126 protein-coding genes and 3 pseudogenes (2 of these 129 running past the window's edge) are annotated in these 114,498 nt (G+C 39.6%); 80 read left to right on the top strand and 49 right to left on the bottom strand.

Features of this window, described 5'->3' with window-relative positions; genetic code table 11:
* Both OIT90_RS11010 and OIT90_RS11005 read left to right on the top strand, forming a co-directional pair.
* Positions 1–456 carry the 3' portion of a poly-gamma-glutamate hydrolase family protein gene (locus OIT90_RS11010; protein WP_039178752.1) on the top strand. The gene continues 294 nt to the left of window position 1, outside the view, so the window shows 456 of its 750 coding nt (coding positions 295–750); its start codon lies beyond the left edge, outside the window; it ends in the stop codon at positions 454–456.
* A 162-nt stretch (positions 457–618) separates the two neighbouring features.
* Positions 619–1,767 (top strand): Rap family tetratricopeptide repeat protein, encoded by a 1,149-nt coding sequence (locus tag OIT90_RS11005; RefSeq protein WP_034281920.1) that lies wholly within the window; start codon positions 619–621, stop codon positions 1,765–1,767.
* A gap of 89 nt (positions 1,768–1,856) precedes the next feature.
* Here the strand turns inward: OIT90_RS11005 and OIT90_RS11000 are convergent, their stop codons facing one another.
* The gene (locus OIT90_RS11000; protein WP_126681853.1) at positions 1,857–3,182 is read right to left on the bottom strand and encodes a S8 family peptidase; all 1,326 of its coding nucleotides are present in this window, start codon (positions 3,180–3,182) and stop codon (positions 1,857–1,859) included.
* A 584-nt stretch (positions 3,183–3,766) separates the two neighbouring features.
* On the opposite strand from OIT90_RS11000, the gene OIT90_RS10995 reads away from it, so the two are divergent.
* Both OIT90_RS10995 and OIT90_RS10990 read left to right on the top strand, forming a co-directional pair.
* Positions 3,767–4,501, top strand: coding sequence for a poly-gamma-glutamate hydrolase family protein (locus OIT90_RS10995; RefSeq protein WP_039178760.1), 735 nt, complete (start codon positions 3,767–3,769; stop codon positions 4,499–4,501).
* A gap of 76 nt (positions 4,502–4,577) precedes the next feature.
* On the top strand, positions 4,578–5,027 hold the full coding sequence (locus OIT90_RS10990) for an OsmC family protein (RefSeq protein ID WP_474892553.1): 450 nt from the start codon (positions 4,578–4,580) through the stop codon (positions 5,025–5,027).
* A 46-nt stretch (positions 5,028–5,073) separates the two neighbouring features.
* On the opposite strand, the gene erbB is transcribed toward OIT90_RS10990, so the two are convergent.
* The 3 genes from erbB to OIT90_RS10975 all read right to left on the bottom strand — a co-directional run bounded on the left by erbB (position 5,074) and on the right by OIT90_RS10975 (position 6,336).
* Positions 5,074–5,442 carry an SMR family multidrug efflux transporter EbrB gene (erbB, locus tag OIT90_RS10985; RefSeq protein WP_039178767.1) on the bottom strand — a complete coding sequence of 123 codons (369 nt, stop codon included), beginning with the start codon at positions 5,440–5,442 and terminating at the stop codon, positions 5,074–5,076.
* Positions 5,443–5,457: 15 nt separating this feature from the next.
* Positions 5,458–5,775 carry an SMR family multidrug efflux transporter EbrA gene (gene erbA, locus OIT90_RS10980; protein ID WP_039178769.1) on the bottom strand — a complete coding sequence of 106 codons (318 nt, stop codon included), beginning with the start codon at positions 5,773–5,775 and terminating at the stop codon, positions 5,458–5,460.
* A gap of 309 nt (positions 5,776–6,084) precedes the next feature.
* A complete protein-coding gene (locus OIT90_RS10975) occupies positions 6,085–6,336 on the bottom strand; it encodes a hypothetical protein (RefSeq protein ID WP_041084775.1) in 252 nt (83 codons plus the stop codon).
* 104 nt (positions 6,337–6,440) lie between these two features.
* Here OIT90_RS10975 and OIT90_RS10970 point away from each other — a divergent pair, with 104 nt between their 5' ends.
* From OIT90_RS10970 to OIT90_RS10930, 9 genes are all read left to right on the top strand, one after another.
* Complete coding sequence (locus tag OIT90_RS10970) at positions 6,441–6,842, top strand: YmaF family protein (protein WP_041084774.1); 402 nt, start codon at positions 6,441–6,443, stop codon at positions 6,840–6,842.
* A 70-nt stretch (positions 6,843–6,912) separates the two neighbouring features.
* On the top strand, positions 6,913–7,869 hold the full coding sequence (gene miaA / locus OIT90_RS10965) for a tRNA (adenosine(37)-N6)-dimethylallyltransferase MiaA (RefSeq protein WP_474892552.1): 957 nt from the start codon (positions 6,913–6,915) through the stop codon (positions 7,867–7,869).
* Positions 7,870–7,894: 25 nt separating this feature from the next.
* Positions 7,895–8,116: an RNA chaperone Hfq gene (gene hfq / locus OIT90_RS10960; RefSeq protein WP_024424088.1), complete on the top strand. Its 222-nt coding sequence runs from the start codon at positions 7,895–7,897 to the stop codon at positions 8,114–8,116.
* Between the two features lie 159 nt (positions 8,117–8,275).
* On the top strand, positions 8,276–8,596 hold the full coding sequence (locus OIT90_RS10955) for a YmzC family protein (protein WP_059375464.1): 321 nt from the start codon (positions 8,276–8,278) through the stop codon (positions 8,594–8,596).
* A 79-nt stretch (positions 8,597–8,675) separates the two neighbouring features.
* Positions 8,676–8,888, top strand: coding sequence for a hypothetical protein (locus tag OIT90_RS10950; protein WP_003212415.1), 213 nt, complete (start codon positions 8,676–8,678; stop codon positions 8,886–8,888).
* Between the two features lie 265 nt (positions 8,889–9,153).
* The gene (gene nrdI, locus OIT90_RS10945) at positions 9,154–9,546 is read left to right on the top strand and encodes a class Ib ribonucleoside-diphosphate reductase assembly flavoprotein NrdI (protein WP_008360380.1); all 393 of its coding nucleotides are present in this window, start codon (positions 9,154–9,156) and stop codon (positions 9,544–9,546) included.
* The gene (nrdE, locus tag OIT90_RS10940) at positions 9,506–11,608 is read left to right on the top strand and encodes a class 1b ribonucleoside-diphosphate reductase subunit alpha (RefSeq protein WP_058837641.1); all 2,103 of its coding nucleotides are present in this window, start codon (positions 9,506–9,508) and stop codon (positions 11,606–11,608) included. Before nrdI ends, nrdE begins: the two co-directional genes overlap by 41 nt.
* Positions 11,609–11,625: 17 nt before the next feature.
* Positions 11,626–12,606 carry a class 1b ribonucleoside-diphosphate reductase subunit beta gene (gene nrdF, locus OIT90_RS10935; protein ID WP_024424085.1) on the top strand — a complete coding sequence of 327 codons (981 nt, stop codon included), beginning with the start codon at positions 11,626–11,628 and terminating at the stop codon, positions 12,604–12,606.
* A gap of 84 nt (positions 12,607–12,690) precedes the next feature.
* The gene (locus tag OIT90_RS10930) at positions 12,691–13,308 is read left to right on the top strand and encodes a hypothetical protein (RefSeq protein ID WP_144494909.1); all 618 of its coding nucleotides are present in this window, start codon (positions 12,691–12,693) and stop codon (positions 13,306–13,308) included.
* Between the two features lie 67 nt (positions 13,309–13,375).
* Here OIT90_RS10930 and OIT90_RS10925 read toward each other — a convergent pair whose 3' ends face one another.
* Complete coding sequence (locus OIT90_RS10925; protein WP_047203907.1) at positions 13,376–14,134, bottom strand: N-acetylmuramoyl-L-alanine amidase; 759 nt, start codon at positions 14,132–14,134, stop codon at positions 13,376–13,378.
* A 320-nt stretch (positions 14,135–14,454) separates the two neighbouring features.
* Here OIT90_RS10925 and spoVK point away from each other — a divergent pair, with 320 nt between their 5' ends.
* From spoVK to glnA, 5 genes are all read left to right on the top strand, one after another.
* On the top strand, positions 14,455–15,414 hold the full coding sequence (gene spoVK, locus OIT90_RS10920; protein WP_024424083.1) for a stage V sporulation protein K: 960 nt from the start codon (positions 14,455–14,457) through the stop codon (positions 15,412–15,414).
* A gap of 121 nt (positions 15,415–15,535) precedes the next feature.
* Positions 15,536–16,807, top strand: coding sequence for a GTPase HflX (gene hflX / locus OIT90_RS10915; RefSeq protein ID WP_041084763.1), 1,272 nt, complete (start codon positions 15,536–15,538; stop codon positions 16,805–16,807).
* A 6-nt stretch (positions 16,808–16,813) separates the two neighbouring features.
* Positions 16,814–18,094: a methionine gamma-lyase family protein gene (locus tag OIT90_RS10910; protein ID WP_474892551.1), complete on the top strand. Its 1,281-nt coding sequence runs from the start codon at positions 16,814–16,816 to the stop codon at positions 18,092–18,094.
* 90 nt (positions 18,095–18,184) lie between these two features.
* Entirely contained in the window at positions 18,185–18,595 is a 411-nt protein-coding gene (locus OIT90_RS10905; protein ID WP_440602015.1) for a MerR family transcriptional regulator, read from the top strand.
* Between the two features lie 60 nt (positions 18,596–18,655).
* Positions 18,656–19,990, top strand: coding sequence for a type I glutamate--ammonia ligase (glnA, locus tag OIT90_RS10900; RefSeq protein ID WP_025093273.1), 1,335 nt, complete (start codon positions 18,656–18,658; stop codon positions 19,988–19,990).
* Between the two features lie 392 nt (positions 19,991–20,382).
* Here the strand turns inward: glnA and OIT90_RS10895 are convergent.
* Positions 20,383–20,467 (bottom strand): annotated as a pseudogene (locus OIT90_RS10895) (hypothetical protein); the annotation flags it as partial.
* A 400-nt stretch (positions 20,468–20,867) separates the two neighbouring features.
* Here OIT90_RS10895 and OIT90_RS10890 point away from each other — a divergent pair.
* From OIT90_RS10890 to OIT90_RS10805, 18 genes and pseudogenes are all read left to right on the top strand, one after another.
* The gene (locus OIT90_RS10890; protein WP_474892550.1) at positions 20,868–21,239 is read left to right on the top strand and encodes a hypothetical protein; all 372 of its coding nucleotides are present in this window, start codon (positions 20,868–20,870) and stop codon (positions 21,237–21,239) included.
* A 285-nt stretch (positions 21,240–21,524) separates the two neighbouring features.
* Positions 21,525–22,010: an SMI1/KNR4 family protein gene (locus tag OIT90_RS10885; protein WP_474892549.1), complete on the top strand. Its 486-nt coding sequence runs from the start codon at positions 21,525–21,527 to the stop codon at positions 22,008–22,010.
* A gap of 565 nt (positions 22,011–22,575) precedes the next feature.
* Entirely contained in the window at positions 22,576–22,746 is a 171-nt protein-coding gene (locus tag OIT90_RS10880) for a hypothetical protein (protein WP_285604666.1), read from the top strand.
* A gap of 83 nt (positions 22,747–22,829) precedes the next feature.
* Positions 22,830–23,414 (top strand): DUF4145 domain-containing protein, encoded by a 585-nt coding sequence (locus OIT90_RS10875; protein WP_474892548.1) that lies wholly within the window; start codon positions 22,830–22,832, stop codon positions 23,412–23,414.
* Positions 23,415–23,582: 168 nt separating this feature from the next.
* On the top strand, positions 23,583–24,080 hold the full coding sequence (locus tag OIT90_RS10870) for a hypothetical protein (RefSeq protein ID WP_474892547.1): 498 nt from the start codon (positions 23,583–23,585) through the stop codon (positions 24,078–24,080).
* 77 nt (positions 24,081–24,157) lie between these two features.
* A complete protein-coding gene (locus OIT90_RS10865; protein WP_474892546.1) occupies positions 24,158–24,865 on the top strand; it encodes a hypothetical protein in 708 nt (235 codons plus the stop codon).
* 186 nt (positions 24,866–25,051) lie between these two features.
* Positions 25,052–25,459 (top strand): annotated as a pseudogene (locus tag OIT90_RS10860) (phage terminase small subunit); the annotation flags it as partial.
* 129 nt (positions 25,460–25,588) lie between these two features.
* Positions 25,589–26,500 carry a phage minor head protein gene (locus OIT90_RS10855; protein ID WP_474892545.1) on the top strand — a complete coding sequence of 304 codons (912 nt, stop codon included), beginning with the start codon at positions 25,589–25,591 and terminating at the stop codon, positions 26,498–26,500.
* A gap of 89 nt (positions 26,501–26,589) precedes the next feature.
* Positions 26,590–27,348, top strand: a complete 759-nt coding sequence (locus OIT90_RS10850; protein WP_474892544.1) for a TRADD-N-associated membrane domain-containing protein — start codon at positions 26,590–26,592, stop codon at positions 27,346–27,348.
* 105 nt (positions 27,349–27,453) lie between these two features.
* On the top strand, positions 27,454–28,323 hold the full coding sequence (locus tag OIT90_RS10845) for a hypothetical protein (protein WP_474892543.1): 870 nt from the start codon (positions 27,454–27,456) through the stop codon (positions 28,321–28,323).
* A gap of 56 nt (positions 28,324–28,379) precedes the next feature.
* A pseudogene (locus OIT90_RS10840) lies at positions 28,380–29,419 on the top strand (XkdF-like putative serine protease domain-containing protein).
* A 239-nt stretch (positions 29,420–29,658) separates the two neighbouring features.
* A complete protein-coding gene (locus tag OIT90_RS10835) occupies positions 29,659–30,276 on the top strand; it encodes a hypothetical protein (RefSeq protein ID WP_474892542.1) in 618 nt (205 codons plus the stop codon).
* Positions 30,277–30,618: 342 nt separating this feature from the next.
* Positions 30,619–31,458, top strand: a complete 840-nt coding sequence (locus OIT90_RS10830; protein WP_126681873.1) for an SMI1/KNR4 family protein — start codon at positions 30,619–30,621, stop codon at positions 31,456–31,458.
* 29 nt (positions 31,459–31,487) lie between these two features.
* The gene (locus tag OIT90_RS10825; RefSeq protein ID WP_126681874.1) at positions 31,488–31,925 is read left to right on the top strand and encodes an NUDIX hydrolase; all 438 of its coding nucleotides are present in this window, start codon (positions 31,488–31,490) and stop codon (positions 31,923–31,925) included.
* Positions 31,926–32,837: 912 nt separating this feature from the next.
* A complete protein-coding gene (locus OIT90_RS10820) occupies positions 32,838–33,929 on the top strand; it encodes a response regulator aspartate phosphatase (RefSeq protein WP_474892541.1) in 1,092 nt (363 codons plus the stop codon).
* Positions 33,930–33,931: 2 nt separating this feature from the next.
* Entirely contained in the window at positions 33,932–34,066 is a 135-nt protein-coding gene (locus tag OIT90_RS10815) for a hypothetical protein (protein WP_474892540.1), read from the top strand.
* Positions 34,067–34,181: 115 nt separating this feature from the next.
* Complete coding sequence (locus OIT90_RS10810) at positions 34,182–36,110, top strand: T7SS effector LXG polymorphic toxin (protein WP_474892539.1); 1,929 nt, start codon at positions 34,182–34,184, stop codon at positions 36,108–36,110.
* A gap of 7 nt (positions 36,111–36,117) precedes the next feature.
* A complete protein-coding gene (locus tag OIT90_RS10805) occupies positions 36,118–36,600 on the top strand; it encodes an immunity protein YezG family protein (RefSeq protein WP_474892538.1) in 483 nt (160 codons plus the stop codon).
* Positions 36,601–36,687: 87 nt separating this feature from the next.
* On the opposite strand, the gene OIT90_RS10800 is transcribed toward OIT90_RS10805, so the two are convergent.
* Positions 36,688–37,149: a macro domain-containing protein gene (locus tag OIT90_RS10800; RefSeq protein ID WP_474892537.1), complete on the bottom strand. Its 462-nt coding sequence runs from the start codon at positions 37,147–37,149 to the stop codon at positions 36,688–36,690.
* Positions 37,150–37,377: 228 nt separating this feature from the next.
* Between OIT90_RS10800 and OIT90_RS10795 the strand changes: the two genes are divergently transcribed.
* Positions 37,378–37,959: an undecaprenyl-diphosphatase gene (locus tag OIT90_RS10795; RefSeq protein ID WP_268464552.1), complete on the top strand. Its 582-nt coding sequence runs from the start codon at positions 37,378–37,380 to the stop codon at positions 37,957–37,959.
* 50 nt (positions 37,960–38,009) lie between these two features.
* Here OIT90_RS10795 and OIT90_RS10790 read toward each other — a convergent pair whose 3' ends face one another.
* Positions 38,010–38,381, bottom strand: coding sequence for an iron chaperone (locus OIT90_RS10790; protein WP_212044288.1), 372 nt, complete (start codon positions 38,379–38,381; stop codon positions 38,010–38,012).
* Positions 38,382–38,985: 604 nt separating this feature from the next.
* Here OIT90_RS10790 and OIT90_RS10785 point away from each other — a divergent pair.
* Complete coding sequence (locus tag OIT90_RS10785; protein ID WP_474892536.1) at positions 38,986–40,098, top strand: response regulator aspartate phosphatase; 1,113 nt, start codon at positions 38,986–38,988, stop codon at positions 40,096–40,098.
* A 455-nt stretch (positions 40,099–40,553) separates the two neighbouring features.
* A complete protein-coding gene (locus OIT90_RS10780) occupies positions 40,554–40,787 on the top strand; it encodes a hypothetical protein (protein WP_024425111.1) in 234 nt (77 codons plus the stop codon).
* Between the two features lie 40 nt (positions 40,788–40,827).
* On the opposite strand, the gene OIT90_RS10775 is transcribed toward OIT90_RS10780, so the two are convergent.
* Both OIT90_RS10775 and OIT90_RS10770 read right to left on the bottom strand, forming a co-directional pair.
* Entirely contained in the window at positions 40,828–41,523 is a 696-nt protein-coding gene (locus tag OIT90_RS10775) for a YoaK family protein (RefSeq protein WP_106025124.1), read from the bottom strand.
* 67 nt (positions 41,524–41,590) lie between these two features.
* A complete protein-coding gene (locus tag OIT90_RS10770) occupies positions 41,591–43,423 on the bottom strand; it encodes a DNA ligase D (protein ID WP_474892535.1) in 1,833 nt (610 codons plus the stop codon).
* 115 nt (positions 43,424–43,538) lie between these two features.
* On the opposite strand from OIT90_RS10770, the gene ku reads away from it, so the two are divergent.
* Positions 43,539–44,387: a non-homologous end joining protein Ku gene (gene ku, locus OIT90_RS10765; protein ID WP_048240214.1), complete on the top strand. Its 849-nt coding sequence runs from the start codon at positions 43,539–43,541 to the stop codon at positions 44,385–44,387.
* Between the two features lie 218 nt (positions 44,388–44,605).
* Here ku and OIT90_RS10760 read toward each other — a convergent pair whose 3' ends face one another.
* Positions 44,606–45,049 carry a DUF2188 domain-containing protein gene (locus OIT90_RS10760; RefSeq protein ID WP_058838212.1) on the bottom strand — a complete coding sequence of 148 codons (444 nt, stop codon included), beginning with the start codon at positions 45,047–45,049 and terminating at the stop codon, positions 44,606–44,608.
* Positions 45,050–45,214: 165 nt separating this feature from the next.
* Here OIT90_RS10760 and OIT90_RS10755 point away from each other — a divergent pair, with 165 nt between their 5' ends.
* The 7 genes from OIT90_RS10755 to OIT90_RS10725 all read left to right on the top strand — a co-directional run bounded on the left by OIT90_RS10755 (position 45,215) and on the right by OIT90_RS10725 (position 51,227).
* Positions 45,215–45,688, top strand: a complete 474-nt coding sequence (locus OIT90_RS10755; RefSeq protein ID WP_052196523.1) for a VOC family protein — start codon at positions 45,215–45,217, stop codon at positions 45,686–45,688.
* Positions 45,689–45,736: 48 nt separating this feature from the next.
* Positions 45,737–46,150 carry an Rrf2 family transcriptional regulator gene (locus tag OIT90_RS10750; protein ID WP_059375422.1) on the top strand — a complete coding sequence of 138 codons (414 nt, stop codon included), beginning with the start codon at positions 45,737–45,739 and terminating at the stop codon, positions 46,148–46,150.
* A gap of 100 nt (positions 46,151–46,250) precedes the next feature.
* On the top strand, positions 46,251–47,102 hold the full coding sequence (locus OIT90_RS10745; RefSeq protein WP_474892534.1) for an SDR family oxidoreductase: 852 nt from the start codon (positions 46,251–46,253) through the stop codon (positions 47,100–47,102).
* A gap of 189 nt (positions 47,103–47,291) precedes the next feature.
* Complete coding sequence (locus OIT90_RS10740; protein WP_058838693.1) at positions 47,292–48,014, top strand: (Fe-S)-binding protein; 723 nt, start codon at positions 47,292–47,294, stop codon at positions 48,012–48,014.
* A gap of 15 nt (positions 48,015–48,029) precedes the next feature.
* A complete protein-coding gene (locus tag OIT90_RS10735) occupies positions 48,030–49,451 on the top strand; it encodes a LutB/LldF family L-lactate oxidation iron-sulfur protein (protein ID WP_474892533.1) in 1,422 nt (473 codons plus the stop codon).
* Positions 49,451–50,173, top strand: a complete 723-nt coding sequence (locus tag OIT90_RS10730) for a LutC/YkgG family protein (protein WP_144491257.1) — start codon at positions 49,451–49,453, stop codon at positions 50,171–50,173. Before OIT90_RS10735 ends, OIT90_RS10730 begins: the two co-directional genes overlap by 1 nt.
* A 145-nt stretch (positions 50,174–50,318) precedes the next feature.
* Complete coding sequence (locus OIT90_RS10725; RefSeq protein WP_039178879.1) at positions 50,319–51,227, top strand: DMT family transporter; 909 nt, start codon at positions 50,319–50,321, stop codon at positions 51,225–51,227.
* 12 nt (positions 51,228–51,239) lie between these two features.
* Here the strand turns inward: OIT90_RS10725 and OIT90_RS10720 are convergent, their stop codons facing one another.
* Positions 51,240–51,431, bottom strand: a complete 192-nt coding sequence (locus tag OIT90_RS10720) for a TIGR00366 family protein (protein ID WP_039178883.1) — start codon at positions 51,429–51,431, stop codon at positions 51,240–51,242.
* A 110-nt stretch (positions 51,432–51,541) separates the two neighbouring features.
* On the opposite strand from OIT90_RS10720, the gene OIT90_RS10715 reads away from it, so the two are divergent.
* The 7 genes from OIT90_RS10715 to OIT90_RS10685 all read left to right on the top strand — a co-directional run bounded on the left by OIT90_RS10715 (position 51,542) and on the right by OIT90_RS10685 (position 61,241).
* Positions 51,542–53,758: an RNA ligase gene (locus tag OIT90_RS10715; RefSeq protein WP_474892532.1), complete on the top strand. Its 2,217-nt coding sequence runs from the start codon at positions 51,542–51,544 to the stop codon at positions 53,756–53,758.
* A 64-nt stretch (positions 53,759–53,822) separates the two neighbouring features.
* Positions 53,823–54,533 (top strand): DUF421 domain-containing protein, encoded by a 711-nt coding sequence (locus OIT90_RS10710; RefSeq protein ID WP_039178889.1) that lies wholly within the window; start codon positions 53,823–53,825, stop codon positions 54,531–54,533.
* A 227-nt stretch (positions 54,534–54,760) separates the two neighbouring features.
* On the top strand, positions 54,761–55,339 hold the full coding sequence (locus OIT90_RS10705) for a TetR/AcrR family transcriptional regulator (protein WP_039178892.1): 579 nt from the start codon (positions 54,761–54,763) through the stop codon (positions 55,337–55,339).
* Positions 55,340–55,360: 21 nt separating this feature from the next.
* Positions 55,361–58,504: a bifunctional cytochrome P450/NADPH--P450 reductase gene (locus OIT90_RS10700; protein WP_268464538.1), complete on the top strand. Its 3,144-nt coding sequence runs from the start codon at positions 55,361–55,363 to the stop codon at positions 58,502–58,504.
* A gap of 193 nt (positions 58,505–58,697) precedes the next feature.
* Positions 58,698–59,606 (top strand): trypsin-like serine peptidase, encoded by a 909-nt coding sequence (locus OIT90_RS10695; protein ID WP_268464537.1) that lies wholly within the window; start codon positions 58,698–58,700, stop codon positions 59,604–59,606.
* A gap of 259 nt (positions 59,607–59,865) precedes the next feature.
* Positions 59,866–60,246, top strand: coding sequence for a NucA/NucB deoxyribonuclease domain-containing protein (locus OIT90_RS10690; protein WP_228280000.1), 381 nt, complete (start codon positions 59,866–59,868; stop codon positions 60,244–60,246).
* Between the two features lie 146 nt (positions 60,247–60,392).
* A complete protein-coding gene (locus tag OIT90_RS10685) occupies positions 60,393–61,241 on the top strand; it encodes an STAS domain-containing protein (protein ID WP_039178899.1) in 849 nt (282 codons plus the stop codon).
* Positions 61,242–61,273: 32 nt separating this feature from the next.
* Here the strand turns inward: OIT90_RS10685 and OIT90_RS10680 are convergent, their stop codons facing one another.
* Positions 61,274–61,816 (bottom strand): IseA DL-endopeptidase inhibitor family protein, encoded by a 543-nt coding sequence (locus OIT90_RS10680; protein ID WP_039178902.1) that lies wholly within the window; start codon positions 61,814–61,816, stop codon positions 61,274–61,276.
* 296 nt (positions 61,817–62,112) lie between these two features.
* Here OIT90_RS10680 and OIT90_RS10675 point away from each other — a divergent pair, with 296 nt between their 5' ends.
* The gene (locus tag OIT90_RS10675; protein ID WP_058838685.1) at positions 62,113–62,562 is read left to right on the top strand and encodes a hypothetical protein; all 450 of its coding nucleotides are present in this window, start codon (positions 62,113–62,115) and stop codon (positions 62,560–62,562) included.
* A 45-nt stretch (positions 62,563–62,607) separates the two neighbouring features.
* Here the strand turns inward: OIT90_RS10675 and lexA are convergent, their stop codons facing one another.
* Positions 62,608–63,228, bottom strand: a complete 621-nt coding sequence (gene lexA, locus OIT90_RS10670) for a transcriptional repressor LexA (protein WP_024425129.1) — start codon at positions 63,226–63,228, stop codon at positions 62,608–62,610.
* 159 nt (positions 63,229–63,387) lie between these two features.
* Between lexA and yneA the strand changes: the two genes are divergently transcribed.
* From yneA to OIT90_RS10640, 6 genes are all read left to right on the top strand, one after another.
* Positions 63,388–63,699, top strand: coding sequence for a cell division suppressor protein YneA (gene yneA, locus OIT90_RS10665; RefSeq protein ID WP_034283425.1), 312 nt, complete (start codon positions 63,388–63,390; stop codon positions 63,697–63,699).
* Positions 63,700–63,716: 17 nt separating this feature from the next.
* Positions 63,717–64,364, top strand: coding sequence for a YneB family resolvase-like protein (locus OIT90_RS10660; RefSeq protein ID WP_268464534.1), 648 nt, complete (start codon positions 63,717–63,719; stop codon positions 64,362–64,364).
* A gap of 69 nt (positions 64,365–64,433) precedes the next feature.
* A complete protein-coding gene (locus OIT90_RS10655; protein WP_024425132.1) occupies positions 64,434–64,664 on the top strand; it encodes a DUF896 domain-containing protein in 231 nt (76 codons plus the stop codon).
* Positions 64,665–64,851: 187 nt separating this feature from the next.
* A complete protein-coding gene (gene tkt, locus OIT90_RS10650) occupies positions 64,852–66,855 on the top strand; it encodes a transketolase (protein ID WP_107163738.1) in 2,004 nt (667 codons plus the stop codon).
* Positions 66,856–67,052: 197 nt separating this feature from the next.
* Entirely contained in the window at positions 67,053–67,499 is a 447-nt protein-coding gene (sirA, locus tag OIT90_RS10645; protein WP_024425134.1) for a sporulation inhibitor of replication protein SirA, read from the top strand.
* Positions 67,500–67,583: 84 nt separating this feature from the next.
* On the top strand, positions 67,584–67,802 hold the full coding sequence (locus tag OIT90_RS10640) for a YneF family protein (RefSeq protein WP_003212379.1): 219 nt from the start codon (positions 67,584–67,586) through the stop codon (positions 67,800–67,802).
* Positions 67,803–68,061: 259 nt separating this feature from the next.
* Here the strand turns inward: OIT90_RS10640 and OIT90_RS10635 are convergent, their stop codons facing one another.
* On the bottom strand, positions 68,062–68,235 hold the full coding sequence (locus OIT90_RS10635) for an aspartyl-phosphate phosphatase Spo0E family protein (RefSeq protein WP_369810454.1): 174 nt from the start codon (positions 68,233–68,235) through the stop codon (positions 68,062–68,064).
* Positions 68,236–68,444: 209 nt separating this feature from the next.
* Between OIT90_RS10635 and OIT90_RS10630 the strand changes: the two genes are divergently transcribed.
* Together OIT90_RS10630 and OIT90_RS10625 are read left to right on the top strand one after the other, a co-directional pair.
* On the top strand, positions 68,445–69,152 hold the full coding sequence (locus OIT90_RS10630) for a cytochrome c biogenesis CcdA family protein (RefSeq protein WP_151284320.1): 708 nt from the start codon (positions 68,445–68,447) through the stop codon (positions 69,150–69,152).
* A 94-nt stretch (positions 69,153–69,246) separates the two neighbouring features.
* Entirely contained in the window at positions 69,247–69,729 is a 483-nt protein-coding gene (locus OIT90_RS10625) for a CcdC family protein (protein WP_024425136.1), read from the top strand.
* 22 nt (positions 69,730–69,751) lie between these two features.
* Here the strand turns inward: OIT90_RS10625 and OIT90_RS10620 are convergent, their stop codons facing one another.
* The 4 genes from OIT90_RS10620 to sspO form a co-directional block, all read right to left on the bottom strand.
* Positions 69,752–70,180 (bottom strand): DUF2621 domain-containing protein, encoded by a 429-nt coding sequence (locus OIT90_RS10620; RefSeq protein ID WP_075611441.1) that lies wholly within the window; start codon positions 70,178–70,180, stop codon positions 69,752–69,754.
* A gap of 262 nt (positions 70,181–70,442) precedes the next feature.
* Positions 70,443–70,844 carry an Hsp20/alpha crystallin family protein gene (locus OIT90_RS10615; RefSeq protein ID WP_039178919.1) on the bottom strand — a complete coding sequence of 134 codons (402 nt, stop codon included), beginning with the start codon at positions 70,842–70,844 and terminating at the stop codon, positions 70,443–70,445.
* A gap of 102 nt (positions 70,845–70,946) precedes the next feature.
* Positions 70,947–71,093 carry a small acid-soluble spore protein P gene (locus tag OIT90_RS10610; protein WP_003211331.1) on the bottom strand — a complete coding sequence of 49 codons (147 nt, stop codon included), beginning with the start codon at positions 71,091–71,093 and terminating at the stop codon, positions 70,947–70,949.
* Positions 71,094–71,109: 16 nt separating this feature from the next.
* Positions 71,110–71,256 (bottom strand): small acid-soluble spore protein O, encoded by a 147-nt coding sequence (gene sspO / locus OIT90_RS10605; RefSeq protein WP_039178922.1) that lies wholly within the window; start codon positions 71,254–71,256, stop codon positions 71,110–71,112.
* A gap of 220 nt (positions 71,257–71,476) precedes the next feature.
* On the opposite strand from sspO, the gene acnA reads away from it, so the two are divergent.
* From acnA to OIT90_RS10570, 7 genes are all read left to right on the top strand, one after another.
* The gene (gene acnA / locus OIT90_RS10600; protein ID WP_064498511.1) at positions 71,477–74,206 is read left to right on the top strand and encodes an aconitate hydratase AcnA; all 2,730 of its coding nucleotides are present in this window, start codon (positions 71,477–71,479) and stop codon (positions 74,204–74,206) included.
* A gap of 66 nt (positions 74,207–74,272) precedes the next feature.
* On the top strand, positions 74,273–74,776 hold the full coding sequence (locus OIT90_RS10595) for a TlpA family protein disulfide reductase (protein WP_047203113.1): 504 nt from the start codon (positions 74,273–74,275) through the stop codon (positions 74,774–74,776).
* A 74-nt stretch (positions 74,777–74,850) separates the two neighbouring features.
* Complete coding sequence (locus OIT90_RS10590; protein ID WP_003211002.1) at positions 74,851–74,976, top strand: FbpB family small basic protein; 126 nt, start codon at positions 74,851–74,853, stop codon at positions 74,974–74,976.
* A 51-nt stretch (positions 74,977–75,027) separates the two neighbouring features.
* Positions 75,028–75,171, top strand: coding sequence for an acid-soluble spore protein N (locus tag OIT90_RS10585; RefSeq protein WP_008357830.1), 144 nt, complete (start codon positions 75,028–75,030; stop codon positions 75,169–75,171).
* 14 nt (positions 75,172–75,185) lie between these two features.
* Complete coding sequence (gene tlp, locus OIT90_RS10580; RefSeq protein WP_024427090.1) at positions 75,186–75,428, top strand: small acid-soluble spore protein Tlp; 243 nt, start codon at positions 75,186–75,188, stop codon at positions 75,426–75,428.
* Between the two features lie 106 nt (positions 75,429–75,534).
* The gene (locus OIT90_RS10575) at positions 75,535–75,957 is read left to right on the top strand and encodes an acyl-CoA thioesterase (protein ID WP_024425143.1); all 423 of its coding nucleotides are present in this window, start codon (positions 75,535–75,537) and stop codon (positions 75,955–75,957) included.
* 3 nt (positions 75,958–75,960) lie between these two features.
* A complete protein-coding gene (locus OIT90_RS10570) occupies positions 75,961–76,272 on the top strand; it encodes a hypothetical protein (protein WP_039178934.1) in 312 nt (103 codons plus the stop codon).
* A gap of 39 nt (positions 76,273–76,311) precedes the next feature.
* Here OIT90_RS10570 and OIT90_RS10565 read toward each other — a convergent pair whose 3' ends face one another.
* The gene (locus OIT90_RS10565; RefSeq protein WP_247544144.1) at positions 76,312–76,599 is read right to left on the bottom strand and encodes a HesB/YadR/YfhF family protein; all 288 of its coding nucleotides are present in this window, start codon (positions 76,597–76,599) and stop codon (positions 76,312–76,314) included.
* Positions 76,600–76,697: 98 nt separating this feature from the next.
* Positions 76,698–77,279 carry a glycerol-3-phosphate 1-O-acyltransferase PlsY gene (gene plsY, locus OIT90_RS10560; protein WP_024425146.1) on the bottom strand — a complete coding sequence of 194 codons (582 nt, stop codon included), beginning with the start codon at positions 77,277–77,279 and terminating at the stop codon, positions 76,698–76,700.
* Positions 77,280–77,433: 154 nt separating this feature from the next.
* Between plsY and OIT90_RS10555 the strand changes: the two genes are divergently transcribed.
* The 3 genes from OIT90_RS10555 to parC all read left to right on the top strand — a co-directional run bounded on the left by OIT90_RS10555 (position 77,434) and on the right by parC (position 82,673).
* Positions 77,434–77,847, top strand: a complete 414-nt coding sequence (locus OIT90_RS10555) for a CoA-binding protein (protein WP_039178937.1) — start codon at positions 77,434–77,436, stop codon at positions 77,845–77,847.
* Positions 77,848–78,264: 417 nt separating this feature from the next.
* On the top strand, positions 78,265–80,232 hold the full coding sequence (parE, locus tag OIT90_RS10550) for a DNA topoisomerase IV subunit B (protein WP_039178939.1): 1,968 nt from the start codon (positions 78,265–78,267) through the stop codon (positions 80,230–80,232).
* A gap of 2 nt (positions 80,233–80,234) precedes the next feature.
* Positions 80,235–82,673, top strand: coding sequence for a DNA topoisomerase IV subunit A (parC, locus tag OIT90_RS10545; protein ID WP_059375377.1), 2,439 nt, complete (start codon positions 80,235–80,237; stop codon positions 82,671–82,673).
* 54 nt (positions 82,674–82,727) lie between these two features.
* Here the strand turns inward: parC and OIT90_RS10540 are convergent, their stop codons facing one another.
* The 4 genes from OIT90_RS10540 to OIT90_RS10525 form a co-directional block, all read right to left on the bottom strand.
* On the bottom strand, positions 82,728–82,853 hold the full coding sequence (locus OIT90_RS10540; protein ID WP_254966705.1) for a hypothetical protein: 126 nt from the start codon (positions 82,851–82,853) through the stop codon (positions 82,728–82,730).
* Positions 82,854–82,896: 43 nt separating this feature from the next.
* Complete coding sequence (locus OIT90_RS10535; protein ID WP_039178946.1) at positions 82,897–83,232, bottom strand: hypothetical protein; 336 nt, start codon at positions 83,230–83,232, stop codon at positions 82,897–82,899.
* A gap of 194 nt (positions 83,233–83,426) precedes the next feature.
* Complete coding sequence (locus tag OIT90_RS10530) at positions 83,427–84,599, bottom strand: MFS transporter (RefSeq protein WP_474892531.1); 1,173 nt, start codon at positions 84,597–84,599, stop codon at positions 83,427–83,429.
* A 599-nt stretch (positions 84,600–85,198) separates the two neighbouring features.
* Positions 85,199–85,780 carry an NAD(P)H-dependent oxidoreductase gene (locus OIT90_RS10525; protein WP_474892530.1) on the bottom strand — a complete coding sequence of 194 codons (582 nt, stop codon included), beginning with the start codon at positions 85,778–85,780 and terminating at the stop codon, positions 85,199–85,201.
* 122 nt (positions 85,781–85,902) lie between these two features.
* Between OIT90_RS10525 and OIT90_RS10520 the strand changes: the two genes are divergently transcribed.
* Positions 85,903–86,244, top strand: coding sequence for a winged helix-turn-helix transcriptional regulator (locus OIT90_RS10520; RefSeq protein WP_039178956.1), 342 nt, complete (start codon positions 85,903–85,905; stop codon positions 86,242–86,244).
* Positions 86,245–86,587: 343 nt separating this feature from the next.
* Here OIT90_RS10520 and OIT90_RS10515 read toward each other — a convergent pair whose 3' ends face one another.
* The 5 genes from OIT90_RS10515 to OIT90_RS10495 form a co-directional block, all read right to left on the bottom strand.
* On the bottom strand, positions 86,588–87,691 hold the full coding sequence (locus OIT90_RS10515; RefSeq protein ID WP_474892529.1) for a threonine synthase: 1,104 nt from the start codon (positions 87,689–87,691) through the stop codon (positions 86,588–86,590).
* 72 nt (positions 87,692–87,763) lie between these two features.
* Entirely contained in the window at positions 87,764–88,138 is a 375-nt protein-coding gene (locus OIT90_RS10510; protein WP_041085166.1) for a RidA family protein, read from the bottom strand.
* On the bottom strand, positions 88,135–88,803 hold the full coding sequence (locus OIT90_RS10505) for a helix-turn-helix transcriptional regulator (RefSeq protein WP_474892528.1): 669 nt from the start codon (positions 88,801–88,803) through the stop codon (positions 88,135–88,137). Before OIT90_RS10505 ends, OIT90_RS10510 begins: the two co-directional genes overlap by 4 nt.
* 139 nt (positions 88,804–88,942) lie before the next feature.
* Complete coding sequence (locus OIT90_RS10500; protein WP_474892527.1) at positions 88,943–89,623, bottom strand: TetR/AcrR family transcriptional regulator; 681 nt, start codon at positions 89,621–89,623, stop codon at positions 88,943–88,945.
* A 42-nt stretch (positions 89,624–89,665) separates the two neighbouring features.
* Positions 89,666–90,835: an FAD-dependent oxidoreductase gene (locus tag OIT90_RS10495; RefSeq protein WP_474892526.1), complete on the bottom strand. Its 1,170-nt coding sequence runs from the start codon at positions 90,833–90,835 to the stop codon at positions 89,666–89,668.
* Between the two features lie 210 nt (positions 90,836–91,045).
* Here OIT90_RS10495 and OIT90_RS10490 point away from each other — a divergent pair, with 210 nt between their 5' ends.
* Positions 91,046–91,234, top strand: coding sequence for a hypothetical protein (locus tag OIT90_RS10490; RefSeq protein ID WP_039178972.1), 189 nt, complete (start codon positions 91,046–91,048; stop codon positions 91,232–91,234).
* Positions 91,235–91,306: 72 nt separating this feature from the next.
* Here the strand turns inward: OIT90_RS10490 and OIT90_RS10485 are convergent, their stop codons facing one another.
* The 3 genes from OIT90_RS10485 to OIT90_RS10475 form a co-directional block, all read right to left on the bottom strand.
* A complete protein-coding gene (locus OIT90_RS10485; protein ID WP_039178975.1) occupies positions 91,307–91,654 on the bottom strand; it encodes a DoxX family protein in 348 nt (115 codons plus the stop codon).
* Positions 91,655–91,770: 116 nt separating this feature from the next.
* Positions 91,771–92,196: a MarR family winged helix-turn-helix transcriptional regulator gene (locus tag OIT90_RS10480; RefSeq protein WP_041085171.1), complete on the bottom strand. Its 426-nt coding sequence runs from the start codon at positions 92,194–92,196 to the stop codon at positions 91,771–91,773.
* 68 nt (positions 92,197–92,264) lie between these two features.
* Positions 92,265–92,837: a TetR/AcrR family transcriptional regulator gene (locus OIT90_RS10475; RefSeq protein ID WP_058838659.1), complete on the bottom strand. Its 573-nt coding sequence runs from the start codon at positions 92,835–92,837 to the stop codon at positions 92,265–92,267.
* A gap of 182 nt (positions 92,838–93,019) precedes the next feature.
* Between OIT90_RS10475 and OIT90_RS10470 the strand changes: the two genes are divergently transcribed.
* Together OIT90_RS10470 and OIT90_RS10465 are read left to right on the top strand one after the other, a co-directional pair.
* Complete coding sequence (locus OIT90_RS10470; protein WP_474892525.1) at positions 93,020–93,946, top strand: DsbA family protein; 927 nt, start codon at positions 93,020–93,022, stop codon at positions 93,944–93,946.
* Between the two features lie 11 nt (positions 93,947–93,957).
* Positions 93,958–94,275: a monooxygenase gene (locus OIT90_RS10465; protein ID WP_099663307.1), complete on the top strand. Its 318-nt coding sequence runs from the start codon at positions 93,958–93,960 to the stop codon at positions 94,273–94,275.
* 48 nt (positions 94,276–94,323) lie between these two features.
* Here the strand turns inward: OIT90_RS10465 and OIT90_RS10460 are convergent, their stop codons facing one another.
* Positions 94,324–95,271 carry a carbon-nitrogen hydrolase family protein gene (locus tag OIT90_RS10460; protein WP_126681912.1) on the bottom strand — a complete coding sequence of 316 codons (948 nt, stop codon included), beginning with the start codon at positions 95,269–95,271 and terminating at the stop codon, positions 94,324–94,326.
* Positions 95,272–95,370: 99 nt separating this feature from the next.
* Here OIT90_RS10460 and OIT90_RS10455 point away from each other — a divergent pair, with 99 nt between their 5' ends.
* Together OIT90_RS10455 and OIT90_RS10450 are read left to right on the top strand one after the other, a co-directional pair.
* Positions 95,371–96,267: a LysR family transcriptional regulator gene (locus tag OIT90_RS10455; protein ID WP_186319787.1), complete on the top strand. Its 897-nt coding sequence runs from the start codon at positions 95,371–95,373 to the stop codon at positions 96,265–96,267.
* Between the two features lie 340 nt (positions 96,268–96,607).
* Positions 96,608–97,375: a pentapeptide repeat-containing protein gene (locus OIT90_RS10450; RefSeq protein ID WP_144464658.1), complete on the top strand. Its 768-nt coding sequence runs from the start codon at positions 96,608–96,610 to the stop codon at positions 97,373–97,375.
* Between the two features lie 34 nt (positions 97,376–97,409).
* On the opposite strand, the gene OIT90_RS10445 is transcribed toward OIT90_RS10450, so the two are convergent.
* The 7 genes from OIT90_RS10445 to OIT90_RS10415 all read right to left on the bottom strand — a co-directional run bounded on the left by OIT90_RS10445 (position 97,410) and on the right by OIT90_RS10415 (position 104,319).
* A complete protein-coding gene (locus OIT90_RS10445) occupies positions 97,410–97,832 on the bottom strand; it encodes a cytidine deaminase (RefSeq protein WP_041085177.1) in 423 nt (140 codons plus the stop codon).
* 135 nt (positions 97,833–97,967) lie between these two features.
* The gene (locus OIT90_RS10440) at positions 97,968–98,240 is read right to left on the bottom strand and encodes a DUF2651 family protein (protein ID WP_064498524.1); all 273 of its coding nucleotides are present in this window, start codon (positions 98,238–98,240) and stop codon (positions 97,968–97,970) included.
* Positions 98,241–98,459: 219 nt separating this feature from the next.
* Entirely contained in the window at positions 98,460–99,380 is a 921-nt protein-coding gene (locus OIT90_RS10435) for an alpha/beta hydrolase fold domain-containing protein (RefSeq protein ID WP_144516555.1), read from the bottom strand.
* Between the two features lie 29 nt (positions 99,381–99,409).
* Positions 99,410–99,811, bottom strand: a complete 402-nt coding sequence (locus tag OIT90_RS10430) for a MerR family transcriptional regulator (protein WP_039178999.1) — start codon at positions 99,809–99,811, stop codon at positions 99,410–99,412.
* A gap of 157 nt (positions 99,812–99,968) precedes the next feature.
* On the bottom strand, positions 99,969–101,432 hold the full coding sequence (locus OIT90_RS10425) for a glycoside hydrolase family 1 protein (protein WP_180272412.1): 1,464 nt from the start codon (positions 101,430–101,432) through the stop codon (positions 99,969–99,971).
* Between the two features lie 24 nt (positions 101,433–101,456).
* Complete coding sequence (locus OIT90_RS10420; protein WP_144491268.1) at positions 101,457–103,358, bottom strand: beta-glucoside-specific PTS transporter subunit IIABC; 1,902 nt, start codon at positions 103,356–103,358, stop codon at positions 101,457–101,459.
* Between the two features lie 118 nt (positions 103,359–103,476).
* Positions 103,477–104,319 (bottom strand): PRD domain-containing protein, encoded by an 843-nt coding sequence (locus tag OIT90_RS10415; protein WP_144464648.1) that lies wholly within the window; start codon positions 104,317–104,319, stop codon positions 103,477–103,479.
* 343 nt (positions 104,320–104,662) lie between these two features.
* Here OIT90_RS10415 and OIT90_RS10410 point away from each other — a divergent pair, with 343 nt between their 5' ends.
* Positions 104,663–104,971, top strand: a complete 309-nt coding sequence (locus tag OIT90_RS10410) for a magnetosome magnetite crystal formation protein family (RefSeq protein ID WP_039179010.1) — start codon at positions 104,663–104,665, stop codon at positions 104,969–104,971.
* 56 nt (positions 104,972–105,027) lie between these two features.
* Here the strand turns inward: OIT90_RS10410 and OIT90_RS10405 are convergent, their stop codons facing one another.
* The 8 genes from OIT90_RS10405 to OIT90_RS10370 all read right to left on the bottom strand — a co-directional run.
* Positions 105,028–106,431, bottom strand: a complete 1,404-nt coding sequence (locus OIT90_RS10405) for a sensor histidine kinase (RefSeq protein WP_474892524.1) — start codon at positions 106,429–106,431, stop codon at positions 105,028–105,030.
* Positions 106,432–106,433: 2 nt separating this feature from the next.
* Complete coding sequence (locus tag OIT90_RS10400) at positions 106,434–107,141, bottom strand: response regulator transcription factor (RefSeq protein WP_047203160.1); 708 nt, start codon at positions 107,139–107,141, stop codon at positions 106,434–106,436.
* A 140-nt stretch (positions 107,142–107,281) separates the two neighbouring features.
* The gene (xynC, locus tag OIT90_RS10395) at positions 107,282–108,547 is read right to left on the bottom strand and encodes a glucuronoarabinoxylan endo-1,4-beta-xylanase XynC (protein WP_039179020.1); all 1,266 of its coding nucleotides are present in this window, start codon (positions 108,545–108,547) and stop codon (positions 107,282–107,284) included.
* A 35-nt stretch (positions 108,548–108,582) separates the two neighbouring features.
* A complete protein-coding gene (locus OIT90_RS10390; RefSeq protein ID WP_474892523.1) occupies positions 108,583–110,124 on the bottom strand; it encodes a glycoside hydrolase family 43 protein in 1,542 nt (513 codons plus the stop codon).
* 225 nt (positions 110,125–110,349) lie between these two features.
* Entirely contained in the window at positions 110,350–111,810 is a 1,461-nt protein-coding gene (locus OIT90_RS10385) for a CoA-acylating methylmalonate-semialdehyde dehydrogenase (protein ID WP_039179026.1), read from the bottom strand.
* 314 nt (positions 111,811–112,124) lie between these two features.
* Positions 112,125–113,456: an alpha-glucosidase/alpha-galactosidase gene (melA, locus tag OIT90_RS10380; RefSeq protein WP_041085189.1), complete on the bottom strand. Its 1,332-nt coding sequence runs from the start codon at positions 113,454–113,456 to the stop codon at positions 112,125–112,127.
* Between the two features lie 31 nt (positions 113,457–113,487).
* Positions 113,488–114,318 (bottom strand): carbohydrate ABC transporter permease, encoded by an 831-nt coding sequence (locus OIT90_RS10375; RefSeq protein WP_144491271.1) that lies wholly within the window; start codon positions 114,316–114,318, stop codon positions 113,488–113,490.
* Positions 114,318–114,498 carry the end of a carbohydrate ABC transporter permease gene (locus OIT90_RS10370; RefSeq protein WP_474892522.1) on the bottom strand. 752 nt of this gene lie beyond the right edge of the window, so the window shows 181 of its 933 coding nt (coding positions 753–933); its start codon lies off the right edge, out of view — the gene reads right to left on this strand; the stop codon is at positions 114,318–114,320. Before OIT90_RS10370 ends, OIT90_RS10375 begins: the two co-directional genes overlap by 1 nt.

Raw genomic sequence — 114,498 nt, 5'->3', positions numbered from 1 at the left:
TTTCAAGAAAGCTATTCTACATATTTGTTCGAAGGTACAAAGCAAGACAATAACCGGGACCTGCATATCACGAGTACTAATTTTGATGAACCCGTTTTGGTTCAAATGATTAAAACGTATCCTTTTTCAATTTCCATCCACGGCTATAAAAGTGATAAAAGACACACGCTCGTTGGCGGCACAAATGAAAAAATGCAAAGAGCGGTTGTGCGAGAACTAAGAGATCGAGGATTTTCCGCAGAAATGGTACAAAAAGGCGAACGGCTTTCTGGTACAGATCCTAAAAATATAAATAATCAAAATGCAAGTGGTGAAAGTGTTCAACTAGAAATTAGTACAGCGCAAAGAGAAGCTTTTTTTGACAATTTTGATACGAGAAAAGGAAAGAAAAAAGCATTCAGACGTTATATCAATGCGTTAAAAGAAGTATTAAGAGAATTCGACCCGTCTTCGTAAAAAAGTTTTGATGGGCAAAAGTACTCTATTTAAACTTGGTAAAAAAGATAGGAATATGCGATTTGAGCATAAAATATGTAATAACTTACAATTTGCCTTAAAAACATAAATTATGTAAAATAATAGTTATCAGTTTGATATGATAGAATGGGGCTGAAGTGGATGGCACACAAAATACCATCTTCCGAAGTAGGTGTAAAGATCAATCAATGGTACACGCATATTTGCAAATTTGAAGTTGAACAGGCAAACGGCATGAAGCGCCTTGTTGAAGAAGAAATTCATGATATGGAAGAGGATCAAGATTTACTCCTATATTATTCCCTAATGGATTTTCGCCATCAAATGATGCTTCAGCACTTAGCGCCCGTCCATGCAGGGAGTGAAACGCTTCAAGCAGTGTCCTTTCCTAAAGAAATTGACGATGCAGAAGATGAGATGACAGGCTTACTAGGCTATTATTTTCATTTTTTTCATGGAATGTATGCGTTTATCCAGCGCCGGTATATCGAGGCCATTTCATATTACAAGCATGCGGAACATCAACTGATTTTAGTGACAGATGAGATCGAAAAAGCAGAATTCTACTATAAAATCGCAGAAGTATACTATCATATGAAACAAACTTATTTCTCCATGCACTATGCTAAAAAGGCGAGAGACATCTATAAGAAACATCAGCTTTATGGAAAAAGAAGCATTCAATGTGATTTTGTCATGGCAGGTAATTGGATTGATGTCAATCAGTATCAAAAAGCGCTTCCTTATTTAGAAAAAGCGTTAAAAGTCTGTGAAGCGATGGAACAAAAAGAATGTACATCTTACTTTAAAGCAATGGCTCTTAATAACTTAGGCACTTGTCATTATAGTATGGGAACGTACCATACAGCGACTGTCTTTTTTGAACAAGCCATTTCACTTTATCAGAAAGATCAAGCATCCACGATGATCAAATCGTTGTTTTCACTTGCCCTTACTTGTTTTAAACTCGGAGATATTCAGCGGGCGGGCGAGGCCATCTCTACAGGAATGAAAGAGGCTTGTGTATTGGAAGATGAAATTTATCAGTTGAAATTCCAATTTTTACAGGCGCTCTATATAGAGAAAGACGGCTGTGAGCAATTGAGGTCGGCCCTTTTTGGCCTGAGAAATAAAAAAATGTTTGCTGATTTAGAGGAATTAGCACTTGATGCGGCTAATTATTATAAGGAACGCGACATGTACAAGGAATCTTCCACTTTTTTTGAGATTGTGATCGAAGCGCGTACGCACATTCAAAAAGGAGATGAGATGTATGAGAACGAAGCATAACATGTCAGCTGCTCAAGTAGATGAAAGACTTCACACTTAAAAATGAGACAAACAACACCCTTTACGCATAAACGTAAAGGGCTTTTTCTTTATTCTTTGATTGCTTTTTCTGCGTCAATTGCACCTGCTCCATAAATCATCGGATCATCCCCAGACCACTTGCTTGTATTTTCTTTTAACAGGGTTTTGACTTCATCTGGCGTTAAATCTGGTGAATGCTCTAATAGTAGAGCGCAAATACCAGCACAAATCGGTGTTGCCATCGATGTGCCAGATAACGTTGTATAATCATCGTCTACTCTGCTTGATTTGTCGAGTTTATCCAGAAAGGATCTTGGTGATCTGAGAGAAACGATGTTTACTCCTGGTGCGAGGATATCAGGCTTTGCTTCCCCGTAAACAGTAGGCCCTCTGCTTGAAAATGGTGCCACGATATCGTCACTTGATTCTGGTGTATTCCTGTCATCATAGGCTCCGACCGTAATGACTTTTTGACTGACAGCAGGGCTTGCAATCGTCTGGCTGTTAGGACCAGAGTTCCCGGCAGCGACGCATACAACAATCCCTTGATCCCAAGCCGCATTGACAGCACGCACCATTGGATCGTCCTGTTCGTCATCATAACGCTGCGCAGCTCCGCCTAGCGACATGCTAATAATATGAATCGGATCATCAGGGTGGTCTTCGTTGAACTGCATGCACCATTCAACACCTTCTATAATAGTAGAAAGTGATCCAGCCCCCTGTTTATTTAACACTTTCACACCAATCAGATTTGCTTTTGGGGCAGGTCCTTTGTATAGGCCGTCTGAAGCGGATCCATCTCCCGCGACATCTCCCGCGCAGTGTGTACCGTGGCCATTATCATCATAAGGCTTTGTTTTTTGTTTGACTAAATCCACAAAATCACGAATTCTTCCATCTAAATCTTCATGCGGATAAATTCCCGTGTCAATGACAGCGACCGTAATGCCTTCACCGGTTAAAGTTGTCCCGTTTCGGATGACTTCTTCAGCATGACTTGCTTGTGTGGCTACGTCCAGCAGCGCATGAACTTTCCGGTCTAAATAAATTTTACGAATATGCTCACCATTTGCTAATAGCTCTTCTAAAGCAGCAGGGGTTAAATCAGCAGCGCAGCAGTCGATATGTGAAAAATGTCGTTTTATATTTGTTTTTCTGCTTTTTTTCATTAATTGTTTCGTGCTTTGAATCCCTGCCTCGGCTGCACCTTTCTTAAATTCAATGATCACACGAAGCTTCTTTTTCTTCTTCAGCCTGCCTTCGAAAAAACGATGAAGAAAGCATGGCGTCCATTTAAAAGGTTTATAAAGGTGAAGAACGGTTTCTCTTAAAGGCTGATCTAGTTTACTAGCATGTGTTCTGACCATTTGCACCATAGAAAATCCAAACATGTGATGTCCTCCATTCCAGCTATCCATTCTCGTACACTCTTACGTTATGTGATTGAGAACTGCTTGGTTCGGATTCTTGTCCCTTCTTTTCTTTATATTGGCGGCTTGCTTATGCCTTTCAAAAAAGAAAAGCGCTTACATTTTGTAAAATAATAGAAAAAGGTGGAAATCATGTAGAATCTGCCGATGATAGGTGGGAGAGTTCTTCTAAGAGAACCAGCGAATCAAAGGATTTTGCAGAAAAAGGAGTGGTGTAGACAGGGTCAATGCTCATATAAATGTGATGCGTGACAGATGGAAAAAATCAAATCCTTATCAAAAAAAGCCGAATTAAAGAAAACAGACTGGATAGGACTAGGTCATATTAAACATAACGTCATTTCTTTGTCATACTATTCTAACTCTGTTTTCAAAGAGGAGAGGCGTTTCTGTGTATATAAATGCAATTATCTTATTTTTGAGGAATCTCATGATCTAGAGTGTTATGATCAAACGTGAAGAGAAAATGTGGAAAAAATGATAAGAAATGATGATTCAATATAAATCATAGAAACGGCTTAGAAATCTGTTAAAGGAGAACGGGAATGAAGAAGTTTTTTGCTTTGCTTCTCCTGCTTGCGATCGGATGGGGCGTTTATTATACCATGCAAGCACAGGAACATGATGAGCCAGTGTCATCAGGTGGGGAAGACGAAAGCGGTTCAAATGATATTTATCGAAATTTTAAAGAACTGGAAGAAAACGAATCAACAAGCAGCTACAACATTACAGCCAACCCAGTGCCCGGCAGCCGCCTTCTTGTGATGTCACCTCATGGCGGGAGGATTGAAGGCGGCGTGAGCGAGATTGTCCATTTTTTTGACAACGATTTTTCGACGTATTTATTTGAAGGTCTAAGAGAGAATGCATCAGAACTTCATATTACAAGTACAAACTTTGATGAGCCAATCGGCGTCGCGCAGGCAAAAGCACATGATTACGTGTTAGCAGTGCATGGATACAAAGGCGAGGAAGGAATTGACCATACTCTCGTCGGCGGAACAGATTACGACCGTGCAGAGAAAATTGTGAGCTCATTAGAGCGGAACGGGTTTTCTGCTGAACTAGCTGTCGCACACGCAACCCTGAGCGGGACAAGCAATCATAATATTAATAATCTTACTAAAACAGGGCAAAGTGTGCAGCTTGAGATTAGCAGAAGTCAGCGTGAAGCTTTATTTGACAGTTTCGACTTTCGGAGGCGGTCGAGTACAAAAAACGAGACGTTCTATCGTTATGTCAGGGCAATTCGCACAGTGCTTGATGAAGAATATACATAAGGGCCGTGCACATGTTAAGACAAGCAGGGGAATTCTTGTTACACTATGAACAGTGATAACAAAAGGAGAGACGGATATGACGCGTCATCATTTTCATCTTCAGGCAAGCTGGCCTGGTCTGCGTAACGATGTGGGTACAATCGCATGTGAACAATTAAAAACAAAGATTTCGATTCCAAAGGAAATGGACGGTCCAGGTATTGGAACCAATCCAGATGAGATGCTCTTAGGTGCAGCGGCTACGTGTTATATCATTACACTTGCAGCCATGATGGAGCGGAGTCAATTAGAGAAAGAGGATCTATCGATCAGCTCTGAAGCTGTCGTAGATGTGACAAATGGTGTGTTTACTTATGAGGAAATCATTCATCGACCAGTCATCATCCTCAAAGAGACCGCTTCCGCACAAGATATTGAGCTGGCCCGAAAGCTTGCGCATAAAGCCGAAAGCTCATGTATGATTTCAAGAGCTGTTCAGGGTAATGTGAACATTTCCTTAGAAGAAACTATTCAAGCCGGTCGTTAAAACAAAAAAGTCATTTTCTCTTGAAATATGGAGAAAATGACTTTTTTTATGACGTCCATTCGGTTTGATCGAGTTGTGCTTCGGTTTCGTTCTTTTGCTTCTTGGACTGATTTAAGACAATCACGCCGCAGATAACAAGTGCAAGGCCAATGAAGCCTTTCGTGCTGATTGTTTCGTTAAACAGGACAAGTCCTACAAGAGCAGTGAGAGCTGTTCCAACACCAGACCATGTTGCATAGGCAGATGAGAGCTCAATGGTTTTAAGTGCTAAACTGAGGAAAGTAAAGGCGCATCCAAATCCGATCAGTACCCCGATACTCGGCAGCAGCTGCGAAAAGCCTTGAGAAAGCTTCAGCATTGTACTGCCAAAAACCTCCGTTAAAATGGCTCCTGTTAAGTAGAGCATTCCTTTCATGCTCTCTCACATCCTTTATGACATATTTAATAGTACGACCCCTGAGACAAGCATCGCCATCCCAATGACTGCTTTTTGGTTCAAGGTTTCTTTGAAAAAGAGCACGCCAAAAATAGCCGTGAGGACCGTACCAACCCCAGACCATGTTGCATAAGACATGCTAAGCGGAATAATGTTCAGTGTCAATGACAGCATATAAAAAGCAAGTGAATAGCCAGCCACAACGACAGCGCTTGGCTTCCAGCGTGTAAAACCATTAGATAATTTTAACATCGCGGCGCCAATGGCTTCAGAAAAAATGGCCACTGCCAAAAAAAGATATCCGAGGATCATCATCATCCCTCCTCTAATAGGTGTAAAATCCGATGAAGTAAAAGGGTTTTTATCCTCTCTTTTCAGCGGTTCAAGCTGAAATATTTCTGAAAACCAGCATGCTCTGCCATCTGATGAAGGGTGAGCTAGCTTAACCCTTCTTTTAAAATCGTGCTGGCAGCTGCATCAAAAATTTGCTCTTTTTTGGTTTTAGACATAAAAAAAACACCTACTTTACTGAACAGTCGGTAAAGTAAATGTTAACCCATGAAAAAAGAATGTGTCAATCGATTCATTTTATGAACGGATGTTTTCACTTAAACGTCATATTTAATACCAAGGGTATGGTCCGTACGGCGGGTAAGGAGGCGGGTAAGGGTATCCATAACCATATCCTGGCGCAAGCAGAGATCCAGCAAGCAAGCCTCCAGCAAAACCACCTAAAAATGGAGGTCCAAAGAATCCAGGTCTCCCAAATCCAAATCCGGGTCTCCCAAACCCAAAACCAGGACGTCCAAATCCGAAACCAAAAGGTCTTCTCATGTCTTCTTGAATAAACGGAGGTGCGTCAAAATAATTCATAATAAAAGGCTCCTTTCTCATAAAATCACTGTAACTGACATCAGTGTATTCCAGTTGCCTACATATGTTTGGGTGAACGCCTAATATAAGGAGGAATGTTAGAAATGGGCCTGTATCCATCTGATTGGGCAAAGTGTCCGCCGCATGCTCATGCATATAAAGCACGTACGGATGTAACAGAGGGGCATTATCATTTAATAGAAGGTATTTCTCAGCCTGTGAATGGAAGCAGTACCGACCGGCATACTCATTTTTATCGCGGGATCACCTCCTTTGAAAGAGGGCATTTCCACAGGTATTACGGTATCACAGGGCCTGCGATTCCTAGAGTGGATGGAACACATTATCACGAGATTGAGGAAGTCACCTATTCTGCCTACCTCGATTCTGTTCCCATCCCATATGGAGGTGTCGTCTATAGTCCAGATGAGAATCGGCCAACACATAAGCATCGTTTAAAAGGAAAAACGTATGAAGTGGTTGGAAATGAACCGCTAGGCTGGTGATGGCCAGGATATAGGAGAGTAAGAAAAGTTATGCTATACTGTAGGCAGTTTTGTAAAAGAGAGTGATGTTATGAATAAAGCGAAGCAGCCAGTAATCGTATTAGTAGGGCCGACGGCTGTCGGCAAAACCAAATTGAGCATTGATATAGCCAAAGCATTTAATGGAGAGATTATCAGCGGGGATTCTATGCAGATTTATAAAGGAATGGACATCGGAACAGCTAAAATTACCCCCGAAGAAATGAATGGCATCCCGCACTATTTAATTGATATTAAACAGCCGGACGAATCCTTTTCGACAGCTGAATTTCAGCAGCTGGTCCGTTCGAAGATCAAAGAGATTGCCGCTAGAGGGAAAACGCCAATGATTGTCGGCGGAACAGGTCTCTATATCCAATCTGTATTATATGATTACACATTTACGGATGAGAAAAGTGATCCTGATTTTAGAGAAGAAATGGCGCTGTTTGAACAGCAGCACGGCGCGATTTTGCTGCACGAAAAGCTAAAGGCAGTAGATCCTGATGCGGCAAATGCTATTCATCCGAATAACGTCCGCCGCGTGATCCGGGCGCTGGAAGTGATCCATACAACAGGTCAGAAAATGTCGGAAATGCAAAACGGGCATCAAGAAGTTCCTCTTTATGATACAGCCTTCATTGGGCTGAAAATGGATCGAGAGCTTTTGTACGAGCGCATTCATCAAAGAATTGATATGATGATAGATGAGGGCTTAATTGAAGAAGTGAGAGCACTTTATCAATCAGGCTTGAAGGATTGTCAGTCTGTTCAAGCCATTGGTTATAAAGAGCTTTATGCCTATTTTCAAGGTGACTGCTCACTTGATGAAGCCATCCAGCAATTAAAGCAAAATTCCCGTAGATATGCGAAGCGTCAGTTCACGTGGTTCCGTAATAAAATGGCGGTCACTTGGTTTGATATGACACCGCCTTGCCACTTTTCAGACAAAAAAGAGGAAATTTTCGCATATATAGCAGGAAAGCTTGGACTTAAAGCGAAACTGTAGTTATCAGAATCAAGGAGGACGAAACATGAAACCGATTAATATTCAGGAGCAGTTTTTGAATCAGATCCGCAAAGACAATACATTTGTCACAGTATTCTTACTGAATGGCTTTCAGCTTCGCGGTCAAGTGAAGGGATTTGACAATTTCACGGTGCTGCTTGAAACAGAAGGAAAGCAGCAGCTTATTTATAAACACGCCATTTCTACATTTGCACCTCAAAAGAATGTAAATCTGGAATTAGAATAGGATAGGTTGTATTGAATAGCCCCATGCCTCTGCGAATAAACCGGCCGAACCCGCTACGTTTTTTGTCAGTGCAGAGGGGCTATTTTGTATGCAATGAAACTTTTCTGCCAATTTTCCGTATAATTCCTTATTGGATATTAGAAGGGTGAGGGGATTCATATGGAAAATGCAGAGCTTGAATTAAGAAGGATTAGAGTGATCCTCCTTTTGATTGGAATTGTAGTCTTGTTTGGATCGTGCGCTATCTCAAACATTGAAACGAGACAAGAAAGTTGGAATAACCATTCTCATGAAAATGCAGATGGAGTTTTACCATCATCTGCTGCACTAAAAAATAATCACTTTGCTGTTGTGAAAGATGATCAAGTACATGTGTACCGATTTGATGAAAAAGAGGGAGAACTGACTCTCGTTACAACAAAATACATAGATGAATGGGATGACGAAGAATATGATGATGGTCTTGATGATGAAGAGTAAGCACGTAAATTTACAAATGAATGTGAAGCCGCTACACTATAATCATGCATCAGACATCTAGACAGAAAAGGATGAGTTCATGACACATAAAATTAAAATTAATCATTGGGAACAAACTTGTGAAGACGATTCCTGTTTCGAATATGGAACGAGTGTTTCTGTAAATGGGAAAGAATTAGTGAGAGAAGCTTCAATCGTCTCTGCGCTTGAAGCGGTGCTAAAAGAGTTAGGTGTTGAAGTGGAAATTACAGAAGTGTCAGAAGATTTACAGTGCGATGCCTACAAAAAATAAAACAAAAAGTCTAGTCTACTAAGCGATTTTTTTTCGTGTTATGATAGATTTCGGTTTCAGTTGAATAGGGAGTAGAGCAGTCTATTTTTAGATCCTGTTCTGCTCTATTTATTTGAACGTACGAGTTCGGCTATGAAGGTTCGGCCGGGTTGGTTGATTTTTTTCGTTTCGAACATCTATATGTTGTGTTTTGAAAAAACATAGTATACTATATATAGTGAATAGCGAAATGATCAACAATACTAAAAACTAGGTCGTGATGGAATTGATTCAAATCGTATTTGATTCAAAAACAGGAAATGTTCAACGCTTTTTGGACAAGACCCCTTTTACAGACAAACGAAAATTGACTGGAGAAGAGTTTTTGGATACGCCGTTTATTCTCGTCACCTTTACGACAGGATTTGGACAAGTCCCTAGTACCACTCAGTCTTTTTTAGAAAAAAATGCTCACCTTTTACTAGGTGTTGCGGTGAGTGGCAACAAAGTGTGGGGAGATAATTTTGCAAAAAGCGCCGATACGATTTCTAAACAATATCAAGTTCCTATTTTGCACACCTTTGAACTAAGCGGAACAAAAAGGGATGTTGAATTGTTTACACAGGAGGTAGAAAGAATTGTCACAAAATCAGGTTCCAAAGTGGATACAATTAAATAACGAAATTATGATTCAAAAAGAAGGAAAGTTTCAGTTCGATAAGGACAAAGAAGCTGTACATAGTTATTTCGTAGATTACATTAATCAAAACACGGTCTTTTTTCACAATCTAGAAGAGAAGATTGATTACTTAATAGAAAACGACTACTATGAGGAAGAATTTTTAAGACAATACAGCATGGCAGATATTAAAGAAGTCTTTGAAGCTGCGTATGCCAAAAAATTTAGATTCCCATCATTTATGAGTGCATTTAAGTTTTACAATGACTATGCACTGAAAACAAATGATAAAAAGAAAATCCTTGAACGCTATGAAGACCGCATTTCAGTTGTAGCACTTTTCTTTGCGGGTGGGGATAAAGAAAAAGCACTTGAGTTTGTAGAACTGATGATCAATCAAGAGTACCAGCCAAGTACACCAACTTTCTTGAACGCTGGACGTAAAAGACGCGGTGAGCTTGTGAGCTGCTTCTTGCTTGAAGTAAATGACTCACTAAACGATATTTCAAGAGCGATTGATATTTCAATGCAGCTGTCAAAATTAGGCGGCGGCGTGAGTTTGAACCTGTCAAAACTTCGTGCAAAAGGCGAAGCAATCAAAGATGTAGAAAACGCGACAAAAGGTGTCGTCGGCGTGATGAAGCTTCTTGATAATGCATTCAGATATGCAGATCAAATGGGGCAAAGACAAGGATCAGGCAGTGCCTACCTGAATATTTTCCACAGAGATATCAATGATTTCTTAGATACGAAAAAAATCTCTGCCGATGAAGATGTTCGCGTGAAAACACTGTCCATTGGAGTTGTCATCCCGGATAAATTTATCGAGCTTGCTAGAGAAGATAAAACAGCTTACACTTTCTATCCGCATACCGTCTATAAAGAATATGGACAGCATCTTGATGAGATGGACATGGAAGAAATGTATGATGAGCTTGTAGAAAACCCGAAAGTTAAAAAAGAAAAAGTCAATCCGAGAAAGCTTCTTGAAAAATTGGCTGTTCTACGCTCAGAATCAGGCTATCCATATATCATGTTCCAAGATAATGTAAACAGAGAGCATGCTTTGAACCATATTTCACGAGTGAAATTCTCAAACCTTTGCTCAGAAGTGCTTCAGGCGTCAGAGGTTTCTTCTTACACGGACTATGATCAAGAAGATGAAATCGGTCTTGATATTTCTTGTAACCTCGGTTCTTTAAATATCATGAATGTCATGAAAAACAAATCGATCGAAAAAACGGTTAAGCTTGCAACAGACTCACTAACGCTTGTGTCTGAAACAACAGACATTCGCAATGCACCAGCTGTTCGAAAAGCGAACAAAGCGATGAAGTCAATCGGACTTGGTGCGATGAACCTTCATGGGTATTTAGCTCAAAACCAAATTGCCTATGAAAGTGAAGAAGCAAGAGATTTCGCAAATACGTTCTTTATGATGGTGAACTATTATTCAATTAAACGCTCAAGTGAGCTTGCGAAAGAAAAAGGAGAAACATTCCATCGTTATGAAGGCTCTGGCTATGCAACTGGTGAGTACTTCAATAAATACGTGGAAACTGATTTCACACCAAAAACAGAAAAAGCAGCAGCACTATTTGAAGGCATGCACATTCCAACAAAAGAAGACTGGGCAGCACTCAAAGAATTTGTAGCGGAAAATGGCATGTATCACAGCTATCGTTTATGTATTGCACCAACAGGTTCCATATCTTATGTTCAATCGGCAACAGCCTCTGTGATGCCAATTATGGAACGTATCGAAGAAAGAACATACGGCAACAGCAAAACCTATTACCCAATGCCGGGTCTTTCAGCGCAAAACTGGTTCTTCTATAAAGAAGCGTACGATATGGACATGTTTAAAGTGGTCGATATGATCGCAACAATTCAGCAGCACGTCGATCAAGGAATCAGCTTTACACTATTCCTGAAAGATACGATGACAACGCGTGATTTAAACCGCATCGATCTTTATGCACACCATAAAGGCATTAAGACACTTTATTATGCAAGAACGAAGGATACAGGGCAGGAAGGCTGTCTTTCTTGTGTTGTTTGATTAAAGGAGAGTTTAACGTGACAAAAATTTATGATGCAGCCAACTGGTCAAAACACGAAGACGATTTTACACAAATGTTTTACAACCAAAATGTGAAGCAGTTCTGGCTTCCAGAAGAGATTTCCTTAAACGGAGATCTCTTGACATGGAAATATTTAGGTGAAAAAGAGCGAGATACGTACATGAAGGTGCTTGCTGGACTGACTTTACTTGATACAGAACAAGGAAATACAGGGATGCCGATTGTGGCTGAGCATGTAGATGGTCATCAGCGTAAAGCGGTATTAAACTTTATGGCAATGATGGAAAATGCGGTACATGCGAAATCATACTCCAATATCTTCATGACACTCGCACCAACTGAAACGATCAGTGAAGTGTTTGAATGGGTCAAGAAGAATAAATTCCTGCAAAAGAAAGCAGATATGATTGTCAGTTTATACCGTTCGATTCAAAAGGACGATCCTATTTCTCTCTTTAAAGCAATGGTGGCTTCTGTTTATTTAGAAAGCTTCCTATTTTATAGTGGTTTTTACTACCCGCTATATTTCTATGGGCAAGGAAAGCTCATGCAAAGCGGTGAAATCATCAACTTAATTTTGCGTGATGAAGCGATTCATGGTGTGTACGTTGGATTATTAGCACAAGAAATTTACAACAAACAAACACCTGACGTGCAAAAAGAGCTGTATGATTTCTCAATTGACCTCTTGAACGAGCTTTATGAAAATGAACTTCATTACACTGAAGATATTTATGACCAAGTCAATTTATCGCATGATGTGAAAAAGTTCATTCGTTACAATGCCAATAAAGCGTTAATGAACCTTGGATTTGCCCCTTATTTTGAAGAAGAAGAGATTAACCCTATTGTATTGAACGGACTCAATACAAAAACAAAGTCGCATGACTTCTTCTCAATGAAAGGGAACGGCTACAAAAAAGCAACAGTTGAGCCGTTAAAAGATGACGACTTCTTCTTTGGAGATGAATCATAAGGAAAGCGTAAAAGTCAAAACGCATCACTCGTTTTGGCTTTTTGCCATTTCTAACAATGTGTTACATACTGGAGGTTACCGAACATGGGAAAAATGGACGAAATCATTTTAGTTGCACCGCGTACTCGCGTGTTCCAAAATGAAACACTTGCGTTTAATGGTGTGAACAGTGAAGAGAAAACAATCAGCACCATTATGAAAGAAATCGAAGAGCACTTCGAGCAGATGCGAAGAGGCGATGCAGAAGAAAATCCTGACTACAAGCAGCCGATTCCTTATGTTGTGATTAAGCGTGAGGACGAAGTATATGTATACGAAAGACTTCAAGGCGGAGGAGAGACTCGCTTACATCATAAGTTATCTCTTGGCTTTGGGGGGCATATGAATTTCATTGAAGGAAAAAACTTTGCTGAGATTCTAAAAGAAAATACGGATCGTGAGCTGGACGAAGAACTTTCAATTCAAGAAGAAGACAAACTTGCAATGAAAACCCTTGGATTAATCAATGACGATGACAACAGTGTCGGCCGTGTGCACATTGGACTGTTATCAGCGCTTGAACTATCTCCTGGTGCTCATGTAGAAGTAAAAGAAACAGATCAAATTTCAGGAAAATGGATGAAAACAGCCGATTTGAAAAAGCCTGAATACTTCGATCGTCTTGAAACATGGTCTCAATTTGTCGTTAACATCTTAGCGTAAATAAATACACAACAAACCGGCTCAGCAGAAGACTTGAGCCGGTTTGTTTCGTTACAACAGCTTCGAATTATTGGAAAACGAATGCGTCGTGACCGGCCTGCTTCAATCTTGCGACGAGGTCATCTGCATTTTGCTTTGTACGGAAAGCCCCGGCCTGTACTCGGAACATGCCTCCGTCTAATACAACAAATGCGTCAAAGCCTTTGGATTTAAGTGTGGCTGCTAATTCATCTGCATTGGCTTTCACTTTGAAAGCTCCTGCCTGCACTTTATAAAGATTACTTGCTTTTTTTTTCAATTGAAAGGCTTCTTCTAGACCAGTCGCATGAGCGCGAGCGATGCCTTGAAGGAAAGTTGCGTTGCGGAGCTTATTAGCATCAGCTGTCGTATCAATGAAACCATTCTCTGTTAAAATAGCGGGCATAGAAGTTTCTCGAAGAACGTGGAAGTTCGCAGTTTTCTTGCCGCGGTTAGCAAAATCAACTGAGCGGACAATTTCATCATGAAGGGCGTTGCGATACGTGGTGGTCGGTGCTGAAACGCCAGGATACACATAACTTTCAAACCCTGTGCCCCCGCCAGCATTAATATGAATAGACACGAAATAGTCAGCTCCCCAGCTGTTTGCTGCATTCGTACGCTGGGACAAAGTGACGGATTGGTCAGTTGAACGACTTAAGCGGACAGAAACCCCATCATATTCACTAATCAAAATGTCTCTCAGTAAAAGCGCGATTTGAAGTGTTATATTTTTCTCCAAAAGTCCATTAGCACTAGCTCCAGAATCTGTTCCTCCGTGGCCAGGATCAATAAAAATTTTCACCATCTATTCATCACCTCGTCTTTATTTTATGAGAAAATAGAAGAATTGCCTGTACAAAATGCGGAAATCATTGAGACTCTTTTCTGCATCATTTGTGATCAAAAAGCTACATTTTTCTAAGAAAAAGCAAATTGTTGGTTTGTCCGCCCAAACGGGATGAATACAATGGAAATAGCACATCATTTCCTGGGAAACCGCACAAATCCCTACAATATTCGGTATCTCGGGTCATTTTGACAGCAAACTTGGGCTTAAGCGGGCGATTGTCACGATTACAGCTCCACCCGAATAGAATAAAGAGAGAAGAGCGAGAGGTGAATACGTTGGAGCGAGCTGTCACATATAAAAACAACGGCCAAATCAATATTATACTTAACGGACAAAAGCAAGTATTGGTTGATGCAGACTCAGAGGCAGAATACCTAGAAGCCTTGCAGAAAAATGAGGCAAAACACAGCATCTTACGGGAAATAGAGCGTGAAATGAACAGCCTTGTCGGTATGGATGAAATGAAACGAAACATAAAAGAGATTTATGCTTGGATTTTTGTTAATCAAAAACGGCAGGAACAAGGGTTAAAGGTAGGGAAACAAGCGCTTCATATGATGTTCAAAGGAAATCCTGGCACAGGGAAAACCACAGTTGCAAGACTTGTCGGGAAGCTTTTCTTTGAAATGAATGTGCTCTCAAAAGGTCATTTAATTGAAGCAGAACGCGGTGATCTTGTTGGAGAGTATATTGGTCATACAGCGCAAAAAACAAGGGATTTAATTAAAAAATCACTAGGCGGTATTTTGTTCATTGACGAAGCCTATTCTCTTGCACGCGGAGGAGAAAAGGATTTTGGAAAAGAGGCGATAGATACCCTTGTGAAACATATGGAGGACAAACAGCACGAATTCATTCTAATTTTAGCTGGCTACTCCAAGGAAATGGATCATTTTCTTTCTTTAAACCCCGGTCTGCAATCAAGATTTCCAATCAACATCAGCTTTCCTGATTATACAGTCGATCAGCTCATGGATATTGCAAAACGAATGATGGCGGACAGAGAATATGTATTTACACAAGAAGCCGAATGGAAGCTGCGGGATTATTTAATGCACATTAAAAGTACCACGAGCCCGGCAAAATTCAGCAATGGCCGGTTTGTGCGAAACACCATTGAAAAGGCCATACGAACTCAGGCGATGAGACTGCTTCTTGTGGATCATTACGATAAAAAAGATCTGCTGACCATTAAAAGTCACGATCTTCAAATGAAAGAGGATACGCCTTCTTGAAATGGCGTATCCTTTTTATAAAGAGTCACTAAAATAAACCATCCGAATAGTGGTATACGTGTGATCTGTTTGGTATGATGGTACTACTGAAAACTTAAGTACAGAAAGGAAACAACTGACGTTGAATGAACATGAAATGACTGAAAAAGCGATCCTTGTCGGCTGTCAATTGCCGCATGTAACGGATGAACGCTTTCAATACTCTATGGAAGAATTAGCTTCCTTAACCAAAACGGCTGGCGGTGAAGCTGTCAGCGTGATGACGCAGAAGAGAAATAGACAAGACAGCGCAACATATATCGGTAAAGGGAAAGTAGAAGAACTTGAGGTGCTTTGCGAGGAACTCGAATGTGATGTCATTATTTTTAACGACGAGCTTTCTCCAAGCCAGCTAAAAGCTTTGGCGACTGCTTTAGATGTAAAAATTATTGATCGTACGCAATTGATTTTAGATATCTTTGCAAAAAGAGCCCGTACAAGAGAGGGGAAGCTGCAAATAGAGCTTGCCCAGCTTCAGTATGCCCTGCCGAGACTAAGTGGACAAGGGATTAGCCTCTCAAGACAGGGAGGCGGAATTGGCGCAAGAGGTCCAGGTGAAACAAAACTTGAAACAGACAGACGCCATATTCGAAACCGCATTCACGAAATTAACGGGCAGTTATCTGCAGTCAAAGAACACCGAACAAGATACCGGGAACGCCGAAAGAAAAATGGTGTGTTCCAAATTGCCATTGTCGGGTATACGAATGCCGGAAAATCAACTTTGTTTAATCAATTAACAGAAGCAGATAGTCATGAAGAGGATCTGCTGTTTGCGACACTTGACCCAATGACACGTAAGATGACATTAGAATCTGGCTACAGTGTGCTCATTTCGGATACGGTTGGCTTTATCCAAGACCTTCCGACAACACTGATCGCCGCATTTCGTTCCACCCTTGAAGAAGTGAAGGAAGCCGACTATTTGCTTCATGTCATCGACTCTTCTAATGAGGATTATGAAGGACACGAACGAACGGTTCATGAGCTTTTAGAAGAATTAGAAGCGGACCGTATTCCGATGCTGACTGTTTATAATAAAGAAGATCAAATCAGACCAGATTTCATCCCATCTTCAAAGCATCGCCATATATTAATCAGTGCTAGACGCAAAGAAGATGTAAAAAGGTTAAAAGCGGATATTATGGCTGAGCTGAAAAAAGCCTTTTTAAAGCCATATCATGTGAAGATTCCAGCGTATGAAGGGAAGCTTATCTCCGCATTAAAATCAGAAACACTTGTGGAATCACTAGAATTTCAAAAAGAAGCAGAAATTTACGACATCACCGGATATAGTGGTGAGGATCAGACCATTTTAGGTCAAATCAAGAAGTATATGTTGGAAAGGAATTAAATCAAGATGTTTCACACATTAAAACACGGCAGTATTTTAGAAAAAGCAGCAGCAGAAACAGAACAAGAGATTTTACACGTACATCAGCAAATTGATCAAACGAGCGAACAAAATGAGTGGCGGGTGCTTGAAAGCTATCGCAAGCACAAAGTCAGTGACTCTCACTTTAATCCAACAACTGGATATGGCTACGATGATATGGGGAGAGACACGTTAGAAAAGATTTATGCGGATGTCTTCGGAGGAGAAAGCGGCCTTGTCCGTCCGCAGATCATTTCCGGCACACACGCGATTTCCATTGCTTTATTTGGTGTGCTGAGACCTGGCGATGAATTGATCTACATGACAGGAAAACCATACGACACGCTAGAAGAAATTGTCGGGATTCGCGGGAAAGAAGGGACAGGCTCATTAAAAGACTTCCAGATTGACTATAAAGCCATTGATTTGCTTCAAGATGGATCAGTCGATTATAACAAAGTAAAAGAGTCGATTTCTTCTAAAACAAAAGTGATCGGCATTCAGCGTTCAAAAGGCTATGCGTCGAGACCATCCTTTACTATAGAAGAAATTGAGCAAATGATTTCATTTGTGAAAGAGATAAATGAAGAAATCATTGTGTTTGTAGACAACTGTTATGGTGAATTTACTGAATCACAAGAGCCGTGTCATGTCGGAGCTGATCTCATGGCCGGTTCACTTATTAAAAACCCAGGCGGAGGTCTTGCCAAAACAGGCGGCTACATCGTTGGAAAAGAAAAATGGGTCGAAGCTTGCTCTTATCGAATGACATCTCCGGGCATCGGCAGTGAAGCGGGTGCATCGCTGTATGCGCTCCAGGAAATGTATCAAGGCTTTTTCTTGGCGCCGCATGTTGTAGCTCAAAGCTTAAAAGGCGCAGTATTTACGGCTCGTTTTCTTGAGAAGCTCGGATTCCAAACAAATCCAGCATGGAATGCGAAAAGAACGGATTTGATTCAATCTGTCGAATTTGGAGATCCTAAAAAAATGATTGCGTTCTGTCAGGCAATCCAGTATGCATCTCCGATTAACAGTCACGTCACACCGCATGCAAGCTATATGCCGGGCTACGAGGATGATGTCATTATGGCAGCGGGCACATTTGTACAAGGTGCCAGTATCGAATTATCAGCCGATGGTCCGATCAGACCGCCTTATACTGCCTACGTGCAAGGTGGTCTCACGTATGCCCATGTGAAAAATGCGATTTGCAGTGCTGTCGATGCCTTATTGGATCAAGGTTTTATTGAAGTGCCTGCTCAATAAAAAAACCATGTTAATATTCCTAACATGTTGTTGACACATAATATAACATGACATATAATAAATTTAAGCAAAGAGGAGGAGACAGTTGAGATGAGTGATAACATTCGCCGCTCAATGCCTTTATTCCCAATTGGGATTGTCATGCAGCTTACAGAATTATCTGCAAGACAAATTCGCTATTATGAGGAAAATGGTTTAGTATTTCCAGCAAGAAGTGATGGAAACCGCCGATTATTTTCTTTTCATGATGTTGATAAATTACTAGAAATTAAAAACCTCATCGAACAAGGTGTAAACATGGCAGGAATCAAAAAGCTTTTTGCCAAAGCTGAGGCAGAAAATCCATCGTCTAATAAAAAGACGGAGGAAAAAACCACAGCTAAGCACAACTTGTCAGATGATGAACTCAGGAAGCTACTGAAGAAGGAACTCATTCAGGCTGGACGTTTCCAACAAGGAACGACCTTTAGGCAGGGGGATATGTCAAGGTTCTTCCGTTAACCAATTAGCAAAAGCATTGCTATACACATTTTACCTTTTGTAGGGGAGGAGTTTTACGAAATGGCAAAGTACACAAGAGAAGATATCGTAAAATTAGTAAATGAGGAAAACGTAAAGTACATCCGTCTGCAATTTACAGACATTCTCGGAACGATTAAAAATGTTGAGATTCCTGTGAGCCAGTTAGAAAAAGCTCTCGATAACAAATGTATGTTTGACGGTTCATCTATTGAAGGATTCGTACGTATCGAAGAATCAGATATGTACCTATACCCAGATCTAAACACATTTGTTATTTTCCCTTGGACAGCAGAAAAAGGTAAAGTTGCACGCTTTATTTGTGACATTTATAAGCCAGACGGGACACCATTTGATGGAGACCCGCGTAACAACTTAAAGCGTATCTTAAAGGAAATGGAAGAACTAGGATTTAGTGATTTCAACCTTGGACCTGAGCCAGAATTCTTCTTATTTAAATTAGATGAAAAAGGCGAGCCAACGCTTGAACTAAACGATAAAGGTGGATACTTTGACCTTGCACCAACAGATCTAGGTGAAAACTGCCGCCGTGATATCGTGCTAGAGCTTGAAGAAATGGGCTTTGAGATTGAAGCATCTCACCACGAAGTAGCACCAGGACAGCACGAAATTGATTTCAAATATGCTGGCGCAATCCGTTCTTGTGATGACATTCAAACATTCAAACTCGTGGTCAAAACCATTGCGAGAAAACACGGTCTTCATGCGACATTCATGCCAAAACCATTGTTCGGTGTAAACGGATCTGGTATGCACTGTAACCTATCATTATTCAAAAATGGTAAAAACGCATTCTTTGATGAAAAAGCAGATTTACAATTAAGCGAGACTGCTAGACACTTTATCGCAGGTATCGTCAAGCACGCAACAAGCTTTACAGCAGTCACAAACCCAACGGTTAACTCATACAAGCGTCTTGTACCTGGCTATGAAGCACCTTGCTATGTAGCATGGAGTGCACAAAACCGCAGCCCATTGATCCGTATCCCGGCATCACGCGGCATCAGCACACGTGTAGAAGTGCGCAGCGTAGACCCATCTGCAAACCCATATCTTGCACTAAGCGTATTACTTGCAGCAGGTCTAGACGGAATCAAAAATAAACTAGAAGCACCAGCACCAATCGACAGAAACATCTATGTCATGGATAAAGAAGAGCGCCTTGAAAACGGCATCGCTGACCTACCTGCAACACTTGCAGAAGCACTCGAGCTGCTAAAATCAAACGAAGTCATGATCAACGCACTAGGCGATCACCTATTCGAGCACTTCATCGAATCAAAAGAAATTGAATGGGATATGTTCAGAACCCAAGTACACCCATGGGAACGCGATCAGTATATGTCTCAGTATTAATAAATAAAACCCCTTGGAGCCATTGGCTTCAGGGGGTTTTTATTTTTGTGGGTGTTTCTAATATTTCAAAATGAGGAAGCCGCCACCCACAATTCACTTACAAAAAAGGTGTCTTTGAAATTTCACCGAAGGTCTCAGAAGAGTATTCAAAACTTTGCTGAAATTGATTGGTACGAAGATAGGAGGGTCCCCCTCCAATCTCTTAGAAATTTTTAAAACTAACCTTGATATTTGCCTATCCAAGTACCATCACCCTTTTATGCATCTTTTAGGACGAAGGATACCGAGACCGAAACATTTGATAGATTCTTTTTGTGTATTGGTTTTTAGGTGTGTAGTTTTCAGCTCAGCTTGAGGAGTTATTACCTTTTGACTCATGTTGCTGTCTGTATTAGAAGTTGAAGCGAATGCAGGAGATGCAGAAACAAGTAAAGCAAAGGATAATGCGGAACAAGTTATAACTTTTTTTAATTTCATTTAAAACACTCCCTTGTTTATTTCGATTCAAGGTGAAAATACAAATGATTTTTAGAGTTTGATAGATTATAAGAAAATTTCAATATGAACTTTCAAGGAAGGATAGGATGAAATCTGAACATTGTGTTTAGTGCAAGGATAGTAGGGATCAATGAGAAGCAAATCCGTAATGCTCTGATCAAGGAGCTGAAGGTTCATAAGGCGCTGAACGTGAAGGAGGAAAACAAAAAGGAACAAGAGACAAACGATGCGACAGGCCTATTTCCTTCTCTTAGAAATCAGGAGGTTTAAATGAACTAAAGGTGCGGCAAATAGAAAGAGCACTTGAAAACAGCCTAGATGAAATTGAGCAAGACATCATATTGTATTTATTATGAATAAACTGGAAAAAAGTATCCGAATGAAGAAATTTGCTTATTCGATTTTCTTTATGGTTTTTCTGTTGACGGCATGGTTTTGGACAAGTGATGCTGAATCTAGTCAATCAAAGGACGGTATCACAACATACAAAGAAACACATGTACTAGAAGTTGACGAAAATGGACATGTAAAAGAAATACAGAGTAAATCTGATGTAATTGATCAAGCGAGACAACAATTTAAAAAACAACCTCATGATCCACCCCAACGAAATATGCCACAGGGTGACACCGTAGTACTGCAACCATCCACCAAGAATAAGAATACTAATAAGACTCTAGGTGCTAATACTAAAGCTGCTAACACAATTGTTATTGATACAAGGTTTAAGTTAGATCAAGCGAATCAGTAAATTACTTACAATTCTACAATTCGTAGCATTATAGGAAAAGCGAAGCCAGTTATTGTAATTGTAGATAACACTCTATTTGTAGGAGATGCGAAATAAATATATCAGATGGTATATTGGTAAATACGGCGATCCTAAATGGGATTGGTCTGGTTTAGACATTCACCATGTTATTCCTTTAGAATATGGTGGAGATAATAAAATGGGTAATTTATATGCACTCACAAGAACACTTCATCAACAAGAGGTTTCTCCTTGATGGAGAGGATATAGATAGAAGGTGAAAGATTGAGTAGGATCGTGCAGATATTAGAAAAGCTTGAAAATCAATTAGATGAGAATAACATCATCAAATTCTCGGTAGACGGTGAAGTCTATGAAAAGTGCTGTACCTTCAATGCCCCAGCCGATCAAGAAAATATAAAACAATTTGAAAAGAAACACCATGCATTGCCTGACGATCACAAAGAGTTTTTATGTCTACATAATGGCGCAAGAATATTTGAAGACATAGTTTTTGGGAACAAAGTGGGTGGAGGATTACACGTTTTCAGTTTAGAAGAGATCGAATCCGAGTTGTCTAATGATTTTTTTGATCAGGTTGATGGAATAGCTATTGCCGCTCTTTTTGAAGGGTGCTACTTGATGCTAAATAAGGGAAATTCAAACCTTTATCTATTTGAAGACGGTTTAGAATATAGGCTGCTTGATGTAGATTTTGAAACTTTTCTTCAGAAGTATATTAATTCTGAAGGCGATGCGTTTTGGGAATAATAGAACCAAAGTGTCCATGTTTATGGGCACTTTTTTTATTTGTAATGCCGAGAAAAAACCGAGGAAAAGCCGACAAAAAGGGGGATAAAAAGGGGACCTTTTTTCCTAAGTGGATCATCGTATGATAGAGACAAGCAAAACGAACGTGAATATTTTGTCCAGAAGGAAGAACCTGCGGACGCTGATCATTGAGCACTTTAAGTACCTTGATTGGTGTCCGCTTTTTTTATTGGGAGACGCGTCTTTCCCTTATCAATGGCGTATCTGGATACGGAACAAAGGTGTTGAGGAATGTGGCCATACGAGAGGGACATTCTAAGCCTGGATAGCAGCTGGTCTGCGGCGGCCGTATCGAGGACAGTTTTTCATTTTATTTGATGATTGACTGTACTTGGCATCCTCTCGGGGTGTAGTCATCATTGCAAAATCTATTTAAGCGAATAGCGTAAGGTGGTGCTTATTCGGAAAAGAGCGAGTGAAATGAAGATCAGGGAATCAGTTTCTAAACAGACCTTAAAGAAATTTAAAAGCATTTCTCCTAGTTCTATTAGTAAGAAGGAGAACGATGCTGATCCCATTACGAATAGGGATTGGGAAGAAATCATGGGAACGAGACGCGAAACGTATCAAAGACAAGGCTGCCGTATTCGAAGAAAACGCTGATTTGATGGGAACAGTCGTTTTTTGGGCGTATGGTCGAAAAGCAAGAGAGGAAGAGGTTCAGCGATTCCGATAGTTGAACATAATAATATTAATGGTGAATGGTTGGATAATGTGGATAATGGTATATATAGATAATTTAGATAAGGTAGGGATAGTATGAAATCATTTTATTATGAAAATTATTTTTGGGCAGATTCACATGATGTAGAAAAAGAAAAATATACTTGTGGTTACTGTAATTCTTTAGCTGCACCAACTTATGGATATTTAACTCATGAATATATAGAGAACGAAAGGAAGAGTGGTTCTAAAATACTTATATGTCCTAATTGTCGAAACCCAACACATATAAATGGAATAGGGCAGCAATTTCCACCTATAAGTATTATAAAAGGTATTAGGCATCTTCCAGAAAATATACAAGATCTGTATAAGGAAGTCTGTGATTCGTTTTCAGTCAATGCGTTTACAGGTGCAAGTATTTTGGCTAGAAAGATGATTATGAATATAGCAGTTGAAAAGGGAGATAAAAAAGACAAGAGTTTTATACAGTATGTAGAATTCTTAGTAAATGAAGGAATCGTTCCAAAAAGTGCCGAAAAGTGGCTTGATGCTGTGAGATTAAATGGTAATATTGCTGCTCATAATATAGAAAAATCAACTAAAGAAGAAACTCAAAAATTAATTGATTTTTTGGAAATGTTGTTGAGGATAGTCTATGAATTTGAAGCTGAATTATAACAATTTATAAATGGCACACTTTTGGCAAAGCATTTTATTCTAGAGTGGTTATGATATAAATTGAGAGCGGCTTCCGTTGCGGAGGTCGCTTTTTTCGTTCGACAAATTTTGCATTTACCTCAATATTAATATTTATATCCGATATTAAAAATTGAGGAGTGAGTAGAGTTGGGTAAAAAAAATAAACGTGCAATTAAAAATAAAGGACAATATGAAAAAATTAAGAAATTAGATAATGAAATATACTCAAAAAAATTAATGGAGTTAGAAGATGTCATCTACACATATTCAGAAAAAGAGTTACTTGCGTACTTTTTAAAAGAATTTATATATGGTCAAAAGAAGGGACATTATAAAAAAAGTGTAGCAACTCTCTATAATTTAGATATTGAATGTCTAGAGTTTGCTATATCGAGGTTTGCGCATATTGAGAACATAAGAGATGTCTCTAAGTACTATCCAGCATTTGTCCCTTTATTGGCTGTATATTTCACTATGGCATTTAATATTAATACAAGTAAAATTTTAGCATTCATTGGCACAGCCATATCACTTATTTTCATTATAAGAATAATAATTAAAGAAAAAAGAGCTAGAAGTGTGGCTGTCTCAATGTTAAGAACATTTGAGCAAGTCCACGCTAGGAAACAGAAAGAAAACGAGTGAATTTCATTCGACAAATTCTGCGGATAGTTCCATATGCTCACTTTCTGCCGATATATAAAGATAGGAGGTGAACGAGCATGAGTTTGGATGAAATTATAAAAACTTTTGGTGTGCTGCCCACTGCATTAACAGCAGCGGCAGCTATTATAGTCCCATTTATTACATTTATTTTAGGTAGAATCAATGAAGATCTTAAAGTTAAATTTGAATACAGAACTTATGTAGTGTTAGATGAAATAACTGGAGGTTATCAACTTAGGAATCATCCATTGGTAAAAAGAGGTGCAAAATTATTACTTCCAAAAAGCTACGATGGTTTAGAGAAATTTATAACAGATAATAGGCTCCATTTAGACAGCGATTTCACTGGTGCTTCGAGATTTAACTATTTACAGATAAAGACTATTGGAAAAAGTATAATTACAGGTGGACACGTTGAAATAGAATTAGATAACTCTGATAAGAGTATAATTGAGACATCTTTGCCATTTATGAGCCCTAATGATGAGGTGTACATACCATTGGATATAAATTATGGTGATGTACACGGGCGCAAATATGGAATCAAAAGAATAGATATTTCATACCAATTGCAAACAGGACAGCGGATGAAATTTAAAAGTATAAGGACATTTCGTGCAGGCAATGAGACAACGATTAGAGATAGTCATAGTGTAAAAAAATTTCGATTATTCTACTGGAAAACACAAAGTTCAAAAAATAAGAATATGGGATGGAACTATCTTAATTTGAATACGAACAAAGAAAAGAACTCTTCTGAATGAAGGTTTTTTTTTGTTCCCTGTAAACTGCTCCCGATAATTCTTTACACCAAGCATCGGCTTAAAGGTAGAGTGCGGCAGCAGTTTAGAGGAAATAAAAATTCCAAAAAACACGAATTAGAAGAAGGCGGCAGATGAATGTAGATGGAATCCAAACTCATTCAGGTGGAGAAAGATTAAGTCAAAGGCATGAAATACAAGGACCTTGCCAAAGAAATACGGGGTGTCGATCAACACCATAAAATCGTGGAAAAAGCGGCATGGTTGAGAAAGAAAAAAGGGTGCACACAAAAAAAGGTGGTCAACCCGGTAATGTTAATGAGCTAGGTAATAGCGGGGGCGTAGTACCACTACGTAATCAAAACACAAAGACACACGGCTTATACTCAAAGCACATGCCAGCTGAAGCGTTTGAAATCATGCAGGACATTCAGAAGTTTTCGCCAGTTGATTTACTTTGGGAGCAGATACAAATTCAATTCACAGCCATTGTGAGGGCACAGAAAAAACAAAGACGAAATGAGCAAAGAGCTGAAAAAGAGTAAATCAGTCGTTTCAGATTCTATCGATATTGAGGAAGAAGAATACAAGTTTCAATCCAATTGAGGCGAAGCCAAAGGCATCAACTAGCTTACTTGATACGGTTCTTCAAAAGTCTGCGGGTACTAACAATGAATTGGTATCTATCCTCAAAGACCTTAGGGATGAACTAGAGGAGATCCGCAAATGAGCAGAATCGATCAGCTGATAAAAAACATCAATGCCTTTGTGCAAAAAGCGGAATCGGATGAGGTCGAGGAACTAGAAGCAGCTGTAACTGATTTTCCTGAACTGAAAGACATTCCATCTTTAGTGGAAGAGTACGAGAAAACCACCGCAAAACTTCTCAGATTGCAACGCAGGACGTTTTTGAATGCACTGAATGGTTTTATATCCAAGGACGATTCGGAGACGTTAGAAGCAATTTTAGCGTTTTTTAATAATGATTTATTCATTTCAGATGAGTTTGCAGAGCTGTTCGGAAAAGAAACGGCTGTCTTTCTAACACTTACCGTCACGCAGCTGGCTGAGAAGATCATGCATTCCATCGATTCAGATATTCCATTCAAGGTTTTATCTGAAAGAACCGCTGAGTGGATTGAATCATGGTCACAGGAGTTGGCACAGCTGATGAAGCTGAATACTCATGAGGCTATTGAACAAACGCTGAAAGAAGGTATAAAAGAAGGCCGCTCTATCCAGGAGATTGAACTGGAACTGAAGGATCTTCCTGAATTCAGTCGCAAGCGTGCACGTGTAACAGCCGTAACTGAAGTGTTGACCGCTTCTTCTGTTGCTCAACATGAATCCTATGTCCAATCCCCGGCAGTAACGGGGAAGAAGTGGAAGCATAGCGGCGGGAAAAAGAATCAGTCGAGAGAAAGTCATGTGCAGCTGGATGGAACTATTATCCCTTTGGATGAAGAATTTGAGATACCAGGCAGCGGAGAGCGGTGCATGTTTCCGAGAGATACACAGCTCACGCCAAAAGAGCGAGTAAATTGTCATTGTGCGGTTGGCCCTGTGGTTGATCCTGTTATTCTTGGGTTGTCAGCTGAGGAAAAAGAAGAGATTAGAAGAGAGGATTACCTAACATGAAATTAATGTATAAAATGCTAAAAATTATTATATAATCATTCTGTTTTGTGATATCTTTACTTTATATTAAAAGTAAAGAGGTTATCAAAATGAATAGTTCAATAATTTCTACTGAGGCAATAGATAGGCATTTAACATCAAACCTTAAATACCTTGAGAGGAGAAAATCCTTATTAGAATCTAGGGAAAAAAAGAGAAAATTTTTTTCAATTGTATTAGGAGCATTGCATTTAATTATTGCTTTATGCCTTTTTATATTTATTAGAGGGCAATTCAATATGACAGCAATATTTTTACTTTTAGTGGGCATGGGTTTGATTTTAACATCACTTATGGAGCCAGAAAGATTAAGAGCACTTATATTCGATATTGAAAGGGAAATAGAATTGTTGCAAAGCGAGGTTTCTCAAAAAAATATAAGTGAGACTCTATTCAAACAACACGATCTACAATTGAAAAGATATTATGACCTTAATCTAAGGCAAAACTCTTTTGTGTTTTGGGTTGGGATTAGCTGTATTGTTTTAGGTTTTGGATTTTTAGGATTAACAATGTATTTAATTTCAGGCAATATATTGGGTGATCCTCAAAACAAAATAATAGTAGCTGCAACTGGTGCTCTTGCAGGAATCCTCTCCAATTTTATTGGAGCTATTTACTTGAAGATGCATACTAATTCGATAAACTCTTTAACCGAGTTTCATAATAGAATTGTTAATACACATCATTTCTATTTGAGCAACTTTCTAATCTCTCAAATAAGTGATGAAAACAAAAGACAAGAAACTTTGGCAAACTTAGCTCTAAATATAAGTAATGATACATCCTCTGAGGGTAAAGCTAAATAATATTGTACCCAGATGGGATTAATAAAAGAGTTGAGATAGACACTTACAAAACATGGAATGAAATAGTATAATATCCTCACTATACTTCAAAAGTGAGGAGAAGAAATGGATAGTTTACAGCCGATTTTAAATTCAATCCAAAAGTTTCAACAACAGAATTCGCAAATATTGAGGGAAGCATCTCGAGTAGCAATGATTAGCAACTATATCCCTGATGAAGCATTCAGGATCGCAAAGGCAACTGAAAACTTAACTAGACAATTAAAAATAATTAATAGCGACTCAATTCAGAAGGCATTCGATACTATTTCATCTATAAAACTTGATTTACATTTACCGAGTTTTCCGAAATTTGATTACTTGGAATTTGACGAACAAAGGCTCGAAAGAATTACACGTCATAATGTCAGTGTAGGGTGGACTTTAACTGGTGATATGCCAATAAACCTTTATCTAAGAGACGAGTATCTAGACATGGAGCATGATGAGATAGACAAGATTTTCATAGCCTTTTATGAAGAGGATGAGTATGTACAATTAAAAACTCTAATAAAAAATGTGAAAAATGGATTGAGTGAAAAATGGAGTGAAATACTAGATCAATCTCTAGATTTGTACTTGGAAGGGCGTTACAAGATAACAATACCTGCACTTATATCAGTAATAGAAGGGGAATTAAGCTCAATTATAGGAAGTAGTAAATATGGAAAAAGATTAGTGGACGAGTTTCATAATAAATTGGATGACAAGATGAAATTTCTAACTATAGCGGCCTATTCTGCGTATTTTTTCTTTGATGAACACTTATTTAAGTCCCATGATTTTACCCATGCAAGGTTACCTTTATTAAATAGAAATTGGATTTTACATGGTAGAGATGATCCTTTAGCTTGGAAGAAAGAAGATGCTCTCAGACTATTAAATACTCTTTCAACTTTACAATTTATTAAGGAAATTGAAATCGCTGAAAATTAATTTTTAAAACACCATTTAAATAGTGGTGTTTTTTCTTTTGGAAGGAGGTGAATGAATTGCCACGCGAATTGATAAATGCAAAAAATCACACACGTTTCATACGTGGACAAGGCTGCTTACCAAAAGCAGTTCTTTTTTATGAAATCAGAAAAGCAGCCAGACTTTCAAAAAGAGATCAAGGTCATTGCGAAGGCTGATGATGTGCAGCGTCTTGTGTATGGAATTTTATACGAACCAAACGTTGCGGATGCACATGGGGATTACATGACACCAGAAGAGATCGAAAAAGCCGCTCATTGGTTCCTGGATCGACAAGTAGCATGATTTCCAAGGCGGTGTCGGGGAAGTCGTTGAATCGTACATTGCTCCGTCTAACTTTGAAATGGGCGATGAGCTTATCAAGAAAGGATCGTGGGTCCTTGTGACAAAAACATCGGTTGAAATTTGGGAACAGATTCAAAAGGGCGAGATCACCGGATATTCAATGGCCGGAACTGCAGACATAGGAAAACAAGAGTGTGAGCCAGCTTCTGAAGAGAATGGGCTTTTTTCTTTGCTCAAAAACTTCTTTTTATCAAAAGGAGAGGTAAAGGACCGATACGACAAAGGCCGCATGCGTCGTGAGTTTTGGGCTGCACAAGATGCACTGAATTCCGTTTTGTATAAATAGGATTCTTACAACGATGGTTTAGAAACCAATTCTGACAAGGTTAGGTCAGCACTGCAAGATTTTGTGGAAATCACACAAGAGATTTTGCTTACTGATGATTTGGCTGGGATCCAAACTGAGCCACCTGAAGAAATTGCAAAAGCTGGCCGAAAGTTTTCAGCTGCTAACCTGAATGAGCTAAAAAATGCTAGAGCCGCTATCGACAACTTGTTGAATCAAGCGGAAGAGAGGGAGGAAGAAGTGTAAACAAAGAAGATCTGCACAAGATGCTATGACACAATTGCACCGGTTGTAAAGCGTCTGGATGACCTTGAAAAAGGAGAAGGCGAAGGTCAGCCTGATCCGCAAGAAAAACAAATTGATGAAGAAGTCGCAAAAGAAATGGCCGCAGCTGTAGGGATGTCTAGGTCCACAAGATGCAAATAATTTGGATCGATGTATCAAATATAGGTTGTAGAACTTCTCATTCTTGTAAGGAAACAAGTGGTTAAAGATTTCCGATTAAAAATTGAAATGATTGATAAAGTAAAGTAGTACTTCATTATAAGTACAAATATTGGTAGAATTGAGCAAGCAAACCATAAAATGCAACTGAGTTAGAGCAGTATAGCCAGTATTCAAAAATAATAACAATATGAGGGAGAAATTTAATGGAGTATGTATTAATGGAACCACCAATTATAATGGAATCCTTTGAAACTTTATCAAAAAAAGAGGCTAAAATTCTCTTCGATTGGTTTGTTAATCAGATACCACTTCGGATTGAAGTTTTGAAAAATGTTACTAATGGAGAGGTGGACTTTAATTTCACTCCCGAATCACTTATAGATATCTATAGTTGGTTTTTATCTCAGATTGAAATTTATGAATTATCAGAAGAAGAGATTGGTAGAGAATTAGAAGAATTAAGGCAATATCCTGATTTTATTTATGAAGATGAAAAAAAGAGCTTATTGGCTAATCCAGTTGATATTGCAAAAGTGGACTATGCAATAGCAATGGATATTGGTATATATTATGGGGAAACCATTAGGAGAAACTATCCGCAAGTGAAGTGGACATACTTTACTAAGCCTAAATCACATTCCTTTTTAAACAAGCCAGTATTATATTTTAATGATGCAGATGATGACATGATATCTTATGAAAGAGAACCAATCGATATGATGTTTGTTCTTAATCAAAGAATAAAAAGAGGCGAGATTACAGATCACAGTCTGTATGAACTTTATCAGTACGATGTGAATGAAATTCTCGGTATCTTTGAGGACCCTGAAGATTAGGAAAAAGGGCAGCTTCTGGCTTGTAGATTGCTTCTTTTAGTAATTTGATAAAAAACGAACGGCTAACTTAAAGTTAGAAACGCCATTCTCTTTTCTCTTTTTTCCTTTTCAATTCTTCTTTTGCCAGGAGGTTTTTGACTGCTTGCCTAACAGTCTTCTCATCTTTATCTGTTTTTCTTTTCAAATCATCTATTGTTGAATTCTTACGGAAGCGACTCATATTATCAATAATTCGATAAATCTTTCTTTTAAGATCACACATACAATCACTATCAAAAACAGTTTGATAGAATATAAATTCGCAATGGAGTTTAGTTAAATGGAACTAGGAGGAAATAAATTTTGAAATCTTTTTGGGAAATAGACGAAGAAGGTTACCATACGTTAAAAAAGATCAGCGAAGCAGAAATATCTAAGGCTGAAAAGAAACTTGGGGTCACTTTGCCAGGTACATATAAAAAGCTCATATTAGAACAGAATGGTGGTTATACCATTCATAATGCTTTTCCAACGACTCACTCTAATTCATGGGCTGAGGATCACATTCAATTTAATCACCTGCTGGGAATTGATGAAGATGAAGGGATTATGGATAGTGCCTATTTGATAAAAGAGTGGGAGCTGCCAGAAGGGCTTGTTTTGATTAACGGGGATGGCCATACTTGGGTAGCGATGGATTATAGAAAAACGAAAGAGAATCCTGCAATTCATTATTTTGATGTTGAGATGGAAGAAGACTTTAAATTAGCAGATTCCTTTGATGAATTCATTGAGGGGCTTTATACAGTTGAGTACACTGTTGATGAAGAAGCAACAGAGGTTGAATATGAGCTTACTGAAGTTTATTTAAGTAAAGAAGAACTTGAAGCCATATTTAAATTGGACATTCTTGATGAAGGTAATCTGTATAAAATTCAATATTACCCGATGGTTGATTTAAACGAAATAGAATGGTTTTTTAAAAAGATGCAATATCACATTGAAAAAACAAAAGATGAAGATACGCTTTATCAAGTAGCTGATACGATTAATAACATTCTCTTATTGAATCCAAATATGCCAATCAATAATAATATTAAAGAGCTGGTGCAACAAATATCCGATTTCTTACAAAGTAATGAAGATCCACTTGTAGTAAATGTAGGCGAACTTATTCTTAGTCAGTTCGAGAGTATTAATTAAGGTGAATTTTAAGAAAAAGAGGTTAAGCAATGAGAGCACCGTATCAAGTATTGATATTTCCTTATATAGAAACTGAAAATTCCATTCAATATGCTATTTTTCATCGAAGTGATTATGGTTATTGGCAAGGAATAGCTGGTGGTGGAGAAGATGGTGAGACCCCTATTGAATCAGCAAAAAGGGAAGCGTTTGAAGAGGCTGGTATTATAAGAGAATGTCCATATATAAAACTCGATTCTGTGTCTTCACTACCCGTAGAGGATGTAGTTGGTAAATTTCTTTGGGGAAAAGATGTTTATGTGATAAAAGAATTTTCTTTTGGCGTTAAAGTTTCTACAAAAAATATTAAATTATCTAAAGAACACGTTGATTATAAATGGGTGTGTTTTGAGGAAGCGGTAGCCCTTTTAAAATGGGATAGTAACAAAACAGCTTTGTGGGAACTAAACAAAAGGCTATCAAAATAATTGAAATGTTGTTAACAAAGCCAATAGTAAAACGAGAATTAATTAGCGAATGAGAACAAATGTTCGATTGACTATTTGAATCTCGTTATAATAAGATTGACCCTTTCATGAACCTGGCTGACACTCAGTCAGGTCTTTTTTATATCTACTGGTAAATTTGTTTTTCTTGCATGAGAAGATTAGAGGTGAAAGTAAAAATCATTGAAGGCCCGAAAGTTGACGAGCATCTTAATGATTGCTATCACTATGTAATTAAGTGGTGGAGGAAGGAGTTAAAACGGGATAGTAATTTACGGGATAATATTGTCTGTCAAAGTGTAAGCAATAAAAAGATAAGAGACGGGAAGCTTGATTGAAACATATACGAAGAAATTAAGAACTGTAATTCCGTTAAAGTTGAAGGTTTATCTGGTGTTTCTAATTAGACTTCGCAATACACCCACGGAAACGCGATCAGTATATGTCGCAGTATTAATCGAGAAAACCACTTGGAGCCATTGGTTTCAGTTTTTTTGTTTTGGTCAAATTATATTCACAAAAGAAGAAAATGAAATGTAAATATATGTTGAAAAGAGAATTAGTGTTTCTAAATAAAATGTTTTAAATTTGTTTCTATGCTACCAACTTCAATATCACTTCTAAGCAATTCTTCATGTTTTGAGTTTTGAGGCGGCAACTTGCGTTCTACTTTGTATTATATCCTTTAGAAAGCTCTGTTACTTCTTGTGTTACACTACTGCCATGTCGTTCCTCTTTTAATGCACACTACATAAAACATACCTTTTATAGATAAAAGTATTTTTGCTTTTTGCGGGATACCGAAAACTTTTAAAATGAACACCTTGTCTTTACATATGTTGTAAATGTCGTGTTAAAATTATACAAAGGAAATGATAGCAAGGGGGTAATGGGATGTCGAATTTGATTTCTTCTGTAGATGTAGCAAACACGCTCAACAAATGGTATCTACATATTAAAAAGAGGGAAGTTTCACAAGCAGTAGAGCTGAGGGATGAGATTCAACAAATGTTAGGCGAAATGGAAGAAAATCAAGATGTGTTACTCTATTTCAATATTCTTGATTACAGATTTAAGGTACTGATGGAAGATTTAGTGGGGCAACCAACAATAACAGAAAGTGAAAGAGTCAAAACAGATGACATGCTAAGGTTTTACTTTTATCTTTTCAAAGGTATGTATGAGAGTGCAAAGAATAACTATTCAGAAGCCCTAGTCCTATTCAGAGTAGCTGAGAGACAGTTGGACAAGGTACATGATGAAATTGAAAAGGCTGAGTTCCATTATAAAATTGGCACACTCTACTATTTCAATAAAGTCACGCTTCTTTCTCACCATCATCTACAAACAGCAAAGGACATCTACAAAGGTCATGAAGGTTACAGTATACAAACCATAAACTGTAAGATGTTGTTGGCACTGAATTTGATTGATGACGGTAGATTAGACAAAGCTGAACGAATGCTTTTGGATTGTGTCGATAGACTGATTGAAAAGAAAGATAAGAGATTGTTAGCATTAGCTTATTATGATTTGGGATTTCTCAAAATTCAAGATGACCACCATTTAGAAGCAATTGAATATTTCAACAAAGCAATTTCCGCAGATGATCTAAAACAGTCAGCTCCTGTTTCATACTTACAATGTGCGTATGAATTTGCAAGATCAAGCTACAAATCAAATCAGTTGGATCAGGCAATACGTTGGGTTGCTGAGGGGAAAAGCTTCTCTAAAGAACAGCAGAACACAAACTTTATTTTGAAATTCAATATCCTTGAGAAATGTTATACAACACCACAGGAAAGCTATGAAGATATCAAGAAAGGGATATGTCTTTTGGAAGAAAGAAAAGCGTATGTTGATATAGAGGCTTTAGCTCCTGATGTTGCCTCCATTTATAAGAAGTTAAATCTTTATGAAGAAAGTAACTATTTCTTGGAATTGGCTTTAAAATCTTGTACGCTAATAGGAAAGGAGGTCATATGATCATGAAAAAAATAATGATGATGATTACTACTGCTTTGCTATTATGTGTAATTCTTGGAATGCCTGCTGGACAACAAACTCAGGCAGATGCTAAAAATGAGGTAGTGTTGCTTTTCTCTAGAGGTGCAGGATCATAAAAGGGAATCCACACTACGGAGGATAATTGGTTAAAAAACGATAATGTGGATTAAAGTGTCAGACTCCTTATGGTATTCTAGTAAAAGAATATTCCATAAAAGGAGTCTTTTTTATATGAAAATATTAGATGCTCCATCTTTACTGTCAGCTGTCGAACAAAGGTCAAAAGTCTATCAGGAGCTTCGAGACGAAATGCAGCATGTGAAAAAAGCATTAAAAAGTGTGTCAGGTTTAGGTGATGAATTTAATGGAAAAGGTGCAGACAATATCAAAGCCTTTTATGAGGATCTTGCGCTTTACACAGACACTTATCTTGACTTTATCGATATGCAAAAAGCGTTTTTAGATGGGGTAAAAGGAAAGCTTGATGACGAATCATTAGGCGGTAGTACATTTATTGATGAGCACTTTTTAGATGCTCAACTGAAACAAGGCATTCAAAACAATAAAGATATGGTCAAGGAACAAAAAGAAGCCCTATCCACTATATTTGACGACATCAGTGATCTCATAGAACTGAATGTATTTTCAAGTAAAGAGGTCAATGAACATTTAGATGATGCGAACAAAAAAAGAAAAGATGCAATTGATGCTGTACATAAAATAGACCATGAGCTAAAAACAGAATACGCAAAATCAGAGGCGATCGAAAAACACCTTGCAACTTTTTATGCAAAAATGATGGCTGCTACAGGAAAAGGAAAAAATGCGCAGCCCATGTATTACGATGCAAAAGCATTTCATGAGACAGATGTGTACAAGAATCATGATAAAATCGATGCACAGGTGAAAGCATATTTAAAAGTAAAAAAAGAAGAAAAAGAGAAACGAAGAATCAAAGAATTGAAAGAAAAACTCAACGATCCTTCTTGTTTATCAGAAGAGAAATATTTTGAGATTGTAGACGAAATTGGATATGAAAATCTTTCTTACGATCAAAAAATGTATTACAGCCAGCTTCTCCAGATCAAAGCGCAGGAAGAAGCATCAGAGGGGTTCGTTGATGTTGTAAAAGGTGCAGCAGTTGGTCTATATGATGTAGCTAAAGATACAGTAGTTGGCATCTATGATCTTGTGACAGATCCTGGAGGTGCCGTTGAATCGGTCGTAACTGCTGTTTCACATCCAATTGAGACTTCGAAAGCGATTGGAAAGTCGATTTCAGACTCATTCCAAAAAGAAGTCATCGATGGTGATGCATATTCTCGATCACACTGGTTCGCCTATGTGACTGGTTCTCTAGCAGAAATCGTCTTTGGCTCTAAAGGTGCAGGTGCCATTACAAAAACGGGGACAACAGCGGCAAAAACAACGGTAAAGAAAGGCCTTGAACAAGGAGCAAAATCATTAGACAGAGTCTCTATTCCGAATCTATTGCCATACTCACCAAAATTTCAAATGGCTGGCGGCCCGAAGCTGCCGTATAACGTGTTTGACGGAGAAAATCTCAAAAATAAACTCCTCTCTATGGCAAAGCGACTAGACAACAATTCAGGATATGGTATCTCTAAGACAGGCAGACGATTACCAGCACCAAAATCACCACCGACTGTTGTTAGCTATGGAGATCACTATGTGAGATGGAAACGTAAAAAAGTATTAAAACCAAATGTTGTTTATGCAACAAAGCAAGGCTACACCTACACAACCGATCACTACGGACGTATTGTCAAAGTCGAAGCAAGTGATTTAAAATACGGAGAGGTCAAAAGAAACCAATATGCCCAATCCAATTCAGGCAAGCCGGATCGATTACTAGATGATGACGGAGGTCACTTGATTGCCTCTATTTTTAAAGGTTCTGGGGATATTGATAACCTTGTTCCGATGAATTCACAGATTAATAGAAGCGGTGGGAAATGGTACAAGATGGAGCAAACATGGATAAAGGCTCTAAGTGCAAACCCGCCCAAAAAAGTTAACGTAGAAATCAAACCTCTATATAATAGTGACTCATTGAGACCAACAGAATTTAAAGTAAATTATACAATAGAGGGAAAATTGAAAAGAACTGTTGTGATACAGAATCAAGCAGGAGGTTGACAAAAAGGTGCAAAATCAAGCAGATCTATTTAAGAAAATCGCAGAAGAGGTTAATGAAATTATACCAACTGATTGGTATAAAATTATTCTTTATGCTGAAGTACTCGAAGATTCATCAGAAGTGTTTTTTTTCTTTAAAACAGACTGTGATAAAGAGTATATCTATTCTCATGATATTCCAGAAACGTTTAATGTAAGTGAAAATATTTATGAAGATTTACTTCTAAATTTACATGTTTTGTTTAAAGAATTGTGGGTTAATGATAAAGAAATTAATACTGATGTGTGGACTAGTGCAACATTAAAATTAAATAACAAAGGGGAGTTTTCCATCGAATATGATTTTTCAAATATATTAGAAGATGGAATAGATGAAGTTCAAAAACAGGAGATATGGATGTATCAAAATATTGGAATACTTCCAGAAGATCAGGAAGATCGAGAATTTGTGATGGAATATATTAAGAATAAAGAAAAGAATGATAACTAGTTTACTTGCATAGAAAGAGCACCGTTCCAGGCAGAATGGTGCTCTTATTCTTTAATGACTACTTTTAATTAACAATAAAACTTCTCTTTATTTAAACCGATAAACCGTCACCTCACAATCACCCAGCACCTCTTCAATCATCTCTTCAACAATCGTCCAATCGCCACCGGCCAAGCCGCAGCCGATCCCGTATGGAATGGCGATGGACGTTTGGTTTTTCTCTTCAGGTGATTGTGTAACTGTATCCTTTAGGTGTTGAAAGCAGCTGCGTAAAGCATCGTAGTCAGTTTGCTTTCTTGTTCTTCCATACCCAGCTTGGGCAAATAAGTTGGCAATTGTTTTTCCATCTTTTGTTGTGATGATTTGAATGGAGCTTAGCAAGTCATCTCCTTGTTCTGTACATAACTGTTTATAATCTTTGTACACATTCGGATATTTGCTTTTGATCTGTTTCGCTAATCCAGCTCCCATGACTCCTTTACAGTTCACCTGGTGACAAATGATGTCTTCGCTTGCCTCTAATATATTACCGTCTACCGTTTTGATCATATGCAGTAACCCCTTTTTGATATAATACAAACTTATGTTCTATTATAACAGTTTTGTTCCTGTAATTTAATAGCCTTTGATGAGTTTTTAGTTAGTACACGATGTTCAAGTGACAGCAAAGTGACAAACCTGTCATATGATTCCATGGTTTGTTCGTTCGATCGATGGAGGCAGACATCTCATTTCCATTATCCTTATCATAAATCAGGTAAAAAAGGATGAAATGAGATGCGGGAATTTAATGAAGATTTATTTAGGTGGGTGAATCAGCTCAGTATTGATTATGGTTCCTTGAATCCGATATTTATTGGACTAGCTGAATATACAGTGCTGCTGGCAGCGCTCATGTGTTTGTTTGTATGGTTTCAAAATCGCAGCAGGTACAATAGGGCGATGGTCGTTTCTGCTGGACTGACCTTCATCTTGGCAGAGTTACTTGGGAAAATCGCAGGGGTGTTTTATTTCAATCAGCAGCCCTTTGCAGAAATGAGCCACGTCAATCTTTTGATTCAAAAAGAAGTGAATAACTCGTTTCCGAGTGATCATACGATCTTTATTTTTTCGATTTTCCTGATCTTTTGGCTGTTTCATATACGCCATTTTTATTGGCTGATCATTGCGTGTGCTGTTGGATTTTCAAGGATTTGGGTAGGTGTTCATTATCCATTTGATGTCTTCGCAGGAGCTGCTATAGCGTGTTTAACAGCCGCTGCTGTTGTGTATTTGCCGATATTTCAAAAAAGTGTTAATTCCATCTTGTCATGCTATGAATGGCTTGAACAGAAATTGGTAGGGAAGAGAACAAAATAACATGCAGCAGTAAAATACCCCGATCTGTAAAGCTGAGATCGGGGTACTGTTTATTTTCGCCAAAACGTTGAACAATCCGCTTTGTCTTCGATATTAAATTCGATAATTTTTTTCAGGAGAGGATAATCAACTGGCAAGCTTTCTTTCATGCGAAACATCTTTTTGCCATGATCATACCCAGCTTGTACAATGTCAGCTGAAAATTGATCAATTCCTTTTCCTTCTGGTGCGACAGAAATGTGATGTTTTGCGACGCTAAATCCAATAATAAATGTGCCGTGATCTGTGAACATAGGCTGATTCCAAGCAATTCTTGGCTCTAATTGAGGGAATGTGTCTTCTACCCATTGTAAGATGTCTTGAGTGCGCTGCTGCAGCTCGGGGTTACCGATGTTGCTGATATATTCTTCAAACACATGCATGATGTTTATCCTCCATTTCCATCGACCTCATAAGCCTCAGACGGGATTCGAACCCGCACTCCTTTCGTAAGCATAGGCTAGGGGCAACACGCTTCCCTACGGAATTTCACCGACAGGAATTTCACCTGTCTCAGCTCTTGTGCTTTTCGGTGCTTCTGAAACCCTTGCCTTGCGACCCGCCAGCTACAATTTGTTTTACGGCGCTCTTCCCTTCTAGAGCTACTGAGGCGTGTAAGTGATTGATCATATTATATAAAGAAACTCGATAAATGAAAAGCTGCGCTGATCATTAGTTTACTGATCTTTAGGCGAATCGCACAAAATAGTCTTTGAAATGATGCGGTATTAACCATCATAAGATTAGAAAGCCCTAACAATGGGCTTTTTTCATTTCATCTCGAGATGTTTATTTTAAAAAAAGGCGGAATTTTTTCGCAAATATCATTGACTATGAGAAAGAAACGTACTTTCAATGGAAACGGTTATTGAAGATTCAAGTGATTCATATTAAAATGATGTCAAATGGACGAATTAGCAATTGCTAATAGAAGTTCCATATTTAGTGAAATCATGTGCTGCAGCTGAAGGTGATTGGGGGTGTAGAATGAGCAAAGTTCCTGTTGCGGAATTGGCATCATTATTAAATGACTGGAACATGGAAATCAAAAAAGATCATGCAGATGAGGCAGAACGGTTATTTGCCAAAGCGAAACAAGCGGTAGAGGAAATTGACGATGCGGATATCCTCATATACTATTCTCTTCTTGAGAAAAGACATCACATTCTTATGTACAATTTAAGAGGGCAAAAGGGCAATGTTTCACCGAAAAGTATAGAGGGTCATTATGGAAAAAAAGAAGATGACCTGTCTAATCGTCTTGCCTATTATTTCGATTTCTATGAGGGTGTGTATGAGCAGCATCAAGGTAATTATGAGGTTGCATTGCAAATGTATCAAAGTGCTGAAAAGCTCTTAGATAAAATTCCAAGTGAGATAGAACGTGCTGATTTCGATTTTAAAGTGGCATGGCTTTACTACCGGCTTAGTCATATTATGCTTTCATTAAGCTATATCCGCAGAGCGCTCCACGTCTATAAGCGGCACAAGCAGTATGAAAGAAGAACGGCCCTTTCATACTCTCTTATAGCAGCGAATCTAACAGAGATCGGCCGGTATGAAGAGGCGCTTGAGAATTATCGTCTGGCAGAAGAAGTTTTGACAAGTGAGCAGGATGATTTTATGCTGGCTCAGCTTCATCACAATGTGGCCATTTTATATTCATTTTGGAACAAACCGAAGGAATCGATACGTCATCTTGAAAAAGCACTGTCCCATCAAGAGTACTATGATTCAGATTTCTTTTTCCATTCTACGTATCTGATCAGCCGGGAACTCTGTGTGATTGGTGAAAAGCAGCGTGCAAGCCAATATATAGAGGCTGCATATGCCAGAATAAAGGATGCTTCGCATGAAGTGTTTCAGCTAAAAATAGGCATCGTACATGATCTTTACTTAACGCATGCGCCACAAAGATTTCAGCAAATTGATGAGAAATTAAGAAAGTTAGAAGAGAAGAATGAATATCATGAAGTAAAAGAGCTATCACAATTTGCAGCAAAATATTGTGAAAAGGAAGCACTTTATGAGCAGTCTGTTTTTTACTTGAACAAAAGTTTAGAAGCGGATTTACATATGAAAAGAATGGGGTTGATTTAAGATGAAAACAGGATTAAAAGTATTATTTGTTGTCGGTTTAGCGGTCGCTGCGACTGTTCTATCGCAAAACGTTGCGGGTTCATTCGAAGTTGCAGAAAAAATCATTGGTGGTTAATACCATGTATCTCTCGCCCTTGTTGATATCGTCAGCAAGGGTTTTTTGTGTTTTAATAGGCTCTTCTTATTAAACGCTGCAAGAACGTTTAATAAGAAGAATTCGCAACAAAGGGGGTGTGCAAATTTATTACCTGCTCCATTATTCTAAATAAACATAGGGCAGAGCAACAAGTTAAAAAGGTCACTTTTCTTTGCTTAATTTAATTTTTTGCAGGACTTTTCATTCAAATTTTATCAAATTGGTCTAATGTACATAGAAGGAAAAGAAAAAGCAGGAGCACCGCCCCTTTTGTCATGCATATGATGAGATAAGGTCTGATTTGAAGGCAGGTGATTGTATGTATCCACGGGTTTATGGTGGTTTTCATGGAGGCGGTTTTAGCGGAGGCGGGGCACATATTGGGCCAGTTGGTTCCCATATCGGCTTTGGCGGATATTATTTGAGCCCTGGTGTATTCTCTGGCTTAGGCGGTTTTCCCGGGTACGGAGGATTCGGGACATTTTCTGGATATCCATATGGTTCTACGTTCATCATGGGACGCCCTCCTGGTTTTTATGTAAGGAGTTATTAGTGTAAGATCACAATCATTGAAATAGCCATCTAAAGAGAGGCTATTTCAATTGGTGAAAGTGCTTCAATCCAGCTGTTATCACAATGATGCCTAGAATGATGATCGGCAGCCAAATGATGATAAACGGATCGTAACGATCTGTGTATGCAGCAATAGCCGCACCTAGGCAGTAAAAGACAATAGATCCAATTCGCAGCAAGCTCACATGCTGAATAGGGGCTTTTCTTTTTTCCCTGTATGATATGCGCTGAGCTGCATCTTCAAATAGATTAGCGAGTGTACTCGTGAGAACAGTTGTAGAAATGCCAGCAACATTCAATTTACGAGCGGCTGCTGTCTGCATGCCCATGGCCATACTTAAAAGGATGATCAGCATAAAGTAAGCACCTTGTGTATAAGGGAAAATGGTCATGAAAGCAAATAGAAGCAAAATCATCACTTCTATGATAAAAATGCGTGTCACGGCTTTTGGCCAAAACGCTTTCTCATGCTTCCCGCCTACCACAACTGCAAGTAAAACCCCTAAAACGAATCCACTTAGAGCAATGATGGAATGAAGGGCTGTTAGCTGTAAGGAGCTTCCTGCTGCAATGCCAAGCAGCACAATATTACCTGTCATATTGGCTGTAAACACATGCCCTAGGCTTAAATAGCCAATTACATCCACAATTCCTGCGGAAAGACATAAGAAAATCAAAGCTGTATTTCGAAATGAATGTGCGGTCAAAATCGTCATCCCTTTCTTCCTCTCTAATGAATAAGTGTAACGCTTCATGACCGCGGATGTCCATCTGATGAGAAGGTCACATGTGTGCAAGCTGATGTAAGACTTGTCTAAAAGCATCATCATTCACAAGGTGCCTCATGCGGCGGAACGGATCGCCTTTTTCCTTTAAACGCTCTATGACAGCTGGCATCGTAAAAAGAGAAGGATGAAGCTCATCATGATAGAGTTCGTCCCATTCAAGCGGTGTCGCAACAAGTCCAAGCTCATTTCCTCTCGGGGAATATGGAGCGATAATTGTTTTTCCAGCATCATGCTGAATGTAGTCTAAATACAAGCGATTGCCGCGATTTTTCTTAAGACGTTCCAGAGTAAATAGATCCGGTGCTTGCTCACATAAAAAATGGCATATAAACGCAGTGAATTGTCTTGTTTCTTCGTATGTGAAGGCATTTTTCTTTAAAGGAATATAGACCTGAAGCCCTTTACCTCCGCTTGTTTTAATAAAGGCTGTGAGAAAAAGTCCGTCTAAAAGCGCTTTGATTCGTTTAGCAGCTTCTATGGCTAGATGAAACTCATTTACAGATGGCGGGTCCAGATCAAAGACGATTTCTGTCGGCCGATCCGTATCTCTTGTTTCAAAAGGGATATGAAATTCCATCGCTAGCTGGTTGCCAAGCCAAAGAAGCGTACGAGGATCATTACAGACCGTGTAAGAAATATCATCAACTTCATCTGTCAAAACAAAATCCGGCGCATAATCAGGAGTTGACTTTTGATAAAAGAATTCGTCTCCACTGCCATGCGGATACCGAATTAAAGTAAGACGCCTTTCACGTAAAAAGGGCAAAAGATAGGGAGCCACTTGTCTTAAATAAAGTAAGTAATCTGCCTTGTTCAGTTGAAGGGTCGGGACAATCGGTTTCTCAGGGTGAGTGACATCTATAACAGCAGGGAGTGGATACAGCTGTTTGAGCATTTGCTGAATTGTACATGCTGATGGATCTGCATCTAGTAAAAAGGAAGAAAAACGCGGCTCTCTTAACGCCGATCCATCAAAGGATATACACGCAATGCTGGCAACGATAGAAGGAGGAATTTCATATGATGATCCTCCTGTTAACTGGCCCTTTGTCTGAAATAGCGTGCGCAGTGTTTGTTCTTCTTCTTTAGATAATCCATGCTTGAATTGGACAACCTCGATGAGAGCGGAATCTTGATAAATGCAGCCTTGGAAATAGCCATTTTCTTTGTCAAAACGGGTTACAATGACAGATACATACCGCCAGTTTTTTATTTTCAGCCATTCTTTTGAACGAGTATTGTCATGCCATTTACTCGTCTTTTTTTTCGCTACTAACCCTTCTGCTAAATACATCGTCATCAAGTTTTTCATGTATTCAGAGTCTGGGTCTGTATGAATGACCTGCAGAAGGGAAGGGTGCTCCAGCTGAACTGATGAAGGGAGCTTTGCGTCTTGGAAAACTTGCTGCAGCTGATTTTTTCTTTCCATCAACGGTAAATCAACGAGAGGTTTCCCTTTACATCTTAATAGATCAAACGCAATGAAATGACATGGAAATCGTTCAGCCTGTCTTTGGATGGCTTCTTTGTTTTTCAGCCGGCCTCTTTGCTGAACCTTCGCAAACTCACTTTGCTGTTCACTTAGTAAAAAGACCAATTCTCCGTCAAGTGTCAGTGGTAAAAAGGGAGCAAATTCGTCTCTTAATTGTTCGCACTGATCCATCACTTCAGGAAATTGCTCATTTAGCTGTTTTCCGGTCCTGCTTTCTAAACGAATCTCGTCTTCTTCCCATACAAGAATAGCCCGAAAGCCATCATATTTTAATTCATACACCCAGTCTGCACCGGCAGGTATATCATGTGCAGGTGTTAATCGCATAGGTTTCATTGTGCATGTCACTTCCTTATATCATGTGTTCTTAGAGTGGGATGAAATTTTCAATCACATACATAAGTCTGATGAAAACATTACATAGTAAGGAGAAAAGAACGGAGGAAGCGCGATGCATACAGTATGGAAAGGCGGCATTAGTTTCGGATTGGTCAATATTCCAGTCAAGCTGTTTACCGCTACAGAGAACAAAGACATTAAATTAAGACAGCTGCATAAAGAATGTCACACGCCCATTAACTACAAGAAAGTATGTGCCAATTGCGGTGAAGAGGTAGCACCGGAACAAATTGTGAAGGCGTATGAATATGCGAAAAATAAATTTATTGAATTGGACGATGAAGAGCTAGAAAAACTGCGAAAAGAAAATGAAGAAAAAGCCGTTGAAATCATTGATTTTGTAAAGATTGAAGAGATTGATCCTATCTATTATGAAAGAAGTTATTTCTTATCACCGGATACCGGTGGAGCGAAGGCTTATTCATTATTAAGAAAAGCTTTAGAGGAATCGGGGAAAATTGGTGTGGCAAAAATTATGATCCGCTCAAAGGAGCAATTAGCGATCGTTAGGTGCTATGAACATATTTTGCTGATGGAAACCATTCATTTCCCTGACGAAATTAGACAAGTATCAGATGTACCGAATATCCCCCAAGAGGAGAACATTGTCAAGAAAGAGCTAGATACAGCGCTCCTTTTAATCGAGCAGCTGACCACAACATTCGATCCAGCGGCATATCAGGATGAATACAGAGAACAGCTGATGAATTTAATTGGCGATAAAATATCTGGAGAACATACCGTTCAACCAGAAACGACAGGCAAAAAAGATCCTGCATCCAATGTGACTGATTTAATGGCCGCACTACAGGCATCAATCGACCGATCAAAACCAGCCAAAGCGAAAAAAGCAGCGCCTAAGAAAAGAAAAACACCAGCGAAAAAAGAAAAGAATGCATAAAACAAGACCGCTGACAAGCGGTCTTAAATTGTTGACAAAAGACTAAAATGATCTTTATTTTAGCCTTTTGTTTTCCTTCAGCGTGATAGAAAACCTTTGCAGTCTAGGAAGAAACGAGTACCGGAGCGGAGCGAATTTAACATTCGTGAGCACCGGCACGCAGGACTGACACCGAATGCGAGGGTTTGTCTACACGCTAAGACCGCTGACGAGCGGTCTTATTGCGGCTTTAACACGTCCTGAATCGTCCCATCTTTTCGGTGAATGACAACGGATGTTCCTTTATTAGCTGAAATCTCCTTTGCCCGGTCAATTGCTTCTTGTTTTGTTTCTTTGACCTCACTTGCTCGTTTCGCTTTCTCTGTTTGAATCGCCCAGCCTTCCGTGTGCTTCACTACATGCTGCGCATGATCCATGAGCTCTGGTCTTGCGGAGCTGCTGCCCTCAGAAGGTTTGACAGAACCATGAGATGAGAAATTCTCTACCTCTTTCTCCGTTGCGTTCTTTTTCCACTCTTTCGCTTGACTGATTGCAATTGGAATGGCTCTATTTTCCTCATAGCCTTCCTGTATCATTTTATTGGCAATCTCAAGCGCTTTTTTTCGAATGACGTTGTCTAATGATTGAAATGAAGCTGGATAATCGTTCATCGTCCAAGGCATATGAACCGCTCCTTTCTGTTATTTTATTTGAACACCTTCCCCCATCTGCAATGGGTCAAACATACAATGTCTCTCAAACTAATGTTAGGGATAAAATACATCGTTTTGCTGAGGCAGAATATCATCAACTCCTGCAGAATAGAAGGTAGAAAAGGAGTGATTTTGATGATGATGAAAGGTTTATATGAAGCACATTTACCTGTGAGTGACTTGAAGGCATCTATTGCGTTTTATGAAAAGTTGGAATTGACACTTGCTCATGAAAATGAACGAGTTGCTTTTTTATGGATTGAGAAAGGAAAGAGCTGGCTTGGCCTGTGGAAAGTAGATATGAACCATTTTCCTTACCATCCCTCGACTCGGCACGTTGCCTTTCAAATTACAACGTCTAGTATCGAACAGATCAAGACTTGGCTGATTGAAAGAGGCATCAGCATTCACCCAATGTTTGGTTTTTCAGAAGAAAAGCAGCCTTTAGTTCTCGATAATCCACCGCAATTTCATGCAGCGATCTATTTTCTTGACCCAGATGAGAATCTGCTTGAATGCATTGCTCCACTTGAACTTGATACAGGAGAAGACTACGATATCATGACATATGAGGATTGGGAACGAAAGAAAAATCCGTTTATTGATTGACAAAATCACTCATTGTAACTATATTGATTACAACGGTGGTGAAAGATTGTGAAACAAATTAGCAGCAGGTATCCGATTGCTGTTCATATTGTGTCATTTATTGCAGGTGTTCCAAAAGAGTGTACTAGTGATTTTATTGCAGAGAGCGTAAATTCAAATCCAGCCATTGTTCGAAAAATGATGGCAATGCTCAAACGGGCGGGTCTCATTGAGATTCGCCGCGGAGTAGGCGGTGCTTATTTAAAAAGAGCGGCTGGCGATATTACGCTGTTAGATGTGTATCGTGCTGTGGATGTAAGCGAGGATGAAGAATTGTTTAACTTTCATCAGCCCGTCATCGCATGCCCGATTGGTCAAGCGATGGACACGAGACTTCGGCATGAACTAAAAGAAGCACAAGCTGCACTTGAGAATCACCTAAAGCAAGTAACAATTCAGCAATTATTAACAGAGGCGGAATAAAAAAGCTCGTACATTAGAGCTTTTTTTACACCTTTGTTGTAACCATTTCGATTATAACGAATGCACATCACCGTTGAACGAAAAATGAGGAGGTCAACAAATGAAATTATTAGTAACAGGCGCAACGGGACAACTTGGATCGCTCGTCGTCAAGCATTTGCTTACAAAAGTACCGGCTGAACAAATTGCAGTCAGTGTTCGAAATCCGCAAAAAGCAGCACATTTGAAGGATGCTGGGGTGGATGTACGCCGTGGAGATTTTACTCAGCCAGACACCCTGACATCAGCATTTGAGGGCATTGACCGTCTGTTGATTATTTCAACGGCGGATGGAGACCGCGTGCAGCAGCATAAAGCGGCAATCGAAGCGGCAAAAGCAGCAAATGTGAGTTTTATTGCTTATACAAGTGTTGTCAATGCAAGAGAGAGTCAGCTTGTCCTTGCAAATGACCATGCCAAAACAGAAGAAGCCATTTTGGCCTCTGGCATTCCTCATGTATTTTTAAGAAACAACTGGTATGTTGAAAACGAAAAAGATACGATTCTGGCGTCAGTCAGCGGCGAACCATTTTTAAGCCCTATTGGCGAAGGAAAGGTTGGCTGGGCGACAAGAAATGACTACGCAGAAGCGGCAGCAAATGCGTTAACACTTCCAGTACATGATCAGGAGATATATGAACTGTCAGGCCCGCTTCGGACACATAGTGAACTTGCACAAATTGTCAGCAAGGTGAGCGGAAAAGAAATCAAAGTAGAAAAAATAGATGTAGATACATTTGGAGAATTTTTAGCTTCAAATGGTGTACCAAAAGAAGCAGTGCCATTTGTCAAAGCCATTCAAAGCGGCATTCGCGATGGTGCTTTAGCTGTCGAAAGCCAAGGTTTCGAAACATTACTAGGCCGGCCGTTAACACCTATTGAAGAAAGAATTCGTGAATTGATTTCAAAATAAACATCAAAAACGCCCTATGAAAAGGGCGTTTTTTTATTTAGTCACAAAGTCCATAAGTACAAATTTTAGACAAATCACTTCGTTGAAATTTCAGAAATTTGGGATTAAAATGAAATTAAGGCCTGTTATTTAATCATCAGATGATCAGAATGATGAATCAAAATGCAGCAATAGAAGGGAAGTTCGCCGATGAAAGTCCATTTATTCGTTACTTGTTTAGTTGACACGATGCAGCCGAATGTAGGAAAGGCGACAGTGGAAGTATTGGAAAGACTCGGTGTTGAAGTGGAATTTCCAGAAGCACAAGTGTGCTGCGGACAGCCAGCCTTTAACAGCGGCTATACAAAGGAGACAATCAAAGCAGCGAAAAACATGATCAAAGCCTTTGAGTCAGCTGAATATGTTGTGACACCATCAGGTTCGTGTAAGGCGATGTTTTTAGAATATCCTCATCTTTTAAAAGAAGACCGAGTGTGGTCGGCTAAAGCTGAGGCACTTGCCGCAAAAACATATGAATTAACAGAGTTTATTGTTGATATATTACACGTGACAGATGTAGGGGCAAGCCTGAAAGGGAACGCAGCCTATCACACCTCCTGTCATATGACGAGACTGCTGCGTATTAAGGAGGCGCCTTTTACGCTGTTGTCAAATGTCAAAGATTTGACGATGAGACCATTGCCCCGCGCAGAAAATTGCTGCGGATTTGGAGGAACCTTTTCAGTGAAAATGACCCCTATTTCTGAGCAGATGGTTGACGAAAAAGTACAAAGCATAGAGGAGACAGGCGCTGATTATATCATTGGTGCTGACTGCGGCTGCCTGCTGAATATTGGCGGGAGGCTGAACCGTCTTGATAAACCCATCCAAGTGATGCACATCGCAGAAGTATTAAACAGCCGCGGACTTTAAGAGGAGGAACGGCACATGAGTATGAAAATTGGAGAAAAGGCCTTTAAAGAACGGATCGGGAAAGGTTTAGAAGACGCTGTCATGAGAGGTGCTGTCTCCTCAGCACAGGAACGTCTGTATAAAAGGCGGCTGACTGCAAGCGAGGAGCTTGGCAATTGGGAAAAGTGGCGTGAGCTTGGTGAGGAAATCCGGCAGCATACGCTGACGCATCTTGATGACTACTTATATCAATTAAGTGAAAGTGTAAGTGCACGCGGAGGCCATGTCTTTTTTGCGAAAACAAAGGAAGAGGCATCAGCATATATTCAAGAGGTGGCACAGAAAAAAGCAGCCAAAAAGGTCGTCAAATCAAAATCAATGGTCACAGAAGAAATCGAGATGAATCAAGCGCTTGAAGAGGTCGGCTGTGAGGTGGTAGAAAGCGATCTTGGTGAATATATTCTGCAAGTGGATGACCATGAACCGCCTTCACATATTGTGGCACCTGCTCTTCATATGACGAAAGAGCAAATACGGGAAGTATTTCATGAGAAGCTAGGGTATGAGATGTCAGAAACACCCGAAGAAATGACGAATTTTGTAAGAGCCATCTTGCGTGAAAAATTCCTAGAAGCTGATATTGGTGTGACCGGCTGTAATTTTGCAGTGGCCAACACAGGGTCCATCTGCCTTGTAACAAATGAAGGGAATGCAGATCTTGTCACGGCTATACCGAAGACGCATATTGCCGTTATGGGAATGGAGCGGCTTGTTCCAACGATGGAGGAACTGGATGTCCTTGTGGGTCTTTTGTGCAGAAGCGCAGTCGGCCAGAAATTAACTAGTTATATTTCTGTAGTGGGACCAAAAGGAGAAGGTGAAGTGGATGGACCAGAAGAATTCCACTTGGTCATTGTGGACAATGGGCGGTCAAATATATTAGGAACGGCCTTTCAGCCTGTTCTCCAATGTATCCGGTGCGCAGCCTGCATCAATGTATGCCCGGTTTACCGGCATGTTGGCGGACATTCGTACGGTTCGATTTATCCCGGGCCAATCGGAGCTGTTCTTTCGCCGCTTCTTGGCGGCTATGATGACTACAAGGAGCTCCCCTTTGCATCAAGTCTGTGCGCAGCCTGCACGGATGCTTGTCCAGTGAAAATTCCACTTCATGAGTTATTGATTAAACATAGACAGGTGATCGTAGAAAAAGAGGGCAGAGCGCCTAAAGCTGAAATGCTGGCGATGAAAATGTTTGGCATGGGGGCAGCGTCTCCCGGGATGTATCAATTTGGAACAAAAGCAGCCCCTGCATTGATGAATCGTATGGCGACAAACGGACAAATTTCAAAAGGAATAGGTCCTTTAAAGAATTGGACAGATATTCGTGACCTGCCAGTTCCAAGTAAGGAAAGATTCAGGGATTGGTTTAAAAAGAGACAAAAGGAGGAGAAGTGATGAAGGGGACCATTTTTCACCGGGAGTCGTTTTTATCTCAAATCCAGCATCAATTAGGCAAAAACTCTTCCCCATCTGCCTCTATTCAACGGCCGGCATGGAAGCATCAAGTCCAGTGGGAGACAAACGGAAGTTTGTCTAAAGATGAATTAGTCGAGCAATTGAAAAAGCAATGTCAGCAAATTCATACAAGAGTAGTCGAAACAACACCGGAGAAAGCGCCCTCGGTATTACGATTGTTGATGACAGAATATGGTGAGGGGGCTGTGATGACATCGCGTGATCATCGCTTTGAACAATATGGTTTTAGCCCTATGTTTGACAGCTTGCAACGAGATGGGATTTCCATCGCCTGCTGGAATACAGATCTATCAAGAGAAGAAAACATAAGGCAGGCAGAACAAGCGAAATATGCAGTTGTGTTCAGTGATTATACCCTTGCAGAATCAGGTACAGTTGTCCTTTCATCCCATCAAGGTCAAGGGAGAGCGCTGCATTTTTTGCCAATGATGTATATCGTGTGTATAGAGAAAAGCTCGATTGTTCCGCGAATGATTCAGGCTGTTTCGGCTCTTAATCGCTCAGTAGAAGAGGGGGAGCAGGCGAAAGGCGCCATCCATTTCATATCAGGTCCAAGTAATTCTGCCGATATTGAAATGAATTTAGTGGTAGGGGTTCATGGTCCAGTTCAGGCCATTTATCTGTTAATAGATGATGAATGAAGGCTTTCGTAATGAAAGCTTTTTTTCATCCAACAAGCTGACGCCAGTTTTAAAAAATCATCTTGCCACTAGGTGAATGGACATAGTAAGATGACGACATATAAGATGAACTGCTCATCTACTGCTGATGTAAAGGAAGCTGCTAATGGAAATCAAGACAACTGCTCAAACGAAATCAATTGCATTGCCACTTGTGATTTCGATTATTGCTATTTCGTTTTCTGCAATCATTGTGAAATGGTCAAATGCACCTGCTGCTATTTTAAGTATGTATCGAATGATCTTTGCGGCGGCTTTCATGCTGCCATTTATCCTGCCAAGAAAAAAAGAATTTCTCTCAATAAAACGCAGAGACTGGTTTTTCTTATGTATGTCAGGCTTCTTTTTAGGCCTCCATTTTGTGCTGTGGTTTGGCTCACTGAAGCTGACGACAGTGGCAAGCTCTACCATTATTATCGCTCTACAACCGATGGTGTCCTTATTAGGCGGATTCCTCATTTTCCGTGAACGAACGACGATGTCTGCTCTATTGACGATGTGTGCAGCGATTGTTGGTGCCCTCATGATAGGCTGGGGAGATATTGGTCATAGCAAGGAAGCCATCTTAGGAGATATTTTATCCTTTTTGAGTGTGATCGCTGTTGTTTGTTACTTGTTAATAGGTCAACAGGCTGTAAGAAAAATATCTCATTGGATTTATAGTTTTTGTGTATTTGGTTTTGCTGGTCTTTTTTTAATTTTATTCAATCTGCTTCAGCAAACCCCTTTTATAGGTTATCCGGCTAAAGAGTGGGGAATCTTTTTATTGCTCGCTATCATTCCCACTATGTCTCATGTCATTAATAATTGGCTTTTAACTTATGTTAATGCGACAACTATTTCGATGAGTATTCTAGGAGAGCCTGTTGGGGCAACGATCCTTGCTGTATGGCTGCTTGGAGAGAAAGTCACGCTGCTCCAAATGCTTGGCGGTCTGCTTGTTCTTTTAGGTGTCTTTTTCTTTTTGATGCAGCAGCGTCAAGGAATCGTGATGAAAACAAAAAAATCCGGTTAACTCCCGGATTTTTTACTCTTTTAGATCGTTTTTTTCAATCACTTTGTTTAATCTTGCCTCGATTTTTTTCAATTCCATTCGTTTTCTTCTAATCATGCGAAATGCGAGGACAATGATTGTCACAATAAAGGCAATGAATAGAAGAGAGAACACTTGAAATAGAAGATCTCCCATGTTGAATGCCATATTCTCTCCATTAAACATACGTAAAACCTCCTTTTCTATCTATATATTACCATAATCAATAAAAGATTGAGATTTATCCATAATTTATCTATAATAGGTAAAATATCACTCATTAAAGGAGAACCAATATGAGAACTTTAGTCCTTTTACGAGGTCTCCCAGGCGTAGGTAAATCAACATGGATCAAAGAACAAGGCTTAGAGCCTTACACTTTATCAGCGGATCAAATCCGGCTGTTAACCCAGCCGCCGCAGCTATCAGTCAATGGGAAACTAGACATTTCAAGCAAGCATGACCACAAAGTTTGGTCTTTATTATTCGATTTACTCACAGCCCGTATGGAGCGCGGAGACTTTACTGTGATTGATGCGACACATATTTCAAGCAAATCAATTTCTCAATATAAGTCTTTAGCGACATCGTATCGTTATAGGGTGTATGTCGTCGATTTCACGCAGGTGCCCCTTGAGACAGCTCTTTTACAAAATCGCTCACGTGAATCTCACAAAGTGGTGCGGGAATCTGTTTTGTATCAAATGAACGAGCGGTTAAAAACAGAAAAGGTCCCATCATGGGTGACTGTTTTGAAGCCGGAGGAATATCCGCAAGTGATGACCTATCAGCCTCGATCCTTTGATCAATATGAGGCCATTCATGTTTTCGGAGATATTCACGGTTGTTACACCGCACTTACCACCTATTTGCAAGGAGATATCAAAGAAAACGAACTTTATATCTTCGCAGGTGACCTTCTTGATAGAGGAATAGAAAACAAAGAAGTATTAGAATGGATGCTCGCCCATAGAGAATGCCGGAATGTCATCGTCATTGAAGGCAATCATGATCAGCATTTATACCGGTTTGCACATGGTGAAAAAGTCAGGAGCAATATGTTTAACAGGCATACTGCGCCTGAACTTGAAGCAGCAGACTTTGATTTAAAAGAAGTACGAAAGTTTGTTAGAACATTTCATCAGCTTACTTATTTTACGTACCATAATCAGACATTTCTTGTTACCCACGGGGGGCTTGCTCATTTGCCAGAAGAGCTTTTGCATGTCTCAACACAGCAGCTCATTCACGGCGTAGGAGAATATTCAGATGACATTGATCACTTGTTTGTTCAAAACACGGCTGGGCTGGATGTCATCCAAATTCACGGTCATCGCAATTTATACAGACTGCCAATTCACGCAGCGGAAAGATCTTATAACCTAGAAGGTCAGGTTGAATTTGGGGGGCAGCTGCGGGTGTTGAAAATCACGGCTGAAGGGATTAAGACTCATGAAATTGACAATCCAGTCTACAGGGCCTCTGAGAAAAAACAATCAGCTGCTGTTCAGCCAGATATTTCACTGGATGATTTTTTAGCTCATTTAGATCAGCATGAATATGTACAGGAATTAAAGCTTCCGCACCATATTTCATCTTTTAATTTTACGAAAAAGGCTTTTAGTGAGCGGCAGTGGGACGATGTGAATGTGAAGGCAAGAGGTTTGTTTGTCAACATGGTTTCTAAGCAGATTGTTTCTAGAAGCTACAATAAATTTTTTAACATTGATGAGCGTCCGGAGACAAGAATGCAGCATTTAGTGAACCATCTACAATTCCCTGTCACCGTATATGATAAAGCAAATGGATACTTAGGAACTGTTGGGTATAACGAAATGGAAGATGAATTGGTGTTTACGTCCAAATCGTATACATCACATGTGAAACAAAATCAGCATGCCTCCTGGGTCGAAGAGCTATTTTATAAGACCTTCGATGACGTGCAAGCTGACTACATCAAATCTTACGTCCGTGACCAGCATGTATCTCTTGTGTTTGAAGTCATTTTGCCAGAAAAAGATCCGCATATTATCACATATGAACAAGATCAACTCATTTTACTCGATATAGTGAAGCGGCAGTTAAGCTACGAAAAAGCACCATTCGCTGAAGTGAAAAGATTAAGTGAGCAGCTTGGAATATCCAGCAAGCAGGAAGTGGCTGTTTTCCATGATTGGACGTCTTTTTATAAATGGTATCAAGCGGTCTCTCATGATGACACAATTGAAGAAGAGGGATATGTCATTGAGGACGCTCGCGGCTTTATGACCAAACTCAAGCTCCCTTATTATCAATTCTGGAAGCAGATGCGCGGGATCAAGCAGCGCGTTGCAGAGAAGCGTTCCTCGCAAAAATATATGCATGCTTTGCAAACAGCGGAGCAAGCTAAGTTCTATACGTGGCTTCTTGAGCAAGAAGCAGATCATGTGAGGAATAGCTCAATTATTGAACTGCGATCACAATTTGAACAAAGCAGTACTGCCCAATTGAATAATGATGAAATAAATGCATAGTCTAACAAAGAGTCTTTTCTAAGGAAAAGGCTTTTTTTGATGCAAATGAAAGGTGGACACTTGCATGTCTGAACATATTGAAGTGATTCTTCGGACGATGTTTGCTTTTGCGATTTTATTTGGAGGAGCACGTCTTTTAGGAAAACAAACCATTGCGCAAATGAATATTTTTGATTTTATAGCAGCCATCAGCTTAGGTTCAATTGCTGCAAACCTGGCGTTTAATACAACGCTGCCGCTACAGCACACAACGATTTCCTTTGTGTCACTTGTCATGATTATTTATGTGATTTCCCTGATTGCATTAAGAAGCCGGAAGATGAGAGGGCTGATGGCTGGTAAACCAACTCTTGTCATACAAAATGGGAAAATTCTTGAAGGAAATATGAAGGGAATGAGATATACCCTTGATTATTTAAATCAGCAGCTGAGAGAAAAAGACATCTTTGACATTAGTGAAGTTGAATTTGCCATGATTGAAACAGATGGGCATATGTCAGTGAAAAAATACCCTTCGTTTGAAAATGTCACACGGAAGGACCTTCAATTATTCATGAAGGCAGAGCGTTACATGCCGATTGAAGTCATCATGGACGGGAAACTCATCCAAAAAAACATACATGAAAATCATTTAACAGAGCAATGGATAGAAGAAGAGCTTAAAAAAAGGCAGCTGTCCTTAAAGGACATTGTGTATGCTGTCCGTTCAAGTAATGGAAGCTTATATATTGATACATATGACGACCACATTCAGTCACCAATCGATCAGGAATGAATGTGTAGTGCTGATGACACCTGCATGACACACATTTGACAATCTTTATAAGTCCTTTGGATGTCATCTGACTAGGTATCATTTCTCAATTATTATTATTTTCAGAAAATGTGGTGACGGAGTAAAATAAGTGTGTTTAAGTATAAATAGATGAAATTGAAATATTAATATAATATACCGTTTGCGGAATGAACGTTCATTCCTATATTTCAAAAGGAGGGGATGAAATGCCAGCAGTGACTGATAAACAAGAACAGATCATGAAAGCTTCGCTGGAACTATTTATAGAACGAGGCTTTGATGGCACCACAATGCCGATGATTTCAAAAAGAGCAAACGTCGGAGCGGGCACCATTTACCGTTATTTCGACAGCAAGGAGGCACTCGTCAATATTTTGTACCAGCGCAGCCTCTCAGCATTTATCGAAAAAATGAACACAAACAGTCCAGATCCAAAGGTAAGTATTCGGGCGTACTTTAAGCATGTATTTTATTGCTTGGTTTTGTTTACAAAGGAGAATCCAAGCGGGCTGTATTTTTTAGAGATTGATAAACGGTCCCATTACTTAGACGAAACGAGCAAAGAGAAAATGCAGCATTTGTTACATGAGCTGTTCCTTATCTTTGAAGAAGGGAAAAAGGATGGAATTCATCCAAACCTCTCTGGCAGAACCATTTTATCGATTGTATTTGGTGCTTTTGTGCAGCTGCATAAACAAATTCTTGCAGAAGAAATAGAGCCAACAATTGAATTTTTAGAGGAGATTGAGCAATGTTTATGGCGCGCCATCAGCGTTGCATCATAAAGAGATAAAGGGAGTGGGCATATGAAGCAAACATCAATCATTCCAAAACCAAAAACATACGGACCTTTTAAAAATATTCCCCATATAAAAAAGGGGGAGCTTTCTCAAACTTTTTGGCGGCTGGCAGATGAATTAGGACCGATTTTTCAGTTTGAATTTTCAAATGCAACAAGTATTTTTGTTTCCAGCCATGAGCTTGTCCAAGAAGTATTTGATGAGAGCCGTTTTGATAAATTTATTGGGACTAGTCTCAGTAAAGTAAGAGCCTTTGCAGGAGATGGGTTATTTACGAGCTGGACAGAAGAACCGAACTGGAGAAAGGCTCATCAAATCTTGATGCCAGCATTCAGCCAGCAGGCCATGAAGGGCTATCATGAAATGATGCTCGATATTGCCACACAACTCGTGCAAAAATGGCAAAGAACAGGCCGCGATGAAGAAATTGAAGTAGCTGAGGATATGACAAAGCTGACTTTAGATACGATCGGCCTTTGCGGTTTTGATTTTCGCTTTAACAGTTTTTATAAAGAAAACCAGCATCCATTCATAGAAAGCATGCTGAAAGGCTTAAATGAAGCAATGGAGCAGTCGAGCCGATTGCCGATTGCCGATAAACTCATGATCAAAAGACGAAAAGAATTTGATCAGCATGTCGATTTTATGAAGCAATTAGTAGATGACATTATACAGGAACGAAGAAAACAAGATAAAACAGGCGATGATTTACTGTCACTTATGCTGCATGCAGAGGACCCTGAAACAGGTGAACGTTTATCTGATGAAAATATCCGTTATCAAATCATCACCTTCTTAATTGCAGGGCACGAAACAACAAGCGGACTGCTATCCTTTGCGATTTATTTCTTATTAAAGAATCCAGAGAAATTAAAGAAAGCTGTCCAAGAAGCAGATGAGGTGCTGCAAGGCGGATTGCCGACATTTAAACAAGTGCAAAAGCTAAGCTACACTCGTATGGTGTTAAATGAAGCCCTTCGCCTCTGGCCTACGGCGCCTACGTTCTCTCTTTATGCGAAAGAGGACACAGTAATCGGGGGAAAATATCCGATTCACAAGAATCAAAGTGTCTCTGTTCTGCTCCCTAAATTACACCGTGATCCAGCGGTATGGGGCGAGGATGCTGAAGAATTTAAACCAGAGCGGTTTACGCATCCTGAGAAAATCCCGCAGCATGCTTACAAGCCTTTTGGGAATGGACAGCGTGCATGTATCGGTATGCAGTTCGCCCTGCATGAAGCTACGATGGTTCTCGCGATGGTCCTGCATAATTTAGAGTTAATTGATCACACATCTTATGAGCTTGATTTAAAAGAATCTCTGACGATTAAACCAAACGATTTCAAAATCAAGGTGCGACCAAGGAAGCAACAATTCTTTATGGCACCACCGAAAGAAGAACCGAAGAAAAGCACCAAATCTGGTGAGTCAAAAGTGCCGAGTCACGGTACACCGCTGCTAGTTTTGTACGGATCGAATCTTGGCACAGCAAAGCAAATAGCGAATGAATTGGCGGAAGACGGGAAAGCAAAAGGATTCGATGTGACCACTGCGCCGCTTGATGAATATACACGCCAATTGCCAGATACAGGCGCTGTCCTCATCGTGACCGCTTCATACAACGGATATCCGCCTGACAATGCGAAGCAATTTGTGGATTGGCTGGCGCAGGATGAGGAGCAGGATTTATCAAACGTGACATTTGCGGTCTTTGGATGCGGAGATCGAAACTGGGCGAGCACGTACCAGCGGATCCCCCGTCTGATTGATGAGGCCCTTGAAAGAAAAGGTGCCAAACGTGTAGCTGATTTAGGAGAAGGTGATGCAGGTGGTGATATGGATGAGGATAAAGAAATTTTCCAGAAAACTGTCTTTGAACAGCTTGCAAAAGAATTTAAGCTCACCTTCCAAGAAAAGGGGAAGGAAAAACCAAACCTATCAGTTGCTTATACGAATGAGCTAGTGGAGCGTCCTGTAGCTAAAATATATGATGCCTTTTCAGCTGTTGTATTGAAAAATGAAGAATTACAATCAGAAACAAGCACGAGGCAGACAAGACATATTGAACTGAAATTGCCATCTGGAAAAGCATACAAAGAAGGAGATCATATTGGGATTGTACCGAAAAATAGTGATGCACTCGTTGAGCGTGTGACCCGCCGCTTTAAACTAAATCCAGAGCAGCATATCAAGCTTTCATCTGAGAAAGAGGCAAGTCATTTACCATTAGAACAGCCGATTCCAATCAAAGAATTACTCGCCTCACATGTTGAGCTTCAAGAGCCTGCGACACGTACACAGCTAAGAGAGCTCGCAGCACATACGGTATGTCCGCCTCACCGCGTGGAGCTTGAACAAATGGCTGGAGAAGCATATCAAGAAGCCATTTTAAAGAAACGAGTAACCATGCTGGATTTATTAGATCAATATGAAGCGTGCGAGCTGCCGTTTGTACACTTTTTGGCGCTTTTACCAGGTTTGAAACCGCGTTATTATTCGATCTCTAGCTCGCCTAAGGTAGATGCAGAAAAAGTCAGTATCACAGTAGCAGTTGTAAAAGATAAAGCGTGGAGCGGTAGAGGAGAATATGCCGGAGTTGCCTCAACCTATTTATGTGGTCTAAAAGAAGGAGAAGAAGTAGCCTGCTTCCTGCATGAAGCGCAAGACGGATTCCAGCTGCCTCCTTCATCAGAAGTGCCGATGATCATGATCGGACCAGGTACAGGAATTGCTCCATTTAGAGGATTTGTTCAGGCAAGAGAAGTGTGGCAGAAGGAAGGGAAGCAGCTTGGCGAAGCCCACTTATATTTTGGCTGCCGTCACCCTGAGGAAGATGATCTATATTTTGATGAAATGCAGCTTGCCGCTCAAAAAGGAGTTATCCATATCCATCGTGCTTATTCTCGTTACGATGATCAAAAAGTATATGTCCAGCATTTGTTGAAAGAAAACGGCGCCAGGCTCATCGAATTGCTTGATCAAGGAGCTTATCTGTACGTGTGCGGAGACGGAAAAGTCATGGCCCCAGATGTAGAGGCTACACTAATCGATCTCTATCAAAACGAGAAACAATGCTCGAAGGAAACAGCTGAAAATTGGCTGACAGCCCTTGCAAATGACAATAGATATGTAAAAGATGTGTGGAGCTGATAAAAGGAAAGACCGCCAATTAGGCGGTTTTTTTCTATTCTCATAGAAAGAGATCGATAGAATGAAGGTTGGGAAGATACGAAACACCTAATTTAAAAATGAAATATTTTGTAAAAAATAAGAATATTCTCTCATTTACTCCAATATGAAACAATCGTATGATTTTTGATATAGGACATAAAGGAGGAATATGATGAAAAAGGTGAAAATGTTACTCCCTTCTCTTCTCGTTTTTGGTGCTTTAAGTGTGCCTAGTTTTGCCTATGCCGCATCGGATTCAGTACTAACGTCTGATTATGACATGGTGACTTCTGATGGAAAAGTGATTTCTTCAAGTGATTTTCACAATGATAGGAAAGCCCCCTCATCCTTTGACAAAGTGGATGATCTTTCTTCTACTGTTGGCGAAAAAGTAAAACCACTATCAAAATATTTAAAAGATTTTCAAACAAAAGTCGTCATTGGAGACGATGGTAGAACCAAAGTAGCAAATACAAGAGTAGCACCATACAATTCGATTGCTTATATTACATTTGGCGGCTCCAGCTGTACAGGGACACTCATTGCTCCTAATAAAATTTTGACAAACGGACACTGCGTGTACAATACGGCATCGAGAAGCTATAGTGAAAAAGGAACCGTATATCCTGGTATGAATGATAGTACTGCGGTGAACGGTTCAGCAAAAATGACTGAGTTCTATGTGCCAAGCGGGTATATTAATACTGGTGCAAGCCAATATGACTTTGCCGTAATCAAAACCGATACGAACATTGGCAATACGGTCGGCTACCGATCCATCCGCCAGGTGACAAACTTGACTGGGACAACCATTAAAATCTCAGGATATCCTGGTGATAAAATGAGATCGACTGGCAAGGTGTCACAATGGGAGATGTCAGGTCCTGTGACGAGAGAAGATACGAATCTCGCATACTATACGATTGATACATTCAGCGGAAATTCAGGTTCTGCCATGCTGGATCAGAACCAGCAAATCGTTGGAGTTCATAACGCTGGGTATTCAAACGGAACGATGAATGGCGGGCCGAAAGCTACAGCTGCCTTTGTTGAGTTTATAAACTATGCGAAAGCGCAATAAAAAATAGAGCTTGTTTCCTTCATAGGGGACAAGCTTTTTTGTATGAATTCATTTAATAGAAGATTCATTTTTTTAACCTATGGATTTGAGATTGAGAGCTTCATCAATTTTTTCACATGTCATCCGCGAACCACTCATACATTAAAATGTCACATTTCCTTTAAGTCAAAATCATGCTTGAGATGGATGAGGAGGTCACGCGCTTTTGAAGATGAAAAGAGGCTGGATCGCTGCTGTCGCTTTATGTTTTGTGATATGGATGGGCATGTTGTTAGGTGGATTTGGAGAGAAGCAGGCAGCAAAAGGGGCTGATCGATATGATCATGTCGTTCAATTTCCAAAGGAAAGGTACCCTGAAACAGGCAGTCATATTCAAGAAGCCATTCGAAAAGGGCATTCAGATGTGTGTACCATTGACAGGAATGGAGCAGATGCCCGCAGGCAAGAATCATTAAAAGGGATTCCGACAAAACCTGGATTTGACCGTGATGAATGGCCGATGGCGGTTTGTCTTGAGGGAGGAAAAGGCGCAAGCGTTCAATATGTCAGTCCATCTGATAATAGGGGAGCAGGCTCATGGGTCGGGCACCAAATCAGCGGATTTCCTGATGGGAAAAGAATATTATTCATTGTGAAATAAATCTGAGGAAAAGGCACCCCTCGAGCGGGTGCTTTTTTGTTTATGGCAGAGCGTATCCGAGCTGGCAGGGAAAAAAGATTCAGTGGTACAATCAATCTATAAGGTACAAAGACTGACAAGAAGAAAATGTGAAGGGACATTTGCTTATGGATAAGAACCGTGCATTATACGATTTTTTTATGCAGCATGCAGAGAAGCTGACTGAAACATGGTATGAATCAATTGAGGACGATGATCCAGAATCGATATATCGTTCAACAGATTCCAGCATCATTGCAGAGCTAAAACGGCAGAATCAAGATTATTACCAGCACTTTATACGAGCTATTATTGAAGACAAGACATATTTACATACTGAATTTAAAAAATGGTCTGAGGATTTAGCCAGTGATCCGAAGCATTTAAATACACCATTAGATTATGTCGTAAGAGAATACATGTCCAATCAAAGAGTCGTTCTGCATTACTTAAAAGAATTTATTAAACAGCGTCAAGGTGACATTGATATTGACCGTATTTTTTATTGGTATGATTTAATTTCCGAAGCGTTTAATATTTCAATCCATGTGTTTATCCAGCAATATGTGAAAAATACAACGAAGAAGCTTGTGGCTCAAAGAGATATGATTTATGAATTGAGTTCACCGGTGATTGTTTTAAAAAGCCAGATTGCGTTGTTGCCTTTGGTAGGTGATATTGACACAGCGAGAGCAAAGATTATTTTAGAAAATACGCTAAAACAGTGCTCGCAAAAAGGGGTTCAGCATTTATGTATTGATCTATCGGGTGTTGTCATTATTGATACAATGGTGGCTCATCAAATCTTTGATCTTGTCACATCACTTCGATTAATTGGAGTAGAGACGACCATTTCAGGAATTAGACCAGAAATTGCTCAAACAGCAGTACAGCTCGGGCTTCCTTTTAATGAATTTCGCACGGCGTCATCACTTGCTCACGCGCTGGATCGCATGACTGAATTTTCTCCAATATAAAAACCAGGCCGATGAGAGGCCTGGTTTTTTATTTAGATGACAGCGTCAATTTGTGTGACTTTCCAATCTTTTTGTACTTTTTCGTACGTAACAGTTCGTTTTACTTTGCGTCCATCAAGTGTTGGGACAGTAAATTCATATGTGCGGACTGTTTGTTTCTTAGAAACAAGTTTAGGTGTGGCTTTTTCCCAATTGAGCATGTTATCTCCGTCACCGACTGGAACAGCCATTTTGCCTTTATGAACAATAAACTGATAATCTTTTAAACCATGTTTGATGGCATCTTGAGTGAACACTTGAGATAGGTAGCTGTTTAATTTTTTCTTTGTATCAAATGTTTTAGAAAGATAGTTGTATGTCATATCTTTATAGGTAAATGATTTTAATTTGTAATTAGAATGTTCTTTAATTTTGTAGCCTGACATTGCACTCCAAAAGTGTTCTCTTGCATCAAGGGCAATATGTAACGCTTCTTTATTTGTCAAAGCGGCTGATTTCTTGGAAGCGGCCAATGTTGTAGTTTGTAATGAGATCATAAGCATAATAGCAGTTAATAAAACAAATAATTTTTTCAAGGCAATTGCCTCCTTTTCTCAATGAAAACTTCTTATGTTACAAATGTTACAATAATTACAGTGATATTACAAGTATTAAATCTAAATGTTTTTTTATTTCTTTTGTTTCTAATTATATAACGTTTGAGGGAGACAAAAAGTTTTCATTTTTTTTATTTTCTTCTTAATGATTATTTAACCGTTCTAAAGAAGAACGAAACGTCTTTTGGAAAAATTTCTATTTAGACGTTTAACACACTTTTTTTATTTATGACATATACTGTCGTGATGAATGTCTAAAGAAAGTGGTGTTTATTATGTATCATCCGTATGAAGGTGTGTGGAATGGGTACTCATATGATAGGCAGATGCAAGGATTTCCATCTGTTGGTATTCCTCAAGGTGGAGGGTTTCCTGGGTTTCCAATCGGAGGAGGAGGTACTTGGCCAGGGCAAGGTTCAGGCGGACACTCAGCCCCGCCGGCACCGCCGCAGCATATCATTTCGCAGTATCAGCAAGCACTCTCTCAGCCACAAAGTATGCAGTCGCTTATATCTGGGCACGGTGTTGGCGGAGGCCATCAAACTGTACAATTTGCAGCGGGATGTAATAGAAGATGGACAATTGTGCTTTTGAGAAACGGTCAAGTATTTTTAATGTATATCCTTTCCTCACAGCCATTTGGCCGAACTACTGGCTTTATATGGCCGAACTTTACATTTGGTTCCTTCCCAAGTTCAAGTATTCTTGCCTATTCTTGTGCATAAGAAAAAGCCGGTTCTCATCAGCAGCTGATGAAATACCGGCTTTTTTTAATGAATATTTCGAAATACGCCAATCACTTTACCTAGTATACTCACATTCTGTAAAATAATCGGTTCCATTGATGGGTTCTCTGGCTGTAATCTAAAGTGTGTATCTTCTTTATAAAAGCGTTTGACTGTCGCTTCATCTTCCTCTGTCATGGCGACCACAATATCACCATTGTTAGCGGTGCTTTGCTGACGCACAATGACATAGTCCTTGTCCAAAATACCTGCATCAATCATACTTTCTCCCATAATTTCAAGCATAAACACTTGTTCATCTGGTGCTGCAAAAGTCTCTGGAAGAGGGAAGTATTCTTCTACATTTTCAACAGCGGTGATAGGAAGACCGGCCGTTACTTTTCCGATGACTGGAACGTTCATTACAGCACTCTTTGGAATATTCATTTCCTCTTCATCTAGTACTTCGATCGCTCTAGGTTTTGTCGGGTCTCTTCTAATTAAGCCCTTTGTTTCTAGTCTAGCTAAATGTCCATGGACCGTTGAACTGGATGCTAGACCGACAGCTTCTCCAATTTCACGGACGGATGGGGGATAACCCTTGCTTTTTACTTCATCTTTGATGAATTTCAGGATATCGAGTTGTCTTTTTGATAGCTTCGTCATCTTTTGCACCTCAAAACGTCAATTTTAAAGAAATTATAGCATGTTTTTCCTAACAGTACAAACATAGGTTCGAAAAAAACGTTTGACAGAAACGTTTGTTCGTATTTATAATGAGTGACAGAAAGAGCGAACACATATTCTATTAGGAGAGATGACATTATGAGGTTAAAAGAATCTATTATTTTTATTGGGGTATTCTCATTCATCGTTGGCATATTTCTCTCACTTATTGCAGTCACAAGCCATAATGATACAAATCAGTATGTTAAAATAGAGGTTCAATCAGGTGATACTCTTTGGGGGTTAGCTGATCAAGTAAACGACAGCAAATCAATCGACAAAAATGCATTTATTGATTGGGTTACCGAACACAATGATCTTGCTTCAACTGAAATCCAGCCTGGCGACATTCTTGTTATACCCGTCAAAAAAGAGCATCCAGTCGTATATCAGCTTGCAACAGTACAATAGAAAGGTCGATTTTAGACATGAACGCAATCATTTATGCGAGAGTAAGCACTGTCAAAGAAGAGCAGGAAACCTCGCTGAAAAGACAAGAAGAAGAACTGCTGGCGTTAGCTGCCATGCACAAGATGAATGTGGTCAAAGTCATCAAAGAAAAAGCGAGTGGATATGATCTAAATCGTGATGGTGTGTTTGAAATGCTTGCTGCACTGAAGGAAGAGTCAATCGATGCCGTTCTGATCCAGGATGAAACTCGTCTTGGAAGAGGACAAGCAAAAATTGCACTTCTTCATTGTCTATTTAAAGAGAACGTAAAGGTATACAGCGTATTTCATAGAGGAGAGCTTGAGCTTTCAGAAGCAGATGAAATGGTCATTGAGATTGTAGGGGTCGTTGAAGAGTACCAACGGAAAATTCATAACCTGAAAATCAAGCGGGGAATGAAAAGGGCAGTTGAGCGCGGATATCAGCCTGAACTGAATTTAAGGCAGCAGGACCATGCACCTGGCCGTGAGCGTATTGAAGTGCCGATTTCAGAAATTGTTCGATTAAGAAAAAACAATATGACATTCGCCGAAATTGCCGCAACTCTTCAGGCATTAGGTTTTGACATTTCAAAAGCAACGGTGCATAGAAGGTATCAAGAATATGAAAAAGACCTTACCACCTAAAGCGTGATTTGTTGTCAAAATGATTGATATTTAGTAGTATGTAGAGAAAATGCTTTAAAGGAGTTTGTCATGATTTCTAAAGAACAGCTTGCAAGAATAAATGAGCTTTCAAAAAAGTCGAAAGAGACCGGTTTATCAGACGCTGAAAAAACAGAACAAAAGCAGTTGAGAGAAGAGTATTTGAAAGCTTTTCGTTCTTCTATGAAAAATACACTTAAAACTGTCAAGATTGTTGATCCTGAAGGAAACGATGTCACACCAGAAAAATTAAAAAGAGAAAAAGATCAGAACCTTCATTAAGGCTGTGATTTCTTGAATTTTGAAAAGATGGGAAGACTATTCTCGTCTTTTTTCATATTTGCATAACTTTTTAGGTGATCGATAAACTAAATGTGACAAAATCCTTCTTTTTCAGCGTGAAATAGTTGTGAAAAAAGGACAGTAGATTTATGATAATGGTGTACACAAGATACGGAAGGGGATTTATATGGAAACGATTGAATTGAAATCTATTGCAACAATACGTACTCTCTCCATAGACGCAATTGAAAAAGCGAATTCCGGTCACCCAGGAATGCCGATGGGTGCTGCACCAATGGCGTACGCTTTATGGACGAATCACTTAAACGTAAGTCCGCAAAATCCAAATTGGTTTAACAGAGACCGCTTTGTTTTATCTGCGGGACATGGTTCTATGCTTCTATACAGCATGCTTCATTTAAGCGGATACAATCTGAGCATCGACGATTTAAAACAATTCCGCCAATGGGGAAGCAAAACACCTGGACATCCTGAATTTGGACACACAGAAGGCGTAGATGCGACAACTGGTCCTTTAGGCCAGGGAATTGCTATGGCAGTAGGAATGGCACTTGCAGAAAGACATCTTGCGGAAACGTATAACAAAGACAACTTTCATGTTGTAGATCACTATACATACAGCATTTGCGGAGATGGAGACTTAATGGAGGGGATTTCCTCTGAAGCTGCTTCACTTGCTGGTCATTTAGGCTTAGGCCGTTTAATCGTTCTTTACGATTCAAATGACATTTCTTTAGATGGCGACTTAGATCGTTCATTCTCTGAAAATGTGAAGAATCGTTTTGAAGCGATGAACTGGGAAGTTCTTTACGTGAAAGATGGCAACAACATCGAAGAAGTAACTGCTGCTATTGAAAAGGCGAAACAAAGCACAGACAGACCTACTTTAATCGAAGTGAAAACAACAATCGGTTTCGGTTCGCCAAACCGTGCGGGAACGTCTGGTGTGCATGGTGCACCTCTTGGCAGCGAGGAAGCTAAGCTGACGAAGGATGCTTACTCTTGGACGTTTGAGGAAGACTTCCATGTACCTTCTGAAGTGTACGATCATTTCAAAGAAGCTGTCAAAGACGCTGGTCAGAAAAAAGAAGCAGCTTGGAATGAGCTGTTTGCGCAATATGAAAAAGAATATCCAGAGCTGGCAGCACAGCTGAAGCTTGCGATTGAAGGAAAGCTTCCTGAAAATTGGGACCAAGAGGTTCCTGTTTATGAAGCAGGTTCAAGCCTTGCTTCCCGTGCATCTTCAGGCGAAGTGTTAAATGGTATTGCAAAGCAAGTACCTTTCTTTATTGGCGGGTCTGCTGACCTTGCTGGATCAAACAAAACAACGATTAAAAACACGGATGATTTCGGAAAAAATAATTATGCCGGCAAAAACATTTGGTTCGGTGTTAGAGAATTTGCAATGGGTGCGGCGCTCAACGGTATGGCGCTTCACGGCGGTCTTCGTGTATTCGGCGGAACGTTCTTTGTTTTCTCAGATTACTTAAGACCAGCGATTCGTCTTGCTGCCTTAATGGGACTTCCAGTCACATACGTCTTTACTCATGATAGTATCGCTGTTGGTGAAGATGGTCCAACACATGAACCGGTTGAACAGCTTGCTTCACTGCGTGCGATGCCTAATCTTTCCGTTATTCGCCCAGCAGATGGAAATGAAACAGCTGCAGCGTGGAAACTAGCTGTATCTTCAACGGATAAACCGACTGCACTAGTTCTTACTCGTCAAAACCTTCCAACGATTGACCAGGCACCAGAGAAGGCATATGAGGGAGTAGAAAAGGGTGGATACGTTGTGGTTGAAGCAGCTGATGCACAGCCAGAAGCACTTCTACTCGCTTCAGGATCTGAGGTTGGTTTAGCCATTGAAGCCCAAAAAGCACTTGAAAAAGAAGGTATCCGCGCATCTGTTGTCAGCCTTCCTGCATGGGATCGCTTCGATCAGCAGTCAGACGAATACAAAGAATCCGTTCTTCCTAAAGCAGTACGTGCACGTATTGCGATTGAAATGGGTGCTTCACTTGGCTGGGAGCGTTATACTGGCCTTGACGGTGACGTGATTGCAATTGATAAATTTGGCGCTTCTGCACCAGGTGAAACCATTATCGAGAAATACGGATTTACTGTCAGCAATGTAGTCAGCCGTGTGAAAGCGAAGCTGAATAAATAAACGAACTCCAAGCATCATGCTTTTTTGCTATCTGTTTGCAGAGCATTTTCATCCGCTCTGCAAACTTTTTTCTTTTTCTTGTTTTTTTGACAAAACTAGTTTCTTCTTGCTTCATATATAGACAATTCTTTCTTTCACATTTTTGTATAATACAAGCAATAAACGAGATTGACGAAATGTGAAAGGAAGGGATAGACATGGAACGCCATTATTATATTTATTGGATTGAGGATGAATTTGCACATCACTATTTTGGCAGAGAATCGATTTTGTTTCATTTGTTTGAGTCGTTACACTGGACGAATCGCACCGACGATGAGTTAGTTATGCTTGTGAAGCAAGTGGATTATGTGACGAAGCGAATCCCTGCTTTTCATATGCATCAGCGTCTCATGAATAACTTAACGAACATTCACTATACACAAATAGGCTCGATTTACAGTGCTTCCTTACCAGATGGAAAAGGAACCGCAGCATTTATTATTAAAGACCGGTATATCCAAATGTCTGCCACTGGCAGTTATGAGGCAGAAGCAGTGTTTTTTGAAGTGCTGAGAAAAATCAGCCCTTGTTTTCTTGCGATGGACTTTAGTTCAAAGAAGCACGGGTGGCTTAATCCAGTAAAAGTGAGGAATTTTGTTTAAAAAAATAAAATTGAACGTGAAATGTTGTATAATAGCCTTTTGTTTAGTACACTTTATACGAGACAACATGAAGGAGGAAGAATTATGGATTTATGGGTTGTCATCCTTGTAGGCGTTGTTGCACTGCTTGCAGGAGTTGCACTCGGATTCTTTATTGCTCGTAAGTATATGATGAGCTATTTGAAAAAGAATCCACCGATTAATGAACAAATGCTTCGAATGATGATGATGCAAATGGGCATGAAACCGTCCCAGAAGAAAATCAATCAAATGATGAAAGCCATGAACAACCAAGCGAAATAATACGTACGATATTATGATCATAGATGGAACATGGTTATAAAGAATGGACAAGCGTTGTCCTTTCTTTATTCAATTCACCTTCATCAGACGCTTAAAACCACTGTACTTGCATGAATGAAGCAGGGAAGGTGGTTTTTATTATGGCGTCAAACAGCATGAAAAACAAAAAACCCCTATATCAGAGGTTTTCGTTTCTTTTATGGTCACACATATCAACTGTTCTACAATGGTGCGGCATGTTTGATATCATGAAGTATAATTAGTTGGCTGAGTTTGAGTGTAAGTGTCGTTGATATTGTAAGAGGAGATGATCTAGCTGCTGGCTATGTTCGATGGTCACTGTTGATGTCATCCCATTATGCAAGACAACTTTCATCAGCTCTTCTCTTTTTTCTTCGATTTGAGTTAATAATGATGTTTTTACCAAAGTCATGTTCCTTTCATGCAAATCTTGATAAAAAGAATCGATTCTATTATATCCATTTTAAGGTTTATTTTCAAATTTAAAGGATTCATTATCTTGATGTCAAATTAAATTATATAAGGTTTTAAGAGAATAGACCATCTTTATTGAGGTGATGTAAAAAAAATGAAATGATTTTGTCATCTCTTATTGTATATTTGTAAGAAGGGGGTGTTCTTTTGACAGATTTGAATTACTTTTTAGCATTTGGAGCAGGATTTCTTTCTTTTATTTCACCGTGTTGTCTTCCGCTTTATCCAGCATTTTTATCGTATATTACGGGCGTTAGTATAGATGAAGTGAAATCCGAGAAGGTGATGCTGAGAAAAAGAAGTCTGCTTCATACATTATTCTTTTTAATTGGTTTCTCTATTATATTTATTGCGATTGGGTTTGGGACATCGTTTGTCGGGAAGTTTTTTAATGATTATCATCAAGCGATTCGTCAAATTGGAGCCATCCTTATTATTTTCTTTGGTTTTATGACTCTTGGCGTATTCAAGCCCTCTTTCCTCATGGGTGAAAAGAGAATACAGTTCAAAAATCGTCCTGCTGGTTTTTTTGGATCCATTCTCATCGGAATGGGCTTTGCCGCTGGATGGACACCTTGTACTGGCCCTATTTTATCCGCTGTCATCACACTGGCGAGTAACAATCCTGAGTCGGCTGTCATGTATATGATTGCGTATATATTTGGATTTGCCGTCCCGTTTTTTATTCTCTCCTTTTTCATTACGAAAATGGGGTGGATCAGAAAGCGCCAGCAGCTTATCATGCGAATTGGCGGAATCATTATGATTGTGGTAGGGATTTTGCTGTTCTTTGATCTTCTGACATGGATTATCATCATGTTCTCATCATTGTTTGGCGGTTTTACAGGCTTTTGAAATCGTTTTCTACAGTCGCGGCGAATGGTTTTTTTTCGTCAATTGGAGTATATTATACATAGGCTGACCTTAAAGAATAAAGGAATGATTTGATATGATGATCTTGATCTCTTCTATAATTGCGGTATGTATGGCGGTGGCCGTCATGTTTATTCGCATTAAGTCATCTGCAAAACCTGCAACGGCAAAAAAAATTATTTTACCTCCTATTTTCATGAGCACTGGCGCACTGATGTTTTTTGTTCCAATGTTCCGGGTAACTGGAGCTGAATTTCTAGAAGCGATCACAGTGGGGATGTTTTTCTCTATATTTTTAATTAAAACATCGAAGTTTGAAATTAGAGGCAATGACATTTACTTAAAGCGGTCAAAAGCATTTGTGTTTATTCTCATTGGACTTCTTGTCCTTCGTATCGGAATGAAGACCATCCTAAGTTCTTCTATTGATTATGGCTCATTAAGCGGGATGTTTTGGATTCTTGCCTTTGGCATGATCGTGCCTTGGCGGGTTGCCATGTATTTGTCGTTTAGAAAGCTGTCTAAACAATTAGATCCGCAGCAAATTCAAATGAATTAAACCTCCTTTTTAAAAAAGGAGGTTATTTTAATAACGATTCATATGGCGAGTGATCAATGTTTTTTTCTTGAAGGCGCTTCAATAAAAATTTATGATCACGCTTTGGTGTAGCCATAATGTAGCCGCGAATGATTAAGTCTAGATTAATGCTGGCAGCCTGTTCTTTTAATGCCAGCTCACCAATTTTACCCGCTATTTTTTCTTTGGCAACATCTCTAAACAGCTCTGGAACAGGTGATACGAGTTCATTTAACAGCTGTTTGTCCTCATCCCGCCATAGGTGAAGGCTCTTTTGAATATATTCATCCTGCCAATCAAGCTCTGATTTCCCATCTTCCTTTGGCAATCGTTTTAAAAATTTGCGAAACATAAAAAAGCCACCGATTGCGAGTAATCCGATCATCACTGTACCCCAAAATAAAATGAACCACAAAAACCAGCCGCTTAACATGTTCTCACTCCTTATACCCCTTATCTCTCTATTTTATATTACATGAAGAGAGGATAGAAGAAAATAACAAAAATGTATGTCTATTATCTCTATAAACGCCCTTTTTCATTGATAGCCGCCCATTTACTAGAATGACCCAAACCGATTAGTAGAAAAAGAATACATTATCATATAGCGATTCTACTATTTGGCCATGGTGGTTCGCAAAAGGTATTGACTTGAAACGAACGGGAAGAGAGCCCACCTATATGAAGGTGGGCTCTTAATGTTTGAAGTGGGGGATTTGAAAGGAAAATGCACCGCTTGGATGGTCGGAACATTTTTTAATTTTTATCGATATGATTTGGTTTTCATAATCTGTTGCAATGTCTTTGTCGTTTAAATAAAAAGGAAGCATCACGCTTTTTTCAATTGGCTGTTCGCCTTCACCTTTTGGCTTTTGTACTGTGTAAGTCAACGTCAGCTCATGTCCAGCGAAGGTCAGCTTTACATCAGTGATCGATAAGGTGGAGACATCGATTTCAATAATATAATCACGGCTTGTTTCATAAAGATCAATTGGGAGGTGTTCATCATACCAGGCAAATGGATCATCCATTAAAACATTGAGCCAATCATCTATTTCAAGGAAATCAGAGGAATTCGATTGCTTTTCATTCTCCATAAACACTCCTCCATCACATCTCATAATAAATCATATGATGAAAATGGAAATGTGTGAAAGACCTAAAACATCCCGTGTGGTCACGGGATGAGAGGGGAATGATTACATATCATGATGAGAATTGTGCTTTTGTCTTGTATGGTTGCGGTTTTTCACTTTTTTACTGCCTGATAGCGGCTCAGGCTGACCGCCTTGATGCTCCTTAGGAGAGTTTTGACGGATGTCTTTCCCTGTGTTTTTATTCGTCATGATGTTTGGCTCCTTCTTATTGATTTTTTTTGCGTTTTTTATTGTTTTGTCTTTGTTCTTCTGTTAAAACGAGTTGATCATCTTCCGTATAGCCTGCGCCATTACCTTGGCTTTTGGCTGCGTTCATGCCGTCAATGACATGATTTGCTTTGCGTTTTGTCATGTTCTTTCACCTCATTTGTAGTATGAACCCGCTGCGCTTCGTTTATGAAGAGTAATCATTTCCTAATGATAAGTTAAACTTATTGAATTTAATAAAAGCATTGTTATTTACTTATGTATGAATTTGTTTTAAGATGAAATTGTGAGAAAATTGTGGTGAAATACGACGATTTTTCTGAGAATTGAAATTGATCTTGATCATCAAAAGGGGGATTTTGGACATGTCGAAACAGCAGCAAGTCGCTAAACAAGACGCTTTTCAATCTAGAAAAACGTTTTCGACAAATGGGAAAACGTATCACTATTATTCGTTAGAAGCACTAGAGAAACAAGGAATTGGAAATGTTTCTAAGCTGCCTTATTCCATTAAGGTACTTTTAGAATCAGTGCTTCGCCAAGTAGACGGTAGAGTGATCAAGAAGGAACACGTTGAAAACTTGGCAAAATGGGGAACTGCCGAGGTAAAAGAAATTGATGTTCCATTTAAACCTTCTCGTGTTATTTTACAAGACTTCACGGGTGTACCAGCCGTCGTTGACCTTGCTTCTTTAAGAAAAGCAATGGCAGATGTGGGCGGGGATCCGGATAAAATTAACCCTGAAATTCCAGTTGACCTTGTTATTGACCACTCAGTACAAGTTGATAAAGCTGGAACTGAAGATGCATTAAACATTAACATGGATTTAGAATTCGAACGTAACGCAGAGCGTTATAACTTCCTTAGCTGGGCAAAGAAAGCGTTTAACAACTACCAAGCTGTTCCGCCTGCAACAGGAATTGTTCACCAAGTGAACTTAGAGTATCTTGCAAGTGTTGTTCATGCGATTGAAGAAGATGGCGAGATCATCACTTACCCAGATACATTAGTTGGAACTGACTCTCATACAACGATGATTAACGGTATCGGTGTACTTGGATGGGGCGTTGGCGGTATCGAAGCGGAAGCTGGTATGCTTGGTCAGCCTTCATACTTCCCAGTACCAGAAGTGATTGGTGCTAAATTAGTTGGAGAGCTTCCAAACGGAACGACTGCAACTGACCTTGCATTAAAAGTCACACAAGTCCTTCGTGAAAAAGGCGTAGTAAACAAGTTCGTTGAGTTCTTCGGACCGGGTGTTGCTCAATTGCCATTAGCAGATCGTGCAACAATTGCGAACATGGCGCCAGAATACGGTGCTACTTGTGGATTCTTCCCAGTAGATGAAGAAGCACTTGCTTACCTTCGCCTTACTGGACGTGATGAAGAGCAAATTAATATCGTTGAAGAATATTCTCGTGCAAATGGCTTATTCTATACGCCAGATGCAGAAGAACCAGTTTTTACTGATGTTGTGGAAATTGATCTTTCTAAAATTGAGTCAAACTTATCTGGTCCTAAACGTCCACAAGATTTGATTCCACTTTCTCAAATGAAAGAGACGTTCCATAAACACATCGAAAGCCCAGCTGGTAACCAAGGGTTTGGCTTAGATAAATCAGAGCTTGATAAACAAATCGAATTTGATCTTGCAAACGGTGAAAAAGCTGTGATGAAGACAGGTGCGATTGCGATTGCAGCGATTACGAGCTGTACGAATACATCGAACCCATACGTGTTAATCGGAGCAGGTCTTGTTGCGAAGAAAGCAAGTGAGCTCGGTATGAAAGTGCCAAACTACGTGAAAACGTCACTAGCGCCGGGTTCTAAAGTTGTAACAGGATACCTTGTGAATTCAGGACTTCTTCCATATTTAAGAGACCTCGGATTTAACATTGTTGGATATGGCTGTACAACTTGTATCGGAAACTCAGGACCGCTTGAGAAAGAAATTGAAGATGCTGTCTCTGAAAATGATCTGCTGATCACTTCTGTTTTATCAGGTAACCGTAACTTTGAAGGTCGTATCCATCCGCTTGTGAAAGGAAACTACCTTGCATCTCCACCATTAGTTGTGGCTTATGCACTTGCAGGTACGGTGAATATTGATTTAACAAAAGATCCTATCGGTGTCGATAAAAATGGCGAAAACGTTTATTTCAATGACATTTGGCCATCAATGGACGAAATCAACAGCGTCGTTAAAAGCACTGTCACACCTGAGCTATTCCGTTCAGAGTATGAAACTGTTTTTGACAACAATGACCGCTGGAATGAAATTAAAACGACGGATGATGCATTGTACAAATGGGATGAAAATTCCACATACATTGATAACCCGCCATTCTTTGAAAACCTATCAGTTGAACCTGGTAAAGTTGAACCGCTTAAAGGCTTACGCGTAGTTGCGAAGTTCGGTGACTCTGTTACAACTGATCATATTTCTCCTGCTGGAGCGATTGGTAAGGACACACCTGCGGGCAAATACTTGCAAGAAAGAGGCGTGTCGCCTAGAGACTTTAACTCATATGGATCTCGCCGTGGTAACCACCATGTCATGATGAGAGGTACTTTCGCAAACATCCGTATTAAGAACCAAATTGCACCAGGAACAGAAGGCGGTTATACAACTTACTGGCCAACTGGTGAAGTGACATCCATTTATGATGCATGCATGCGCTATAAAGAAGATGGAACAGGTCTTGCGATCTTAGCAGGTAAAGACTACGGAATGGGTTCTTCACGTGACTGGGCTGCAAAAGGAACAAACCTTCTTGGAATTAAATTTGTTCTAGCTGAAAGCTTTGAGCGTATCCACAGAAGTAACCTTGTCTTCATGGGCGTACTTCCTTTGCAGTTTAAAGACGGAGAAAGTGCAGAAACTCATGGTCTAACAGGAACAGAAACATTTGAAGTTCATGTTGACGAAACAGTTCGTCCGCGTGATCTCGTCACTGTGAAAGCAATTGACACAGATGGCAACGAGAAAACATTTGAAGTGGTCGTTCGTTTTGACAGTGAAGTTGAAATTGACTACTATCGTCATGGCGGTATCCTTCAAATGGTACTTCGCGAAAAATTGGCAAGCAACTAATACAGCAAAGAAGAGAAGGCGATTCAACAGCTTTCTCTTCTTTTTTAAAATAGTGGAGGATCAATCATGTGGAAAAAAGGAATGGCAAGCGCTGTTTTACTTGTGTTGATTGGTTTACTTGCGTGGAATTTATTTGGGCCAAAAGAGCCCGCAATCGGTCTTGAAAAAGGGGATCAAGCCCCTGATTTCGAACTAAAAACCCTTGATGGCAAAACCGCCTCGTTATCTGATTACCGAGGGAAAAAGGTGCTCGTCAATTTCTGGGCGACATGGTGTAAGCCGTGCAGGACAGAAATGCCGGATCTAGACGCAATCAGGAGTGAAAATGACCAAGTTGAAGTACTAGCGGTGAATTTGACGACCACTGAAAAGAGTGTGGATCATGTGGCAGCATTCACAAAAGAATTAAAGCTGAGCTTTCCTGTTTTATTGGACCAAAAAGGCATTCAAGCAAGATATCAGGTTCTTTCATACCCAACGACCTACATATTAGATGAAAAAGGACGCATCATGTCTGTGAAGCATCAAATGCTGACAAAAAAAGAAATTGAAAAAGAGCTGGATCTATAATGATTCAGCTCTTTTTGCTTATTTTCCAAATGTTTTGGCGAAAATGTAACCATACATATATGGAGGTGAGTGGAATGAGAAGAAGAAAACGACGCACATTTGAAGAGCTTGTGCTTGAAAATAAAAAAGAATTATTAAGCAATGAGGAATTTTTAAACCAGCTTGAAGAAAAGTTGGAAGAACGATTTAGACAAAAATAAGTCATGAATTATCCGTTTTCGTTCATCCTAAAGAAGAGGGAGGGATGAATAATGGGTAGAGAGCATGATAAACAAGCGCAGTTTACGCCAGACCATTTAGGGACAAAACCTGTAGCATACAAACGGAATAAAGGTAAAAAGATGCATAATAAATCAAATGAACAGCCAGATGTGATACAGACAAAGGGCGAATAAGGAGGGGAATCATCATGAATAACGAGTCATATCAATCCAATCCAGATGATCGATCTGATAATGTTGAAAAGCTGCAAGATATGATCGAGAACACACTTGACAATATCGATGAATCTGAAGCAGCGATGTCCGTTTCGACTGAGACAGAAAAGCAAATGATCAAACAAAAAAACGAAAACCGCAAAATGAGTATTGACGCGATGCGTTCTGAGATAAAGGACGAAGAAGCAGCAAGAAAGAATGGCTATACTGAATAAACCAGGGATTCCTGGTTTATTTTATTGCCTCTTTTTAGAAGAACCATTTGGAATGTGGTAAAATGGCAGAGACAGACCTTAGGTTTTGATAGGAGAGCGATGAAACGTGTATGTATCCAAAAAAGAAATAGAAGTCCGTTATGCAGAAACAGATCAAATGGGCATCGTATATCATGCCAATTATTTAATCTGGATGGAAGTCGGCAGAACAGCATTGATTAAAGAATTAGGGTTTTCCTATGCGCAGCTAGAAGCAGACGGTGCTCTTGCACCTGTTATAGACTTGCAGGTTCAATATAAAAAACCATTGCTGTATGGTGAAACAGCAACCGTTCATACATGGATTGAAGAATATAATGGTGTCAAAACGGTGTATGGCTATGAAATTCAAAAACCTGATGGACAAACAGCGATTACAGGGACAACCTCACATATTTGTGTAGATAAAGACACCTTTAGACCTATTCAATTTAGAAAAGCCTTTCCTGCTTGGCATAAAGTATATGAACAGTCGAAGAAGCAGGTTTAATTTATGGCTTTTGGTATTAAACGAAGCGATTTAAACGCTTGGAAAACAGCTGTCCAGGAAGGAAAAGTTGCTTTTTTAACACACTACTGGCTCGATGACCGTTTTCCAAATGCCAATACCGTCACAAAAGCAGCCTGTCAGGATATGAAGCGGTTAGTTGAGTGGGGAGAAAGACATGGACTAAAAAAAGAATGGATTCATGACCGCGAAGGGTTTCCTCATTTTGACTTGATCGGTGAGCCGCAAAAAAGAATTCTGCAAAAGGAACGGTCTTTAGGAAACATTCAAGAGTATGGGCTGTATATTGAGGTGTAAAACAAAAAAGATACCCGAGGGATGAGGTATCTTTTTTGTTTATTCATAATGAAATTCTGGTTCTTTCACGGACTCGTTATAATCAATATGCAGATCATGGTTGTCAAAGTACCAAATATCACTTTCCTCAATAAAGAAAGTAATACCTTCTATTTCAGCAGTTGCGCCGACATTTTGAGGTTCATCTTTTGCGACGCCGAGAGAAAAGCCTTTTTGAACATTACTGCACCCGCCATATCTCACAAAAAAGCGAACTTGATCACCTTTTTCTAAATCTAATTCATCCTTGTACCAATTGAGTGCATCTTCTTTTATTGTTAATTTCAATGTGATCGCCCCTTTTTGAAGTCATGCTGTTTTTTAAAATGCAGGATGCAAAAACAGCTTTTCTTTACTTTTACCACATATTTAAATGGATGAAACGGCTAGAGCCATTTGATTTTCGGTTCAGTTTTGTTGAGAATTCGTTTGAGGTTGGCGATGTGTCTGTAAATCACAAAGCCAGCAAGAACGGCAACAACAATGATTAAGAATAGGTCTTTGGTGAATATGCTGTAAATGAATGTATAGATCCCGGTCAGCATAGATGATAGTGAAACATATTTACTAATGTATAAAAATAAGAAAAAAGCAGCGATCATCGTGATAAATAGGAATGGGGCGTAAAATAGCAGCACACCGCCTGATGTAGCGACTGCCTTTCCCCCTTTAAATTTTGCAAAGACAGGAAAGCTGTGACCGATAACAGCAGCAACTCCTGCTAATAAGGGATGGATGTCCAGCTGCATGAAAAACGGTAAAGCTGAAGCAAGCGTCCCTTTTAGGATATCAGCAGTAATCACAATAGACCCTGCTTTTACGCCAAGTGTACGAAATGCATTCGTCGCACCTAGGTTTCCGCTGCCATGTTCACGGATATCGATACCCTTTGCAGCTTTCCCGACAATGAGACCGGATGGAATACTGCCGAGAAGATAAGCCAAAATAAACATCAAAGCAATTAACATCTGCATAACTCCTTTATATTCTCCCTCTTGTCTTACATTTTAACATGATCTTGTGAAAAACATGGGGAACTTTTTTTGAAAAAATCCAAAGCAGATGGATTCAGCTTTGTTTTTAAGCAGAAATTCGCTAAAATAGAGGAAAAGGAGTGTCTTGATGAACAATCCTACGAAAGAAGAAATCGGCCGTATATTAAAGAGCAGTAAACGAATTGCTGTTGTTGGATTATCAGATCAGCCGCACCGGACGTCTTATATGGTGTCTAAAGCGATGCAGGATGCCGGGTATGAGATTATCCCAGTGAATCCAACGATCGATGAAGCACTCGGTGTGAAAGCAGTCGCTTCTTTAAAAGACATAAAAGAGCCTGTTGATATCGTCAATGTCTTTAGACGTTCAGAGTTTTTGCCAGAGGTGGCAGAAGAGTTTCTCCAAATAGACGCACCTGTTTTTTGGGCGCAGCAAGGCATATATCACGATGAAGCGAAAAGGCTGATTGAGGAAAATGGCAAGGTCGCCATCATGGATTTATGTATCAAGGTGGCTCATGCGTTGACAAAAACTCATTAATTCGTCAAAAATCCTTGGTTTTTCAAGGATTTTTGCTTTTTTGTTGCAGAAATATATTTGCGATTCTAGAAGAAAGCGATAAAATAAGGCGACAGGGACATATCGGCGGCCTTGCATATCGAGAAAAAGAGCGATAAGATAAATATAGAACATTTGTTCTGTTTTGCTAAAACCATCATATGATTGCATTTGGCTTATGAAACAGTCTTGTTTATAATGGACTTCTAGTTCTGATTGCAGAATGTAGAATGATTCTCATAGCTGTGCAAAAGAGCATGTATTGGTCAATCCCACATGCATGGTGATGATGCAGCTTATTAAAGTGGACAGTAATGAGCAGCATGATCATCATTAAAATCTAGAGAGATCATTTGATGATTAGCCGGTTATGTTTGTTAGTGAAAGGGGATTAAGCATTTGGTTAAAAAGCAGCAAGTAGATTATAACGATGATTCTATTCAGGTGCTAGAGGGGCTTGAAGCGGTCCGTAAACGTCCAGGGATGTATATTGGATCTACGGATTCCCGCGGTCTTCATCACCTTGTCTATGAGATTGTAGACAACTCTGTCGATGAAGTGCTCGCTGGCCATGGAGATCATATCATTGTCAAAATACATAAAGATAACAGCATTTCCGTCCAAGATAAAGGGCGAGGAATGCCTACTGGTATGCATAAGCTTGGAAAACCGACACCTGAGATCATTTTAACGGTCCTGCACGCAGGCGGAAAATTTGGTCAAGGTGGATATAAAACAAGTGGTGGACTTCACGGAGTTGGGGCATCGGTTGTGAACGCGCTGTCAGAATGGCTTACTGTCACGATTGAACGGGACGGATTTATTTATCATCAGCGCTTTGAAAACGGCGGTAAACCTGTCACATCACTTGAAAAAGTCGGAAAATCGAAAAAAACGGGAACACTAATTCATTTTAAGCCGGACCCAACCATGTTCAGTGTTACGACCTATAATTTCGATACATTATCAGAACGTTTAAGAGAATCTGCCTTTTTATTAAAAGGGTTAAAAATAGAGCTGATCGATGAACGGCATGATGTACAAGAAACGTTTTATTATGAGACAGGCATTGAAGCCTTTGTTGCTTATCTAAATGAAGAAAAAGATGTTCTAAGTGAAGTCGTCTCATTTGAAGGAGAGCATCAGTCCATTGAAGTAGATTTTGCTTTTCAATTTAACGATGGCTACTCGGAGAATATCCTTTCCTTTGTCAATAACGTCAGAACAAAAGATGGCGGAACACATGAGTCTGGCGCCAAAACGGCCATGACGAGAGCCTTTAACGAATATGCACGCAAAGTGGCCCTTTTAAAAGAAAAAGACAAAAATTTAGAAGGCACTGATATTCGCGAAGGACTGTCTGCTATTATTTCTGTCAGAATTCCTGAAGAGCTGCTTCAATTTGAAGGGCAGACAAAAGGAAAGCTTGGGACAAGTGAGGCTCGTTCAGCTGTTGATGCTGTTATTTCTGAAAAACTTGCGTATTTCCTTGAAGAAAACCGGGAAACAGCCACTCTTCTTGTGAAAAAAGCGATTAAAGCGCAGCAGGCAAGAGAAGCTGCTAGAAAAGCCCGTGAAGAAGCGAGGAGCGGCAAGAAACGGAAAAAGTCTGAAGCAACGCTGAGCGGAAAATTAACACCTGCCCAATCTAGAAACCCAGCAAGAAACGAACTATATCTAGTAGAGGGTGACTCAGCGGGCGGGTCAGCTAAACAGGGACGTGACCGTAAATTCCAAGCGGTTCTGCCTCTGCGCGGAAAGGTCATCAATACTGAAAAAGCAAAGCTTGCTGATATTTTCAAAAATGAAGAAATCAACACCATTATTCATGCAATTGGTGGAGGCGTCGGTGTCGATTTTAATGTGGAAGACATCAATTATGACAAAATCGTCATCATGACAGATGCGGATACGGATGGAGCGCATATTCAAGTGCTTCTCTTAACATTCTTCTACCGCTATATGAAGCCGCTGATTGAGCATGGCAAAGTGTTTATTGCACTTCCGCCTTTATATAAAGTCAGCAAAGGCTCAGGAAAAAAAGAGATTATTGAGTACGCATGGTCTGATGAAGAAATGGATGACGTATTGAAGAAAGTTGGAAAAGGGTACACGATTCAGCGCTACAAAGGGTTAGGTGAAATGAATGCCGACCAGCTATGGGAAACGACAATGAATCCAGAATCGAGAACACTTGTCAGGGTCAAAATTGATGATGCTGCACGTGTGGAACGCCGCGTCACAACTTTAATGGGTGACAAAGTAGAACCACGCCGTAAATGGATTGAAAAGAATGTCGCCTTTGGACTTGATGAGGAAAGCAACATTCTTGAAAATGAAAACTTGTCGCTAGCTGAGGAGGTTTAAACATGGCACAACAAGAACGATTTCATGATTTACCATTAGAAGAAGTAATCGGCGACCGGTTTGGGCGCTATAGTAAATATATTATCCAAGACCGTGCGCTTCCAGATGCACGTGATGGTCTAAAACCCGTACAACGAAGAATTTTATATGCGATGTACGCAGAAGGAAATACGCAGGATAAAAACTTCCGTAAAGCCGCTAAAACAGTCGGTAACGTGATTGGTAACTACCATCCGCACGGGGACTCATCTGTTTATGAAGCGATGGTAAGAATGAGTCAGGAATGGAAAGTACGAAATGTGCTGATTGAGATGCACGGAAATAACGGGAGTATTGATGGAGATCCGCCTGCTGCCATGCGTTATACGGAAGCAAGACTGTCTGCCATTGCTTCGGAGCTTTTAAAGGACCTAGACAAGGAAACGGTCGAATTTGTTGCAAACTTTGATGATACAAGCAAAGAGCCAGTTGTATTACCAGCAATGTTCCCAAATCTTCTCGTGAATGGATCAACAGGGATTTCAGCTGGTTATGCGACAGATATCCCGCCGCATCATCTTGGAGAGGTCATTGATGGCGTCATTAAGCGAATTGAACAGCCGCATTGTACGGTTGAGGATTTAATGACAGTCATCAAAGGGCCGGATTTCCCAACGGGCGGTATCATTCAAGGTGTAGACGGTATTAAGAAAGCGTATGAAACAGGAAAAGGGAAGATCATGATTCGCGGAAAAGCGGAGATTGAAACCATCCGCGGCGGACGCCAGCAAATCGTGATCACAGAAATTCCTTACGAAGTGAATAAAGCCAACCTTGTCAAAAAGATGGACGAGTTCCGAATTGAAAGAAAAGTAGAAGGTATTTCAGAGGTCCGAGATGAAACAGACCGTACTGGGCTTCGAATCGTAGTAGAGCTGAAAAAAGAAGCAGATGCAAATGGTGTGCTGAATTTCTTATATAAAAACTCAGATCTGCAAATCCCGTATAACTTTAATATGGTAGCGATACATAATCGAAGACCGACCTTAATGACGCTGACAACTGTACTAGATGCATATATTGCCCATCAAAAGGAAGTGGTGACGAACCGCTCAGCGTACGAGCTTCGAAAAGCGAAGGAACGCCACCATATTGTAGACGGTTTAATTAAGGCACTTTCCATCTTAGATGAAGTCATTGCCACAATCCGCTCCTCTAATGATAAGCGAGATGCAAAAAACAACTTGATGGCGAAATATGATTTTACAGAAGCACAATCAGAAGCGATTGTTTCACTCCAGTTATATCGTTTAACGAATACAGATATTACGCAATTAAGAGACGAAGCAAGAGAGCTTGATGTGCGCATCGCAGAGCTTGAAGACATTTTAGCGAACGAGAAAAAGCTGCTGAAGGTCATTACAAACAGCCTGAAAAAGCTCAAAAAGACATATGCTGATGAGAGAAGATCCGTCATTGAGGAAAAAATCGAAGAAATTAAGATTAACCTTGAAGTGATGATCGCATCAGAGGATGTTTACGTGACAGTCACGAAGGATGGTTACATTAAACGAACAAGCCAGCGCTCCTATGCTGCATCTAATGGTAAGGACTTTGGTATGAAGGATACTGACCGTTTGATTCATCAGTTTGAAATGAATACAACGGATGTTCTTCTACTGTTTACGAATAAAGGAAGCTACATTTATTGTCCTGTTCACCAGCTGCCAGATATACGCTGGAAAGACATGGGGCAGCATATTACGAATATCATTTCGATTGATCGCGAGGAATCAATCCAAAAAGCCATTCCAATAAAAGAATTTGATGAAACGTCATATCTTTTATTCTTTACGAAAGGTGGAATGGTGAAGAAAACAGAGCTTCTTCAATATAAAGCGCAGCGTTATTCGAAACCGCTTGTCGCCTTGAATCTAAAAGGTGACGATGAACTCGTAGATGTTCATGTCACAACAGGACAGCAGGAATTGTTTATTGCAACGAAAAATGGTTACGGTTTATGGTTTGATGAAGAAGAAGTAAGTGTTGTTGGACCGAGAGCGGCAGGTGTCAAAGGAATCAACTTGAAGGAAGGGGACGAGGTAGTCTCTGGCCAGATCATTGATCCGAAGAACGATGTCCTTGTGCTCACAACACAAAGAGGGGCTGTAAAGCGAATGAACCTCTCTGAATTTGATAAAACATCAAGAGCGAAACGCGGAGTTCTTATGCTGAGAGAGTTAAAGAAAAACCCACACCGTATTGTGGCTGTGATCGCTGCAGCGCTGCACGATACACTTGAGATAGATACCGAAAAAGGCACAACAATTCCACTAGATATTTCTACTTTAAGAGCGAATGACCGCTATAGCAATGGGTCATTTATTGTAGATGAGGAAGAGCAGGGAGAAGTGACTCATGTCCTTCTGACTCCTGAACGTGCACCAGATGACAATAAATAAGCAAACGAAAACCCCCTGCGATTGGCAGGGGGTTTCTTTTTATATACAGGTCAATTAGCTCTCGTGGTTGCCAAACATGCTTGTAATGGCGTGCACTACTTCAATTCCTTGGTAAACGAAAAGAGAAAGTGAAGTGACAGAGAATAGACCTAGAATGAAAATTCTTAAGAAAAATAACATCGTGTAAAACCTCCCAATTTTTGTTTTGATTTAGATGGTTGGGTTAAACACGAGCTTGTCGGAAATAAGAAGATTGATAGAACACTGCAAGTAAATGCTTCTTTTTCCGGTCAAATCGATCAGTATGAGTGATGCGCGCAAATCCAGCTGTCATACTGCCAATAATCAGCAGTGCTGTAAATGCGGCAAATACTGCGCTCACATGTTTTTGTTTCTTTTCATCGCCCATTGTCTGGACGATTTTCATTTCATGTGATTCTTGATCGGCAACCACCTTCGCATGATGGTATACCTGAACGGAATGAGGCATTGAGAACAAATGAAAACTTGCAAGTGCTATACATAAAACACCTAATTTTAATAGCATATTTTTTTTCATTTTTCTCACCCCTTCCTGGTTATTTTCATGATCTTACCACGTTTTCAGTTATTTGAAAAGTCTTATTTTTTTACTTTCCCTCTTTAAAAAAACGATAAACATCAGGACATCTATAGGACTGTTTCACTTCATGAAAGGTTTCAATTTTATTTTTTAAATTTAAAAAAAGTGCCATGATCAAGGATCAGACACGTTTAGTGAGCTTGTAATGAATGTGGTTTTGCTACAGCTTTAGTAAAGATTCCTGCAATACATATGGCAAATAGAACAAAGATAAAGGCATGAAGCAGTCCAACTTGATTAGCAAGCAGCCCTAAAATAGGAGGGCCGGAAAGGGAGGCTGTGTAACCAGATAAGGTCACAATACTGACGCGTTTGACAGCGTACCGGCTATCATCGCCAGCTGCAGAAATGGTCAGCGGAAAGCCTAAAGATGCGCCAAGTCCCCATAAAAAGATCGATATCATACATACAACAAGTGAAATCTTTAAAATGACTAAGAATAGTCCGGCAGCTGCTGATAAAATGGCCACTCTTAGCAATAACACTCTGCCAAAGCGATCAATCAATCGTCCGCTGATCAGTCTGCCGCTAATCATGCCGCACAAAAACAAAGCATAGATGACCGTACTCATGGAATGTGAAACTTGATAGCCATCCACCATTGCAAGTGGAATCCAATCATTGGCCGAGCCTTCGACAAACGCAAGACATAAGGCGATCATCGCAAGAGATATCGTTCGTTTGTTCAGCCATGCCGTTTGAGTAGGCTCAACTGTATCTGACTGCATCTCATGCTGATCTTTTCCTGTCCCATGCGGGATAAACCGTGTACAAATCAATATGCTGAGGAAGAATAGAAGGGCAATAGCGAGAAGGTGTATCAATACAGAAACCCCTAGATGGATAAAAAGAATACCAGCACCTGCTCCAATTAACGTCCCAATGCTAAAGGAAGCGTGCAATATAGGCAGAATGGTTTTGTTGATGCTGTACTCAATCTCTGTTCCTTCTAAGTTCATCGCTACATTACACATGCCAGAGCCTGCTCCAAAAAGAAAAAGACCAGAAGTGACGACAAAGATAGAAGAGAGCGTTGAACCAATGGCAAGAGTAGTGAATCCAAGGAACATCAAAAAAGCACTGATCACAATCGCCACTCGGCCGCCTTTTTTGCGGACGAATACATTTGAAAGAACAAGCCCAACAATTGAGCCAACAGATAAACCGAGTAAAATAAGTCCCATTGTTCCTGTGTTTGCTTGTAATAAATCTCTAACTTCCGGTGTCCGCGAAAACCATGTAGAAATGGAGATTCCAGACATCGTAAAGATCACAATAATTGCTTTATACCACTTTAATTCCATCTAATCCCTCACATTTAAAGATATATATGTTATTGAACAAATCTACTCGATTATAAATGAGACTTGCTGATTCGTAAATAACAGGAGGGAGGAACGTAATGAAAAAATGTTAGTCAAAAGAAATTTCTTTTGGTGAGAGGTGGAATTGATGGATACAATGATTAATGAGCATGTTTCAAGTGTAATGTTGGACTAGATGTTTTGACATATTAGAACGAAAAAAGCATTTATTTGGTAAATACACAATCGAACATCAACTGGAGCTATAATGAACGATTGATAGCAAAGCTCATAGCATCTGGCGTTGTTGTGACAAAAACGTTGCAGCGAAATGTTTATGGCCATGAAATCGTCAGAATATCATCAAAGCATTTAGATGAATCAATTTAAAATTGATTTTTTCTTTTTTGTCTCAATAAGATAAGTATACTTAGTTTTGAGACAAAGGAAATTCGTTTGTTGTTTAACTTCCTAGAATATATATTATGTAAACTAAGAAATGAGAATACATATTTAATTTTTCACAACCTCTACCACCTTCTCAATAAATTAGATTGGTCGTAAAGGTTGTGCCTTTCCTTATTGGCTGCAACAGTAAATTAAATACTTTGGGATATTTCGTTTAAAAATATTTTTCTCTTTTCATCTGTTGTTAAGTTAACTCTTGAAAAATGAATCCATTGGGTGTCTTCATTTTTAAGTCCCAAGTCAGCAAGAGTTCTGTTAATAAAAACGCTTTGAATCGCATTCCCACCTTCAGATTCTATATAATCCTTATCTGTTGTAGATGTTGAGATCACAGTTGTTTTTTTAATATTTGTCAATAAACCTTTTAAAGCCCCAGTGTTTTTATCTTCTAAGAATGCGAAACCTCTTAACATGACTTTATCAATAAATCCTTTTAAAATTGCAGGTAAATCCCACCACCAGACAGGAAATATAAATATTAATTCAGTTGCCTGACTTAATTTCTTTTGATAATCCTTAACTAATTGATAAGGTGTTTCGCCTTTAATAAAATACTTCAATTCTTCAGCTGAAAAAACGGGATTAAACCCATCTTTATATAAATCGATCACTTGAAATGGTTCTCTCTTTGTTTCTAGATTTTCTGTAATGGAAGTCAAAATGGCACGATTATAGCTTCCGTCCCAAGGATGTGCATAGACAATCGTTTTCATTATTCATTCACCCTTTTTTGTTATTTTCATCATATTTTGATGTACATTCATTTTATTGTATGCTATAACGTACTACAAGTACGGTAATTAAAGTGCGATACTAACCTAAAGGAGAGTGTGAAATGACGAAAGAATCCTTTACAGCTAATGTTGACCTAAAAGAAACTGGATTTGGGTATACTTTATCTTTAATTGGTGGGAAATATAAGATGACGGTACTGTATGCCTTATATGCAAACAATGGTCCTATTCGCTATAATCAGTTAAAACGAATGCTCGGGACTATCTCTTTTAAAACATTAACCAATACACTAAAAGAACTTGAAGCGGATCAATTAATTAATCGTAAAGAATATCCTCAAGTGCCTCCAAAAGTAGAATATAGTTTATCGGAAAAGGGATTATCATTGATGCCTGTATTAGATGCGATTTGCTATTGGGGAGAAGAACAAATGAAAAAATAGTTAGAAGTTGAGTGAAATTGTACTTTTGGGCAAAAGAGATTGTGCATTCAGGCAAGAAAAAGAGCATCTCTCTTGAGATACTCTTAGAATGATAATGAAACAGCTATTTTTCGACCTCTTCCTATATAAATCCCAATACCTCATTTTGTTCATGCACTAGTTCCATACCTTCTGCTAGATAGAGAGCGTTCATTTTATCTATGTCATCATCTACTAGCCAATGGCGGATCAGTTGACGCAATCTCGCAGCAACGGTCTGACAAACCTCTGGTGATAAGTAACTATCAGAATCGGATTGTTCCAGCAATGGGATGATGTCATCTTTCAAGTTGTATTCTACGGCTTATTTTGACTTAATCCCTGCCCCGCAAAGAGGTATGACGATGGTTTCTTTTGATTCCTTTTTATATTTCAAGTAGCCGGCAAAATTGACTGCAGATGTCACTTCCACATAAAATCCTTTTTCACTTAGTTTAGAGCGTGCATTCAATATTTCATCTTCTTCAATATCTATAAATGTACCATTGGTATCTTGTACAGCTTGTAGAATTTGTTTGGAGCGCGCCGGGGCAGCAATGGCTATCCCTTCTGCTAAGGTCCCTGTATTCGTAACAGGCGATGCTGATTCCTCCTCGTTTTGATAAGCTTTCACAAGAGGTGCACAGTTTTTCGCTTGTATGGCAATGATTTTCGGTATTTTATGAATCAAACCATTTTCAAATAGCTCTTTAAAGCCATAATACGCTCCTAGAAGGAGAGTGCCGTTTCCAACCGGAATGATTACAGCATCTGGAGCTCCTTTTATTTGTTCATAGATTTCATATGCGTATGTTTTTGTCCCCTCAAAAAAATAAGGATGATACACATGGCTTGCATAAAAAACGTTTTCGTCGTCTACTGCTTTTTGGGCTGCAGCGGCAATGTCCTCGCGTGTACCACGAATTTCTTTAATCGTTGCTCCATGGGCTTTTATTTGAGCGACCTTTTTAGGTGAAGTTTCATCGCTTAAATAGATGTCACATGCAATCTCGCAACGAGCTGCATAAGCGGCAATCGCTGTTCCTGCATTCCCGCTGCTATCCGCAATGACTTTTGATACCCCTAATTCCTTTGCCTTTGTCATTAAAACAGCAGCTCCTCGATCTTTAAAGGAGAGTGTAGGCATCATATAGTCAACTTTTACATAAGTATTTGGCTCATTCGGATCTAAAAGGATTAAAGGAGTTTGACCTTCACCCATTGTTACAGATTCCCAAGTCTTAGAACCCTTTGAAAAGGGCATGGTTTCAACATAACGCCATAATGAGTTTGGATAGTGATCCCAAGCCGCCATATCTATTTTAGGGGTATCTTTCACCAGGTTTAATACGCCGTTACAATCACATTTCCATAGGGTTGTTGTCATCTCATATTTTTTCCCACAATCGTTACAAATCAATTGATTCATCGATCATCATCCCCTTCGAATAATTTTTTATACGAAATATACTTTTTTATATATCATAGGCAAAAAAATATTCTAAATATAAGAAATAGCATCAATTTCAATTTTGAAACCGAAATGTAATTCATTCGTTGGTACAACAGTACGTGCTGGTTGATGTTCACCGAAAAATTCAGTGTAAACCGCATCTACCTTGTCCCATAGTTCAATATCAGAAATGTATAATGTCATTCGCAAAATCTTTTCTTTTTTACTTCCAGCCGCTTCAACAATCATCTCGACATTTTTAAGCGCTTGTAATGTCTCTTCTTCAATAGGGCCGAATTCTTTTTCTCTCGTTTCAGGATTGATGGCAAATTGTCCTGAAACATAAACGGTGTTTTGATGAATGGTTGCGAATGCATAGTGTCCGTTGGCTTTTAGATTCCCTACCTCAAGGATGCTTTTCATTTCGTTTCTCCTTCATTCGATTTATGTTTGATCTCATCCAAATAGCTATAGACAGTGACTTTAGAAATACCTAACATAGATGCGACCTTCTCAACTGAACCTTTCATTAAAAAAATTCCCTTTTCATCCATGAACCTTATTAATTCAATTTTTTCATGGCGTTTCATGACTGGGTGAACACTATTTTGAATGATCTGTTGAATCAATTGATCTACGATTTCTTCCACATTTTCAAGATCATCATTTGTTGTTGTTGTTTCATTCTCTTGAACTTCAACTTTTGTAGAAAGAAAAGTATCCATAAATTGCTGCATTTGATTCAATGCTTCAACATCAAAATTGATACAGAATGCACCAATCACCTTTTGCTCGGAATCACGAATTAATGAAGTCGAAGAACGAATGGTACGGTTGTCTTCGGTTTTAAATGTATACCCAGCGAGATAATCTTCTTTAAAATCTTCTGATTGTAAAACAGTCTTTACCAAATGATCAAATGATTGACCAATTTTTCTTCCCGTCACATGATGATTGACTGTAAACATGACTGATGCTTGAGGGTTCGTTAAATCATGAATCACGACTTCACAATTTGGTCCAAACATTTTTGCAGTAGATTTTGCTAAAGGAATATAGCTCTGTAATAAATTCTTTATATGTTCCATGCCTAAGCACCTCATTTGTTTATTCCACTAGATTATATAATTTTTTATATGCAAAAACAATATATAGATTTTTTTATACGTTTTGAAAAAGTGGAGAAAATATAAAAAAGCAGCCTTTGACTGCTTTTTTTGCTCCTTTCTAATTGATTTTTTGCTGGATCCCTGACAAAATGACGTCAATTCCCCACCTGAACCGTTCCAGTGATACGGTATCACCTGCAAACATTTCTTTTTTCAGGCTATGGATAAAAGGAAACCGCGTTTTGTCTGCATCATGAAATGTTTTTTTTGTATCTGAAATTTGCGAAGAGCCTTGTTTCTTCCAAGAGACCTTTTCGTATGCTACGGAAGATACGTATAACAGTAACAGGTCTACTCCCCATGCAGCGGATGTAGATTTGATTCCGCCTTTATGCAGTGTAGCGAGAAGATGTTCGGTCAACTGTAAAAAGTTCGTTCCTTGCGGGATGGTGGAAAGAGAAATTTCAGCAAGACCAGGCTTTTCGTATAGCAGCAGGAAATAAGTATGCAATATGTCAAATAACTGTTCTTTCCATGTGCCACCCGCTGAATTTGGGTAAACCATTTGGCCGAGACCATAATCCAATACGTAAGCACTTAGTTCTTGAAAATTGTTCACGTAGACATACAAGGATGCAGGTCCTGTATCTAATGCTTTAGCCACTTTACGCATACTCATGCCCTCTAACCCTTGCTCCTTAAGAAGGTCAAAGGCAGTTTTCACAATGAGTTCACGGCTTAAGGGCTCTTTAGCCGGCTGAGACCGACGACTGATAATACGACGATTTGAATTGTTCATACTCTCTTTATAACATGTCAAAGTCAAATAGTAAATTGAGCATCAATCTCCGTTTTCTTGAAAAGAATTCATCATATCTGCAAGCTTGACCGCAGCGTTTTTTGAAAAACACAGTTTTAAACTTTTCTCCGATTCATGAGCTTTCTCCGATGAATATTGGTACATCATGTCTTCGTATTGTTCTATAGCCTTTTCGATATGATGAGGATTTCGGACAATCGCAAGTGCGAGTTCCATTGCATCAAACATCGCCATGTTTACGCCCTCCCCTGCGAATGGCGACATGACATGAGCTGCATCACCGATAAGAGTTACTCCTTTTTGGCGGTTCCATTTAAAACCGACAGGAAGCGTATAAATCCGTCTTGGAATGATGGCATCTTCTGCATAACGAATATAATTTTTCAGCTGATCGTCCCAATCACTAAATAACTCTAATAATTGTTCTTTTGCTTCTTTCGCTTGATGAAAAGGAATACCACAAGCCTCAATCCAGTTACGTTCTACCATAAGGCTTGCATACACTTTTATTCGTCCATCCCCGTTTAACTGACCAATCAGTCCTTTGTGGTCTGCTAAAGCAAACATCTTCCCGCGTTTATTAAATGCAGCTAAATCAGGGTGATTCACCTCTACGTTGAGGATATTCAGTTCCAGCATCGTGAGTCCGGCGTATTCAATATCAATATCTGTTAACAGAGGACGCACACGAGAAAAAGCACCATCTGCTCCAATTAAAAGATCAACTGTCTCGACAACTCCGTTTTCAAAATGAAGCTCCGTCATGCCGTTTTCTAGTGAAACGCAACTTTCTAGTTTATATCCATATTTGATGTTTTCAGCATCAATTTGATCTAACAGCAGTTCGCACAAAACACCACGGTCAATTTCTGGGCGGGTGCCTTTTTGATCTGGTTCCGTTTCTTCATCTAAATAAATTTTTCCTGACTTATCAAGTAATCGGAAATCTTCTCCTTCATAGCGTGCGTTCCTTTGAAATTCCTCATAAATTCCCGCTTCTTTTAAAGCTTTTTGGCCTGTTTCTTCGTGAATATCCAGTGAGCCCCCTCTTTCAAGACTCTTGTCATGCACCTCTCGTTCATAAATGGTTGTTTGTATACCGTAATTTTGCAGTATTAAGGCGAGCGTTAGCCCCCCAGGTCCTCCTCCAATGATAGCGATTTGCTTTTGATCCCTAGATAATGCCGTCATCGTATGCATCTCCTCTTCTTTATAAAAATCGTTTAAAGCCATATCTCATTTATATTATAACGAACACCGTTCGTTAAGAACAGTGTTCGTTTAAAAAAGTTTATTTTACGAGTGCTTTAATGAAAAGAAAGCCATCGCTCGTCACTATATGATACACTCCAAATATGATTCTTTTCGATTGTTTTCATTATGAGTGTAAGAGGTGTTTCTATGAATAAATTACTAGCAATGTTGATATTAGGATTGAGCTTTAGTGGTGCCGCTCTCATTCTTTCTGTCCCTTTGTTATTCAAGTCCAAACTAGAACAATCTGAGCTCGTGTTTGCTGCTGGATCAGCGGGCGCTTTTGCAGTATTTGCTGTCTCATGCTTAGTTCTTCGAAAACAATTCAATCGCTAAAAAACCTAAACATCATCCACCATTAGAATAGTGGAGATTTGTTTAGGTTTTGTGACTTACCTTGATATGAACTTAAAGAATGTGGTACAAGCTGATCCCAATACTGAGAGCGAATAACACAAGTGCCGGGATTGCTTTTTTAAAGGGATCTTTGGCCAATACGATCAGAGTAAGTGCAGCTGCCAGCATCGTGCCTCCTAACAATAAGCCTGATAATATTGCGATTGTTGGCATCCATATGCCGATCAGCATTCCAGCTGCGCCTATGAGCTCAAAGGCTCCGGTTAAAACATTAAAAAATGCAGGTAAACCAAATCGTTTGAACTCTTCTGCCATTTTCCCTGATATAATTTTCGATCCTGTTACAAAAAAGAAAGCGGCCAATATCATTTGCAGAATAAGTATGAAAATCGTGATCACATCTTCCTAAGTTATTTGACTGAAACAATCCGTCCAAATGGACAAAATTTCAGCTGATACAATTTATATGTCATAGCATATATCGGACATAAACAGTTCGTTACAGATTAGACATTTCAAGATTCATAGTGTGAATGAAATAATTTGTTTAAAAGTAATTTTAATTGTTGAATCTCTTCATCGTTTAATTGCTTTGTTACCGTTTGATGTGCATCCATGACGACAGGAAGAATGGCCTTTTTGACCTCGTCCCCTTTTTCTGTTAAAAGCAGATGATGTGAGCGCCGGTCTTGTTCATTATAGATCTTTTTGACAAGCCCTTTTCGTTCCATAGACTGGATCATTCTGACGACAGTGGTTTGATTTTTATCAATTCCTTCTGCCAATTCTTTTTGAGTAGTTCCCTTTTCACTACTCAGAATACTTATAATACTCCATTGTTCAGGAGTGACCCCGTAAGGCTTTAACCTGTTCGTAAAATAATTTGTCATTTTGAGATCGGTACGATGAACGAGATAGCCTATTAAATCTTGTAAATCCATGTAAACACCCTCTATGAAATTTATATGCTATAGCATTTATATTAGTGAAGACTTTGAAAATTGTCAAATCATCCATCTGCTTGTTTAAAATCAATCCCTGACAAGATATATGGCACTGCTGATTTGATAAACTCCTCTGAGGATAAGTGCGAACTATTTTTTCTCCACTCAACAGAAGCTCCGTGAATTCCCCAACTTAAAAAAACAGCTGTGACCTTCAGAATTTGCTTTTCGACATTTGTATATTGATTGATTAACAATTGATAAAAAATAATTTCAAGCTGCTCCCTCACAATAGGAGCAAGTTCAGTTTCATATTCTACTTGGCAGCGGTTATGCAGAGATTGTTGGAAATTCGTTAGTGCTTTAAAAATATTGATAATCGTATCTTCATCTAGTTTACGATGATTGAAATTTATACTTTCTAAATTAATCGATAATACTTCTGATAGTGTTTTATCCAGCAAATCGTATTTATCCTCAAAATGATAATAAAACGTCGCGCGGTTGATCATGGCTTCTGCCGTGACATCTTTGATCGTAATATCCTTAAATTCCTTTTTCGATGAAAGTTTAATAAATGACTCCATGATTAACTTACGCGTTCTTAGGACCCGAGGGTCTGTCTTTGGCTGTGGCATCTTATCCCTCCTCCTTTTTCAACACATCTATCAATCTGTTGGATAAACAACAAATTGAAGAAATTATTGGTGTTGGTCTCACTCATTGTGTCTTAAGATTTAATTGTAAAGTAAATCATTGCTTGATTCAAACAAACTGATAGGGAATAGCGTTCCTACAAAATTTAAGGAGGTAAATGAAATTGAAAAACAATGAGATGTTTTGTGATATAGAAACAGGTGTATGTGGTGTAGGTGAAGAAGAGGATATTCAGGTCATTGATTTTCAGCAACCTAAAAAAACAATAACGCTCTATTATGTAACAGATCCGATTTGTTCGCATTGCTGGGCAATTGAACCTGTGCTGCGTCGATTTAAAGAGCAATATGGACATTATTTTCATTTCCAGACTGTGTTGGGTGGACTGTTAGAGAAATGGCATGGCGGTCCAATTGATCCTGCAAACGGAATTTACAAACCTGCTGATGTGGCTGGTCACTGGAGAGAGGTTGGAGAACATTCCCGCATGCCAATTGATGGATCCTTAATGATTGACAATCCTGTTCAATCTTCCTACCCGCCCTCTCGCGTGTTCAAAGTGATTCAAAAATATCATGATGATGCACTAGCCTATACTTTTTTACGCCGTGCGAGAGAAGCGCTATTTGCATTCAATCAAAATATATCGGATATCACGGTGTTAATTGACATCGTCAACGATCTTGGACTTAACGGAGATGTGATTGTCCATGAAGCGGAGCTGCCAAGCGGCCAGGAATTATTAAATCAAGATTTTACTCTAGTTCGAGACCTTGGTGCTAGAGGTTTCCCAACGATCATCTTCGTCAACGAAGAAAATAAAGGAGTCAAAATCACGGGTGGCCGCTCATTTGAAGTCTATGTTGAAGGATTAAAGCAAGCTTTAAACACTGAAGAACTTGAACCGAAAAAACGCCCAGCTGTTTCTACCCTGCTCGAAAAAGAAAAACTTCTATTTTCTAAAGAAATTGAAGTGATGTACGATGTTGACCAATCAGATGTACGGTCTTTTATGAAGAAAGAACTTCCGCAGCAGCAGTATCAAATGAAAGAAGTGCTGGGGGAACTGTATTTTACAACTTCAACATAAGGAGAATGACGATGGCACATTTATTACAGGTGGATTTTAAGATGAAAGGCCCTTTCGGCGATGAAATGGCAAAAGAGTTTGCTGATTTAGCGAAAAGTATAAATGAGGAAGACGGATTCATATGGAAAATATGGACGGAGAATCCGGAGAAGAATGAGGCTGGCGGAATCTACTTATTCGAAACAAAAGAAGCAGCTGAAAACTATCTTGAGATGCATTCTAAAAGAATCACTAGCTTTGGAATAACAGACATCAACGCTAAAATCTTTAACATAAATGCTCCTCTTACTCATATCACAAAAGGTCCATTAAAAACTCATCAAGGTTGACACACGAAAAAAAGAGCGGCTGATGGCTGCTCTTTTTTTCGTGTGATTTCATCGATTCATCCACTTTACATTTTCTTTTTTCTCTTCATTGACGACAAGTTGGAAGATATCAGGTCTTGAATAATGCCCCACTACATCGAAGTCGAATTGACTAGAAGAAATATCACGCAAATCAAGATCTGCCAGCAGTATCTCTTCCTGACCATAGACAGGTTCTTTTATATATTCGCCTAAAGGACCGACTATTGCACTCCCCCCTCGGCACATCTCATCAGGAGAAGATGCTAATTCATCATAGCAGGCTAAATCTTTAGGATACATCTCTTTATTCACATATTGATTACAAGATAGAACGAAGCATCGGCCTTCTGCGGCAATATGGCGAATCGTAGATTGCCATAGTTCCCTGGAATCTGCCGTAGGGGCTATATAGATTTGGACGCCTTTTGCATACATCGCTGCTCTAGCTAATGGCATATAGTTTTCCCAGCAAATTAAAGCGCCTATTTTACCGTACGGTGTATCGAAAACCGGCAGTGTGCTGCCATCCCCCTCTCCCCATATGAGTCGCTCGGAACCTGTCGGCTTTAGTTTACGGTGCTTTCCAAGTAAGGTTCCATCTGGTCCGAAAAACAATACGGAACAATATAAAGTCCCGCGACTTGATTCATCATCTCTTTCAATGACACCGATGACGAGGTAGACACCAGCTTTGCGGGCTGCTTCTCCTAATCTGTCTGTTGTTCTACTTGGAACTGGAACTGAATTTTCTAAGTAACGAAGCCAGTCCTTTCTTCCTTCTGGAGAACGGCTTCCTACTGTGGCGCCAAAAGCTAGTCCTCTTGGATAAGCTGGTATAAAAGCTTCAGGAAACACAACAATATTGGCTCCTTTTTCTCCGGCCTCAAGTGTTAACGAAATGGCTTTTTCAGTACATGCTTCTCTATCCATAATGACAGAAGCAGCTTGAACAACAGCAACTTTACATGTAGACATCTTAACCCCTCCTTATTCTCAGTGTAAAAATAAACGTTTATCATGTACAATATATCATCATCATAATGAGTATGCCTTATTGGAATAATGGAGGGTAAAATGAACATACGGGACTTTGAAATATTTAAAACGATTGCGGATTGTGGAAGTTTTTCAAGAGCAAGTGAAAAGCTTTTTATCGCCCAGCCTTCCCTCTCTAAAACCATTCAAAAATTAGAGAAAAAACTGGGTGTCATCCTTTTCGATCGGTCAAATCGAATTTTCAAGTTAACGGATGAAGGAGAGCTTGTATATGAAAAAGCGATTGCGGTACTGCAGCAAATGAATGAATTGCAAATGGAGCTCGGTGATACCGAAACGCATATTCGGGGCCATTTAAAGATCGGTCTGCCGCAAATAATTGGTACCTTTTTCTTTTCGAAAGTGGCAAAAGCTTTTACTCAAAAGCATCCAGATGTGACGCTCGAAATGATTGAGGAGGGCGGCTTACATGTAGAAAAACTCGTTGAGAAAGGCGAAGTAGATGCGGCCTTTATTGTCATACCTGCCCAAAGTCATGAATTAGAAGAACAACTCATTTTTGAAGCGCCGTTTGTGGCTTGTTTACCAAAAAATCACGCTTTAAAAGATGAACAACAGCTCTCGCTCGAACAGCTTAAAGAGGATAAATGGATATTGTTTGATTCTTCATTTGCGTTAAGTCAAGTGATTTTAGAAAGTTGCCGTAAGGAACATTTTGTTCCCGATGTCGTTTACAGCACAACACAATGGGATTTGCTTTTGACATTAGTTCGTGATGAATTAGGAGTTGCGATCATTCCAAGTCCTTTAACGGACATGTATAAAGAGGACATTTGCGTAAAACCAATTAGCAGTCAATATATTCCCTGGAAAATTGGCATTGTCGTGAAGAAAGGTCGATATAAAACACGTGCTTTGAAGGCTTTTTTAAAAATCGTCACGGATATATACCATGGAGAAACAAAAAAAGCCTAATTCTCTAGGCTTTTTTTCATTTTGGATCGCTTTCTGCTCGTTATCTTAATCAAGTTCACGCCATCGTATGATAGACTTTCTGTGTGCTTCCGGCAGTATAGCCGCCAGTTGGTTCTGGGAATGCACCATATCTTTTCATTCTTTTGTCCACCTTATGATTTAAAGTGAGTGTGAAAGACACATTGCAAGATAAGCGCTCTCAAAATGATGACCGCTCTCTTTATGTTTCGAGCTTTATGATATAATAACTTGTCAATGTAAGCCGTTTAGTGAACAGAAATGAACTTTCGGAAGGTATTCATCCTGGTAAAAGATTCTGAAGAAATGATAGGTGATCACAATGAGAAGGCTTGAGTCTGGTATGTCAGTAGACAATGAAATATTTTCTGATATTGTCAGGTATGAACACGAAACGATAAGCGGATCGACGATTAGCAACTCGAATGTTCATTCACCTATATTTTGGAGCTGTCAGCTGCGTCATCTTGTATTTAATACGTGTGATCTGACGAATGCGAGATTTTTTGCAGGTAGTACGATTGAGCATTGTACTTTTATTCGTTCCGATTTGCGCTCTGTTGGGATTGCTAAAGGCGAGGCTGTTTTTACGAATTGCGAATTTTCCTCCTGTGATATGAGAGGAATGACATTGGAGAATGCTCTGTTTATCAACTGTTCATTTTATCAATGTAGGTTTAATGACCGCATTTTACAAGCAGCGAATATTGTTCATTGTACCTTTACCGGTAAGCTAGTGGATATAACGTTTGAGGGAAATGGTAAACAAAAGCTGATCGCCAACTTTGAAAACTGCATTCTTGACGGTGTTCGCTTTACAGGCTGTGACCTGTCGCAATGTATTCCGCCAGCTTCCAAAAACCATCTATATGTTGAAAAGGTCTCCGCGCGTGTCAAACAGGCATTGCTGAAGATAAATCATGACCCTCATCTTTCTGACGAGGATCGGAAAGTACTAGTACGCAGCCTGCGCAAGCTTGAGCAGATGGAACAATATATTTTTAACACGGCGCATATGGAGAAAATACATGGGGCTGATTTTGTGGAGCGATTTTTCAGTTATCTGGAATGTAACAAAGAGAACGCTTGATGCGTCCCTCTTCCTGCTAAGTCTAGGTCGTACATCAACTTCTAGTATATTTGAGTGGAATCAGTTCCCCTATTTTCACTTTGACTAGTTCGCCATCTATTTCTAAGATGACAAAACATTCTGGTCCGAAATCTGAAATAAGCTCTCTACAGATGCCGCAAGGGCTTACGACCCTCAATCTTCTATCGTCTTCATCTGAATATGGATGCCGAACGGCAACAATTGTATCAAAATCTTTATAGCCATTCGATAAAGCACTGCCAATTGCAATGGCTTCTGCACAAACCGTTACCCGTCCGATATACGCTTCTATATGGACAGCCGAGATCATTTCTCCTGTTTTCATGCGGATAGCGGCTCCTACATGGTGTTTATCCTCTTCATAAAGGCTCGTAATCTTCTTTTTTGCTTCGTCTATTAACTCTACATCTTTTGAAGTAAGATTAAATGTGTGCATGGTGTCCCCTTCCCCCCTTCTATGCTCGTTTTGAATATACTGATCTATTATACCAAACTCAGATAATGAGCGTTTCTTGAAGATGAGTTGAATGGAACCAAAAAAAGCTGATTTTTGTGAATATCAGCTTTTTCGTTATGCTCTTTTATAGCGGGCATACATATAGCGAATGATTTTTGTGATGACAGAGGTACACATGCATAAAAAGGTCATCAACACGACCCAATACATATTTGACAGGTCAAACCCAGTATAGGCAAATATGAAAATAGTGGAGATGGCAAATGTGATGATAAGAACGATATAAACTCGCTTAAAGATGCAGTAGCCAACAATCCCCCAAATCAAAGATAACAAAGGCAATGTAAATAAGATCAGCGCCATAGGATGAAGAAAGAAAACACTCATCATGTCACTCTCCTTTATGAACCGGTAAAGAACCGAATATGTATCATATTAATAGGAAATTCGTGCGTTGTAAACAAAAATTGGAATTTAAGGAATTTTTAATCTGAGGTGAATTGACAATCTAAATGTATTTCATGTTGAATGGAAAAAGACTGCTTTCAGTAAGCAGCCTATTTTTTCGAATATTTAAGTCAGAGCATTTTGATGTGTGAAAAAGACCTAACTATTTATCACCTGAATGATTTTTTCCTGAGCATCTTGTGCCTCAGGGATTGGCATGACGACAAACACATGCAGCATTTCTGGATAAACAAAGGTTTTCATGTCAATTCCTTGTTCTGTTAGCTTTTCATCAAGCTTTAGTGCATCTGGATATAAAATATCATGTGTTCCAATAAAATGAGTGATCTTCCCAAGACCATGGAAGTCCCCGTGAATTGGACTGATTAATGGGTCAGTTATCTTTTTATCTGCTACCCACATTTTTGTAATGACATCTATTCCTTCTGGCGCTAGAATGGGATCTTTATCGGCATATTCAGATATAAGAGGATTGCTTAAACTCATATCAACACATGCAGATAATAAAATAATATCCTTCGGCTGCGGCAGACTTTCCATCTTTAAGAGATGCGCCAGGCCAAGTGAGATATTTCCGCCCGCTGAATCTCCCATAATTGTTAATTGATCGGTACTCTCAACCGTTTTTAGTATTTCTTTATATAGATTTAAGATTTTCGGATAGGTATCTTGGTAGCTATAATGAGGTAATTTAGGATATATAGGAGCGACCACTTTGGCATTAAGGGATTGAGCCATTTTATCCATGTACCACCAATGGAAATTAAGAGGCTGGTTTACCCAAGCACCACCATGTATATAGAGAATCACCTTTTGCTTTTGCGACATTTGGTCATTCAATGTGAAAACCTGCATTCCTTCGAAAATTTGCTCCTTTATTTCACTCACTAGTTTCACATCATCTCCGATTGCATAAGGCTTCATATTTTCTATTTGAGATAGAAAGTTTTTGGTTTTTTCGACACTAGCAAAACTCTCTTTATTACTTTGGGACGTGAATAATGTTTCAAATTGAATACTTTCTTCAGAACGTTCTCCGTTAAAAATTTCGACACTCATTTTATTTTCTCTCCTTTAAGCAGATATGTTTATTCGTCATCCTCATTCATCACACGAAATGATTTGAGATACACTTGTACTTCTTTCTCAGGAGTCTTTAATAAGTTAGATAAAAGGTCTTGAATGAGGCGCAGGCTTTTAATTTTCTTTTCAATTTCTTCATGTTTATGTTTTACGATTCTTTTTAAAGTATCAAGTTCTATATCTTGACTCAGCATTTCCAATATTTCTTTTATTTCCTTTAGTGAATAACCCAATGATTTGGCATCTTTGATCAATTGAATTTTCACAATATAATCTTCTGTGTATAGTCTATAACCGTTCGAACGGCGTCTCGGGACAGGTAAAATGTTGTGTTCTTCATAGTAACGAATTGCGGCAGGGCTTATTCCAGTTTGTTTGGCCAGTTCACCTCTAGTCATCAACTCCATTGTTACTCCTTTTTTGTGATTTTGTCTTACTATAATTACATTATAAAGGTTGAACTATACTTCAAGGTCAAGAGATGTTTTCGTGAAAAATAAAACACCATCGCATGCAGCCGGTTAAGGCGCCCTGAGATGGTGTTTTTCATCATTCAATCTGCTTTTATAAGTCTTCTCCATTTGATGCAATTACATTTTTGTACCAGAAAAATGAATCTTTACGGTAACGATTCAGTGTCCCATTTCCTAGGTCGTCTTGATCCACATAGATCAAACCATAGCGTTTAGTCATTTGAGATGTTCCGCAGCTGATTAAGTCAATACAGCCCCAAGGTGTGTATCCCATTAAGTCAACACCTTCTTTTACTGCTTCTTTCATCTGTTCAATATGTTTTTTCAAATAATCAATTCGATAATCATCGTGGATTTTTCCATCTTGTGTCAATGTATCTCTTGCGCCAAGTCCATTTTCACAAACAAATAAAGGCTTTTGGTATCTGTCATACAGTTTAATTAATGAAATGCGCAGACCCATTGGATCGATCGGCCAATCCCATTGTGATAATTCCAAGTGTTCATTTTTAATCGGGCTGTCAAACGTACCCGCTAGCTCAGCGGCATCTTCACGCGCTTCTGCTACGTGTGACATATAGTAGCTGATTGCAACAAAGTCAACAGTGCCCTCTTTCAAAATTTGTTCATCCTGCTCTTCAATATCCAGCTTGATTTGATTATCAGCAAAATATTTCACCATGTATGTTGGATATTCGCCTCTAGCTTGAACATCAGGATAGAACATATTCAATTGATTCGATTTGACTGCCTGCAGCTGATCCTCTGGTTTTGTTGTTTTTGCATAGGCTTCGATTTGGTTAATCATACAGCCAATTTGGACATCTGGAATGATTTCCTTCGCTGCCTTCACTGTTAATGCACTTGCCACAAATTGATGGTGAGATGCTTGGTAAGCAGCCTGTAATTTATGGTCTACTAAATCCTCTAAAATGCCAGCACCTGTATAAAGACTATTGAGGTTCATATTCATTTCATTAAATGTAATCCAATATTTCACTTTGTTTTTATATCTTTCTAAAATCGCCCGTGCGTATTTTTCGAACAATGGGACAAGCTCTCTACTCATCCATCCATTATATTTCTCTGTTAAGGTAATCGGCATTTCATAATGAGACATCGTTACTAGCGGTTCAATTCCATATTTCGCACATTCATCAAATACTTTATCGTAAAAAGCCAATCCTTCTTCATTCGGCTTATCCTCTAAACCTGTTGGAAAGATTCTTGCCCATGAGATGGACAAACGAAAGACTTTAAATCCCATTTCTGCAAACAGTGCGATATCTTCTTCATAACGATGATAAAAATCAATTCCGCGTCTTTTTGGGAAATCAAATGCATCAGGATTTTCCTTGTATTTGTTTAGTTCAGCTGAACTAACATCGAATGTAAAGTTGTTTACTTTTCCTTGTGCATAGGGATCTTTATATGCCGCGTAGTCTGAAGTTGACAGCCCTTTCCCGCCTTCTAAATATGCGCCCTCTATTTGATTGGCAGCTGTTGCGCCACCCCATAGGAAATTATCTGAAAAACCTTTTTTTAATTCTTTCATTTCAATCATCCCTTCTATTTATGATTAATGAATGAGCATTAAGAGTTTATTTTCTCCTGCGTTGACATAAGAGTCACCTGTATGGATGACATCTAGGTACTTCGAGGAATTAGTGACGATAATAGGTGTCACAACATTTAATTCTTTTGATTGAATTCCTTCTATATCAAATGATAATAAATGATCCCCGATGTTGATTTCATCTCCTTCTTCCACCAATACCTCAAAGAATTGACCATTTAGGCTGACGGTATCAATCCCTACATGTATTAATAATTCAATCCCATCATCTGAAACCAAACCTATTGCATGTTTAGTAGGTGTAACGGTCACTACTTTTCCGGAAAACGGTGCTTGTACCACCCCCTTATCAGGCATAATCGCTACTCCCTTGCCCATCATTTCGCTTGAGAAGACGGCATCATTGACTTCAGATAAAGGAACGACCTGACCAGTTATAGGTGCTTGTACTTCATAAGGATTTACTTGTCTGGCAGCTTGTTGATTGACTGCATGCTCTGAATCTTTAGATGACTTTCCTTGTTTTAGCGGCTGACCTTCTTCTTTTGTGGCAGGTTCTTTAAAACCAAGGAACATAGTGACAAGCAGTGAGACCAAAAAGCTCAGCGCTATTCCAATTAAAGCGAGCTGGAAATTGTTTGTGCCTTTCATAATGTAAGTTGGCAGAGATGTAATACCTGGAATTGAAAATGCTGTCGTTTTGACTGAAAATAAACCATAAAAACATCCGCCAACTGCCCCGCCAATTAATGAAGCATAGAAAGGCTTTTTCAATCTCAGTGTGACTCCATAAATGGCTGGTTCTGTGATACCAAAGAAACTCGGAAGCAATGTTGATAATGCCAAAGACCTTGTTTCTACTCGTTTTGTGCGAATGATGACTCCTAAAACGGCGCCTGCTTGTGCCATATTGGCAATAAAGTTCATCGGAAGCAGCATGACATCGTATCCAACTTTTTCAAAGCTGGCAAACGTGCTAGGGAAGAATGCATAATGCATCCCAGTTAGCACAATTAAAGGCATGAGGCCTCCCATTAATAAACCTGCAATCGGTCCAGCAAAATGGAATAAAGAAGTGAAAAAGATCTCTAAATACTGACCGAAAACGTTTCCAATAGGCGCTATGAAAGCTAGTGTAAGAGGCGCTGTGATCATTAAGCTCAGTACCGGTGTAAATACGATGCTTAAAGATTTTGGAATGACTTTCGTTATCCACTTATCGATAAAGCTAAGTAGCAGTACTCCTAAAATAATCGGTAAAACGGAAGAAGTATAATTATTTAATGGAATACTCAATCCTAAAAAACTAAGTGGATCTGCCCCTTTTGCTGCCCCTTCCACCATCGTGGGATACAATAAAATCCCAGCGAGTGCCATCGCGAGAGATTCTCGTGTTTTAAATTTCTTCGCTGCAGAATAAGCAATGAGGAAAGGTAAAAAGTAAAAGACAGCATTTGAAAAGATTTGTAGTACAGCATAGGTAGAGCTTTTTTCTGTCAGCCAGCCTAAACTAACGAACAAAGCCATGATCCCTTTAATCAATCCACTACCAACAATCGCCGGCAAAATCGGTGTGAAAATTCCGCTAATGACATCGAATACGACTTCGATTGGATTCATCTTTGACGTATTTTTAGCAGTAGAAGAATCATTGCTGCTGTCACCAATCAATTGGTCGATTTCCTCATAGACTTCTGCAACTTTTGCTCCAATAATGACTTGGAATTGTCCGCTTTGGAATTGCGCTCCGAGCACTCCATCTACTGTTTTCAGTTCATCTACTTTTACCTGTTTTTCATCGTTGATATTAAATCTCAGCCTCGTAATACAATGCCAGCTTTGAGATATATTGCCTGTTCCGCCGATTAATTTGATAATTTCTTGCGCCAATTCTTTGTTTTTCATGTCTTCACCCCTTCATTTTCACAAAAAAAACCTAAACAAAATCCACCATTAGAAAGACCATTCTTCTAAATGGAGATTTGTTTAGGTTAATGCTTTTTCATAACACGCCTAAAAGAAATCATGTATTCTGTTGATGTTTCTTTGTGATTCTTTCAATATGAATGACTAGAAAAACAAGTTCGTCTTCTGTGACATTCCAATTAAATTCACGCTTTAACATTTCTTTAATAATCAAACCGCATGCATAGCTCTTCATATAACGATCCTGAATTAATTCTTTTAATGAATCATCCATCTGCTGAGGCGGTTGATTTGTTTCTTGTCTGACAATAAAATATCTCAAATGAGTGATAAACCTCGAATAATCTATCGATGATTTATCTAATACCATCTCGAAAATGTTTTGAATAATCTTAACGATTTCCTTCGTGAGATGGGTCATTTTGATCGTATCTCCCATAGACTGACCATCTATTTGAGCGTTTACAAAATGAAGGGCAATGAGTGAAGCTTCTGTATCTTCAAAGGAAATTCCCATCATTTTTTGAATAATTTTAAGTGCTTTTTTCCCAATTTGATATTCTTGAAAATATAGATGTGGAATTTCCCATACGATAGGGTTTTCATATTCCATTTTTTCTTGATGCCTTTGAATTGAAAAGGTAAGATGATCAGATAGCGAAAACAGCATGCTGGAACCTAATTTTTTATTCAATATCTCTTCGCCCATATGAATGATTTTTTCAGTTAATAAAAGGATATCAGTTGGGATAGCGGCAAGTTGAGATTCTAATGGAGACGTCTGATCAGAATAAAATGTCTTACTGACAGCGCTCTCATCAAGAGTATCACCTTTTTTCTTCTTAAAGCCTATTCCTGTACCAAAAACAACTACTTCATTTTGCGTGTCTGTTAGAGCCAATACGATATTATTGTTTAAAACTTTAACGACGGTGAACATCTTCATCCCACCTTACCTAAAACTGCTAAAAAAAGCATAAAAAAACACCAAAATCTCAGCAAACAACGTACAAATGTACAACATGTTTACCTGACTTGGTGGTGCCTGATGATATCAGTAACACTCCTGCATCGGTTACGACTTTATTGTAAACACAGGATAAACCAAAGTCAACTATTTTTTTCGGTAAGATAGATTTAAATACCTATATTATAGTATGTCGTTTATAAATTATTTTAAAAGGTAAATAAGTTTAAGGTTGCTGTAAGGTTCGGATTAATACAGGTTAAGGTTCAGATAGTACAATGGGTTTGTAGTGAATAAATCATAGAGGTGAAACGTTTTGAGAGAAAATAAAATCTTGTCTTCATTATGTTACTTTAGTATCTTTTTTGCACCATTTTTGTTCCCAATTATCGTCTATTTCTTAGGTCAGGACGACGTGAAATATCATGCGAAAAAATCATTATGGACGCATATTATTCCTTATTTGATTTTTGGTATTGGCATCCTTGGTTCAGGTTTACTTGGTATGAAAGATATCAGCCATGCGGGGCCTTTCTTAATTGCGACATATGCAGTAACATTCCTTGTTGCTATCTACTTCTTCATTTGGAACATTGTGAAAGGCATCAAAGTGTTTTCAGAATAAATAATAGATGAAAAAACGGTTCTGTTGTTGATCAGAACCGTTTTTTTTGTATGTTTTCATGCTGGTAGTTGGATGTCAATTGTTGTTCCTTTTCCTACACTGCTACGGATCGTGATATCCCCGCCGTGCTTGACGATAATATCCTTTGCAATAGCCATCCCAAGACCAGAGCCTGCATGCGAAACTCCTGTATTCGTCCCTCTGTAATAGCGGTCAAACACTTTTTCCAGCTCTGCCTCTTCTATTCCTCTGCCGTTGTCTTGAATCGTAATATACGTTCTTTCTTTTTGTTCAAGCTGTACAATGATCGTCACATCAGGATCATTGTGAACGAGGGCATTTAAAATCAGATTGGTGACCGCTCTTCGAATGAGGATTTTATCAATATTCAGCATGAGCTTGTCTTCATTCGTTTGAAGCTCAATCGTCTGATCCACATATCTTGAATCGTTTAAAATATCAATTAACGTTTCCCGCAACAGTGACACAATGTTGACCAGCTCTTTATTTAGCATGACGCCGTTATTTTTCAGCCTTGTTGTTAAATTCAGATCCTCCATGACATCTTTGATATACAATGATTTATTCTCAATGATGCCCGCGTAATGTCTAATGTCCTGGTTTGAAAGAGGATACTTTGGGTCTTTCATGATTTCTGCATAGCCTTGAATAGAAGCTAGCGGCGTTTTAATATCATGAGAAATATGGCTGATCCATTCTTCCCGCATTTGCTCTAGTTTGTCTTTTTCTTTTTTGCTTGAAGCGAGCTGCTCTGATAAGTGATTGACATTATAGAAGACATCTTTATAAATTCCTTTAGCAGGCAGATTTGTCGTGTAATCGCCGTTTGCCAGCCGCTGGATGCTATGAATGGCACGGGCGAGCGGTTTTGTGAGCTGCCTGCTGAATAAGTAACCAATGAGTAACGCTATGATGGCATCAATTGATAATAAAATCATCGTCCCGATATTGAATCTTGTTACTAAGTCCTTCGTGTCAAACGAGAATAGGTACTTTCCGATGGAAGGGTCTTTAAATCCGATAAAGTAGCTATATTCTTTGCCCTTTACTTTTTTTCCGCCAGCATAAATGGTCGATAATAATTGCTTATCTTTATATTTATGTAAGTTCACGATTTCTATCGGTGTATATTTGTTCTTTAATCCTTTAGGTGCCTGCGCATGATACACGTCTTGGCCATTTTCGTCTAAAATTTGAATCCATGCATTCTGTTGTTTTAAGGCTTTCTGCCCTTCTTTGTTTACGGTAATTCCTTGATCAGAAAAAGAGACGTATTGTTCAAATGATCTTGTGAAGGTTTCGGGCGTATTTTCCTCGTTATGCTGGCTGTTTGCCTGAAGTACGAGCCAAATCATAAATCCGAATAAGTTGATAAAGACCGTGATAATGGTCACGATAATGACAGAGACCATATACCTGCCTGTTAATCGCCATTTCATCTTTACGCATCCTTTACAACAAATTTATAACCAAGCCCTTTGACAGTGACGAGAAACTCTGGTGTTGACGGGGAATCCTCTATTTTTTCCCGTAGTCTTCGGATGTGAACCATTACCGTATTGTCAGAACCGAAGAAGTCTTCCCCCCAAACGGTTTGATAAAGCGTTTCTTTACTGATGACGCGGTTCGGATGCTGCAAGAAGTAGGTCATCAGCAGAAGCTCTTTCGGCGTGAGCTCAATGACCGCTCCATTTTTAGTCAGTTCTGCTTGCTGCTCGTTTAACTCAAACGGCCCTTTTTTGATCACGGGATCGGCTTGAGTTGACTGTAAGTATGAGATCCTTCTCAGCTGCGCTTTCACCCGGTAGGCGACTTCCTTTGGACTGAATGGTTTTGTAATGTAGTCATCTCCGCCGATGGCAAGTCCTACAATTTTGTCGGATTCTTCTCCCTTTGCTGATAAAAAGATAATCGGAACATGGGAGGTCTCTCTGATTTGTCTGCAAATATCATAGCCTTCACCGTCTGGCAGCATAATATCAAGTATGACAAGATCGGGTTGTTCTTGATGAAATTTTGCAAGCCCATCACGAGCAGTTGAAGCTGTGATGACGCGATCAATGCCTTCTCTTGTTAATACAGTGTTAATTAATTCCAAGATTTCTTTTTCGTCATCGATCATTAATACTTTGCTTTGAAGCTTTGGCATACATTGATCACTCTCCTGAAGTCATTGCCATTATTATACCCAATGTAAGGACATAGTGAAAAAATCAACTTCCTATTTGCATAAAAAAAGCCAATTTTCTTTTGAAATGAGAAAATTGGCTTTTGGTGGTTCAATTCATTCTAGCGTTTGACCACAAATGTTGTCACACTTTGAGCCGGGAGATGAGCCCAAAATTGATTACCTGATATATTTAAGTCTGTACCAGGCTGAAGGTTGCTGTTGCTGCTTGTGATCCATCTTGACGCTTGTGAAGCAGTTCCGTTTTGCATCACAAAGTGCTGATTGACTCCTGTATTGTTTTTGTTAATCGCGACAATGACGACCTGATTGTTTCCTTTATAGGCTGATACGAAAACATTCGGTTCAGGACTTTTCGTTGCATCAATTCTGATGTATCCTGGGCGTACAAACTTGGAGAAATGCGCCATGTTGTAACCGCGTTTACTGATCAGGCCATCTTCCTTCATAGGGCCGTAGGATCTGCGGATGTACCACCAAACATATGCCTGAAAGTCCCCTTCTACCATCGAATGGTGAATATGCTCTGAAACCCCTAATGCCTCAGGCCAGCGGTCCGCTGAATTGTTATCGCTATTCGGGTAGTAGACCTCTGTCATCCAAAGCTCCTTTCCCCCGCCCTTTTGTTTGAAAAGAGGATACGGAAGCTGACTGATTTGGGTTCCGTACAAATGGGCTCCGAGAATGTCCATGTTTCCAAGCGCCTGCGGATCGTTTAGGATAGGATCTGATATATTTTTAAGGTATTGAAAGGATTCTGGTGCGATCACGCGGGCATTAATGGAGCCAGCATTTTCTCTCATGAAACGCAGGATTTCCTGAGGAGTCCACCATGTCCATTCGTGTGCATAATCGGGCTCATTTTGTACAGATATAGCATAGAGATTGACGCCATTATTTTTCATATACGTCACAAAATCGTTCAGATGCTGAGCATATGCGGCGTATTGATTGTATCTCAGCCGCTTTGCAGATGTACCATTCCGGTTGAAGGTCTCTACCATATTGCTTGGAGGATTCCAAGGTGAAGCGATCACCAAAGCTCCATGCTCTATTGCTCTTTTGGCAGTGGCGACCTCTCTGTGCCAATTATTTCTGTTCTCATCTACAAAAATTCTTAGAATGGAAAATCCTAATTGATTCTGCCCATTGCCAAAGGCGGTTTCCCTTTGAGGTGCGGTCAAATCACCAATCCAAGCCGGATGATTCATTCCACCAAAGCCGCGAATCACTTGTCTTTCCGCATTGATATTAATATTGGCATCTGCTGCTGAAACCTCAGTCACGCCAGGTCCGATGAACATGACAGACAGCATGGTGAAGCAGATCAATAAAGTGCAGATTGGTTTTTTGATCATTGACATCAAATTCTTCCACTCTCCTATCATCTTGTCTTTCTTCGTTACCTTTGAGTAAACTGCCAGGAATCAAATTGAAATAGGTTTGCACCTGTTCCAGTAAAAACAAAAAATACGTTGTGCACGCCTGCTGCTCCGTTTACTGCCGTTTCTACTTCTCGCCAGTTATTTGTTCCCCCTGTAGAAGGGACATTCAGTGTTCCGACGAGTCTGCCGTCAGGACTTCCGAGGCGTACTTCTATTTTCCCGCCTGTATTTGACGCTACATTGGCTTTAAATGTTCTCGCACCGTTTGATCCGAAATCGACGTTACTGGCAGCCACCCAATCTCCGTTTTGAATGTTTGTGACATGCTGGTTATTGACCGGTCCGCCTGGAGCTGAAGATGCCTCTGTTAAAATGCGTCCATTCCAAGCAAATGTTTCAGCTTCTACCCGCTGATAAGGATTCAGGTTGGAAAGCTGTTTAACCCCTTCAAAATTGGCTGCGACTTCTCGAAGGGAGCTGTCAGCATTATGCACAAGCTTATTAATATGCGGAGATCTGTAGCCTTTTCCTGCTCCGTATAAAGCAGAGCTGACCGTTTGGGTATGATACACGACATACCACTCGTTTTTAAAATTGAACACAGCATGATGGTTATTACCGCCTCCCCCGAAAAATGCACCCGGATTTTTCAGGAAGTGCCCTCTATACGTAAAGGGACCCATCGGACTTGAGCTCGTCATATAACCGATCTCACCAGGTGGTTTATCTGCTGGGTGGGAGCCGCCAAAGTTGATGCAATAGGAATAGTAATAGGTTCCGTTATACTTATGCATCCCCGAATCTTCAAACATAAAAGGAGCATCAATCGTTGATGCGCTGCCTACCACACTTGTCATATCAGGTCCTAGTTTTAGAACTCTTGCTGTTTTAGGATTCGCCCATTGTCCCTGCGTGGGATTAGAACCGCCTGGAACACCTCCGCCGGCATATAGATAACCAGTGCCGTCATCATCTACAAAAACGGCAGGATCAAAAAGCCATACAACTCCAGCCATCCCTGGTGTATTTGGCGTGACGAGTGCTTTTCCGATAGGATCTGTCCATGGACCGATGGGGGAGTCTGCTGTCAGAACGCCAATCCCTCCGCCGCTGTTCGCGAAATAAAGGAAAAATTTATCCTTCCCATTGATTTTTTTCACCGCTGCTGATGGAGCCCAGGAAGCACCTGCCCATTTGGCAATTCCTTTGCCGCCATTTGCTCCATTTGCCCCAGCTACTGGAATCGCGCCATGATCTGTCCAGTTCACCATATCTGCTGAAGAGATGACAAAGACCCTATTCAAATTGGCAAAAGAATTATCCTTAATCGTTCCGTTGCTGTGATATTCATAGTCATCACTCGACATATAAATGTACACTCTTCCGTTATAGGTGAGCGCAAATGGATCAGCGCCCAAGTGGTGGTCTATGAGTGGGTTGGCATTTCCTACACGTTTTGCAATTGTTGTGCTTGCCGCACTCGCATCATATACCGGTAAAAAGCTCAGTACCAAAGCAAGAATCAATAAACCAACGCCGCACTTCATCCTCGTCCTCATCGTTTCATTTCCTCCTGTTTTCATCTTCCTAATATTGGGGTTTAGGCCCAATTTCAAAATATGTTGAGAGGTACTGATGAAGAATGAATATAAAGAATGATTTCTAGTGTAAACCCTTGCAGTAATCATGATGAAAACCCTTACTTTTTGACTAGAAGACAACAAAAAATGCAGTCTCCCATGCTGGGGCTGCATTTTTTCTTCTTATGATTCATTGCATATAGCTTACATATAACGAGCGGTGACCATTTTCTTTCTTGTGTAAAACTCCACTCCGTCTGTTCCATTGGCATGCAAGTCCCCGTAGAAAGAATCCTTCCAGCCGGAAAACGGGAAGAATGCCATTGGTGCGGGTACACCGATGTTTACACCGAGCATGCCCGCTTCGATGTTTTCGCGAAACTCTCTTATGCTTGATGCACTGTCCGTATACAGACAGGCACCATTCGCAAATTTTGATTGATTGGACAGGTCGATGGCTTCTGCTAATGAAGAAACACGGACAATTGATAAGACTGGGGCGAAAATCTCGTCCTGCCAAATTTTCATTTGATTTGTGACATGATCAAAGATCGTCGGTCCGACGAAATACCCTTCTCCATTTGTTTCGTGGTCTTGCCGGCCATCACGAATGAGGCTTGCTCCTTCTTCAATCCCTGACTGGATGTATTGAAGCGTTCGTTCTTTATGTTCCTTTCGAATGACTGGCCCAAGAAAGACCTCTTCATTAATTCCGTTTCCAATGACGAGCTCGTTTGATTCATCCACTAATTTTTGAATCAACTCATCAGCCACTTCTTCTTCCACTGCAACAACGGCTGCGGCCATGCAGCGCTCTCCTGCTGATCCGAAGGCAGCCCCGATGATTTGTTTCGTTGCCGCGTCTAAATCCGCATCTTTGAGGACAATGGAGTGATTCTTTGCGCCTGCAAGTGCTTGGACACGTTTGCCATGCTCCGTTCCTTTTTTATAGACATATTCAGCGACTGGCTGAGAGCCGACAAATGATATGGCTTTGACCTTTTGATGTTCAAGCAGTCCGTTGACGACATCGTGAGCTCCATTGACGATGTTGAGAACACCTTTTGGAAGACCCGCTTCTTCAAACAGCTCAGCTAACCGTGCCGCAAGAATAGGTGTTCGTTCTGAAGGTTTTAAAACAAACGTATTTCCGCAGGCAATGGCAAGCGGGAACATCCAGCATGGAACCATCATTGGAAAGTTAAATGGCGTAATGCCGCCGATGACGCCAATTGGATAGCGGTACATGCCTGATTCAAGTCCAGTCGCAATATCTGGCAGCTGTTTTCCCATCATTAACGTCGGTGCGCCCGCAGCAAATTCCACACATTCAATCCCGCGCTGCACTTCTCCTTTTGCCTCTGTTACACTTTTTCCGTTTTCAATCGTTACGAGTTCAGCCAGCTCATCCCAGTTCTCAACGAGTAACTGCTGGTATTTAAATAAAATGCGTGCACGCCGGGGAACAGCAGTTTTAGACCAAGTAGTAAACGCTTCCTGTGCTGCTTGTACCGCACGTTCAACATCTGTTTTTGTTGAAAGCGGCACTTCCGCGATGATTTCGCCAGTAGCTGGGTTATACACTGATTCTGTTTGACTTGTTTCTGCCTCAATCCATTGTCCGCCAATATAATTTTTCAACATTTGTACATCTGTTTTGGTCATGTTCCCTCTCTCCTCTTTGTTAAAGAATGTCATGCTTAAAGGGTGTGTATGTATCGTCATTGTCTCATCTAACGGGCATTCATCTGTATACACTCTTTGTCAAATCAAACGGCAGTTTTGGTTTACGTTGTGATCATCTGGTTTGTTTGTGACATATGACACGAGAATGCCAAAAATTCATGATGTTTTTTTGATTAACTGTTGGTTAACTTCAGGAAAATCATAATATGAAAATGGCCCTCAGTCAATCTTCTTTTTGCTTCATAAGAAAAACCTGATGCGCTGTGCATCAGGTAGAGGCTGGTTCATTGATATTATTTGGTTGATGCGGCATATTGATTTGGTTCTATATAATTTGGCAGCATCTCTCCATGTGCTTCAATGAGTTCATCACATAATTTAATGGTGTCATCAATTGATAATTCAGCGCTTGTGTGTGGATCCAGAAGAGCCGCTTGATAAATGTGTTCTTTTTTACCGCTGATTGCTGCTTCAATGGTCATCAGCTGTGAGCTGATATTCGTTCGATTGAGTCCAGCCAATTGTTCAGGTATTTCTCCGACATAGCATGGCATGATGCCGCTTCGATCTGCGACACATGGTACTTCTACACAGGCTTTTTCAGGCAGGTTGTCAATGAGCCCGCCAGTGTTTAGAACATTTCCGCCAAATTTAAAGGGAACGTTCGTTTCGATCGCTTCAATGATACGTGAACCATATTCTTTAGAGCGGGTATGTGTGATCTGTGTGTTTCCTACAAGGTCATGCTTCATTGTATTCCAATTGTTGATTTGTTCCTCGCAGCGTCTCGGGTATTCATCAAGCGGAATGTTAAACTGACCGATTAGTTCAGGGTAGCGTGATTTGATGAAATATGGATGGTATTCGGCATTGTGTTCTGAGGATTCTGTGACATAGTAGCCGAATTTATCCATTAGTTCAAAACGAACCATATCATGATGCCGCAATTGCTGCTTTTCTTTTGCTCGTCTTTTGATTTCTGGATACAAATCTTTACCATCCCGTTTTACCTCTAATAACCATGCCATATGGTTAATGCCGGCGATTTTTTCTTCAATGCCTTCATGTTTCATTTCAAGAGATTCAAATAGGTCCTTTGTACACACTTGCACACTATGACAGAGACCAACTGTTTGAACCTGAGTATAGCGCAGCATTGCACCTGTCAATGTGGCCATAGGGTTTGTGTAATTTAACAATAAAGCACTTGGGCAAACCTCTTCCATATCCTTTGCAAAGTCAAGCATGACAGGAATGGTTCGAAGGGAACGGAAGATGCCACCGATCCCTACCGTATCTGCAATCGTTTGTCTTAATCCATATTTTTTAGGTATTTCAAAATCAATGATTGTACTTGGCCTATAGCCTCCAACTTGGATGGCATTGATGACATATTTCGCATCCTTTAAGGCTTCTTTCCGGTTTTGATAGGACTGGATGGTCACATTTGCACCGTAATTTGCTTTTAAATGCCGTAGCATCGTTTCTGATTCTTTCAGCCGGTTGTGGTCGATATCATATAATGCGAATTCAAAGCCTGCAAGGGCGGGAACAAACAGACAATCTCCTAATATATTTTTAGCAAACACGGTACTCCCTGCACCGATAAATGTAATTTTAGACATAGACGACTCTCCTTTTTACATCCATATTGGGCTAGCCTTTGATAGACCCTTGTGAAAGCCCTGCGATAAAATATTTTTGTAAAAGTAAAAACATCGTAACCATTGGCAGCATCGCAATGAGGGCAGCTGCACCAACGAGCTGAAGCTGATGCTGATTTTGACCAAAAAAATGGGATAAGGCGACCGTGAGTGTATGCATCTCTTTATCTTGCAAAAAGAAGATAGCAAATTGATAGTCGTTCCAAATATACACGCAGGCAATGATTAATACAGAAGCGGTAATGGGCTTTAGAAGCGGAAAAACGACAGTGAAAAAAACTCTGAGTGTCCCTGCTCCATCAATACGGGCAGCTTCTTCAAGCTCCTTTGGAATGGTCGACCGGATAAAGCCCGCGTATAAGAAAATCGTCAGCGGCAAAAAAGCAGCCACATTATTTAAAATAGCAATTTGATAGGTGTTCATCATCCCGATTTGAACGACCATTTTATAGAGCGGGACAAGGGCTGTGAGCGGCGGAATGACCATAATGGCAATAAATAAAACATAGACTGCTTTATTCAGCTTGGTGTTCCTTCTTGCGAGCGGATAGGCTGCAAGAGATCCCAATATAATGAGCAATACAGCGGAGCTGAACGTAATGATCACTGTATTCAAAAAGGACTGGCCAAGCTGAGCCTCTGTCCATGCTGTGCGGAAGTTTTCAAGGTGCAGCGCTTTCGGAAACAGCCATTTTGAACTAAAATCTCCTATCCCCTTTAATGAAGTCGTCACCAAAATATAAAATGGAATGAGGTGTAGCAATGTAATCAATAGTGCGAGGAAGGAGTACCATCTTTTCTTGCGTTTATAGGCGTTATCCATCACACCTCGGTCTCCTTTCGTTTGAAATAAGTCAGCGCTGCGACACTAATGATAAGGATGATGACCGCCATGAACACCCCTTGCGTCGCTGCATAGCCCGCATCCTGACGTTTGAAATACAGATCATACATAAAGGTCGACATGGATTGCGAGGAATCTCCAGGTCCGCCGCCCGTGAGT

This window comes from Bacillus sp. ABR (assembly GCF_056172715.1).
Note: the sequence above shows the minus strand (reverse complement) of the source record. Positions and strands in the feature narration are given on the sequence as shown.

What these genes read in the sequence shown, in the direction of transcription:
- OIT90_RS11005 (WP_034281920.1), top strand. Translation starts at nt 619, where the DNA reads ATGGCACACAAAATACCATCTTCCGAAGTAGGTGTAAAGATCAATCAA.
- OIT90_RS11000 (WP_126681853.1), bottom strand. Translation starts at nt 3,182, where the DNA reads ATGTTTGGATTTTCTATGGTGCAAATGGTCAGAACACATGCTAGTAAA.
- OIT90_RS10995 (WP_039178760.1), top strand. Translation starts at nt 3,767, where the DNA reads ATGAAGAAGTTTTTTGCTTTGCTTCTCCTGCTTGCGATCGGATGGGGC.
- OIT90_RS10990 (WP_474892553.1), top strand. Translation starts at nt 4,578, where the DNA reads ATGACGCGTCATCATTTTCATCTTCAGGCAAGCTGGCCTGGTCTGCGT.
- erbB (WP_039178767.1), bottom strand. Translation starts at nt 5,442, where the DNA reads ATGAAAGGAATGCTCTACTTAACAGGAGCCATTTTAACGGAGGTTTTT.
- erbA (WP_039178769.1), bottom strand. Translation starts at nt 5,775, where the DNA reads ATGATCCTCGGATATCTTTTTTTGGCAGTGGCCATTTTTTCTGAAGCC.
- OIT90_RS10975 (WP_041084775.1), bottom strand. Translation starts at nt 6,336, where the DNA reads ATGAATTATTTTGACGCACCTCCGTTTATTCAAGAAGACATGAGAAGA.
- OIT90_RS10970 (WP_041084774.1), top strand. Translation starts at nt 6,441, where the DNA reads ATGGGCCTGTATCCATCTGATTGGGCAAAGTGTCCGCCGCATGCTCAT.
- miaA (WP_474892552.1), top strand. Translation starts at nt 6,913, where the DNA reads ATGAATAAAGCGAAGCAGCCAGTAATCGTATTAGTAGGGCCGACGGCT.
- hfq (WP_024424088.1), top strand. Translation starts at nt 7,895, where the DNA reads ATGAAACCGATTAATATTCAGGAGCAGTTTTTGAATCAGATCCGCAAA.
- OIT90_RS10955 (WP_059375464.1), top strand. Translation starts at nt 8,276, where the DNA reads ATGGAAAATGCAGAGCTTGAATTAAGAAGGATTAGAGTGATCCTCCTT.
- OIT90_RS10950 (WP_003212415.1), top strand. Translation starts at nt 8,676, where the DNA reads ATGACACATAAAATTAAAATTAATCATTGGGAACAAACTTGTGAAGAC.
- OIT90_RS10930 (WP_144494909.1), top strand. Translation starts at nt 12,691, where the DNA reads ATGGGAAAAATGGACGAAATCATTTTAGTTGCACCGCGTACTCGCGTG.
- OIT90_RS10925 (WP_047203907.1), bottom strand. Translation starts at nt 14,134, where the DNA reads ATGGTGAAAATTTTTATTGATCCTGGCCACGGAGGAACAGATTCTGGA.
- OIT90_RS10910 (WP_474892551.1), top strand. Translation starts at nt 16,814, where the DNA reads ATGTTTCACACATTAAAACACGGCAGTATTTTAGAAAAAGCAGCAGCA.
- OIT90_RS10905 (WP_440602015.1), top strand. Translation starts at nt 18,185, where the DNA reads ATGAGTGATAACATTCGCCGCTCAATGCCTTTATTCCCAATTGGGATT.
- glnA (WP_025093273.1), top strand. Translation starts at nt 18,656, where the DNA reads ATGGCAAAGTACACAAGAGAAGATATCGTAAAATTAGTAAATGAGGAA.
- OIT90_RS10890 (WP_474892550.1), top strand. Translation starts at nt 20,868, where the DNA reads ATGAAGAAATTTGCTTATTCGATTTTCTTTATGGTTTTTCTGTTGACG.
- OIT90_RS10880 (WP_285604666.1), top strand. Translation starts at nt 22,576, where the DNA reads ATGCTGATCCCATTACGAATAGGGATTGGGAAGAAATCATGGGAACGA.
- OIT90_RS10875 (WP_474892548.1), top strand. Translation starts at nt 22,830, where the DNA reads ATGAAATCATTTTATTATGAAAATTATTTTTGGGCAGATTCACATGAT.
- OIT90_RS10865 (WP_474892546.1), top strand. Translation starts at nt 24,158, where the DNA reads ATGAGTTTGGATGAAATTATAAAAACTTTTGGTGTGCTGCCCACTGCA.
- OIT90_RS10855 (WP_474892545.1), top strand. Translation starts at nt 25,589, where the DNA reads ATGAGCAGAATCGATCAGCTGATAAAAAACATCAATGCCTTTGTGCAA.
- OIT90_RS10850 (WP_474892544.1), top strand. Translation starts at nt 26,590, where the DNA reads ATGAATAGTTCAATAATTTCTACTGAGGCAATAGATAGGCATTTAACA.
- OIT90_RS10845 (WP_474892543.1), top strand. Translation starts at nt 27,454, where the DNA reads ATGGATAGTTTACAGCCGATTTTAAATTCAATCCAAAAGTTTCAACAA.
- OIT90_RS10835 (WP_474892542.1), top strand. Translation starts at nt 29,659, where the DNA reads ATGGAACCACCAATTATAATGGAATCCTTTGAAACTTTATCAAAAAAA.
- OIT90_RS10825 (WP_126681874.1), top strand. Translation starts at nt 31,488, where the DNA reads ATGAGAGCACCGTATCAAGTATTGATATTTCCTTATATAGAAACTGAA.
- OIT90_RS10820 (WP_474892541.1), top strand. Translation starts at nt 32,838, where the DNA reads ATGTCGAATTTGATTTCTTCTGTAGATGTAGCAAACACGCTCAACAAA.
- OIT90_RS10815 (WP_474892540.1), top strand. Translation starts at nt 33,932, where the DNA reads ATGAAAAAAATAATGATGATGATTACTACTGCTTTGCTATTATGTGTA.
- OIT90_RS10810 (WP_474892539.1), top strand. Translation starts at nt 34,182, where the DNA reads ATGAAAATATTAGATGCTCCATCTTTACTGTCAGCTGTCGAACAAAGG.
- OIT90_RS10800 (WP_474892537.1), bottom strand. Translation starts at nt 37,149, where the DNA reads ATGATCAAAACGGTAGACGGTAATATATTAGAGGCAAGCGAAGACATC.
- OIT90_RS10795 (WP_268464552.1), top strand. Translation starts at nt 37,378, where the DNA reads ATGCGGGAATTTAATGAAGATTTATTTAGGTGGGTGAATCAGCTCAGT.
- OIT90_RS10790 (WP_212044288.1), bottom strand. Translation starts at nt 38,381, where the DNA reads ATGCATGTGTTTGAAGAATATATCAGCAACATCGGTAACCCCGAGCTG.
- OIT90_RS10785 (WP_474892536.1), top strand. Translation starts at nt 38,986, where the DNA reads ATGAGCAAAGTTCCTGTTGCGGAATTGGCATCATTATTAAATGACTGG.
- OIT90_RS10780 (WP_024425111.1), top strand. Translation starts at nt 40,554, where the DNA reads ATGTATCCACGGGTTTATGGTGGTTTTCATGGAGGCGGTTTTAGCGGA.
- OIT90_RS10775 (WP_106025124.1), bottom strand. Translation starts at nt 41,523, where the DNA reads ATGACGATTTTGACCGCACATTCATTTCGAAATACAGCTTTGATTTTC.
- OIT90_RS10770 (WP_474892535.1), bottom strand. Translation starts at nt 43,423, where the DNA reads ATGAAACCTATGCGATTAACACCTGCACATGATATACCTGCCGGTGCA.
- ku (WP_048240214.1), top strand. Translation starts at nt 43,539, where the DNA reads ATGCATACAGTATGGAAAGGCGGCATTAGTTTCGGATTGGTCAATATT.
- OIT90_RS10760 (WP_058838212.1), bottom strand. Translation starts at nt 45,049, where the DNA reads ATGCCTTGGACGATGAACGATTATCCAGCTTCATTTCAATCATTAGAC.
- OIT90_RS10755 (WP_052196523.1), top strand. Translation starts at nt 45,215, where the DNA reads ATGATGATGAAAGGTTTATATGAAGCACATTTACCTGTGAGTGACTTG.
- OIT90_RS10745 (WP_474892534.1), top strand. Translation starts at nt 46,251, where the DNA reads ATGAAATTATTAGTAACAGGCGCAACGGGACAACTTGGATCGCTCGTC.
- OIT90_RS10740 (WP_058838693.1), top strand. Translation starts at nt 47,292, where the DNA reads ATGAAAGTCCATTTATTCGTTACTTGTTTAGTTGACACGATGCAGCCG.
- OIT90_RS10735 (WP_474892533.1), top strand. Translation starts at nt 48,030, where the DNA reads ATGAGTATGAAAATTGGAGAAAAGGCCTTTAAAGAACGGATCGGGAAA.
- OIT90_RS10730 (WP_144491257.1), top strand. Translation starts at nt 49,451, where the DNA reads ATGAAGGGGACCATTTTTCACCGGGAGTCGTTTTTATCTCAAATCCAG.
- OIT90_RS10725 (WP_039178879.1), top strand. Translation starts at nt 50,319, where the DNA reads ATGGAAATCAAGACAACTGCTCAAACGAAATCAATTGCATTGCCACTT.
- OIT90_RS10720 (WP_039178883.1), bottom strand. Translation starts at nt 51,431, where the DNA reads ATGTTTAATGGAGAGAATATGGCATTCAACATGGGAGATCTTCTATTT.
- OIT90_RS10715 (WP_474892532.1), top strand. Translation starts at nt 51,542, where the DNA reads ATGAGAACTTTAGTCCTTTTACGAGGTCTCCCAGGCGTAGGTAAATCA.
- OIT90_RS10710 (WP_039178889.1), top strand. Translation starts at nt 53,823, where the DNA reads ATGTCTGAACATATTGAAGTGATTCTTCGGACGATGTTTGCTTTTGCG.
- OIT90_RS10705 (WP_039178892.1), top strand. Translation starts at nt 54,761, where the DNA reads ATGCCAGCAGTGACTGATAAACAAGAACAGATCATGAAAGCTTCGCTG.
- OIT90_RS10700 (WP_268464538.1), top strand. Translation starts at nt 55,361, where the DNA reads ATGAAGCAAACATCAATCATTCCAAAACCAAAAACATACGGACCTTTT.
- OIT90_RS10695 (WP_268464537.1), top strand. Translation starts at nt 58,698, where the DNA reads ATGAAAAAGGTGAAAATGTTACTCCCTTCTCTTCTCGTTTTTGGTGCT.
- OIT90_RS10690 (WP_228280000.1), top strand. Translation starts at nt 59,866, where the DNA reads ATGGGCATGTTGTTAGGTGGATTTGGAGAGAAGCAGGCAGCAAAAGGG.
- OIT90_RS10685 (WP_039178899.1), top strand. Translation starts at nt 60,393, where the DNA reads ATGGATAAGAACCGTGCATTATACGATTTTTTTATGCAGCATGCAGAG.
- OIT90_RS10675 (WP_058838685.1), top strand. Translation starts at nt 62,113, where the DNA reads ATGTATCATCCGTATGAAGGTGTGTGGAATGGGTACTCATATGATAGG.
- lexA (WP_024425129.1), bottom strand. Translation starts at nt 63,228, where the DNA reads ATGACGAAGCTATCAAAAAGACAACTCGATATCCTGAAATTCATCAAA.
- yneA (WP_034283425.1), top strand. Translation starts at nt 63,388, where the DNA reads ATGAGGTTAAAAGAATCTATTATTTTTATTGGGGTATTCTCATTCATC.
- OIT90_RS10660 (WP_268464534.1), top strand. Translation starts at nt 63,717, where the DNA reads ATGAACGCAATCATTTATGCGAGAGTAAGCACTGTCAAAGAAGAGCAG.
- OIT90_RS10655 (WP_024425132.1), top strand. Translation starts at nt 64,434, where the DNA reads ATGATTTCTAAAGAACAGCTTGCAAGAATAAATGAGCTTTCAAAAAAG.
- tkt (WP_107163738.1), top strand. Translation starts at nt 64,852, where the DNA reads ATGGAAACGATTGAATTGAAATCTATTGCAACAATACGTACTCTCTCC.
- sirA (WP_024425134.1), top strand. Translation starts at nt 67,053, where the DNA reads ATGGAACGCCATTATTATATTTATTGGATTGAGGATGAATTTGCACAT.
- OIT90_RS10640 (WP_003212379.1), top strand. Translation starts at nt 67,584, where the DNA reads ATGGATTTATGGGTTGTCATCCTTGTAGGCGTTGTTGCACTGCTTGCA.
- OIT90_RS10635 (WP_369810454.1), bottom strand. Translation starts at nt 68,235, where the DNA reads ATGACTTTGGTAAAAACATCATTATTAACTCAAATCGAAGAAAAAAGA.
- OIT90_RS10625 (WP_024425136.1), top strand. Translation starts at nt 69,247, where the DNA reads ATGATGATCTTGATCTCTTCTATAATTGCGGTATGTATGGCGGTGGCC.
- OIT90_RS10620 (WP_075611441.1), bottom strand. Translation starts at nt 70,180, where the DNA reads ATGTTAAGCGGCTGGTTTTTGTGGTTCATTTTATTTTGGGGTACAGTG.
- OIT90_RS10615 (WP_039178919.1), bottom strand. Translation starts at nt 70,844, where the DNA reads ATGGAGAATGAAAAGCAATCGAATTCCTCTGATTTCCTTGAAATAGAT.
- OIT90_RS10610 (WP_003211331.1), bottom strand. Translation starts at nt 71,093, where the DNA reads ATGACGAATAAAAACACAGGGAAAGACATCCGTCAAAACTCTCCTAAG.
- sspO (WP_039178922.1), bottom strand. Translation starts at nt 71,256, where the DNA reads ATGACAAAACGCAAAGCAAATCATGTCATTGACGGCATGAACGCAGCC.
- acnA (WP_064498511.1), top strand. Translation starts at nt 71,477, where the DNA reads ATGTCGAAACAGCAGCAAGTCGCTAAACAAGACGCTTTTCAATCTAGA.
- OIT90_RS10595 (WP_047203113.1), top strand. Translation starts at nt 74,273, where the DNA reads ATGTGGAAAAAAGGAATGGCAAGCGCTGTTTTACTTGTGTTGATTGGT.
- OIT90_RS10590 (WP_003211002.1), top strand. Translation starts at nt 74,851, where the DNA reads ATGAGAAGAAGAAAACGACGCACATTTGAAGAGCTTGTGCTTGAAAAT.
- OIT90_RS10585 (WP_008357830.1), top strand. Translation starts at nt 75,028, where the DNA reads ATGGGTAGAGAGCATGATAAACAAGCGCAGTTTACGCCAGACCATTTA.
- tlp (WP_024427090.1), top strand. Translation starts at nt 75,186, where the DNA reads ATGAATAACGAGTCATATCAATCCAATCCAGATGATCGATCTGATAAT.
- OIT90_RS10570 (WP_039178934.1), top strand. Translation starts at nt 75,961, where the DNA reads ATGGCTTTTGGTATTAAACGAAGCGATTTAAACGCTTGGAAAACAGCT.
- plsY (WP_024425146.1), bottom strand. Translation starts at nt 77,279, where the DNA reads ATGTTAATTGCTTTGATGTTTATTTTGGCTTATCTTCTCGGCAGTATT.
- OIT90_RS10555 (WP_039178937.1), top strand. Translation starts at nt 77,434, where the DNA reads ATGAACAATCCTACGAAAGAAGAAATCGGCCGTATATTAAAGAGCAGT.
- parC (WP_059375377.1), top strand. Translation starts at nt 80,235, where the DNA reads ATGGCACAACAAGAACGATTTCATGATTTACCATTAGAAGAAGTAATC.
- OIT90_RS10540 (WP_254966705.1), bottom strand. Translation starts at nt 82,853, where the DNA reads ATGTTATTTTTCTTAAGAATTTTCATTCTAGGTCTATTCTCTGTCACT.
- OIT90_RS10535 (WP_039178946.1), bottom strand. Translation starts at nt 83,232, where the DNA reads ATGAAAAAAAATATGCTATTAAAATTAGGTGTTTTATGTATAGCACTT.
- OIT90_RS10530 (WP_474892531.1), bottom strand. Translation starts at nt 84,599, where the DNA reads ATGGAATTAAAGTGGTATAAAGCAATTATTGTGATCTTTACGATGTCT.
- OIT90_RS10525 (WP_474892530.1), bottom strand. Translation starts at nt 85,780, where the DNA reads ATGAAAACGATTGTCTATGCACATCCTTGGGACGGAAGCTATAATCGT.
- OIT90_RS10520 (WP_039178956.1), top strand. Translation starts at nt 85,903, where the DNA reads ATGACGAAAGAATCCTTTACAGCTAATGTTGACCTAAAAGAAACTGGA.
- OIT90_RS10515 (WP_474892529.1), bottom strand. Translation starts at nt 87,691, where the DNA reads ATGAATCAATTGATTTGTAACGATTGTGGGAAAAAATATGAGATGACA.
- OIT90_RS10510 (WP_041085166.1), bottom strand. Translation starts at nt 88,138, where the DNA reads ATGAAAAGCATCCTTGAGGTAGGGAATCTAAAAGCCAACGGACACTAT.
- OIT90_RS10505 (WP_474892528.1), bottom strand. Translation starts at nt 88,803, where the DNA reads ATGGAACATATAAAGAATTTATTACAGAGCTATATTCCTTTAGCAAAA.
- OIT90_RS10500 (WP_474892527.1), bottom strand. Translation starts at nt 89,623, where the DNA reads ATGAACAATTCAAATCGTCGTATTATCAGTCGTCGGTCTCAGCCGGCT.
- OIT90_RS10495 (WP_474892526.1), bottom strand. Translation starts at nt 90,835, where the DNA reads ATGACGGCATTATCTAGGGATCAAAAGCAAATCGCTATCATTGGAGGA.
- OIT90_RS10490 (WP_039178972.1), top strand. Translation starts at nt 91,046, where the DNA reads ATGAATAAATTACTAGCAATGTTGATATTAGGATTGAGCTTTAGTGGT.
- OIT90_RS10480 (WP_041085171.1), bottom strand. Translation starts at nt 92,196, where the DNA reads ATGGATTTACAAGATTTAATAGGCTATCTCGTTCATCGTACCGATCTC.
- OIT90_RS10475 (WP_058838659.1), bottom strand. Translation starts at nt 92,837, where the DNA reads ATGCCACAGCCAAAGACAGACCCTCGGGTCCTAAGAACGCGTAAGTTA.
- OIT90_RS10465 (WP_099663307.1), top strand. Translation starts at nt 93,958, where the DNA reads ATGGCACATTTATTACAGGTGGATTTTAAGATGAAAGGCCCTTTCGGC.
- OIT90_RS10460 (WP_126681912.1), bottom strand. Translation starts at nt 95,271, where the DNA reads ATGTCTACATGTAAAGTTGCTGTTGTTCAAGCTGCTTCTGTCATTATG.
- OIT90_RS10455 (WP_186319787.1), top strand. Translation starts at nt 95,371, where the DNA reads ATGAACATACGGGACTTTGAAATATTTAAAACGATTGCGGATTGTGGA.
- OIT90_RS10450 (WP_144464658.1), top strand. Translation starts at nt 96,608, where the DNA reads ATGAGAAGGCTTGAGTCTGGTATGTCAGTAGACAATGAAATATTTTCT.
- OIT90_RS10445 (WP_041085177.1), bottom strand. Translation starts at nt 97,832, where the DNA reads ATGCACACATTTAATCTTACTTCAAAAGATGTAGAGTTAATAGACGAA.
- OIT90_RS10440 (WP_064498524.1), bottom strand. Translation starts at nt 98,240, where the DNA reads ATGAGTGTTTTCTTTCTTCATCCTATGGCGCTGATCTTATTTACATTG.
- OIT90_RS10435 (WP_144516555.1), bottom strand. Translation starts at nt 99,380, where the DNA reads ATGAGTGTCGAAATTTTTAACGGAGAACGTTCTGAAGAAAGTATTCAA.
- OIT90_RS10430 (WP_039178999.1), bottom strand. Translation starts at nt 99,811, where the DNA reads ATGGAGTTGATGACTAGAGGTGAACTGGCCAAACAAACTGGAATAAGC.
- OIT90_RS10425 (WP_180272412.1), bottom strand. Translation starts at nt 101,432, where the DNA reads ATGAAAGAATTAAAAAAAGGTTTTTCAGATAATTTCCTATGGGGTGGC.
- OIT90_RS10420 (WP_144491268.1), bottom strand. Translation starts at nt 103,358, where the DNA reads ATGAAAAACAAAGAATTGGCGCAAGAAATTATCAAATTAATCGGCGGA.
- OIT90_RS10415 (WP_144464648.1), bottom strand. Translation starts at nt 104,319, where the DNA reads ATGTTCACCGTCGTTAAAGTTTTAAACAATAATATCGTATTGGCTCTA.
- OIT90_RS10405 (WP_474892524.1), bottom strand. Translation starts at nt 106,431, where the DNA reads ATGAAATGGCGATTAACAGGCAGGTATATGGTCTCTGTCATTATCGTG.
- OIT90_RS10400 (WP_047203160.1), bottom strand. Translation starts at nt 107,141, where the DNA reads ATGCCAAAGCTTCAAAGCAAAGTATTAATGATCGATGACGAAAAAGAA.
- OIT90_RS10390 (WP_474892523.1), bottom strand. Translation starts at nt 110,124, where the DNA reads ATGAGGACGAGGATGAAGTGCGGCGTTGGTTTATTGATTCTTGCTTTG.
- OIT90_RS10385 (WP_039179026.1), bottom strand. Translation starts at nt 111,810, where the DNA reads ATGACCAAAACAGATGTACAAATGTTGAAAAATTATATTGGCGGACAA.
- melA (WP_041085189.1), bottom strand. Translation starts at nt 113,456, where the DNA reads ATGTCTAAAATTACATTTATCGGTGCAGGGAGTACCGTGTTTGCTAAA.
- OIT90_RS10375 (WP_144491271.1), bottom strand. Translation starts at nt 114,318, where the DNA reads ATGGATAACGCCTATAAACGCAAGAAAAGATGGTACTCCTTCCTCGCA.